This window comes from uncultured Friedmanniella sp. (assembly GCF_964244005.1).
In the GTDB taxonomy this organism is placed as follows: domain Bacteria; phylum Actinomycetota; class Actinomycetes; order Propionibacteriales; family Propionibacteriaceae; genus Microlunatus.
The window spans coordinates 1-88,731 of sequence record NZ_CAXTHG010000020.1 but is presented as its reverse complement, the minus strand read 5'-3'; the positions used below and the strand labels follow the sequence as shown (position 1 = coordinate 88,731).

Genomic DNA, 88,731 nt, shown 5'->3' with positions numbered 1-88,731 from the left:
GCGGCATGCACCCAAACTACACCAATGTGATCTTAACTGAACGGTATTGGGGTTAGCCGCGGGTTAGCCGTGGGTTAGCCGGGCGCTCAGCCCGGCAACGAGGTGGATCCTGACGAGAGTGCTCGTCAGGATTCACTTCGTTGTGGGGACATGTGACCAGCCCCCGCGGGATCGCGCGCCGGTCCGGTAAGGAGGAGGGGGTGAACACGCCTTTCGTTCACCACCGACGACGACCGGAGCGGGTTGGAGCGCGAGACACGTCCGAGCGGACCGAAGACAGAGTTACAGCCGGGACGGGTCGTAGGCGGTGAGCGGGAAGCCGCGGATGCCGCGCCAGGCCAGCCGGCTGACCAGCTGGGTGGCCTCCTCGATCGGGATCGACATCCCGCTGGAGACCCAGTAGCGGGCGCTGACCTGGGCGATGCCGACCAGCGAGATGGCCAGCAGCTTGGACTGCTCGGGCGGCAGCGCGGTGTCCTCCACGATCACCGCAGCGACGAGGTCGGCGATGTCGGAGTTGACCTGCCAGAGCCGCTGCTGCACCGCCGCGTCGCCGGTCAGGTCGGACTCGAAGACGAAGCGGAACTCCCCGCTGGCCGAGGAGACGAACTCGTAGAAGGCGCTCATCGTGGCCGTCACCCGGTCGGCGTTGTGGTCGGTCGCGGCGAGAGCGTCAGAGACGATGTCGACCAGGCTGTCGCAGCTGGCGTCGAGCAGCGCGAGGTAGAGGTCGAGCTTGGACGGGAAGTGCTGGTAGAGCACCGGCTTGGACACCCCGGCCGCCTCGGCGATGTCGTCCATCGCCGCCGCGTGGTAGCCCCGGGTGGTGAAGACGTCGTTCGCCGCGTCCAGCAGCGAGGCCCGACGCTGGTCCCGAGGCATCCGGGTGGCTCGGGTCTGGGAACCGCCGGCGGTAGGGTCGGCGGGTACGCGCCCGTCGACGTCCGTGCCCGCCCCCGAAGTCATTGGAGAAGAATAGTGCCGCCGGGCAGCGGCGGGCGGTCTGGCCCGAGCAGGTCGGCGGCGAGGTCGCCGTGCTCCTCCACCCGGGCGAGCACCGTCTCGGGGGAGAAGCGCAGGTCGTCCGGGCCGGTGACGGCCCCGACCTCGTCCCAGGTCAGCGGGGTGGCGACCGTGGGCCGTTCCCGGCCCCGCATCGAGTACGGGGCGATGGTGTTGCGGGCGGCGAGGTCCTGGTTGTAGTCGAGGTAGATCCTCCCCGCTCGCTGCTCGACCGACATGGTGGACACGAAGAAGTCCGGGTGGGCCCGCGCCATCTCGACGTTGAGCCGCTTGACGTAGGCCCAGGCCTCGCGGCAACGGCAGGGCGCGACGGCCGCGTACAGCTGGATGCCCTTGCTGCCCGAGCTCTGCGGTACGGGGACCAGGCCGTCCTCGGCCAGCCGGGCCGCCACCAGCAGCGCCGCCCGCGCCGTCTCCACGATGCCCATCCCCGCACCCGGGTCGAGGTCGACCACCACCCGGTCGGCCAGCGGCTCGCCGTCCCGCGGCTCGTCACCCGGCAGGTCGAGCACGCCCTCGGCGTCGACGTTGCCGCTGGAGATCCGCCACTGCGGCACGTGCAGCTCGAGCGCGGCGAGGTTGGCGAGCCAGACCAGCGTGGCCGGCTCCTCGACCACCACGTAGTCGATCACGCCGTCGCTGGTGCCGACCCGTTGCCGCGGCACCCAGCCTGGGGTCCCGACGGGCGCGTTCTTCTCGTAGAACGCCCCGACGGGAGGAGGCGTGGTGCCGCCTCGATCCTCCCGGGCCTCGCTGCGGCCGACCCCATCCGGGTAGCGCAGCCGGGTCATCGCCCGGTCGGCGACGTGCGGCAGCATCACGGGGGCGATCTGGGCGTAGTAGGCGATCACCTCGGCCTTGGTGTAGCCCGTCGCGGGGTAGAGGACCTTGTCCAGGTTGGTCAGGTTCAGCACCCGGTCGTCGACCCGGGTCAGCACGTCCGCCACGGCGGCCATCCTGCCACCGCCTACCGTGAGGCCGGTGACGCTGGACCTGCCGGCCGAGTTCCTCGGCCACGCCCGCCGGAGTCCGGAGTGGGCGCGCTGGCTGGACGCTCTGCCCCGGCTGATCCGCGACCTGTGCGCGGAGTGGCGGCTGACCGACGAGGGTCCCCCCGCCACCGGCGAGAACGCGGTGGTACTGCCCGTCCGGAACAGCCTCGGTGAGCCGGCCGCGCTGAAGGTCGGCTGGCCGCACCCCGAGGCCCGGTACGAGCACCTGGCGCTGCGCGCCTGGGACGGTGACGGCGCGGTCCAGCTGCTGCGGGCCGATCCGCACCGGTTCGCCCTGTTGCTGGAACGGGCCGACCCGGGTCATGACCTGCACGCGCTGGGGGTCGTCGAGGCGTGTGAAGTGGTGGCCGGTCTGTACGGCCGGCTGCACCGCCCGCCGCTGCCGCAGCTGGGCCGGCTCTCGGTCCACGCCGCCCGCTGGGCCGACGAGCTCGTCGATCTCCGGGACGGTGCCCTGGCTCCGCGACGCTTCGTCGACCAGGCGATCGGGCTCTGCACCGACCTCGCCGCCGACTCCGGGACCGACGTCGCGCTGCTGCACGGTGACCTGCACTACGCGAACGTCCTGGCCGGGACGCGGGAACCGTGGCTGGCGATCGACCCGCACCCGCTGGCGGGCGATCCCGCCTACGAGGTGGCGCCGCTGCTCTGGAACCGCTGGACGGAGGCCGTGGCGAGCGGGGACCTGCGGGGCGCGCTGCTCGAGCGGCTCTACACCGTCGTCGACGCCGCCGGGCTCGACGAGGACCGGGTGCGGGACTGGGTGACCGTGCGCGAGATGGTGAACGTGCTGTGGGCCTCCCACGACGCGCAGCTCGACCGGGACTGGGTCACCCGGTGCACCACGGTGGTGAAAGCGGTGCAGCGCTGACCTGGGGCGGGGTTCGGGGGCTGACCGTCCGCTCCTCGGAATAGGGCTTTGGGGGGCGGTGTTCTGGACGAGGATCACGCATGCCCGACCGTGTGGGAGCGTGACGTCGACCCGAGGAGAAGACCGTGGCCTTACCGCCGTTGGTGGAGCCCGCCGCAGAGCTGAGCATCGACGAGGTTCGTCGATACAGCCGGCACCTGATCATCCCGGACGTGGGGATGGACGGGCAGAAACGCTTCAAGAACGCGCGTGTCCTGGTGATCGGGGCCGGGGGCCTCGGCAGCCCGGCGCTGCTCTACCTGGCCGCCGCCGGGGTGGGCACCCTCGGGATCGTCGAGTTCGACACGGTCGACGAGTCCAACCTGCAGCGCCAGATCATCCACGGCCAGTCCGACGTCGGGAAGTCCAAGGCGCAGTCGGCGCTCGAGTCGCTGGCCGAGACGAACCCGTTCGTGAACGTGGTCGTGCACGACGTCCGGCTCGACAACGACAACGTGATGGAGATCTTCTCCCAGTACGACCTGATCGTCGACGGCACGGACAACTTCGCCACCCGCTACCTGGTCAACGACGCGGCCGTGCTCCTGCACAAGCCGTACGTGTGGGGCTCGATCTTCCGCTTCGACGGCCAGGTCAGCGTGTTCTGGGCCGACCAGGGCCCCTGCTACCGCTGCCTCTACCCCGAGCCCCCGCCCCCCGGCATGGTGCCGAGCTGCGCCGAGGGCGGCGTGCTGGGCGTGCTCTGCGCGGCGATCGGGGCCACCCAGGTCACCGAGGCGCTCAAGCTGCTCGCCGGTATCGGCGACCCGCTGATCGGCCGGCTGCAGATCTACGACGCGCTCGAGATGAGCTGGCAGCAGGTGAAGATCCGCAAGGACCCGAACTGCGCCGTCTGCGGGGAGAACCCGACGGTCACGGAGCTGATCGACTACGACGCTTTCTGCGGCGCGATCACCGACGAGGCCGCGGACGCCGTCGCCGGGCACACCGTGGGGGTCCTCCAGCTCGAGGACTGGCTGAACGAGCGCGAGACCGGGACCAAGGAGTTTGTGCTGATCGACGTCCGGGAAAAGGTCGAGCGGGACATCAACCAGATCCCCGGCTCGATCCTCATCCCCAAGGGCGACTTCCAGACCGGCGCGGCCCTGGCGCAGCTGCCGCAGGACAAGCAGGTCGTGCTCTACTGCAAGACCGGCGTCCGCTCCGCTGAGGTTCTCGCCATCGTCCGCGGTGCCGGCCTCGACAACGCCGTCCACGTCGGCGGCGGGGTCAGCGCGTGGGTCAACCAGGTCGACCCGAGCCAACCCGCGTATTGATGGTCCTCGCTCCGCTCGGACGTGGTCTGCGCTCTAGCCCGCCTACTTCGTCGTCTCGGATGAACGGAAAGCGTGTTCATCCGCTCCTCCTCAGCACGCCGGCGCGCATACCGGCCGTGGTCGCCGCTAGGACCACAGAAAACCCCCGCACCGGGCTGCCGGTGCGGGGGGATCTGAGTCACAGACGGTGAAGGCGAATCAGATCGCGTGGACCTGGTCGGCCTGCGGGCCCTTGGGGCCCTGGGTGGTCTGGAACTCGACGCGCTGGCCCTCGTCGAGGGTACGGAACCCCGTCGACTCGATTGCGCTGTAGTGGACGAAAACGTCCGGACCGCCGCCGTCTACGGCGATGAAGCCGTAGCCCTTTTCGGCATTGAACCACTTGACGGTTCCCTGCGCCATGAAACTCTCCCTAGGATCTGGCACCCAGGGCCGCACCTCACGACCCCGATCTTGCTGCCGGACGACAGGTGAGGATCTGACGCCCACGCAATAGTTCTGGGGGCGTAGCACGTACCACGACACAGACCACTTGCAACAGCGAGATGAGCCTCGCACATCGCAGCCCCGCTTGTGAACAACTCGCGCAAACTTGCTCAGGAGACGTCGACACGCCGGACGGCCGGTGGGTCGACCGGCCGCCAGCGGGCCTCGGAGAGCACAACGCGCGGCCCTCGTAGCGCGGTTCCCTCGCGCCGCAGCAACGTGATCGCGCGCTGCTCGTGACCGCGGGCCGGCTGACCGTCCGCCCGGACCACCCGCCACCACGAGACGGCGGCGCCGTAGCGGGCCATCACCGTGCCGACCTGCCGGGGACCGCCGCGGCCGACGGCCTCGGCGAGGTCGCCGTACGTCGCCACCCGGCCGGCCGGGATCTGCTCGACCAGCTGCAGCACCGCCTCGACGTAGGCCTCGACGTAGGCCTCGCGGGCGCCGTCGGGTGGCTCTGGCGGGCTCACCAGCCGTTGCTGCCCGGTCCGCCCTTGAAGGGGCCGACCACGGTCGAGGTGATCCACCCGCCGTAGAAGCCGCCGGGCTGGGCCTCGACCCGCTCGCCGTCGACCAGGCAGTAGTCGACCTGGCCCGGGTAGAGCGCGACGTGGTTCCGCAGCGCCCCGAACCGCGGGCTGGGCTGGGGGTAGTACCAGGCCGCTCGGGGCGCGACGACGCGGCCGCCGACGAGGTCGAGGTAGGACGCCTCGCCCTTCCACTCGCAGAACGAGCCCCCGTGCGCCGGCACCAGCGCACCCTCGAGGAAGGCACTCCGCGGCAGGTAGTAGGTCGGCGGGTGCGACGTCTCGAGCACCCGCCAGCTGGTCGAGGTCTCGCAGATCTCCACCCCGCCCAGCACGACGGTCACGAGCTCGTCGCTGGCCACCAGGGCCGGCGGCCGGGGATAGTCCCAGACCGACTCCTGCCCCGGCGCGATCGGATCAGGGACGGGACGGCTGGCCATGAGCCGAGCCTAGTTGTCGTCCCGCCTCAGCCAACGGCCCCGCATCCTCAGGACAGCTGCAGGACGCGGCGGCAGCCGTCGATCTCGACGTAGAGGGTGTGCTGGTCGTCGGTGCCGTGGACCACGGTGAACCGGGTGGCGGCCTTGGCGCAGCGGGCCTGGCCACTCGCGGCCACGGTCTTGGCGCTGGCGAGCAGGTCCGTCAGCTCTGCGGCCGACAGCGCTCCGCCGGCCACGAAGGTGCCACTGTCCGGCGTGTCCCGGTTGATGCGGTAGTCGCAGCGGCGGAAGGCAGCGCCGCCGAGCAGGCCGCGGTCCACGTCCTGGGGCGACTGTCCGGCGTCGAAGAACAGCATGTTCTTCGCCTCCATCGAGCAGCCCGCCTGCTGCGCGGCAGCGGACTCGAGGACCCGCGCCTGGTCGACGCTCACGTCGCGGAACTTGAGCAGGTTATCGGGGGCACCGCCGACCTCGTTGTACTGCAGCGGGAGCCCGCACTCGTCGGTCGGCAGGGCTGGTGCCACGTACCGGCCGTCCCCGTCGACCAGCACCAGCCACGGCCGGATGATCCCTATCGCCGGGCAGGCGAGGCTGGGGTCGGTAGGAGTGACCGACGGCTGAGCCAGGTACGCCAGAAAGGCGGCGGTGGCGGGAGCTCGCTGCTCCAGGTTCACCAGCACCTGGTCACCTTTGTCGGAGCGACGGCTGTCCTGGACGCAGCGCCGCACCTCGACGGCGCGGAAGTCCGTCGGCACCGCGCCGGCCTGCGGGGGCGGCCCGGACACCATCTCCTGGTCGAACGCCCCAGCGGCGGCACAGCCCGGCCAGGACTGCTGCACGAGGTCGGGCGGGGCGGCCGGCACCGCCTGCTCCGGCGTACCGCCCCAGCGCGGAGCGGCGACCAGCACCGCGGCGGCGAGGGTCAGCGTCACCGCGGCGGCCGCGACCCGGCGTTGGGTACGGGCCCGCCGGGCGCCCCGCCCGCGCTCGAGGTCGACGTACGGGTCAGCCGGGGCGGGCTGGTCGTCGAAGCAGGGCTCGAAGTCGGCTCGCCGCAGGTCGGTGTCGGGGTCGGTCATGGTCGGATCAGCTCCTCGCCCTCGGTCAGCAGCAGGTTCAGGGCGGCCAGCCCCCGCGCACAGCTGCTCTTCACCGTGCCGGTCGTGATGCCCAGCGCCGTAGCCGTCTCCTGCACCGACAGCTGCTCGTAGTAGCGCAGCACCACCACCTGTCGCTGCCGCGGCGGCAACCGCAGCAACGCCGCCCGCAGATCGAGCCGATGGCTGGTGTCCGGGTCGTCCCGGCCCGCGTCGGACAGGTCGGCGGTGTTGACCTCGCGGCGCCAGGCTCGCCGGTGCTCGTCGACCGCCGTCCGGGCGATGATCGTCCGGGCGTACGCCTCGGCGCTGGTGTGCACCCGGGCCCACGCCAGGTAGAGCTTGACCAGCGACACCTGGGTGACGTCCTCGGCCCTGGCCCAGTCCCCGCACAACAGGTAGGCCACCCGCAGCAGCGACCCCCGGCTGGCCGCGACGAAGTCGGTGAACTCGGCATCGCGCGTCGCCGTCATCACCCCTCCGTCCCCGGGCACCACGGCCCGCACACCTGACAGACGGGTCCAGGCCGACTTAGGTTGCTCGACGAAGGCCAGGGTGTCCAGGCGTGAGGTCACTCAGCCGTCCTGCCCGACCCCGCGGTCGGGTGCCCCCATGTCGCCGGTGGCGGGCGTGCCGTCGGCGAGACCGTAGCGCAGGTAGACGGTGCCCTTCGGGCCGGCGACCGGTGGCTCGAGCAGCGTGAGGTTGGTGGGCACGGCGCCCCCATCGAACACCAGCTTGCCGACGCCGAGCACGATCGGGTGCACCCACAGGTCGAGCCGGTCGAAGAGCTTCTCGCGCAGCAGAGACTGGACGAGGTTCAGACTGCCGACGACCGTGACGTGCTCGTGCCGGTCGCGGATCTCCCGGACCGCCTCGGCCAGGTCCGGGCCGAGCAGCGTCGACCCGGCCCAGTCGAGGTCGGGCGTGCCGCGGGAGGCCACGTACTTCGGTATCCGGTTGAAGAGGGTGGCGATTCCGTCGTCCGGCCCGCTCTCCTGGTGGGGCCAGTAGCCGGCGAAGATGTCGTACGTCCGGCGGCCGAGCAGCAGCGCGTCCGTGTCCGCGTACGCGGCCATCACCTGAGCACCGGCGACCTCGTCGATCAGCGGCGCCTGCCAGCCGCCGTGCGGGAACCCCTCCGGGTCCTCCTCCGGCCCACCGGGCGCCTGCCCGACGAGGTCGAGGGTGGCGAACAGCTCGATCTGGATGAGCCCCATGGCGTGCTCCTGTTGCGGTGGTGGTCGCGGTCGAAGAGTAGACCTGCGGCCGCCGGCAGACTCATCGCGCGGTGGCGACGAGGCGTCGCAGGGCGGCTTCGGCGGGTGGGCCCCAGCTGGCCTTGCCGCCGGGACGACCGTGGACGCCGGCGTCGGCGATGAGGAGGGCCGCGAGGGCACGGACGGCCGCGCAGCCGCGGGAGCGGCGCACAGTCGCGGGGTCCAGGGCCGGCCCGTAGGCCTCCAGGCAGCGGTCGGCGGCGCCGTCGGGCAGCAGGACCCACACGGCGGCGAGGTCGTAGGCGGGGTCGCCGGCGAACAGGTCGCCGAAGTCGATCACGCCGCAGAAGGTGCCGCCGGCGGTGAGGACGTTGGCCGGGTGCAGGTCCCCGTGCAGCCACAGGGCTGGGCCGGTCCACCCGGGCGCGGTGACGGCGTCCGCCCAGACCGCGCGGACGGCGTCGGGGTCGGCGACCAGACCCAGCTCGGTGACCTCGGCCAACCCGTGCTCGAACCCGGCGGCGTGCTCGGCCAACGGCCCGCCGCGGTTCCGTCCGGTCGGAGCCCCGGCGGGAGCAGGACGGTGCAGGGCCGTCAGGAAGGCCGCCAAGGCGTCGGCCGCCTCGGCCGCACGCGTCACGGGCGCTCGGTCGGCAGGCTCACCGGGCACCCAGGTCGTGACGATCCAGGGCCGCGGGAACCGGGCTGAGGGCTGACCGAGGCGCTGCGGCACCGGGACCGGCAGCGGCAGGTGCGGGGCGAGGAGAGGCAGCCACCTGTACTCGTGCAGCAGCAGCGCGTCCGCCGCCGCCGTCGCCCACGGCAACCGGACAGCGAGGTCGTCGCCGAGCCGCCACAGCTGGTTGTCCCACCCGCGCGCGCCGAGCCGGATCGGGCGGTCGGCCAGGTCAGGGTGCTGGTCGCGGAGCAGGTCCCGGACCAGCTCCGCGGTGATCTCGGTCCCGTCGACGGTCACGCCGGACCACGCTAGTCCGCCGACGTGCCGCCGTGGGTCATTGCTGAGCGCGTCGCCCCGCGATACTGGCTGGGTGAGCGACCCCGTCCTGCAGCTGCGTCGGGCCGGCGACCGGTTCGTCAGCCGCGGCGAAGGGATCGAGTCGCGGCACACCTTCTCCTTCGGCGAGCACTACGACCCGGACCGGATCGGGCAGGGTCGGCTGATGGTCGCCAACGAGGAGACACTGCTGGCGGGGCGCGGGTTCGACGACCATCCGCACGCCGACGCCGAGATCCTCACCTGGGTGCTCACCGGCTCCTTGGTCCACACCGACAGCCGGGGCCACACCGGCGTCGTCGTCCCCGGCTTGGCGCAACGGATGAGCGCCGGTGCCGGGATCGTGCACGCCGAACGCAACGACGCCTACCACCTCGACCCGACCCGGCCGGCGGAGCCCGTACGGTTCGTCCAGATGTGGCTGCGGCCGGACGTGTCGGGCGGCGAACCGTCGTACGCCCAGCGCGCGGTCGACCTGAGCGGGTTGGCGACGGACTGGGTGCCGGTCGCCTCCGGGGACCGGATCGACGCGGCCGTGGACCTCGGCGCCGCCGGCTGCACGCTCTGGGTGAGCGTCCTGGCTCCGGGCGTCCGCCGGGTGCTGCCGACCGGTCCGCTGGCCCACCTGCAGGTGGCCCGAGGCGAGGTGGACCTCGAGACGGTCGGGCGGCTGCAGGCGGGCGACTCCGTCGCCGTCACCGGCGAGGCGCCGCTCGGCCTGACCGGCGGGGTCGAGGCCGAGGTCCTGCTCTGGACGTTGGCGACGTGACCGACCTCCCCCTGCTGATCCGGGTGGACGGGCGGGACCGGCCGCGGCTGACCGCCGAGCTGTTGCGGCTGCTCGGGGACGCCGGCGCCGAGCTCGAGGACACCGAACAGCTCGTCGTCCGCGAGCGGCTCACCCTCGACGTCCTCGTTCGGCTGCCGTCCCCGGACGACACCGTCCGTACGGCCGTGCTGGCCTGGGCTAACGGCCACGGCCTGCAGGTCGACTTCGAGCAGGTCGAGGCGCGGTCGCGGCGATCCACCCTGGTCCGGCACGCGGTCACCGTCCTCGGCCGTCCGCTGCCGGCCGCCGCGCTGAGCGCCGTGGCCGACGCGATCGCGGCGACGGGCGGCAACATCGACCGGATGGTCCGGCTCGCGACCGAGCCGGTGACCGCGTACGACCTGGTGGTCATCGCCGGCGACGTCGAGCAGATGCGCCGGGAGCTGGGCGAGGTGGCCCGCACGTACGGGGTCGACGTGGCCGTGCAGCTCAACGGGCTCGAGCGCCGGGCCAAGCGGCTGGTGGTGATGGACGTCGACTCGACCCTGATCGTGAACGAGGTGATCGAGCTGCTCGCCGCCGAGGCGGGCCGGCTCGTGGAGGTGGCCGCGGTCACCGGCCGGGCGATGGCCGGCGAGCTCGACTTCGAGCACTCGCTGCGGGAACGGGTCCGGCTGCTGGCCGGGCTGGACGAGGCCGCGGTCGCCCGGGCGCGCGACCAGATCCGGCTGACCCCGGGCGCCCGGACCTTCGTCCGGACGCTGAAGCGGCTCGGCTTCACCGTGGCCATCGTGAGCGGCGGGTTCACCCCGTTCACCGACTGGCTGCGGCACGAGCTCAACCTCGACTACGCCTACGCCAACACCCTCGAGGTGCGCGACGGACGCCTGACCGGCGAGGTGGTCGGCCCGGTCGTCGACCGCGCCGGCAAGGCGCGGCTGCTGGCCGAGATCGCCGCCGCGGAAGGGGTGCCGCTGTCCCAGACCGTCGCCGTCGGCGACGGCGCCAACGACCTCGACATGCTCGCCGCCGCCGGGCTCGGCATCGCCTTCAACGCCAAGCCGGTCGTACGGGCGCAGGCCGACACGACCGTGTCGGTGCCCTACCTCGACGCCATCCTGTTCATGCTCGGCATCCGCGGCCACGACGTGGACCGGGTGGGCTGAGGCGGCTCCGCCGCGGTGGGCTGAGGCTTCGGGAATTGTCAGTGGTCGGTGGTGGACTTGGTCCCATGACGGTCGATGAGCTGCTACCCGCCACCCGACGCGCGCTGGACCACCGGCTCGCGGTCGGCCAGAGCGAGGGGCGCACCCCGTCGATGGCGGCCGGGCTCGTGCGGGAGGGCGCCCTGGTCTGGTCTGCCGGCCGGGGCGCGGTGGACGGGGCTGAGCCGACCGCGGACACCCAGTACCGGATCGGCTCGATCACCAAGACCTTTGTCGCTGTGCTGGTGCTGCGGCTCCGCGACGAGGGGCTGGTTGACCTGGCGGCGCCGCTGCAGACCTATCTGCCCGGCACGAGGGCCGGGGACCGTACGGTCCGCCAGCTGCTGTCCCACACCGCCGGCCTCGCCGCGGAGACGCCGCCGCCGTGGTGGGAGCGGACGCCGGGCACTGAGCGTCCCGAGCTGGTGGACGTCTTGTCCGACGACCCGGCCGGGCTCGCTCCCGGGCAGCGGTTCCACTACTCCAACCCCGGCTTCGCCCTGCTCGGGGCGCTGGTGGCGGCGGTCCGAGGCAGACCGTTCGGTGAGGTCCTGGCGGCGGAGGTGCTGGGGCCGCTCGGCATGAGCCGGACGACCCTGCTGCCGGAGCCGCCGTACGCCCGGGGCTGGGCGGTCCACCCGTGGGCGGACGCGCTGCTGCCCGAGCCGGCGCACGACGCCGGCTGGATGGCACCGGCCGGCCAGCTCTGGTCGACCGTCCACGACCTCAGCCGGTTCGCCGCGCTGCTGATCGACGGCGACGACCGGGTGCTGTCGCGTGAGTCGGTGACGCAGATGGGTGAGCCGGTGGCCCCGCCGGCCGCCGACGGCAGCGGTTACGGGTTGGGGCTGCAGCTGCGGGTCGGCGGCCGGCCCCTGGTCGGCCACGGCGGCTCGATGCCCGGCTTCCTCGCCGGGCTGGACTGCGCGCTCGAGGAGAGGCTCGGCGTGGTCGTCTTCGCCAACGCCACCTCCGGCCCCGCCGTCGGCAGCATCGCCGCGGACCTGCTCGGGATCGTGGCCGACGCTGAACCGCGCCCGCCGGCGGCGTGGTCGCCGCTGCCCGAGGTCGATCCCGACCTGCTGGCGCTGACGGGTCCCTGGTACTGGGGGGCCGCCCCGTACGCATTGCGGCTGCGGGCCGAGCGTCACCTCGAGCTGGTGCGGCTCAGCGTCCGGGGCCGGGAGTCACGCTTCCGCCCCGAGCCGGACGGCAGCTGGACCGGCCTGGACGACTACTACGCCGGTGAGCGGTTGACGGTCGTCCGCGACGCCGTAGGCCAGGTGTCGCACCTCGACCTCGGCTCGTTCGTGCTGACCCGGCAGCCGTACGGGCCGGCGGACGTGGTGCCCGGCGGAGTGGACCCGGGCGGCTGGGGAGGCGCAGGTGGCTGACCGAAGGGTGGCGGGCCGAGGGGGGGCGGGGCGAGGGGTGGCGGGACTCAGGCCCCGGAGCCGACCGGTAAGTAGCGGTCCCACCAGTCCAGGATGGCGGCGAACCGCTGCACCCGGTGCCGTGGTCGGCCGGACCGGCTCAGCTCGTGGTTCTCGCCCGGGAACACCAGCAGCTCGGTCTCGACCCTCGCCCGGACCAGGCCGAGGTGATAGCGCTGGGCCTGCGACAGCGGACAGCGCAGGTCGTCCTCGGAGTGGATCACCAGGGTCGGCGTCCGGACCTGGTCGACGACCGCCTGCGGGCTCTGCCTCCGGCGCTGCTCGGGGTCGGGGCCGGTGTACTCCTGGCTGAACCAGGTGCCGATGTCGGAGGTGCCGATGAACAGCTCGGGGTCGAGAAAGCCGCGTTCCACGATCGCGCCGGCGAAGCGGTGGTCGTGGGCGATCGTCCAGGCGGTCAGGTAGCCACCGTAGGAGCCGCCCATGATGCCGAGCCGGTTCCGGTCCAAGGTGGGTTGGGCCGCCAGCGCGCCCTCGAGCAGGTCCAGCACGTCGGTGAGGTCGACGGTGCCCATCCGGTGCTGGATGCTGCGGCCGAACGCTTCGCCGTAGCCCGCGGCCCCGCGCGGGTTGCCCATCACCACCGCGTAGCCCGCCCCGACGTAGACCTGGGCCTCGTCGAAGAGCGACGCCGTGTACTGCGCGTACGGGCCGCCGTGGATCAGCAGCAACGTCGGGTGCGGGCCGGGGCCGGGCGGGACGAGCACCCAGCCGTGCACCTGCTCGCCGTCACGGGTTGGCACGAGGAGCTCCTCGGGCCGGACCGTGCCGGTGGCGCGGAGCGGAGCGGACTCCTCGGTCAGCCGCCGCAGGGTCGTGCCCTCGAGCACGGCGATCTCACCCGTCGACTCCGGGTCGGCCACCGTGACCGCCACGGTCCGCGCGGCCGCGGCGACGCCGGTCACCTCGACGGGTCCGTCGGTGAGCCGGTCGACCGTGCCGGCGTCGTCCACCCGGAGCAGCTGGACCGAACCGCGACTGACCTCGGTGACCAGGACGGCCGCGTCACCGACCGGGGTGAGCGCCGAGTCCTGCAGGTCCGACGTCGCCGGGTCGGTGAGCCGCCGGAACTCACCGTCAGGGTCGCGGACGTACAGGGCGGCGTTGACGCCGACGAAGTCCGTGCCGTCCGGGTCGATCGTGCGGGCCAGCACGAACGTGGCCCCGGCCAGCACGCGCAGTCCGTCGACGAACAATCCCTGCGCCGGGCCGGCCACCACGGCCAGCGGGCCCGGCCCGCCGTCCTCGGTCAGCGTCAGCCGATAGCCGGAGGACCGCAGTGCTTCCGTCCGGCCGTCGTGGGCGGCGGCGACGTAGGTCACCGCGCCGTCCGGGGTGAAGGCGGGGGAGCGGTGGTCGGCGTCGTCGGCGGTCAGCGGGACGGCCGTCGGCAGGCCGGCACCGGGCTGGCGCGGGGACGGGTCGGCCGCCGACGGAGCCGGCAGCACGTACGGCTCGGCGTCGACGTCCGGCACCTCCAGACCGAACAGCTGGGCGCGGCGGTCGACCACGTAGCCCACGCCGTTGGCCAGGTAGCGGGTGGTGGTCAGTCGCCGGGCCGGCTCGGCGGCGGCGGTGAGGCCCTCGACCGTGCCGTAGCGGCCAGGCTCGGGGACGCGGGCGAGGTAGACGAGCCGCCGGCTGTCGGGCGACCAGGCGAACTCGCACACGCCGAGGTCGGCGGCGGTCAGCGGCATCGGCTCGCCGCCGCCGGCACGGACCAGGTGCAGCTGGGCCGGTCCGTCGGCGGAGGACCGCAGGAACGCCACCAGCCGTCCGTCGGGAGAGATCTGCGGCGCGGTGTCGCAGCGGCCGCGGGTCAGCCGTACGGGCGCGGACGACCCGTCGACGGGCGCCCGCCAGAGCTGGCCGACGTAGGCGTCGGCGGCCACGTGCGGGCGGGTCACGGCGTAGACGACGGTCAGGCCGTCTGGGCTGAGGGTGGGCGCGGAGACGCTCCGCAGCAGGTCGAGGTCGTCAGGCGTCACCGCGACAGCCTAGGGAGGCCGCCTCCGTGCCCAGCACCCGGGAAGAACGGCTGCCCCTGGAAGAACGATGGGGCGGCGGCCGTTCCGACCACATGACTGCGGTGATGTCCTCGATCGTCGTCGGGGCTGGTCAGGCCGGGTTGTCGGCCGCTTACCACCTGCACCGGCTGGGCTTGGTGCCGGGCGAGGACCTGTTGGTGCTGGACGCCAACGACGGCCCCGGCGGCGCGTGGCAGCACCGGTGGTCGACTCTGACCATGGCCGACGTGCACGGGGTGGCGGCGTTACCCGGACTACCGGTCCCGGCGGCCAGCACGGTGGCGCCGGCGAGCACCGTGGTGCCGCGCTACTTCGCCGACTACGAGCAGCGCTTCGGACTGGCGGTGGTCCGGCCGGTCGCAGTGCAGCGGGTCGAGGACGCCGGTGCCGGGCTGCTGCGGGTGGTCACCGCCGACCGCACCTGGCTCACCCGGACGCTGGTCAACGCGACCGGCACCTGGGAGCGGCCGTTCGTGCCCAGCTATCCGGGCGCAGCGACGTTCCGCGGCCGGCAGCGGCACACCCACGACTACGACGGCCCGGACGAGCTCGCCGGCGGCCACGTCGTCGTGGTGGGGGGTGGGGCGTCGGCCGTGCAGCTGCTGGCTGAGGTGAGCGCAGTGGCGACCACCACCTGGGTGACCCGGCGGCCGCCGGTCTGGCGGACCGAGCCGTTCACCGCCGACGCTGGTCGCGAGGCGGTCGCCCGGGTCGAGGAGCGGGTCCGGCGCGGACTGCCGCCGCTCAGCGTGGTCAGCGCGACCGGGCTCGCCCTGCGGGAGCAGGAGCAGGACGCGTTCCGCCGCGGCGTCTACGCCCGGCAGCCGATGTTCGCCCGGCTGACCGCCACCGGCGTCGCGTGGGCCGACGGCCGCCAGCAGCGCGCGGACGCTGTCCTCTGGGCCACCGGGTTCCGGCCCGACGTGGCCCATCTGGCCCCGCTCCGGCTGCGGTCCGCCGAGGGCGGCATCGCGGTGGACGGCACGGCCGCGCTGCGCGACTCGCGCGTCCAGCTCGTCGGCTACGGGCCCTCCGCCAGCACGATCGGGGCCAACCGGGCCGGTCGGGTCGCCGCACGGAACGTCGTCGAGCAGCTGCAGGTCGCGGCCGCCTGACCGGCTCGTCCTGGAGCCGGAAAGGCGCTCGCCGAAACCCGCTGCGGATCCGGACGTCGATCGTCCGGATTGCTGCCTACCGTTGCCGGTATGACCGATCCCGAGACTCCTGAAGCCACCGCCGCGCGCCTGCCGCTGCTCGACCTGATCATTCTCGACTGTCCCGAGCCCGACGTGCTGGCCCGGTTCTACGGCGGGCTGCTGGGCTGGGAGGTCGAGGACACCTCCGACCGCGACTGGGCGGCTCTCGCACCGCCGGGAGGTGGCGTGGCTCCGGACCGGCCGGACGGCCGCGCCACGCTCGGGTTCCAGCGGGTCGACGACTGGGTGGCGCCGACCTGGCCGGGTGGTCAGCACCCGCAGCAGTTCCACCTCGACTTCTCCGTCGACGACATCGACGCCGCCGAACCGCGGGTGCTGGAGCTCGGTGCCGTCCGCGCAGACCACCAGCCGTCGACCGACGGCGGCTTCCGCGTCTTCCTCGACCCGGCCGGACACCCGTTCTGCCTGATCCGCTGACCGAAGCGGTGCTGGAGGACGACTGGGCGGGACGCACACGACCTTCGAGCGGGCGGGGGTCGAGGAATGGTCGCGGACGCGCCGGGACCAGCCGGACCGCGCCGACTGGGCGATCCTCACGGCCGACGACGACACCTTCGTGGGGGAGGCGGTGCTCGATGACCTCGACCCCGACCACGAGTCCGCCGGCTACCGGCTCTGGCTGGCCGGCCCGACGGTCTTCGGCCGGGGGTACGGCAGTGCGTACCGATCCCCGCCCCGGACAAAGACCTCCGGGGTTAGCGGCGAACGCTGCCGAGGCGACGGTTGGGGTGGCCGATCTGGTCGAGCGCGCGGGCCAGCCGGTCGACGCGCTGCTTCGGGTCGACCAGGGCCAGGTATCCGTCCGGTCGGACGAGGTAGAGGGCATGACGCCGCAGCCCGGCCGCCCGGGCTCCCGCGGTCCACGGGTACGCGTGCAGGACGAGGCCGCCGGCCGCGGCGGCCGCCACCAGGCCCGGACCGGGCGTCCCGTAGACGTGCACCTGAGGGGCGAGGCTGGTCAGCGGGTCGAGGTTGCTGAGGCCGTCGCCGAGGTCGACCCAGGGCAGCCGGTCCCCGCCGCGCAGGGTCCCGGCTCGGCCCGCGATCCACGGGCTGCTGCGGTAGCTGAGCCCGACCTGGGACACCCCGCGGGCCAGGGCTCGGCGGGTCGGGGGCAGCCGCAGCACAGCGGGCAGCAGCCGACGAAAGACCCACCCTCGGACCACCCGGGGCCGCCAGCCGGCGCCGGTGATCAGCCGGCTCGCCCGTTCTGTGCCGCGGACCAGCGCCCGGGCGACGCCGAGCCGTTCGGCCTCGTAGCTGTCCAGCAGCGCCGCGGCCGCCCGACCCTCGAGCACGGCGGCCAGCTTCCAGGCCAGGTTGACGGCGTCGGCGATACCGGTGTTCATGCCCTGGCCGCCGAGCGGGCTGTGCAGGTGCGCGGCGTCGCCGAGCAGGAACGTCCGGCCGACCCGCAGCCGCGCGGCGACCCGTGACGCGACGCGGTAGGTGGAGAACCAGCGGACCGCCTCGGCCTCGATCCCGGCGGCCCGCTCGACCAGCGGCCGGACGTCGGCGAACGTCACCGCGCGGCCGCCGGCCAGGGCTGAGGGCAGCAGACCGATCAGTCGGACGGTGCCGGTCCGGCGTGCCGGCACCGCGAGCACGAAGTCCTCAGCGGTGAGGCCGAAGCTGAACGACCCGCCGTCGGCATCTGGGGTCTCCACGTCGGCGACGAAGTACTCCTGCTCGGCGTCGGTCCCGTCGAAGGCGACCCCCAGCTGCTCGCGGACCCGGCTGCGGCCGCCGTCGCAGCCGCCGACGTAGTCCACCCGGACCTCCTCGACGCGGCCGCCCGGACCGGCGAGGGTGACGTCCACCCGGTCGTCGTAGGTGCTCAGGGCCGTGAGCTCGGTCTGCCACTCCACCTCCACCCCTGCGCCGGCCAGCGCCGCGACGAGCACCGCCTCGTGCTCGTCCTGCGGACAGCAGAGCAGGTAGGGGTAGGCGCTGAGCCCACGACCCAGGTCGTGCACGTCGACCTCGCTCACGCGGCGCCCGCGATCGCGGACGACCACCCGTTCGATCCGGGTGCCGCGGCCGACCACCGCGTCGGCGACGCCGAGCTGGGCGTAGAGCTCCAGGGTCCGCGCCTGCACGTCCAGCGCCCGGGACTCCCGGCTGATCCCGGCGCGCCGGTCTACGATCCGGACGGCCACGCCCCGCCGCGCCAGGGACAACGCGAGCACCAGACCGGTCGGGCCGGCGCCGACGACCAGCACCTGGGTCGCCCTCAGCACCGGATCACCGGTTCAGGATGCGTGCGGCCGCCAAGTCCGCTGACCAACGCCCCGCCGTCGGTGGATCTGGGGGTCTCAGGGGCGGTCCCGGCGATCTGCGAAGCGTGGGTCAGCGGGTCGGGCCCATCACGGGTCCTCGGACAACGGCCGCGACGACAAGACTGTCAGTGGCCTCTGGTGGACTCATCCCCACACTGGTTCACCAGCCGCCCGACCTGACGACAAGGACCCCCAGCCGATGTACCGCCTGCTCCGCACGCCCGAGCTGCCCGTCGAGCCGCCCGTGCTCGACGCCTCCCAGCAGGCGGTCGTCGACCATGTGGGCGGCCCGCTGCTCGTCCTCGCCGGACCGGGCACGGGCAAGACGACCACCCTGGTCGAGTCGGTGGTCCACCGGATCCAGACCCGCGGCGCCACCCCGGACAGCATCGTGGTGCTCACCTTCTCCCGGCGCGCGGCCGCCGACCTGCGGACCCGGATCGCGGCCCGCCTCGGTCGGACTGTCGTGACGCCGGTCGCGATGACCTTCCACGCCTTCTGCTACGCCCTGGTCCGCCGCTTCGGCGACCGCCTGGGGCCCGTGGAGACCGGCGCGGGACACCTCACCGGCCCGCCGATCCGGTTGCTCACCGGCCCCGAGCAGGACTTCCGGGTCCGCGAGACGCTGCAGGGCAGCCTGGAGACCCGCCGAACCGCTTGGCCCGAGAGCCTGGACCGGGCGTTCGGCACCCGGGCCTTCGCCAGCGAGGTCCGGGCCGTGCTCGCCAAGGCGCGGCAGCTCGGGATGGACCCCGACGACGTGATCGCCGCTGGCCGGGCCGCCGGCCGCGAGGAGTGGGTGAGCATCGGGGAGTTCTTCGAGGAGTACCTCGACGTGCTCGACGCCGAGGGCGTCCTCGACTACGCCGAGCTGGTCCACCGCTGCCGGATCCTGCTCGCCGACCCCGACATCGTCACCACCCTGCGGCGCGAGATCGGAGCAGTCTTCGTCGACGAGTACCAGGACACCGACCCCGCGCAGGTACGGCTGCTGCAGACCATCGCCGGCGGTGGTGCCGACGTGGTCGTCGTCGGTGACCCCGACCAGTCCATCTACGCCTTCCGCGGCGCCGAGGCCCGCGGCATCCTCGACTTCCCCGACCTGTTCCGGACGGCTGCCGGAGACCGGGCACCGGTGCTCGCGCTGGGCCGGACGCGTCGGTTCGGGACGGCGATGCTCGCGGCCAGCCGGAGCGTCGCCGCTCGGCTCGGCATCCCGCGGTCGCTGCCGCCGGAGGTGTTCGCGACGTTCCGGCACCCGGTGGCCGACCCCGCCCTGCCGCGCGGCAAGGTCGAGGTGCTGACCTGCACCAGTGCGGGCGCCGAGACCGAGCACATCGCTGAGATCCTCCGCTCCGCCCACCTGCGCGACGGCGTGCCCTGGGACCAGATGGCCGTCCTCGTCCGAGCCGGTCGGTCGACCATCCCGCCGCTGTCGCGGGCCCTGGTCGCCGCCGGGGTGCCCGTCGAAGTCGCTGGCGACGAGATCCCGCTGGCCGGCGACCCGGCCGTCCGGCCGCTGCTGCTCGCCCTGCGGGTCGCCACCCGCGGCCGCCAGCTCGACCCCGAGGAGGCGTCGCTGCTGCTCACCTCGCCGCTGGGTGGCCTGGACGCGATGGGGACGCGTCGGCTGGGTCGGGCGCTGCGCGAGTCCGAACGAGACGAGCTGGCCGGGACGGCCTTGCCGCGGCCCTCGGCCGAGCTGCTTGCCCTCGCGCTGCGCCAGCCCGACCTGCTGGAGGAGTGCCCGCCCGGGCCGGACGTCACCGCGGCCCGCTCACTGGCCGAGCTGCTCCGCCGCTGCGAGCGCCGTGTCCGGTCCGGGGCGAGCGCGGAGGAGGCGCTGTGGCTGCTGTGGTCGGAGACCGGCTGGCCGACGAGGCTGCAGCGGGAGGCCGCGTACGGCGGGGACGTCGGCCGCCGGGCCAACCGTGACCTGGACGCCGTCTGCGCCCTGTTCGACATCGCCGCCCGGTCCGAGGACGTCTCCGGTCTGCGCGGGGTGACCGGCTTCCTGGCCGAGGTCGAGGGCCAGCAGATCCCGGCCGACACCCTGCGGGAGTCCGAGCTGCGCGGGGCGGCGGTCCGGGTGCTGACCGCGCACCGGGCCAAGGGCCTGGAGTGGGAGCTGGTGGTGGTGGCGGGGGTGCAGGAGGGCAGCTGGCCCGACGTCCGCCGCCGCGGTTCGCTGCTCGAGGCTGACCGGCTCGGGCGGCGCGGACTGAGCGAGGCCGTGCCGACGGCGCAGCGGATCGCCGAAGAGCGGCGGCTCTTCTACGTCTCCTGCACCCGCGCCCGCCGTCGACTGGTGGTCACCGCCGTCGCGGGCACCGAGGGGGAGGGTGACCAGCCGTCCCGGTTCCTGACCGAGCTCGGCGTCGCCGTCCAGGCGCTGCCCGGCCGGCCGCGCCGACCACTCTCGCTGGCGGCGCTAGTGGCCGAGCTGCGGCGGGTCTCGGTCGACCCCGAGTCGCCGCCGGCCGTACGCGAGCAGGCGGCGCTGCGGCTCGCTCGGTTGGCCGACGCCGCCGACGCCGACGGCCGGTCCCTGGTGCCGGCGGCCGCCCCGAGCGCGTGGTGGGGGATGCGGAGGCTGAGCGACGCGGACCGTCCGGTCGTGGCGCCCGGGGCGGCGGTCCGGCTGTCGGGCAGCCAGCTCGGCAACGTCCTCTCCTGCCCGCGGCAGTGGTTCCTGGCCCGCCAGGCCCACGCTGAACCGGTCCGCACCACGGCCGCGAGCTTCGGGTCGCTGGTGCACGTGCTGGCCGAGCACGGTGCCCACGTGGAGCACCCGGAGGACCTGACCAGCCACCTCGAGTCGGTCTGGGGCCAGCTCACCTTCGACGCCCAGTGGCTGTCCGCCGTCGAACGGGTCGAGGCCGAGGCTGCGCTCGAGCGCTTCGCCGCCTGGCAGCAGGCCCGCCCCGGCCAGCAGCTGCTCGGCACCGAGGTGGCGTTCACCTGCGACGTCGACCTGGGCAGCGCCGACGGCGCCGAGCGGGTGCACCTGACCGGCAGCGCCGACCGGGTGGAACGAGACCCCGACGGCCGGATCCGGATCGTCGACTTCAAGACCTCCCGCGCCGCCCCCAGCGCGGCCGACGTCGCACTGCAGGACCAGCTCGGCGTCTACCAGCTGGCCGTCCAGCAGGGGGCCTTCGCCGAGGTCGCCGGCCCCGACGCCCGGCCCGCCGGCGCCGAGCTCGTCTATCTCCGGCTCTCCGACGGGCCCGCCACCTTCCCGAAGGTGTTCCAGCAGGCCTCGTTGGACGACGTCCCGTTCCCGGTCGGGCTGCCCGAGACCGACGCCAACGCCCAGCCGAGCTGGGTGCACCACCGGCTGGCCGAGGCGGCCGCGGTGATCCGGTCCGAGCGCTTCGACGCGCGGATCGGGCCGGGCTGCCGCTACTGCCCGTTCCGCGGCAGCTGCCCGGCTCAAGGGGCGGGCAAGCAGGTGGTCGCATGAGCGTGCACCTCCTGACCCCGCCGGCACCGACCCGGCGGCTGACCTCGACCGACGACCTGGTCGACGCCCTCGGTATCGCCTTTTCCGACGCCCAGCTGGCAGCGATCACCGCCCCGCTCGAGCCCGGCGTGATCATCGCCGGCGCCGGTTCGGGCAAGACGACCGTGATGGCCGCCCGGGTGGTCTGGCTGGTCGGCACCGGTGCGGTCCGACCCGAGGAGGTGCTCGGGCTGACGTTCACCCGCAAGGCGGCGGCCGAGCTGTCGGCCCGGGTCCGCGCCGCACTGCTGCGCGCCGGCGTGGTCTCCGACCGTGGCGTCGACGAGTCCGGCGAGCAGCTGATCATGACCTACGACGCGTTCGCCGCCCGGCTCGTCTCCGAGCACGGCCTGCGGCTCGGTTACGAAGTCGACCCGACGATGATCAGCGGCGCCACCCGCTACCGGCTGGCCTCCCGGGTCGTGAGAGCGGCGGCGGGACCGTTCGAGTTCCTGTCCCGGCTGCGTCCGGCCACCGTCACCGAGCGGGTGCTCAAGCTCGACGCCGACCTGCAGCAGCACCTGGTGGCCACCCGCGACCTCGACGCGCACGCCCGCGACCTGTTGCTGGGCTGGGCGTCGGCGCCGCTCAACCGCTACGGCAACGTCTACGTCGACGTCAAGAAGGCCGTCGTCGCCGCCCAGGAGCGGCTCGAGCTGGCCAGCCTGGTCGAGGACTACCAGGCGCTGAAGTGGCGGTTGGGCCTGGTCGAGTTCGCCGACCAGATGGCGATCGCCGCCCGGCTGGCGAGTGAGGTGCCGCAGGTCTCGACCAGCCTGCGGACCGCCTTCCGGGTGGTGCTGCTGGATGAGTACCAGGACACCTCGGCGGCGCAGGCGATCATGCTGCGCTCACTCTTCTCGGGCCGCACGCCGAGCGAGGGGCGGGGCCACCCGGTGACAGCAGTGGGCGACCCGTTCCAGGCCATCTACGGCTGGCGCGGGGCCGCCGCCAGCAACATCTTGGGCTTCGCCGAGGACTTCCGCCGCGCCGACGACCAGCCCAGCCGCTCGTTCGCGCTGACCGTCAACCGGCGCAGCGGCCAGCGCATCCTCGACGTCGCGAACGTGCTCAGCGCCCCGCTACGCCGCGCCGACGCCACGGCGACCGCCGCCGAGCCCGCGGCCGGCCTCCTGCACGCCCCCGACGGCACCCCGTCCGGCGCCGTCCGGGCGGCGACCTTCGACACCTGGCCCGAGGAGGTCCGCTGGATCGCCGACCAGATCGTCGAGGCCCGCACCAGCGGCCTGGCGCCGCACTGGGCCGACATCGCCGTGCTGACCCGGCGTAACGCCGACATCGCCCCGCTGTACGCCGAGCTGACCGGCCGCGAGGTGCCGGTCGAGATCGTCGGTCTGGGCGGACTGCTGCACCTGCCCGAGGTGATGGACGTGACCGCCACCCTGCGGCTGGTCAACGACGTGACTGCCAACCCCGACCTGATCCGGCTGCTCGGCGGACCGCGCTGGCGGATCGGCCCCCGCGACCTGGCCCTGCTCGGCCGCCGGGCCCGCGAGCTGTCCCGGACGGCGACCGAGGCGGACCTCGGGCTCGAACCGGGGGAGGGTCCCGACGTGCTCGCGGCGCTCGCGGACGCCGTCGCCGGCGTCGACCCGACCGAGGTCGTGAGTCTGCTCGACGCACTGGAGAGCCCGGGGGAGGAGCCGTACTCCGAGGCGGCGCTGGACCGGTTCGCCCGGTTGGCCAGCGAGCTGGCCTACCTGCGCCGGCACAGCGACGAGCCGTTGCTGGACCTGACTCGCCGGGTCGTGGTCACCCTCGGCCTCGACGTGGAGCTGATGGCGACGCCCGCCTTCGAGCGGACCGCCCGACGCGACCAGCTGGGCGCCTTCCTCGACGCGGTCGCCGACTACGTCGACGTCGACGGCGACGCCTCGCTAGCCGGGCTGCTCGCCTGGTTCCAGGCCGAGATCGACCAGGGCGCCGGGCTGGAGCAGGCCGTCCCCTCCGACCGGGAGGCGGTCAAGCTGCTGACCGTGCACAAGGCCAAGGGTCTGGAGTGGGAGGTCGTCTTCCTGCCCGCGCTGATGAAGGGCGTCTTCCCCAGCGACCGGGTCACCGACAACTGGGTGACCACGCCCGCGGCGCTGCCGGCCGACCTGCGCGGCGACGGGGCGGCCATCCCACAGCTGGCCGAGACGAGCAACGCCGCCCTCGCCGACTACAAGGCCGAGCTCAGCCGCCAGCAGCTGCTGGCCGAGGACCGGCTCGCCTACGTCGCCGCCACCCGCGCCCGGCAGCTGCTGGTCGGTACCGGCCACTTCTGGCGGCCCGACCTGAGCAGACCGCGGACGCCGTCGACCTACCTGAGCGCGCTGCTGGCGGCCGCCGCCGAGCAGGGCGAGGTCGCGCACGAGGCGGTCCCGTCCGGACCGGACAACCCGCTGGTCAGCGCGGCCGCGCCCCAGCCGTGGCCGGCGCCGCTCGACCCGGACGGCTGGGAGCGACGTCACCGCGCCGCCGAGGCGGTCGAGCAGGCCCGGCTCGCGTACCGGCGGACCGGCAGCTACGAGCCGGCCGGCGGGTCCGAACAGCTGCTGCTGGACACCGAGGAGGTGGTGGCCGGCTGGGACGCCGACCTCGACCGGCTGCTCGCCGAGCTCGTCGAGTCCCGGTCGGGCCAGCACACCGTCTTGCTGCCCGGCACGCTGTCAGCGACCGCGGTCCTGCGGCTGAACGCCGACCCGGAGGCCTTCGCCGCCGAGCTCGCCCGGCCGATGCCGCGGCCGCCGTCGCGGGCGGCGCGTTTTGGTACCCGCTTCCACGCCTGGGTCGAGCGCTACTTCGGTCCCCGGCTCGGCAGCGGTGGCCTCGGCCAGCAGCAGCTGGTCGACCCCGACGACCTGCCGGACCGGGTCGACGGCGGCAGCGAGGACGAAGCCGACCTGCGTGAGCTGTGCGCCGCGTTCGCCGCGGGCCGGTTCGGGGCCGACGTCCCGTACGCGGTGGAGGCCCCGTTCAGCCTGTTGCTTGCTGGTCGGCTCGTCCGTGGCCGGATCGATGCGGTGTACGAGCGGTCCGAGGCCGACGGGCAGCCCGGCCGGTGGGAGGTGGTCGACTGGAAGACCGGCCGCGCCGAGTCCGCCGACCCGCTGCAGCTGGCCATCTACCGGCTCGCCTGGGCGGAGGTGCAGCAGGTGCCGATCAGCCAGGTGGACGCGGTCTTCTACGACGTCCGCGCCGACCGGCTGGTCCGTCCCGCCGATCTGCCCGGCCGGGACGAGATCCAGGCGTTGCTCACCGCGGCTCCCGAAGCGTCCGAGCCGGACCGTGTGGCGGGGCGGCGTGCCGGCCGGTCGGTACGCTGACCCGGTGACGACCTGGGTGACCGCGAGCGAGCTGGACCGCGTCGACCACCATCGCCGCTCCGTGGAGTGGGTCGCCGGGTTGTGGCGGGCGGAGGACGCCCGGCTGCTCAAGCTGACCAGCGGGGGCAAGTTCACCACCAACGCCGAGGGCACGCGGCTGCGGATGACCAAGCCGTTCGTGGAGTTCGACAGCCAGCGGCACCGGCTGATCGGCCTGCTGGACGGCGTCCCCATCTTCGCGGTCGAGGCCCTGACGGAGGGCCCGGTGCACGACCTGCGGGAGGTCGGCGGGCAGCTGCCCGAGGCCGAGCTGGACATCGCCGCAGCCGCCACCGCCGTCGCGGCCTGGCATCGGATGGAACCGTTGTGCCCGCGCTGCGGCGGACCGAGCGCAGTGATCAACGGCGGCTTCGCCCGGCACTGCGACGCGTGCGGGGAGGACCACTTCCCGCGGACCGACCCGGCCGTCATCATGGCGGTCGTGGACGCCGACGACCGGCTGCTGCTCGGCGGCCACGCGCACTGGGGGCAGCGCGTCTCCGTGCTCGCTGGGTTCGTCGAGGCGGGGGAGTCGGCCGAGCAGGCCATCCACCGCGAGGTCGCCGAAGAGGTCGACGTCACCTTGTCCGAGCTCCGCTACTTCGGCAGCCAGCCGTGGCCGTTCCCGCGGTCGCTGATGCTCGGCTACTTCGCCCGGGCCACCAGCACCGAGATCAACGTCGACACCGACGAGCTGAGCCACGCTGACTGGTACACGCGCGAGGAGCTCAGCGCCGCGCTCGAGGCCGGCGACCTCGGACTGCCCGGCCCCAGCTCGATCGCGTCCCGGCTGATCTCGACCTGGCGCGAGGGCCGCGACCCGTTCGCCGTCTGAGGCACCTCGTGACCGACCGAAACCTCGCGGCGCTCCCACCGCAACATCGCGTTCCTCGGTCGGAAGGATGTCGAGGGTGCCGTGTCCCACGTCCGGATCGCCGAGGCGAGGAGCTCCCCATGAGTGTTGACACTGCGAGTGCTGACACCGCGACCACACCGCCCACCCGGTTCGACGACATCCCCCCGCTCTCCCGGCTCGTGCCGCTTAGGGCGGTGCAGGGACCGAGCTCCGTGGAGAGGCCGTGAACGTGGGCCTGGTCTCGCTGACCGGGGTCAAGCCGCGCACCATGCCGGTCGCCGACTCCGGAGTTCAGTGTCAGCCGGTAGCCTCCCTCCCCTGACCCACTGACGCCGAGCCCCCCGCCACGTTCTCGCCCCGGCTCTCCCGGCTCCCGCCGCCCCCGGGTCCTACCCGGACCCCCACTTCACAGGGTCACGGGCGACTTTGCTGCTGCGCGCGCACTGGTGAAGTCGTCCGCCAGCCTGTGAAGTGACCGGCCAGGCGGAGCCCGAGCCCAGCCGAGCCAGCCGAGCGCGTCGGGAGGGGACGAGCGGGGTTACGGCTGGGCGAGGCGGTGGCGGAGGCCGGAGGCGCGGAGGGCGGGTCGGAGGACGGCGCGGCGGACGGCTTCCTCGGTGCCGAGAACCAGGACGCGGGAGGTGGCCCGGGTGACGGCGGTGTAGAGCAGCTCGCGGGTCAGCAGCGGGGAGTCCGGCGCCGGCACGACGAAGGTGACCCGGGTGAACTGGCTGCCCTGGGCGCGGTGCACGGTCATCGCGTGCACCGTCTGCACGGCGTCGAGCCGGACCGGAGCCACCAGGGTTGGCTCGGCGCCGCGAGCGAAGGCCGCGCGCGGACCGCCTGGGGTCTGCACGACCACGCCCGTGTCGCCGTTGTAGAGCGACATCTCGTAGTCGTTGGCGGTGATCAGCAGCGGCCGGCCGAGGTACCACTCGCCGTCCTCGCCGTAGCCGGGCACCGCCTCGACCAGCCAGCGTTCGGCCTCGACGCTCCAGCGGGTCACCCCGTACGGTCCGCGCCGGTGGGCGCAGAGCAGCCGGTGGTGGTCCAGCCCCTGCAGGGCCGCTCGGACGTCGCCTGCCTCGGCGGCGTCGCGGGTCAGCCGGCCCGCCTCGACCACCGACGCGGTCAGCTCAGCGAGGTCGTCGATGCCCGGCACCCGACCGGTCGCCGGGTCGAGCTCCACCTCGCAGAACCCGACGTCGGGCGCCTCGGAACGCAGCACCGCGAGGACCGTGTCGGCGTCCTCGCGCCGGATCGCCCGCGCCATCGCGTCGATCGAACCGCCGTAGCGCCAGGGCCGGGTCAGCTGGACCACCCCGTGCACCGGCGGCTCCGGCCGGCCCAGCCGGAGGTCGAGCGCCGGCAGGTCCAGCCGTTCCAGGCCGTCGATCAGCTCGGGGGCGGCGGGTCCCGGGGCGTTGGCGATGTCGGCCAGGACAGCACCCGCCTCGACCGAGGAGAGCTGGTCCGGGTCGCCCACCAGCACGAGCCGGGCGTCCGGCCGGACCGCCTCGAGCAGCCTGGCCATCATGGTCAGCGAGACCATCGACATCTCGTCGACGATCAGCACGTCGTGCGGCAGGTGGTTGGTCGCGTCGTGCCGGAACCGGCTGCGGCTGCCCGGCTGCCAGCCGAGGAGCCGGTGCAGCGTCGACGCGCTCACCGGCCCGATCCGGTCGCGGTCGGCCGGGTCGAGCGTCGCCGCCGCACCGCGGACCGCCTCCTCCAGCCGGGCGGCGGCTTTGCCGGTCGGGGCGGCGAGCGCGATCCGCAGGCGCGGACCGGGCTGGTCGTGCAGCAGCGCGAGCAGCCGAGCGACCGTCGTCGTCTTGCCCGTTCCCGGACCGCCCGCCAGGACCGTCACCCGGCTCAGCGCGCTGACCGCGGCCGCGAGCTGCTGGCGGTCTGGCTCGTCGTCGGCGAGGCCGACGTGCGGGAAGAGCCTGCGTAGCGCCGCGGCCACCCGCGGCACGTCGAGGGTGAAGCAGCCGGCAGCGAACCGGGCCTGCAACGAGGTACGGACCAGCTCCTCCTGCTGCCAGTACCGCTCCAGGTAGAGCAGCTCGCCGGCCAGCCGCAACGGACGGCCACCGGACTCGTCCTGGCCCAGCACGAGCGGGCTCTGCCGGCAGGCGTCGAGCCACCTCTCCGGGTCCGGCCACGGCAGACCGGTGACGTCGACCTGTTCCTCGGACTCGTCGAACACGGTGCTGTTGACGGTCCGCAGGTCGACTGCGACCGAGCCGTTCCGCAGCGCCCGGACGGCGAGGGCGAGCGCGAGCCGGACCCGGTCATCGTCCTCGCCAGCCATCCGCGCGACCGCAGCGGCGGTGTGCACGTCTGCAGGTCGCAGCACGCCGGCGCCGTTGAACTCCCCGAGCAGCCCGCTCGCGCCGAGGACCACCGCGGGGTCGCCCGGTGTGGGGACCGGGTACCGGATGTCGGCTGATGCGCCGAGAGACGCGGTCACGACGACCTCCCCGGCCCGGCGTCCAGCAGGTCCGACAGCCCGGTCACCAGGGCGGCCGGCGGCCGCCAGCTGAACACCCCGGCCGGTACGCCGTCGACGGTCGGCGTCTGGGGCCCGGCCATCCCGCGGACGAAGAGGTAGAGCACGCCGCCCAGGTGCACCGCCGGGTCGTAGCCCGGCTGGCGCCAGCGCAGCAGCCGGTGGACGGCGACGGCGTACAGCAACGCCTGCAACGGATAGTGCGCGCTCATCATGGCCTCCGCGAGCCGGTCGGGGGCGTAGTCGGCCAGCAGCAGCGGCCGGCCGTCGAAGGACCCGAGCCAGTTGGTCTTGTAGTCCACCACCAGGTAGCGCGAGGTGCCGCGCTCGTCGCGGACCCGCAGCACCGCGTCGATGCTGCCGGTCAGGTAGCCCCGCAACGGCTGCTCGGCCAGCGCCGGGTGGGCGACCAGGTCGGCGTAGCGACCGAGCGGGTCGCCCGGCGGCACATGGGCGCGCAGCAGCGGCGCCAGCTGACCGACCGTCACCTCGGCGTGAGTGGTGTCACCGCCAGCCAGCGGCATCTCGAAGCCCAGCTCGGGCAGTCGGTCGCTGACGGGCAGGTCACAGAGCCGGGCACCACTGGCCAACGGCCCGAGCGAGGTCTGGAAGGCCGGCAGCAAGGCGGTGGCCAGCTGGGCGACGCTCATCGTGGTGCTGCCGACCGTGGCCAGCGCAAGGCCGGTGGCGCGGACCAGCTCCGCCGCTAGGTCGTCGGCGCTCGGGTCGACGAGCTCGAACACCGCGTGCACAGCGGTGCCGAAGTCGACGCCGCTCGGCAGCTCCCCCATCGGCGAGGGGATCGCCCACGCCCCGGCCCCGACCGAACCGACCGCAGCTTCCTCGTCGATACCGAATCCCTCCAGCCCCTCGACTCCCACGCCGAGCGGCGGCACCTGCGACTCGTCGTCGACGTACACGGGTTCGGCCTCGCTGCCCACGGCGGGGGCGAGCAGGTCCAGGCCGTGCACGGCGGCGGTGAGCGCGGAGTAGGAGGTGCGCCGCCACCGCAGGTCGAGTGGCCGGTCGAAGACCCGGGCGTTCATCGCGACGGGTACCTCGGCCGGCGGCTGCCAGGCCACGAGCGGCCTCGGTCCAAGGACTTCGAGCGCGACCTGGTCCCCGAGCGGACGAGCGCTGAACGGGTCACCCGACAGCGGGTACGACGGCTCGGGGACGACGGCAGTGCCGGTCGGACGGTACAGGAACCGCTGGAGCGCCGAGCAGGGTGTGTTCCACGACGGCAGCCACCAGGTGACGACCTGGCACTGGGCCCGGGTGAGCGCGACGTAGAGCAGCCGCAGGTTGTCCCCGGCGTCCTCCTCGCCGGCCAGCCGGAAGCGCTCCGCCCGGTCGGGGCCGGTACGGCCGCCGACGTCGAGCACGTTCACCCCGTCGACGTGCAACGACAACGTGCCGCCCTCGTCGCGGCTACGGACGTGCCGGTCCCAGGCGTCGGGCAGGTAGACCACGGGGTACTCCAGCCCCTTGCTGCGGTGCACGGTGACCACGGTGACCGCGGCGTCGTCGGTCTCCAGCCGGCGGCTGCCGTCACCGACGAGCCGGCTGCGGGCCTCGGCGACCCGGTCCTGCAGCCACTCGCGCAGCGCGCCGGTCCCGAGCGGCCCGGCCACCATGGCGGCGTGCAACGCCTCGGCCAGGTGCCGCAGGTCGGTCAGCTGCCGTTCGCCGCCGACCGTCCGCAGCAGCCGCTCGGGTAGCGAGGTGTCTGTGGTCATCGTCTCCAGCAGCGCGGCCACCCCACGTGCGGCCAGCACCCGGCTCCACCACCGCACCCGCTGCGCGAGGTCGGTCAGCCGGGCCTCCGACGCCTCGGCCAGCTCGGCGAAGGTCCAGCCGAGGAACGGGGTGAGCGCGGCGCGACGGGCCAGCTGCTGCCGCGGCTGCTCCAGCGCCGTGAGCAGGGTCAGCCACTCTGCGGCCATCGGCGAGGTGAACACCGAGCGGGCGCCCAGCATCACCGCCGGTACGCCGGCCGCCACCAGGGCGTCCCGGACCGCCTCGCCGCGCTCGTTGGTCCGGACCAGGACCGCCAGGTCCTTCGGCTGCACCGGCCGCCACTTCCCGTCCAGGTGCAGCTCGTGACCGCCCCCGAGCGTGGCGGTCACGTCGGCGACCAAGTCGGTCAGGACCTCCGACCGGAGGGTGTCGACCTTCGGCGGCTCCTCGGCGTCGGGCGGGAACGGCTTGACCCGCAGCCGTAGCGCCGGCGGCTCGCTGCCGCCCGGTCCACGCAGTCGGCGTTGCTGGGCGTCGGCGCGGACGGGACGGACGACGATCCGCGGGTCGCCGAGCGCCGTCCCGCCCATCAGGGCGTCCAGCGCTTCGACCACCGCGGCGTCGCTGCGCCAGTTGGTGGACAGGGTCTGCACCCGGCCGGCCGAGGCGACGGCGTCGAGATAGCTGAAGACGTCGGCGCCGCGGAAGGCGTAGATCGCCTGCTTGGGGTCGCCGATCAGGATCAGGGTGGCGTGGCCGTGGAACGCGCGCTGCAGGATCTCCCACTGCACGGGGTCGGTGTCCTGGAACTCGTCCACCATGACGACGGCGTAGCGCTGCCGTAGCCTCTGCGCTGCGGCTGGCCCCCAGACCGGGTCGGCGAGGGCGTCGCGGAGCCGGGTGAGCATGTCGTCGTAGGTGAACAGCCGGCCCACCAGCTTGCGCCGCTCGACCTCGGCGCGCACCTCGGCGGCAAACCGCACCCGCTCGTACGCCGCACCCGGGCCGGGATGCTCGGCGGCGTCGGTCGGCAGGTCCGGCACCAGCCGGGCGTGGACGGCGCCGACCGCCTGCTGCGCGACGGTCAGGGCCTCGTCGAACCGGAACGGCGGCTGGCCGTCGGCGGCGTAGCGGCGCAGGTAGACGTCCCCCGCCACCTCGCGGGTCAGGTCGCCGAGGTGCTCGACGAACACCGCCGAGGGTTCGCGGTCGCCCAGCACGCCGAGGCCGTCCAGCATCTCCAGACAGAACTCGTGGGTGGTCGCGATCGTCGCGGAGTCGAAGTCGGCCAGCGCCCGGGCGACCCGGGACTGCCGGGCCTGGAGCTCGTCGGTCGCACCGCGGCACAGGCGCCGGACCACCTCATCAGCCCCGGCCGGCTGCGGCCGTCCCGCGAGCACGGCGCGGAGCGCCAGGTCGGTGTCCACCAGCCGTTCCCGCACCCGTAGCCGCAGCTCCAGGCTGGCGTTGCGACCGAACGTGACCAGCATCAGCTGGGACAGCTCTACCTGGCCCTCAGCCAGGTAGCGGGCGGTGAGCGCGGCGATCGTGAAGGTCTTGCCGGTGCCCGCGCTGGCCTCGAGCACGGTGGTGCCAACCGGCAGTTCTCCGCCGACGTCGAACGGCTCCGGATCCAGGCCGGACGTCGCGGCCGTCACGACCGGCCCTCGATGTAGAGCAGGGGGTCGAACACGCGGCGCGCCAAGGTGCCGAAGCGGGTCGGTTCGACGATGGCGCCGAGCTCCTCGCCGGGGCGGTGCGGCTCCGCCAGCAGCAGGTCGAGCCCGGTCCGTCCCCGGCCCTCGGGGTCGGTGCTGAAGAAGCGGCCGTAGCTGTCGTCGGTCTCCTGCGCCCATTCCCTGGCGAGGGAGGTCCACTGCTGCCTGGTCGGCTCGCGGCCGGTCCGCCGGATCTCGCTGTAGAGCGCCGACGTCTTCGCGGCAAAGGGCAGCGGTTCGCGCAGACCGACCTGCGCCAGCTCGACCAGGTCGGAGAGCGCCCGGGCCGCCCACGCCGACTCCACCGGGCCGAGCACCACAAGACCGCGGCGGGCGACGCAGACCGCCCGCCAGGGCCGACCGGGCCGCGCCGCGCTGAGCGCCAGCAGCTCGAGCCAGGCCGCCAGCCGGTGCCGGGCGCTCAACCGGGAGAAGCTGACCGTCACGACGTCCTCGCCGTGCACGCCGGTCACGGTGCCGACCAGCGGCCGGTCGCCGAGCTGGCCGCTGATCTCGACCTTGGCCGCCACCGACCCGAGGTACGGCGCGGCCGTGGCCTCCACCTCCGCCACCTGGTCGGTGACGGCCTTCAATGCCTGCGCCCCGAACGCCCGCGGCGGCAGCTGACCACGGCGCCACTCCGCCGCCCGCAGCACGTCCAGGTCGGCCCCCTGCAGGCGCTGCTCGAGCAGTCGCTCGCCGATCTCCCAGCGGCCGAGGCCGTCGAGGTCGACGGGAATCTGCGGGTCGGGTGTCTCCTCCTCGGTGTACAGCGACACCCCAGCCCGGGTCCGCAGCAGGGCCCGGACCGGATGCCGGTAGAAGCGGACCAGCTCGGCCAGCTCCACCGGCTCGCCCTCGGGCAGGGCCGCGAGCACCGTCCGGCCGAAGACCGGGACTGGCGGCGTCCTTGCCCCGGCCGCGGCCCGTGCGCCCCGCAGCGCCGCGCGGTCGAAGCTGAACGGTCCGCTCGTCCGGCCCCCTCGGTCCCGGACCGGTACGAAGTTGGCCGCGTCGTAGGGCTGCAGCCGGTGCCGGACGGTCACCGCCGACGACACGGGCGTGCCGTCGACCGTCGCCGCGGTCAGGTCGAGGGTGTCCAACAGCTCCTTGACCGGAACGGCGGGCGGGACGTCTCCGCCGGACCGGGCGTCCATCCCGACGTAGACCACCACCAGGTGCTCCTCGGCGGCCATCACCGCGTCGAGCATCAGCTGCCGGTCCTCACTGCGCGGGTCCGCGTCGCCGACGTGCTCGACGACGGCAGCGATGTCGTCCCCGTCGCGCCGGCCGCGGCGGGGGAAGACCCCGTCGTCCAGGCCGAGCAGACAGACGACCCGGTGCGGGATCGACCGCATCGGGTGCATCGTGCACATGGTCAGGGTCCCCGTCCGGAAGTTGCTGCGGCCCGGTCGGCCACGGAAGGCGTCGGCGAGCAGGGCCGTCACCTCGGGCAGCGACAGCTCGGCGTCCGTGACGGTTCCGGCGGCCTCGGTCAGGCGCAGCAGCTCGGCGTTGGCGTGGCCCACCTGCCAGCTCTCGCTGGCCGGCACCGCGGTCAGCAGCTCCAGGGACTCGCGGAACAGCGCCACCCAGTCCGGGAGCGGCCGCGGCCGGCGACAGCGGTCCGTCACCGAGCGCAGCCGGGCCACGAACTCGGCGAGCCGTCCGACCACGTCCACGTCGGCAGAGTCCACGTCGTCCAGCGGCAGGGCGGTGCCGAGGAAGTGCTGGCCGCTCTCGTCCATCGTGACGCCGAGCAGCAGCCGGTCGAGCCCGGCGCTCCAGGTGTTCTGACCGAAGCCGGCCATCCCGAAGGCCGCCCGGTGCTCGGCGTCCAGCCCCCAGCGCACGCCGGAGGAGGCCACCAGGTCGTGCAGCCGCTCCAGGTCGTCGGCCCCGAACCCGAAGCGGCGGGCCACCGGCGGGGCCGCGCACAGGTCCAGCAGAGCGGCCGACTCCATCCGGCCGCTGGCCAGCAGGACGAGCCGGTTCAACACCGACAGCAGCGGGTTGATCTGGCGCAGCGAGCGGTCGGCCAGCCGGACCCGCAGCCGGTGCCCGGGATGCTCCGCGGTGGCGTCGTCGGCGTCGAGGCCGAACGTCGCGGCGACCAGCGGCGCATAGGTCTCGATGTCGGGGCACATCACCACGATGTCGCGCGGCTCCAGGCTCGGGTCGTCCTCGAGCAGCCCCACCAACACCTCACGCAACACTTCCACCTGGCGGTCCGGCCCGTGTGAGGCGTGCAGGCTGATGCTGCGGTCGTCGGCGGCGAGCAGCGGCCGCTCGGTCCCGTCCAGCGGGCGGTCGGCGACGATGTCGGACTGCAGCTGCTGCAGCAGCGTGGTCGCAGGCTGACGGCGAGGGGCCAGGTGCTCGTCGTGGTCGACCGGGGCGCCGGCGGCGATCACCAGCTGCAGCTCACGGACGTCGCGGCCGAGGTAGGCCAGCAGCCGGTGCCCACCGGTGCCGGAGGTCTCGGCGCGGCGGTGCGGGAGCGGGGACCCGTACGGCGGCGGACCGGCGGTGTGCTGGAGCGCGGCCCAGAGGGCGGGGGAGGGGTGGGGCAGCCACAGGTGTACCTCGCGGCCGGCGGCCAACGCGCTCAGCACCCGTACGTGCTGGGGCTCGATCCGGGTCGGTCCGAAGAGCGAGACCCGTTCGGGCAGGTCGCTGGAGGCGGCGTCAGCACGAAGCGCGTCGGCGCCTCGCCCGGTCCGCTCCGCCGGGCTCGGCTCGCCGATCTCCGTCCGCAGCCGTCGCCAGAGCTCGGCCTGCCAGGCTCGGTCGGGCTCCAACGGACGGTCCTCGCCGTCGACGTCGCGACCGCCGGCCCAGGCGAGCACCATCTGCGGCCGCGCGCCCGCGTAGCGGGCGAAGAGCCCAGCGAGCTGCCGGGCTGTCGACCACCGGCGGCCCCCGCGGGCAGCGTCCACGCTGGCCGTCGCGACGCCCGAGGACGGCCCCGCGGACGTCCGGTCGCCCAGGTAACGCCACAGCACCTGCGCCCAGGCCTCGCCGCGGCCAGCGTCCAGGACCCGCAGCAACGGCCAGACGGCGTGCTCGGGCCGCCAGGGGTCCGCCGCCGACCGGCCCTCGCGCTCGCCGAGAGCGCGGGCCACCAGCCGTCCGGGGGAGGGGAAGGTGATACCGGCGCAGACGCCGTCCGCTGCCCCGGCCGAAGCGCCCAGCCGGGTCGCCAGCCGTTGGCTGAGCCAGCGTTCGACTCCCGGCGTGGGCACGCTGACCACCTCGCTGGCGAACGGGTCGACCAGCGGGTTGGTGAGCACCTCACCGAGCGCCGCGACCAGACGGTCGGCGCGTTCGGCTCGGTGCAGGTGGAGGCTCATGACCCGGCCCACCCTAAGTCCGACCTCTGACAGTTCTCGTGGCGGAGGAATACACCCTCGGGATGGACATCGCCGACGTCGGGAGCGAACCTGAGCGGTTGGCTGACCGTGGGCTGAGAGATGACCGATGCCTCGGGATCTGTCGCTGACTCAACCCAGTGGCGACCATTGCTCGCGACGCGAGCGCGCGGCGTGGCCGTGCCACCTCCTCATCGCGTCGGGCGTCGAGATAAAGAGCCAGCAGGTTCATCAGAGAAACCCCTGTCAGCCCTGCGTCGACTGTCCGCGGCCTGCGGAACGCGGCTCGGATCCGGTCGAGCTGCCAGATCCAGGCCGACCCGGAGTCAGCCGAGCAGGCTCAGCAGCTCGTCCGGCTCCCGGATCAGGTGGTCAGGGGACGAGGCCTCGAGCTCGGCCGCCGTGCCGTAGCCCCAGAGCACGCCGACCGACCGGACGCCGCAGGCGTGGGCGGCGGAGATGTCGATGTGCCGGTCGCCGACCATCAACACCCGGGCCGGGTCGGGGCTGCCGAGCAGCTCGAGCGTGCGGGTGAGGGTCTCGGTCTTGGTGTGGTGGGTGTCGTCGGTGCCGTTGACCACGGCGAACCGCCGTCGGAGGTCGTAGCGCTCCAGGAAAGACTGGGCCACGGTCGTCAGCTTGGCGGTCGCCGTTCCGAGGGCGGCGACGGGAGCCAGCCGGTCGAGCAGGTCCACGACCCCGGGGTAGACCGTCGCCTGACCCATCCCGGTCTCGCGGTAGTAGTGGCGGTAGGCCGCCACCGCCACCTCGATCTGGTCCGGCGCCAGACCGAGACCAGCGAACAGCTCACCGACCGGTGGCCCGAGGTCGGCGCGCAGCACCTCCTCGGGCGGCGGCTCGACGCCGACGGTGCGGAGGGCGTGACCGTAGCCAGCGACGATCCCGTCGGCGGAGTCCATCAGCGTGCCGTCGACGTCGAAGACGACGACCGTGCAGCGGCTCAGCGGAGCTCGGCCAGCTTGCGGTCCACCTGGGACGCGGACGGGTTGGTCATCGCGGAGCCGTCGGAGAAGAGCAGCGTCGGCACCGTCTGGTTGCCCCCGTTGAGCGAGGCCACGACGTCCGCCGCGTCCGGGTGCGTCTCGATGTCGACCTCGGTCCACTCGATCCCGGAACGCTGCAGCTGACCCTTGAGCCGGGCGCAGTAGCCGCACCAGCTGGTGGTGAACATCGTCGGACGGCCGGGCTGGGCCTCGTAAGCGCTCATGGTCGGCCAAACCCTCCTGCTTGCGCCGCTATTCCGGAGCACCCCTTCTCACCGGCCCGGCCGCCGGAGGACCGACGAGTGGGCGGCGGTGTCGGATACCCTGACCTTGATGCCGTGGGGGCGGCCAGGTCAGACCGCCAACGTGGCAGGAGCTCCGATGCCGCCCTCCCCCCGCTCGGTCCGCGCTTCGCGCTGGCTGCTGTGGCCGGTGGCTGCCGCCGCCACCCTCGCCCTCGTCAGCCAGGCCTCGTACGCCGCGTTCAGCTCCAAGGTCTCCAACGGGGACAACAGCTTCTCGGTCGGCACCGTCAACCTGAGCGACGACGACTCCGGCACCGCACTGTTCATCCTGACCAACCTCAAGCCCGGCTCCAGCGGGTCCCGCTGCATCGCGGTCACCTCGAGCGGGACGCTGCCGTCCTCGGTCAAGCTCTACGCCACCGACGTCACCACCACCAAGGGCCTCGGAAGCTATGTCTCGCTGACCATCACCCAGGGCACCGGCGCGAGCTTCGGCTCCTGCAGCGGCTTCTCCGCCCTCGCCACCGGGTCGGCCGTCTACTCCGGCACCGTCACCGCGTTCACCGGGGCAGCGACCGGCTACGGCAGCGGGGTAGGCAGCTGGTCCCCGAGCGGGACGGCAACCGAGACCCGCAGCTACCAGTTCGGCTACACCGTCAGCGCCGCCACCCCCGACTCCGCCCAGGGCGGGGTCGCCACGTTCGGTCTCACCTGGGAAGCGCAGAACACCTGACCGTGACCGACTCGCCTCCATGGACCTGGCCCTGGCTGCTCGCGACCTCGCTGAGCCGCGCGGCGCTGGCCGCGCTCGTCTGCCTCGGGCTCTGGGGGGCGGTGCCGCTGGCCATCGGCTGGCATCCCACCACGGTCAGCAGCGGGTCGATGCTGCCGCGGCTGCAGGTCGGCGACGTGGCCGTGTCCCGTCCGCTCGGAGCGGCCCCGCCAGCCGTCGGCAGCGTGCTGCTCTTCGACGACCCGGACCACCCCGGCCGGCTGCGGCTGCACCGCTTCGTCCGGATCGACGACGACGGGATGCTGGTCACCCGCGGCGACGCCAACACCGGCGACGACTCGACCCCGGTGGCGTTGACCGCGGTCCGCGGCATCGCCACGTTGCGCGTGCCCTGGGTCGCCCTGCCGGTGGTCTGGCTCCGTGAGCGGTCCTGGCTGCCGTTGGGCCTGACCGTGCTGGGGTTGTTGGGTCTGCTGGCCGTGGCGGCGCGCAGCCGTAGCTTCGGGTTCCCTGACGACGAGGAGACCGAGGACGACCCGGGCAGCCAGGTCCCACCGCCGGCGGTCGGCGGCGACGCCGGCTTGTCGGGCCCGGACGAGCTGGCCACCCCCCGGCCGCCCAACCCAGCGCGGACGGGCGGCGGGCCGACCACCGGGTCCGCCCCGGTGACCCGCCGTGTCCGTCAGCTCGGCGTCGTGGGCGTCGTCGCCCTGCTCGGCTGCGTGTCGGCTGCGCCCGCCGATGCGGCGTTCACCGACCGGACGACGACCAGCGCCGTCCTGGTCGCGGCGACCTACTTCAAGTGCGCCAACGCGGTCACCGCCGGCGTCCCCTCGCTGTGGTACCGAATGGACGAGACGTCCGCCACGGCCACGGCCGCCACCGACAGCTCCACCTATGCCCGGACCGGTACCTACAGCTCCGCCGGCCGGACCGCTGGGACCAGCCGGGCCTGCGTCCGGGACACCGGCCGGGCCATGACGTTCGACGGCTCGAGCGGCTCTCTCAGCTCACCCGCGCTCAGTGGCGCCGCCCCCAACACCTTCACCATCGGCATCTGGTTCAGGACGACCACGACGCGGGGCGGCAAGATCATTGGCTTCGGCAACGCCTCGTCGGGGCTGTCGGGCGTCTACGACCGGCACCTCTACCTGACCGACACCGGCATCGTGGTCTTCGGCATGTTTCCCGGCACGGTCAAGACGCTCGCCTCACCCACGAGCTACAACGACGGCGGATGGCACCAGACCATGGCCACCTTGTCCAGCGCCGGCATGCGGCTCTACGTCGACGGCAAGCTGCTCGGCTCCGACCCCTCGGTCACCACTGGCGACTCCATCAACCCGGCGTACCTGAGGATCGGCTCCGACAACCTCAACGGCTGGCCGTACCCCATCTCCAGCTACTCCTTCGCCGGCACGCTGGACGACGCGGTGCTCTATCCGACCGCGCTGACCGCCGCGCAGGTGGCCGCCCAGTACGAGGCCGGCACCAACTGAGGCTGGACCTGAGTGGCGTCGGCCGCTTCCCTGAGGAAACCCGGAGGTGCTCGAATCCCTCGTCCGATCCTGAGCGGAGACGTGGGGTGAGACACCGTTGTCACTGAGGTCGGCTGGGCAGAGTTCATCTCACCGGACCACGAGGTCTGGACGAGGCCGGCAGCGAGCGGCCCGGACGAGAAACTTCCCCCAGGAGCCCCCGATGTCCCGCACCCCCAGCAGCCGCACCGCCACCATCGCCAAGATCGCCGTCATCCCGGTCGCTCTGATCGCTTCTGGCCTCGTCGTCTCCCAGGCCTCCTACTCCGCCTACTCCGCCTCGACCTCGAACCCGACCAGCAACTGGTCCTCCGGTACGGTCCAGCTCAGCGACGACGACAGCAACGCGGCCCTGTTCTCGGCCAGCAACCTCAAGCCCGGCGCGACCGGTACCAAGTGCATCGTGGTCACCTCCTCGGGCTCGCTGGCTTCCACGGTCAAGCTGTACGCCGCGAGCGTCGCCACCACGAAGGCGCTCGCCTCCTCGATCACCCTGAACGTCACCCAGGGCAGCGGCGGCTCCTTCGGTTCCTGTACCGGCTTCACCCCGGCCGCCACCAACCCGTCGGTCTTCAGCGGCACCCTCGAGAGCTTCGGGACCACCGCGACCAGCTTCGCCACCGGCCTCGGCTCCTGGGCGCCGACCGGCACCGCGACCGAGTCCCGTACCTACCAGGTCTCCTACACCCTCGCCGCGAACGCCCCCGACTCCACCCAGGGCGGCACCGCCTCGGTCGCCCTCACCTGGGAAGCCCAGAACAGCTGATCGCTCGACGCTGGTCGAGCCACGAACGCGGCGGCACCCTGCTGGGTACCGCGCGCGGCGCGCAGGACCCGGAGCTGATGGTCGACTGGCTCGTCGAGCTGGGGATCGACGTCCTCTTCGTGGTCGGCGGTGACGGCTCGATGCGGGGGCGCCAGCGGCATCGCCCGGGTGCTCCGGGTACGCCGGCCGAGTCCTGCAGGTCGGCCGGGACCGAGCGGATCCGCCTTCAGCGCGGCGGCCAAGATCATCAACGCCGCCATGGCCGAGGGCGCGGGCCAGGCACCTGCTCGCTCTGCTCGAGGCGTGTCCTGCTCGCTCGGTCGTCCAGAGCGGGCCGGGGCCCGACCTACCCGACGCTCGCAGGGGACTGTCAGTTCCCGCGGTTAGGCTTCAAGGCGTGTCGAACACCCGTACGTCTGCCGATCCCGAGGCGCTGCTCGCGGGCCTCGACCCCGAGCAGCGAGCGGTGGCGACGACCCTGAACGGGCCGCTCGCGGTCATCGCCGGCGCCGGGACGGGCAAGACGCGCGCCATCACCCACCGGATCGCGTACGGGGTGGCGACCGGAACGTACAACCCCACCGCGGTGCTGGCCGTCACCTTCACGACCCGCGCGGCCGGTGAGCTGCGGGGTCGGCTGCAGCAGCTGGGTGCCCGCGGCGTCCAAACCCGGACGTTCCACTCCGCGGCGCTCCGCCAAGCGCAGTACTTCTGGCCACAGGCGTACGGCGGCGAGCTGCCGCAGGTGCTCGACAACCGGATGTCACTCGTTGCGGAGTCGGCCAGCCGGCTGCGGATCCGGGTCGACACGCCGCGGCTACGCGACCTGGTGTCGGAGATCGCGTGGGCCAAGGTCAGCAACGTGACCGCCGAGGACTATCCGCGGCTGGCGGCCGCCGCCGGCCGCAGCATCGCCTCGATCGACCCCGAGACCGTCGCCCGGGTGTTCACCGCGTACGAGGGCGCCAAGCGCGACCGGGGCCGGATCGACTTCGAGGACATCTTGCTCTGCGCCGCGGCGCTGATCTCCGAGCACGAGCAGGTGGCCGACACGATCCGTCGCACCTACCGGCACCTCGTGGTCGATGAGTACCAGGACGTCAGCCCGCTGCAGCAGGCGTTGCTGACCCTGTGGCGCGGCGACCGCAGCGAGCTCTGCGTGGTCGGCGACCCGGCCCAGACCATCCACTCCTTCGCCGGCGCGCAAGCGAGCTACCTCACCGACTTCGCCCGCCGGCACCCGGGCGCGACCGTGGTCAAGCTCGTCCGCGACTACCGGTCGACCCCGCAGGTGGTGGGGTGCGCGAACAAGATCATGTCCGGCGTCAAGGCCGGCGGGATCAGCGCCGTCACCCTGCAGGCGCAGCAGCCCGCCGGGCCCGAGGTCGAGTTCGTGGAGGCGCCCGACGAGGCGGCCGAGGCGGCCGGGATCGCCGACTGGCTGTCCCGGCAGGCGAGCGACGGCGTGCAGTGGCGCGAGATGGCGGTGCTGTACCGGATCAACGCCCAGTCCCCGGCCATCGAGCAGGCGCTGGCTGAGCGCCAGATCCCCTACCTGGTCCGCAGCGGTGAACGCTTCTACGAACGGCCCGAGGTACGCCAGGCGCTGCTCACCCTGCGGACCGAGGCGAGGGCAATGGGTGAGGGTGAGGGCGGCAGCGCGGTCGACCAGATGAAGGCCGTCCTCGGCACGCTCGGCTGGAGCCCCAGCCCGCCGGACGGCGCGGGCGCGGTCCGCGAGCGCTGGGAGTCGTTGTCCGCCCTGCTGAGCGTGGCCGAGGACCTGACCGCGCGTGTCGCCGAGGAGGGTCCGACCGCGACGCCGGTGGACCTGCGGGCGGTCTCGGCCGAGCTGGACGCGCGAGCCGAGGCTCAGCACGTCCCGGTGGCCCAGGGCGTCACCGTGTCCACGCTGCACTCGGCCAAGGGGCTGGAGTGGGAAGCGGTGGCGCTGCTCGGCACCCAGGAGGGGTCGCTGCCGTTCGTGCTGGCGACCCGGCCGGAACAGGTCGAGGAGGAACGCCGGCTGCTCTACGTCGGGGTCACCCGCGCCCGCCGCCGGCTGCGGCTCTCCTGGTCGCGTACCCGTAACGGGGGCGGGAACCCGCGCAAGCCGTCCCGCTTCCTCGACCCGGTGCTGCCCGAAAGTGCCCGCGGTGCCGGTCCGACGGCGGCACGCTCGACCCGGCGGCGCGGCTCCGTGCTGTCCCAGCACTGCCGGTCCTGCGGATCCGCGCTGGGCGACGCCGCCGAGCGCAAGCTCGGCCGTCACCTCAGCTGTCCGTCGACGTTCGACGAGCAGACGATGGCCCTGCTGCGGGAGTGGCGGCGTCAGCAGGCGAGCGAGCAGAAGGTGCCGGCGTTCTGCATCTTCACCGACGCCACCCTGATCGCCCTCGCGGAGGCACGGCCGCACAACCGGTCGGACCTGGTGAAGGTCCAGGGCCTCGGCCCGGCGAAGGCCGACAAGTACGGCGACGAGGTGCTGGCCATCCTCGGCAGCGAGTCCGAGCGCGCCCGCGTCTGAAATGGCGCCGTCGCTATCGGTGTGGCTGGTTCGCTGAAAAAAGAACGTGAGAAACCCGGAAAAGCCTTTGCGCGTCGCGCGCGGCCTCCCCTAGGCTGAAGCCCGTTCCCAGGAGGGATCGTGCACGCCCGGGGCGGCCGTACGTGCGGCACCGGATCAGGAGACGGAGAGGAGTGAGTTCCATGTCTGACATCACGCAGTCCAGCATCGCCATGATCGAGAAGCAGGGGACCACTCTGCGCCCGCGCGTGCCCATGGCCTGGCGGGAGGAGTGCGTCCTCGGCGCATTCCCGGTTGCCATGGCCTTCGTCCAGGACGGGACCACCGGCTTTACCGGTGTCGCCGTCATCGATCACCTGTACTCGACCCGAACGGGATCCTCTTCCTGTAGTCCGCCGGTGTAACACCAGCACCGACTGCCTCCAGGCCGTGAATCCCAGATCAACCGGGAATCACGGCCTTCGTGTTTCCCAGACCTTCGAACACCGGATCTCCGGTGTTCACGAGAGACGAGTGGGAACCATGAACGACGGAGGAGGTGGCCTGATGACTGTCTCGTCAGGCTCATCAGGATGGACAGCGGCAGCGGTGCTGTCGGGCAACCCGGGGCCGGATGTCCTGTCGCCCGACCTGCCCTGCCGGCTGGTCGACCCGGAGGTGTTCTTCGCTGAGGCGCCCGCTGACGTGGAGGCGGCCAAGGCGCTCTGCACCGACTGCCCGCTGCGGGCGTCCTGCCTGTCCGGGGCCCTCGAGCGGCGTGAGCCGTGGGGCGTCTGGGGCGGCGAGCTGTTCATCGCCGGTGTTGTCGTGGCGCGGAAGCGGCCTCGGGGTCGGCCGCGCAAGCAGCCGGTCGGCGCGGCAGCCGAGGTCACGCGCCGCGAGGCAGCCGCGTGAGCGGCGATGAGATGGGAACCGGGCTGAGCCGGGGCGAACGGTTGTTCCACGCCGTCCGGCTCTGGCTCAGCCGGGCCCTGTCGTGACTCGAGCAACGAGCCCCGGTTCGTGGGCTGCAGCACCGTTGGGTGAGCCCTCTATGCTCGGCTTGTTCGGTCTGGACCACCACTACGCGGCACAGCCGCGCGGGCACCGGCTCTGTCCAGGAGCCGATGGGTCGAGGTGGACCCGTGGTATCCCCGCCCACGCGCGTCCTGCGACCCGGGCTCGTCACTGTGCCGCGCAGTGGTGGTCCAGACCGTCCTCGGCCCAGCGCTGACGACCGCCCGCCCCCGTGTCGGCTCCGCTCCAGACCCGGGCAGGCTCTGCCGCCGGTACGGTCGCGGCGACCGCTACGCGTGCTCGGCGTAGCCGGGCAGGAACTCCTCGAGCACGTCGACGAAGGCGGCGCGGACGTTGAGCTGGGACAGCACCGCCAGACCGCCGAGCCAGACCCGGTGGATCAGCAGGTAGTCCGGCGGCAGGTTGATCTTGAACGCCATCCCGTTGCTGGCGCCGGGGTCCCGGACCCGGATGAACTGCTCGCGCATCCACTCCCGGTTGAACTGGAAGACCGGGACGGCGGCCGGCTCGACGAACGGCGCCAGGTAGTCGAAGAGGTCCTTCGGGTCGACGTCGGCCGTGACGAACCCTTCGCGGAACAGCTCGTCCTTCACCTGCTGGGCGTCACCCGACCGGGCGATGCCCAAGATCGTGCCCATGGCCCGGGGGAGGCCGTCCGGCAGTCGGGCGACCAGGCCGAAGTCGACCACGCCGAGCCGTCCGTCCGGGGTGATCCGGAAGTTGCCGGGGTGCGGGTCAGCGTGCAGCAGCCCCACCCGGCTCGGTCCGGCGAACAGGAACCGGACGTAGGACAGCCCGATCCGGTTGCGCTCGTCGGCTGACAGCTCCGAGGCGGTCGACAGCGCGCGCCCGTCGATCCACTCGCTCACCATCACCTTCGACGTCCCCGCCAGCACGTGCGGGACCACGAACTCGTCGCTGTCGGCGAACCCCTCGGCCGCCCGCTGCTGGGCGGCGGCTTCGATGGTGTAGTCGAGCTCCTCGCTGATCCGGGAGACGAGCTCGTCCACCAGCGGCCGGACGTCCATCCCCGCGGCGAGCGGGGCGAAAACCTTCGACAGCCGGGCGATCTGGCGCAGGTCCGAACGCAGAGCCTCGTCGGCGCCCGGATACTGCACCTTCACCGCGACCTGTCGGCCGTCGGCCCAGGTGGCCCGGTGAACCTGGCCGATCGAGGCCGCGGCGGCGGGCTCGGGGTCGAAGTCGAGGAACTGGTCCCGCCAGTCCACGCCGAGCTCGCGGCGCAGCACCGCGTGCACCCGGGACGTCGGCATCGGCGGGGCGTCGGCCTGCAGCCGGGTCAGCTGCTCGCGGTACGGGGCCGCGATGTCGTCCGGCAGCACCGACTCGAACAGGCTCATCGCCTGGCCGAACTTCATCGCGCCGCCCTTGAGGTCGCCGAGCACCTTGAAGAGCTGTTCGGCCGCACGCTGCTGCAGCTGGGCGCTGACCTGCTCAGCGGACGCGCCCCCGAGTCGTCGACCCAGTCCGAGGGTGGCGCGGCCGGCGGCGCCGAGCGGCAGCGACGCCAGCCGGGCGTTGCGCCGGAAGGACGATCGGGCCATCGGGTCCCCTGGTCGTGCCTTCACGGGGTCGTCGCTCATGGCGCCCATTCTGTCTGGGCCGCCCAAGCGCAGCCGCAGCCGGCGTGCACCGGCCAGGCTCGCCACCGCATCAGGTGGTCGCGGTCGGTCAGCTCGACGGTGGCGCCGGCGGCCTCCGGCAGCTCGCCTTGGAGGTGGGCGAGCAATTGCGCCACTCCGACACCGGCGGCCCAGGCGACCAGCACCGCCGACGCGCGTACCCGCAAGGCGGTCAGCTGGCCGAGCAGCAGCGGCCAGCCCGGATCGGCGTCCCGCCGGGTCAGGTCGGTGCATCGCAGACAGGCTGTCCGACCCGGCAGGACGAGCGGGCCCACCGTGCCGGTCGGTCCCGCCGCCCGCAGGACCAGGTGGGGTTGGTCGGTCCGTAGCAGGGCGTCGGTCAGGACCCGGTCGGGCTCGACGCTGTCGGTGGCGACGACCGTGAGCGCCAGGTCGCCGCGTTCGGGCTTGGACCAGTGGTTGACCACGGTCAGGCGGGCGCCGTGCGGCCGCGGCAGGTCCTGCAGGTCGGCGAGGGGCGGTTCGTTCCGGCGACCGCGGTCGGGCTGGTCGGCGGCGGCGTAGACGCGGAGGCCGGCGGCCAGCAGCAGCCGGGCGACCTGCTGGCCGAGCGGACCGAGGCCAATCAGCCGGACGGCGGCGCCGGTCGCTACGGAGCGGGCTGGCGAGCCGAGCAGTCCGGCGCGGTCAAGAGCGCCCAGCACCCGGTCGACGTCGGTCGACGTCAGGCCGGAGGTCGCGGCCCACCGACGCAGATGGGGGAGGGTGGTGTGGCCGTCGAGCCGCTCGAGGAGCGCAGCGGCGGCTGGGTGGTGCAGCACCACGGCGAACGGTTCGAGGCCGACCTGGAGGCGGTGCGGTCCGCGAACCAGGACCGGCACGGTGGCCGGCAGCAGCGGCCTGGTCGGCATCGACCGCGGCGCGGGCGGCGACCCGCACACGGGTCCCGCCGTAAGCTCGGGCTCAGGCACCGTGGACGCAGCAGAGACCGACATCACCGCAGTCTGGCTGACCGTCCCGACCCCTGGCTGGTTGTCCACAGGCTGGGGCGCGACCGAGGGCCGTGGGACCGGGGCGGTCGGGCGGACCGCCCCTGTCCTCAGGTCACGGGGTCACGAGGTCGCGAGGTCGCGGGGACTGGTGGCGTACCGCCCGGTCTCGCCGGCGTGGGGTCAGGCCTTGCCGAGGATGCGGTTGAGGTTCGTGCCGCAGACCGGGCACTTGGCCTTGGCCATCCGGGTGCCCTTGTCGTTCACGTGGACGTCGCCGGATGCCTCGCGCTTCTCCTTGCACTTCACGCAGTAGAACTCACCGCTGTAGGTCTCCGCCATGGAACTCTCCTTCTCGAGGTGTCGTGGACGGGTCGCGTCCACGAGACGGCGCTGCTCGCCCCGAGGTCGCGCCTTGCCGGCGGCGTCCACGACCGCGGCTGCATCGCTTGGTCGCCGGTAACACTACGGCAGGCTTTTCGCGCTCAGCGGGCAACCACGCCGAAGGCTGACAGCGACGTCGGACCGCTCACCGGCTCCGGACAGGACGAAACCTCCAGGAACATCGGCGCCGCTTGCCTTCCCCTGCGAACGTGCCGACCATCTGGAGGTTTCGTCTCCGGCACGCTAGCCGCCTCCGGGGCGGGGCGTCAAACGTCTCCGACGAGCCACTGTCCACCGGCTGTGGATGGGGCTGTGGACAACGTGTGCACCCACGCCCCGAACCTGTGGAGGCCGAACCGACGCCAGGCGGGTGCCATGTGGAAACCGGCCGTTCACCGCGCCGACATCTCCCCTGGCGCGCGGATGAGACGGACGCCGGGACCACCAGCCCGAGGTGCGGTCGGAGTAGCGTGACCGGTACCGGGCGGTACCCCCCTTCCGCCGGCACGATGAAGGGAGCCTCGATGTCCCAGCACGATCCAGGCCCTCCCTTCGAGGCGGCCCTGCTCGAGGTGCCGGCGGTCGCGAAGCCCCCGGTTGACGTGCCCCAGGTCGAGGTTCGGCGCAGCGGCCGCCGGACCCGGACGGTCACGGCCTACCGTGAACGCGGCACGATCGTGGTGCTCATCCCGTCCCGGATGTCTGCGGCCGACGAGCGGGTCTTCGTGGACTCGATGGTGGCCAAGGTGCTGGCTCGCGAGGCGAAGGGCGCGCCGCCGCGTGGCGACCGCGAGCTGCTCCACCGCGCGACCGTCCTGGTCGACACCTATCTGGCGCCGCTGAGCTCCCCGACCTACCCGACCGAGGTCCGCTGGGTCGCCAACCAGCGCCAGCGTTGGGGATCTTGCACCCCGAGCACCGGCGCGATCCGGTTGTCGGACCGACTGCGGTCGATGCCCGGTTGGGTCCTGGACTACGTGCTGCTGCACGAGCTCGCCCACCTCGTGGAGGCGAGTCACTCGCCGGCCTTCTGGCGGCTCGTCGCCTCCTACCCCGAGGCGGCGCGGGCGCGCGGCTACCTCGAGGGCTACCTCGCAGGCCAGGGTCGTGCGGACTCCGTCGAGGCCGGACTCGATGTCGACTGAACCCGCGCTGGTGGAGCCGGAGCGCCCCGCGGGTCCGCGCCGGGTCGCCCTCGTCTCGGCCCGGTACGGTGCCGGAGCCGCGGCACCGCCCGGGGTGGACGCCGCCGCGCTCGCGCAGGCTGCGCTCGCCGACAGCTATGAGGTGCTCGCCGACCTGGTCGGGGTCCGCAGCGGCATCGTCGGACCCGCGCCGGTTGCCGACCTGCTGTGGCCGGACGGGCTGTACCTGTCTGAAGGCGATGTGCTCAGCCTGGCCGCCCAGCTGAGCGGCCAGGCCGACGAGCTGGTCGTGGTGCCGGCAGACGTCCCCGACCTGCCGGGACTGGTGCTGGCGAAGGTGTTGAAGGTCCTGCACCGCAGCGACGTGGTCGTCGCTCCCGCCCGCGGCGGTGCGGGCTGCGTCGCGCTCGGGCTGCGGCTGCCCGTCGCTGGCTGGCTGGCCGACCAGCCGCTGGACCTGGACCTCGATCCGTACGAGCGGCTGCGCGCGGCCGCCCCCAGCCGGGACCAGGTCGCGCGGGCGCCGGACTGGCACCGGCTGCGGACGCCGGCGGACCTGCGTCGGCTGGATCCGGGCCTCGAAGGCTGGGAGCAGACGCGGCTGTTGCTGTCTGGGTCGACCACGGCCGCCCACGGGCCACGATGATCGTCTGGGACGCCGGGCCGACCCTCGCCGACCGCTTCCGGGCGCACGCCGGCACCAGTGAGCACCTCTACGGCTACGCCATGCGCGGGATGGCCGAGGACTGGGAGGCGGGCGGCCCGGTCCGCGAGATCTGCGCCGGCTACGAGGACGCGCCGAACGGCTCGGTGCTGCAGCTGCGGCTGCTGGCCGGTCTGTTCCGGCTGGTCCTCGCCGGTCGAGCGCCCGAGCTGCAGCCCTACTACGCCTGTCTCGGCGGTGACCGGCCGCCCTCGCACGGCTGGCCGGTGATGCAGCAGGTCATCGCCGCGCACGTGCCCGAGCTGCACGAAGCGCTCGGCACGGCTCCGCAGACGAACGAGGTCGGCCGGTCCGCAGCCCTGCTCGCGGGACTGTTCGACCTGGTGGCGGCGACCGGGGTGCACCAGGTACGGCTGCTCGAGCTGGGCGCGAGCGCCGGGCTGAACCTGTTGGTCGAGAGCATCGGCTACTCCGGGACGGCGTGGCGGTGGGGGCCGATGTCCTCTCCGCTGCAGCTCCGCGGCGCGATCGAGGGTCGGGTGGAGCCGCGGCGGTTCGCCGTGGTCGACCGGGCCGGCTGCGACCTGTCTCCGGTGGACGCCAACACCCTGGAGGGACGCCAGCTGCTCACCTCGTTCGTCTGGCCGTTCGACCTGCACCGGCACGCCCGGCTGGCGGCGGCGCTCCGGCTCGCCTCGGCGCACCCACTACGGGTGGACGCCGCTTCGGCGAGCGACTGGCTGCCGCAACGGCTGGCGGCCGCGTCCGAGGACGACGTCTTGACCGTCGTCTGGCAGTCCATCACCCAGCTCTACTGGTCAGCCGAGGAGGTCACCGCGGTCAAGACGGCGGTGGCTGAGCACGGCGCCGAGCACCGCGTAGCGCGGGTGATCATGGAGTACGAGGCCGACCACGACCTGGCCATGGACGACGCGGGCCCCGCCGCCAAACCGAGCGTCCGGACCGAGCTCTGGACGCCGGGCGCCGGCGAACCCGTCCGCCACCGGCTGGGCACCGCCCACGACCACGGCATCCCCGTACGCATCACCTCCACCTGATCCTCACCGATATGTCAGAGGCTCACGGGGCTCGACCCCGTGAGCGTCGGACACGTCGGAAGTCAGGAAGGGGTGGGCCCGTCGGACTCCTCGTCGAGCAGCTCGGCAAGAGCGGCGTCGAACTCGTCGTCGGTGCTGGTCTGCTGCTCGCCGGCCACGAAGCCGAGCGGGTCGTCGAGCCCGGCGGCGGTCGGCAGCAGGTCCGGGTGGGCCCAGACGGCGTCTCGGCCGTCGACGCCGCGCGCCTCACGGGTGGCCGCCCACAGGTTGGCCGCGTCCCGCATCCGGCGGGGCCGGAGCTCGAGCCCGACCAGGGTGGCGAAGGTCGCCTCGGCCGGCCCGCCGGAGGCCCGCGCCCGGCGTACGGTCTCGGCGAGTGCGGCGGCGGCCGGCATCCACCTGACCGTGGCCTGGGTCACGACCTCGTCGACCCAGCCCTCGACCAGCGCCAGCATGGTCTCCAGCCGCTCGAGCGTGGCGAGCTGCTCCGGCGTCTTCTGCGGCTCGAACAGCCCGCCCTCCAACGAGGCGCTCAGCTCCTCCAGGTTGGACGGGTCGACCTGGCCGACGGCCTGCTCGAGCGCGGAGGTGTCGATGGTGATGCCCGAGGCGTACTGCTCCACCAGCACCAGCATCTGCTCCCGCAGCCAGCCCGCGGAGGCGAACAGCCGCTGCCGGGCGCACTCGCGGAGCGCGAGATAGAGGGTGACGTCGGTCCCGCTCTGCTCAAGCCCTTCGCCGAAGGCGGCAACGTTGGTGGGCAGCAGGGCGACGTGACCGGGTTCGTTCAGCGGCAGCCCGATGTCGGTCACGCCGACCACCTCCGCCGCCAGCTGGCCGAGCCCCTGTCCCAGCTGCAGCCCGAACATCGACGCGCCCGAGGTGCGCAGCATCGGCCGCAGCATCTGCTCCATCCCGGCCATGCCGGGGATGGCGCCGGCCTCCTCGCCGCCGAAGCTCAGGGCGTTCTCCATCGCGTCGGCGATGTGGGTGGCGACGGGCTCGACCAGCCGCCGCCACGTCGGCATGGTGTTCTCGATCCACTCCGCCCGGCTCCACGCCGCCACGGTGGTGCTGACCCGGGGAAAGGTGGTGGCCTCGTCCAACCAGACCTCGGCGATCGAGACGGCCTCGGTCAGCGCCCGTTGCTGTGCTCCCGACGGCGTCGGGTCGGGGCCGAGCGAGGCGACGGTCGTCCGGGCGGTGTTCTTGGTGACCTCCCAGTTGACGCCCGAGCCCTCGGCCGGCGCGCCCTGACCGAACATCGCGCCGGCGCCGCCGAGCATCGAGAAGGCGCTCTGCAGCTGAGACGCGAGCGCGTTCATGTCACCGCCACCGCCCAACGCCCCGAACAGGGCCTCGAACGGGTTGGCCGGGTCGCCTGCGCCGCTGTTGTCGGCCGGCTTGCGCGAGCCGCCGCCCAGCTGCCAGCCGGCGTTCGGAGACGCGGGCTTGCCCGGACCGGCACCCGGCTGGGGCACCGGGGTCTCGGGCACGGGGGTGTCGGGTATGGGGGTCTCACCCTCGCCGAACGGGTCCAGCGGGCCGTCGCCCTCGCCGCGCTGGTCGTCCCCGGGTTGGTTGCCCTGAGGCGGGTTGTCCTTCGACATGGGGGCCACTCCTGACGTCGGGCCCGATCAGATCTCGGACGGATGCGGATCGAACAGATGCAGATCGAGCAGGTGCCCTCCACGGTACGCGTCCCGGGCCCTCCAGCGGGCCGGCGCAACCCCTGATCGCTCAGGGCGCAACCCCGAGCGCTGTCCAGCGGCTCAGTTAGGGTCGAGGCATGACATCGGCCGGGATCGTGCGGGAGGCGAGCATTGGGGAGACCCCGATCAGCGTCGACCGGCTGCTGGGCCTGGTTCGCGACGCTGACGTCGGCGGCGTCGCCCTGTTCGTCGGGGTGGTCCGCGACCACGACGGCGGCCAGGGCGTGGTCTCCCTCGACTACACCGCCCACCCGAGCGCGACGCAGGTGCTGACGAGCTGTGCCGAACGCGTCGCCGGTCGGCACGACCTGGTGGCGCTGGCGGTCGAGCACCGGGTCGGCCACCTCGAGGTCGGCGACCTGGCCGTGGTGGTGTCGGCGGGTGCGGTGCACCGGGCCGAGGCGCTCGCCGCCTGCGCCGAGCTGATCGACGACCTCAAGGCACAGGTGCCGATCTGGAAGGAACAGACCTTCGTCGACGGTGGGGCCGAGTGGGTCGGCCTGCCCGAGCCTGAGGCCCCGACCGACAGTGACACACCAACCGACAGTGGCACACGGACCGACAGTGGCACACGGACCGACAGGGACACACCAACCGACAGTGACACGCCGACCGTGAGGGATGCGTGACCCGGCAGACCTGGACGGCGTTCGCCTCGGCCCTCGTCTTCGTCATCTTCGCGGTCCTGCTCGTCGTGGTACCGGTCCCGTTCATCACCTGGGGGCCGGGCGACGCCCGCGACACCCTCGGGACCGTCGGCAGCGAACCGATCATCAAGGTCCAGGGCATCCAGACCTATCCGACCTCCGGCGAGCTCGACCTGACCGTGGTCTCAGTGACCCCCGCGGGCGCGCGGCTGAGCCTGCCCCAGGCGCTCGTCGCCTACTGGCTGCCGCACCGCGACGCCCTGCCGCGGGAGGCGGTCTACGTCCGCGGCAAGTCGGCCGAGGAGGTCCAGGCCGAGGACGCCGACCTGATGGAGACCGCCCAGGACGACTCGGTGGTCGCCGCCCTGCGCGCCGCCGGCCAGCCGGTGACCGAGATGCCAGCGGTCTACTCCGTGACCGTGGGCGGCCCGGCGCACCGGTTGCTGCTGCCCGGTGACCTGGTCACCTCCGTCGACGGCGTGCCGACATCCGACGCAGAGGCGGTCAGCGCCCAGATCCGCACGCACAAGCCCGGCGACGAGATCTCCTTCCGGGTGATCCGGCAGCGGGTGCCGACCACGGTGAAAGTCAAGGCGGCCCAGGCGAGCACCGCCGACGCCGCACCGGTGGTCGGAGCCACCATCGGAGAGGGCTACCAGTACGGCCCCCAGATCTCCTTCGACCTCGGCCAGGAGATCGGCGGCCCGAGCGCCGGGCTCGTCTTCGCCCTCGCCATCTACGACAAGATCACCGACGGCGCGCTGCTGGCCGGCGGTCACGTCGCTGGTACCGGCTCGATCACCCCCGACGGTGAGGTGGGCCCGATCGGCGGCATCCAGGAAAAGATCGCCGGGGCCGAGGACGCCGGCGCCCAGGTCTTCCTCGTGCCCGCGCCGAACTGCGGCGACCTGGCCGGGGTCCAGACCGACATGACCCTGGTCAAGGTCGCCACCCTCGCCGACGCGATCAGCGCCTTGCAGGCCCTCGACACCCCCGGGGGCGCCGACCGCGTCCCGCACTGCTGATGCCCGCCGTCCCCACATCTGGCCCCGACGGCCCGGCGACCGACCAGCAGGAGGCGCTGCTGGCGGCGCTGATCGAGCTCGAACGGCACGTCGGTTCGGCCGGTTGGGACGCCCCGCCGCGGCTCTTCGCCCTGGTCCAGACCGACGTCTTCGCGGCCGCCGAACCGGCCCTGGCGGCGGAGCTGGGCCTGCGGACCACGGCTGAGGGAGCTGCGCCCGCAGCCTTGACCGCCATCGAGCAGGAAGACTTCGTTCCGACCGGTGACCTGCTGGGCGACCTGGCGGCGCTGGAGTGGCCGGCGACGGTCTTCGGCTGCGCCCTCAGCGCCGAACGGACCTTCCTGCCGGCCGGTCAGGAAGGCGACCTGCCTGAGGACCCGGCCGCGGCCGCGGCGTACGTGGCGGCCCATCCGGCCCGGCAGGACATCCGCGTCGTGGTCGGGGCGGACCGGGCCGGGAACGTGCACGGAGTCGCCCGACTGGTGTCGGCCCCGAACGAGCTCTTGGGCGCGGCGGACCTCGTACCAGGGCTCGGAGCGGCGCTGGCGCATACGCTGGTCTGACGTCGGGGCGGGAACCACTGGTGCCGCTCGGGCGTGGGTGAGGCACAGGCACGTGAGGGACCATGCTCAGCCGGGGCATGGGGCGAGGAGACTTTGTTGAGTACCGTACGGACCGCTGGACGCCGGAGCGCCATTCTGCCGACGCTGGTGATCGTCGCCGTGCTGGTCGTCGTGTTCGCGATCTTCACCAACGTCTGGACCGACCGGCTCTGGTACCGCTCGTTCTCCTTCGGGAACGTCTTCAACACCGTGCTGCTGACCCGGATCGGGCTGTTCGCCTCGTTCGGGCTGCTGATGGCGGTCGTGGTGGCGGCGAGCGCAGCGATCGCGTACCGGCTGCGGCCGCGCTTTCGGACCGGCCCCGCGAGCAGTGCCCTGCTCGAGCGTTACCGCGAGCTGCTGGAGTCGAAGTTCGCGCTGATCGTGGCCGTCCTCGCCATCCTCGTCGGCCTGTTCGCCGGCGGCGCGGCGGCCGGTCAGATCTACACCTACCTCGCCTGGCGCAACTCGACGCCCTTCGGCACCACGGACCCCAAGTTCGGCCTCGACATCTCCTTCTTCGCGTTCAGCTACCCGTGGTGGCGGTTCGCGCTGTCCTTCCTCTTCGCCGCCCTCGCGCTGGCCACCGTGGCCGCGGCGGTGGTGCACTACGTGATGGGCGGGCTGCGCTTCTCCGGCGCCCGGCGCGGCGGCACCACCAGCGCCCAGGCTCAGCTGTCGGTCCTGATCGGGCTCGCCGTCATCGTCAAGGGCGTCGGCTACTGGTTCGACCGTTACGGCCAGGAGATCACGGGCCACCCGCTGTTCACCGGCATCAACTACACCGCCGACAACGCCACGATCACGGCCAACACGATCCTGGCCCTCATCGCCGGGATCAGCGCGCTGCTGTTCTTCGTCAACGCCGTGCTGCACCGCTGGGTCGTGCCGACCATCGCACTGATCCTGATGATCTTGTCCTCCATCCTGCTGGGGGTCGTCTATCCGGGTGCGGTGCAGTACTTCAGCGTCCGTCCGAGCGAGGCGGTCAAGGAGCGGCTCTACATCGAGCGCAACATCGCGGCCACCCGCGCCGCGTACGGGGTGGACAAGTCCGAGGTGACCAGCTACTCGGCCAGGACCAGCGCCAGCGCCGGCCAGCTGCAGTCCGACGCCGAGGCGCTGCCCGGCATCCGGCTGATCGACCCCAGCGTGGTCGGCCCGGCCTTCGAGCAGCTGCAGCAGGTCCGCGGCTACTACGCGTTCCCCGACACCCTGGACGTGGACCGCTACACGATCAAGGGCGCCGAGACCGATGCCGTGGTCGGCGTGCGTGAGATGAACCAGGACGGCGTCCCGGGCAAGAACTGGAACAACCTCAAGACTGTCTACACCCACGGCTACGGCCTGGTCGCGGCCTACGGCAACCAGCGCCAGTCCGGCGGCGAGCCGGAATGGATCGCGCAGGGCATCCCACCCACCGGTGAGCTGGCCGAGGCCGAGCCGCGGATCTACTTCGGTGAGTCCACCAGCCAGGGCTACTCGATCGTCGGGGCGCCGGCGGGCGCCGCTCCGGTCGAGCTGGACACCCCCGGTGGGGGTAAGGACGGAGCCCAGCAGAACTTCACCTACGACGGGTCGGGCGGGGTCAAGATCGGCAGCCTGTGGCACCGCATCCTCTACGCCGCGAAGTTCGCCGACGTCAACATCCTGCTGTCCTCCCGGGTCAACGACGCGTCCAAGATCATCTACGACCGCACCCCGCGCGAGCGGGTGGCCAAGGCGGCGCCCTGGCTGACCGTCGACGGCGACGCCTACCCGGCGGTCGTGGGCGGCCGGATCGTCTGGATCGTCGACGGCTACACCACCTCGGACTCCTACCCCAACAGCCAGCGTTACAGCCTGCGAGACGTCACCTCGGACTCCCAGACGGCCGCGAACAGCACGGTCGTGGCCCAGGCCGACACCCAGGTCAACTACATGCGGAACTCCGTCAAGGCCGTCGTCGACGCCTACGACGGCACGGTGAAGCTCTACCAGTGGGACACCGAAGACCCGGTGCTGCAGACCTGGGAGAAGGCGTTCCCCGGGGTCGTCCAGCCCTACGAGTCGATCTCCGCCGAGCTGAAGGCGCACCTGCGCTATCCGCAGGACCTCTACAAGATGCAGCGCGAGGTCCTGGCCCGCTACCACGTCACCGACCCCGAGCTCTGGTACTCCACCTCAGCTCAGTGGGAGGTGCCGAACGACCCGGTCAAGAACAACAGCAGCACCAAGGAACCGCCGTTCTACCTGTCGGTGAAGTGGCCCCAGGACACCTCGGCGATCTTCTCCCTGACCAGCGCGTACGTGCCGAAAGGCCGCTCCAACCTGGCCTCGTACATGGCCGTGAACGCCGACGCCAGCAGCCCCGACTACGGTCGGATCCGGATCCTCACCATGTCCGACACCACCCAGATCGACGGCCCAGGGCAGTCGTTCAACGCGATGCAGACCAACGAGGCCGTCGCCACCCGGTTGCGCTCCTACAACCAGCAGGGCTCGGCGACGGCCAGCTTCGGCAACCTGCTCACCTTGCCGGTCGGCGGGGGGCTCCTCTACGTGACCCCGGTCTACACCCAGCGGCCCAGCGGTAACGGTGCCTATCCGGCGCTGACCTTCGTGGTCGTCCGCTTCGGGCAGTCGGTCGGCATCGGGGACACCCTGCAGGAGGCCTTGGACTCGGTGTTCAAGGGCAACGCCGGCGTCACCACCCCGGACGGCGGGGAGCCGAGCGAGCCGACGGAACCTGGTACGGGCAAGACCGACAACCCCACCGCCATCCGTGCCCTGGACGAGGCCGAAACCGCCTTCACCGCCGCGCAGAAGGCACTGACCGCCGGCGACCTGGGCACCTACCAGGAGCGGATCAAGGACGCCCAGGACGCGACCGCCCGCGCCCTCAAGGCCATGGGCCAGTAACCCCGAGCCCTTCGACAGGCTCAGGGAACGGAATCATTCCCTGAGCCTGCCGAAGAGCCTCAGGGTGCGGGGCGGACCTCGACGTCGAAGCCGGCGGCGCGGATGGGCTCGGCGATGACCGAGGCGTCCCCGACGACGACGAGGCTCAGGTCGTCGAGGTGCACCAGCGACTCGTACGCGTTGGTGGCCGACTCGGGCGTCACCGCGCCGAGGGCGGCGAGCGAACGGTCCACGTAGTCCTCCGGCAGGCCGGCGAGGAGCTGCGTGCCGGCCTGGTCGGCCACGCCGTCGGCGGTGGCGTAGCGCAGCGGGGAGACCCCGACGAAGTAGGCGACGGCCTCGCGGACCTCGTCGGCGCTGAAGGGTCGAGCCGCCACCGGCAGCAGCTCGCGGGTGATGGCCAGCGCGTCGGCGACCACCTCGGTCCGGAACGAGCCCTGGACCGCGAACGACCCCGCCCCGCGCAGCGGCCCGAAGTTCATCCGGACGCCGTAGGTGTAGCCCTTGTCCTCGCGGAGCACCGCGTTCAGGCGGGAGAGGAACGCCCCGCCCATCGCGTAGCCGGCCACGCTGATGTCGGCCCAGCGCGGGTCGAGCCGGTCGATCCCGTAGGCACCCAGCCGGACGTCGGCCTGGACGGCGCCGGGCCGGTCGAGCACGGTCAGTCGGCGGGGACCCGCGGCCGGGGCCGCGTACGTCGTCGGCTCCTGGTCGTCGTTGCGCCAGCCGCCCAGGTGCCGGTCGGCCAGCACGACGGGGTCCTCACCGAAGTCCCCCGCGAAGACCAGCGTGGCGCCCGCCGGTCCGTAGTGGCGCCGGTGGAAGTCCCGGACGGCGTCGGCGGTCACGGCGGCCACGGTCTCGGGCTCGCCGCCGTTCATCCGGGACGCACGGCTGGCCGCGTCGAACACGCAGCCGCGGAAGGCGTTCGTGGCCGTCTGGGCGGAGTTGGCCTGGGCCTGCTCGATCTCGGCCAGCCGCAGCGTGACGTGCCGGGCGACGTCGCGGTCGGCGAGGTCGGGGGCGGTGACCGCTTCGGCGAAGAGCTCCAGCGCGCGGTCGAGCCGCGAGACGGGGACGTCCAGCACCGCCTGGGTGCCGGCGAGGGTCAAGTCGATGCCGAAGCCGGCCCCCTCGGTCTCCATCAGCTCAGCGAACTCCTCGCCGGGGTGCCGCCGGCTGCCCTCGTCCAGGGTGCGCGCACACATCGTCGCGACCCCCTCGAGCTCGCGGGCTTCGGCGTTCAGCGGCAGGTCCAGCACGAGGTGCACGGCGGCGACGTGCTGCCCCGGCAGCGCGTAGGTGAGGGTGCTGATGCCGTTGCTCAACGTGCCCCGCACCGGGGTCGGGAAGCTCCAGGCGCCGGGCGGACCGACCGGGGGAGGGGTGGAGATGACGGTCATGCCGCGCTCCTGCCGGTCGAGCCCTGACGGTAGACGAGGGTGGCGCGCTGGTCGCTGCGGAAGACCGAGCCGACGACGTCGACCAGGTCGTCGAGCCCGACCGCCTCGATCTCGGCGATCCGGGTGTTGACCAGCGCCGGGTTGCGGTGCAGCGTGGCGAACTCCCCGAACGCGTCGGCCCGTGAGTCGACGCGGGCCAGCTCGTGCAGCCAGTGCCGTTCGTACTGGGCCTTGGCCCGGCGCAGCTCGCGCTCGGTCGGCGGCTCGCTGACCAGCCGGTCGACCTCGGCGGCCAGCGCGGCCTCGACCTGCTCGACCTCGACGCCGTCGCGGGCCCGGCCGTAGGCAAAGCCGTAAGAGCTGCCGCCGATCAGCCCGAGGGTGCTGGCACCGGAGCTTTCGGCGAGCTCGGCGGAGCGGACGAGCTGGCGGTGCAGCCGCGAGGTCTGGCCGTGGCCGAGGATCGAGAAGGCCAGGTCAACGGCGTCGAACTCCGGCGTCCCGCGGGCCGGCAGCCGCCAGGTGAGGTAGACCGCGGCGGCGGGGACGTCGGCGGTGGTCTCCGCCCGTTCGGTCCCGGTCAGCGGCGGCAGCGGCGCGGGTACGACCTTGGCCGGCTTGTGGCCGCCGTGCAGCCCGCCGAAGTAGGTGTCGGCGCGCTCGAACGCCCGGTCGGGCTCGACGTCACCGACGATCGACAGGACCGCGTTGCTGGGCAGGTAGTGGGTGCGGAAGAAGTGCTGGACGTCCTCCAGCGTGGCGGCGTTCAGGTCGTCCATCGAGCCGATGGTGGTGTGGCCGTACGGGTGCTGCTCGGGGAAGGTCAGCCGGATCAGCCGCTCCATCACGTCGCCGTAGGGGACGTTGTCGTAGCGCTGCCGCTTTTCCTCCTTCACCACCTCGCGCTGGTTGTCCAGGCTCTCCTGGGTCATCGTGTCGAGCAGTCCGCCAAGCCGGTCGGCCTCCAGCCACAGCGCCAGGTCGAGGCCGCCGCTCGGCAGCGTCTCGAAGTAGTTGGTGCGGTCGAACCAGGTGGTGGCGTTGACCGAGGCGCCGGCCGCCTGCAGCAGGCCGATGTGCTGGCCGGTGGGCACGTGGGTGGAGCCCTGGAACATCAGGTGCTCGAAGAGGTGCGCGAACCCGGTCCGGCCGGGCTGCTCGTCGCGGGAGCCGACGTCGTACCAGAGGTTGACTGCGACCGTCGGCGTGCCGTGGTCGGGGCTGGCGATCACCGTCAGGCCGTTGGTCAGGGTGCGCTGCACGATGGGGTAGGCGAGCGGTGCGGCGGGGCTCATGTCGCCCATCAGAACACACGCCGCCGACAAGCCCCGCACGCCGAGTTGTCCGACGCTCACGGGGCCCGTGCACCGTCAGCGTCTGACCGGTCGGACTCAGCCGAGCAGGCCGGCGGCCCGGGCCGGCTCGGCGTAGGCCGCACCGAGCGACGCGGTCGTCTCGTGCGCGTTCAGCCCGCTCGGGTTGGGCACCACCCACAGCCGCGCCCCCTCCAGCCTCTCCGGCTGCTCGCCCGCCCGGGCCTTCGGTCGACCGAAGGCCTGCCGGTAGGCGGTGACCCCCGCGACCGCGACCACCGCGGGCCGGTACCTGGCCACGAACGCCGTCAGCCGTCGGCTGCCTGCCCGCAGCTCGTCGGCGTCGAGCTCGTCAGCCCGGATGGTCGCCCGGTTGACCAGGTTGGTGATGCCGACCCCGCGACCGACGACGTACGTCCGGTCGTCCTCGGTCATCCCGGCCGCCCGGTCGATCTCGCGCTCGAGGATCCCGGCGAGCCGTAGCGCGGGATAGAAGCGGTTGCCGGGATGGGAGAAGTGGGTGCCGGTCGCCGCCGTCCACAGGCTCGGGTTGATCCCGACGAACAGCAGCCGCAGCCCCGGCCCCACCAGGTCGGGGACGGACCCGTCCCGGTGGCTCTCCAGCTCGGCCCGCGTGTACCCCACACCGCGAACCTACGTGCCCAGGATTTCTGTCGGACCGCACCGGTAGCGTGCGCGCCATGACCTCCACGCCCATCGACGCAAACCGGACCGACTCTTCCGTCATCGATCTGGGCCGGCCGGTCGCCGGCGACGTGGTCGCACTGATCCTCGCCGACCACGTGCGCTTCGAGACGCTGCTGCGCCAGCTGCGCGACTCCAGCGCCGACCGCGACGCCGTCCGCCGAGCGCTGGCGACGCTGCACGTCGCCCACGCCGAGGCCGAGGAGCGTCTCGTCTACCCGACGCTGCGCCGCGAGCACGCCATCGGCGCCCACGAGGCCGAACACGGCGAGGAGGAGCACGCCGAGGGCAACCAGGCGCTGCTCGACGTGCTCGAGCTGGCCGAGGTGAGCGGGAAGGAGTTCGACGAGGCCGTCGAGGAGCTCTCCAAGGTGCTCAACCACCACCTCACCGAAGAGGAGCTCACCATCCTCAACCCGGCGCGCTCCAATGTCCCCGCCGACGTCCGGGCCGAGCTGGGGCAGGCCTTCGTGACCGAGCGGAACGCGCAGATCGACGACGACTGCGGCCGGGTCGAGAACGTCCGCGCCCTCGTCGCCCGCGCCGAGAAGTCCGGCTTGCTGGACGAGGACGCCGACGAGGCCTGAGGACGGCATCTGATTGGACGGAACCTGATTGGAACGTGGCATCCGGCGTGCTAGGTGGACGCCGGCGCACAGCGAAGCACAAGATGGGACACCGTACGAACGGTGGCCGTACCTCCCCGGTCATCGACAGCGTCAGGCCCCCGCCTGACCAACACGTCAAGGGGTACGCGTGAACGCACCGGTCGAGCTCAAGAAGGGGCTCAAGCAACGCCACCTCACCATGATCGCCATGGGCGGGGTGATCGGCGCCGGCCTGTTCGTCGGCTCGGGCAAGGTGATCGCGAAGGCCGGTCCCGGCGCCTTCCTGACCTACGCCATCACCGGCGTGCTGATCATCCTGGTGATGCGGATGCTCGGCGAGATGGCGACGGCGAACCCCTCTACCGGGTCGTTCGCCGACTACGCCCGGCAAGCGCTCGGCGGCTGGGCGGGCTTCTCCGTCGGCTGGCTCTACTGGTACTTCTGGGTGATCGTGATCGGCTTCGAGGCCGTGGCTGGCGCTGGGGTGCTGCAGTACTGGCTGCCGAACGTCCCGCTGTGGCTGATGTCGCTCATCCTGATGACTCTGATGACGGCGACGAACCTGTTCTCGGTCTCCTCGTTCGGGGAGTTCGAGTTCTGGTTCGCCGGCATCAAGGTGGCCGCCATCGTGATCTTCCTCGTGCTCGGCACGCTCTACGTCATCGGCGCCTGGCCCAACCGGTCGTTCGACGTCAGCAACCTCACCGCTCAGGGCGGCTTCTTCCCCCTCGGCGGGGGAGCCATCGTCTCCGGCATCGTCGTCGTGATCTTCTCCATGGTCGGTGCTGAGGTGGCCACCATCGCCGCCGCCGAGTCGCCCGACCCGGGTCGCTCGATCGCCAAGGCGACGAACTCGGTCATCTTCCGGATCGCGATCTTCTTCGTCGGCTCGATCTTCCTGCTCGCGGTGATCTTGCCCTGGAACTCCGCCGACCTGACCGCGTCGCCCTACGTCTCGGCGTTCAAGGCGATGGGGATCCCGTACGCCGACCACATCATGAACGCGGTCGTCCTCACCGCCGTCCTGTCCTGCCTCAACTCCGGGCTCTACACCTCCTCCCGGATGCTCTTCGTGCTGGCCGCCCGGCGCGAGGCGCCCGTCGCGCTGATGACGGTGAACAAGCGGGGCGTGCCGATGGCGGCGATCCTGGGCTCCAGCGTCGTCGGCTTCCTCTGCGTCATCGCCGCGGCCATCTCCCCGGACCAGGTCTTCCTGTTCCTGCTCAACTCCTCGGGCGCCATCATCTTGTTCGTCTACCTGCTGATCGCGATCTCCCAGATCGTGCTCCGTCGGCGGACCAGCCCGGAAAAGCTGACGGTGAAGATGTGGGGCTTCCCGGTCCTGTCGATCATCGTGGTCGTCGCCATCCTGCTCGTGCTGTTGCAGATGGGCCTGCAGGCCGACGTCCGGATCCAGCTGATCCTCAGCCTGGCCGCCTGGGCCCTGGTGCTCGTGCTGTACTTCGCGACCCGATCGCTGCGCAACCGGGCTCCGGTCGAGGCGGTCGACAAGGGACCGGCGGCCGGCGGACCCGCGACCCGGGTGCTGGTGCTGGCCAACGAGACCGTCGAGGGCGCGGAGCTGATGGACGAGCTCACCTCCATCGACCAGGCTCGTAGCGCCTCGTACTTCGTCTGCGTCCCGGCCAACCCGATCGACACCGGTCAGGCGATGCACCGGGGGGCGGCGTTCGTCTGGCAGGCGACCACCGAGGCGGCGCAGGCCCGGCTGAACCGGACCCTCGACCAGCTGCGCACCGCCAACCTGGACGCCGACGGCGCGCTCGGGGACTACCGTCCGCTGCGGGCGCTCGCCGACGCGGTCGAGCAGTTCCACCCCGACCGGCTGGTGATCTGCACGCTGCCCGAGGACCGGTCCGCCTGGCTGCGCTACGACGTGGTGGACCGAGCCCGCGAGGCCTACGACATCCCCGTCACCCACGTCGTCGTCCAGTCCACCACCGTCAGTGCCTGAGCGGTCTGAGCAGTCCGAGCGATACGAGCGGCTCGCGTCGGCCGCGCTGACCCTGAGGACGAGGTCCACACCATGACCATCCTCGTCGGGCTGGCCGCGGGGGAGCGGGGCGCACCGGCCCTCGACGTCGGAGGGATGCTGGCCCGGTCGGCCGGGGACGACCTGGTCGTCACCACGGTCGTCCCCACCCCGTGGCCGCCGAGCCCGGACCGGATCGACGCGGAGTTCCTCGCACTGTCGGAGCAGATGGCCGAGGGGGTGCTCGCCTCAGCGCGGGCCCGGCTCGCGCCCGACCTCACCGTCGACTACGTCGTCCACCACGACCGGTCGATCCCGGCGGGGCTGCTCGCGGTCGCCGACCAGCACCAGGCGACGCAGGTCGTGCTGGGGTCCTCCGCGGCGGGCGGCTACGGCCGGGTGAGCGTCGGCGGGGTGGCCGCCCGGCTGCTGCACAGCTCAGACGTGCCGGTCACCCTGGCCCCGAGCGGCTTCGTCGCCCGGACCGACACCCGGGTACGCCGGGTCACCGTCGCCTTCGGCCGGGCGGACGGCGGCAGCGACCTGCTTGCCAGCGCGGCCGAGGTGGCCGGCCGGATCGGCGCGTCGATCCGGGTGGTCTGCTTCGCGGTCCGGCCGTCCCCCGCCATGCCCGCCGCGGTGGCCGAGACGGCCGACGACTTGGTGGCCGAGGAATGGGTCCGCGGCCTGGAGCGCGACATCAGCGCCACCCTGGACCAGCCCGTCCCGACGGTCCTCGGTCGGGGTGACTCCTGGCCCGCAGCCCTGACCGACGTGCCCTGGGCCGAGGGGGACGTGCTCGCCATCGGCACCTCCAGCTCGGCGGTCAGCCGGTTCTTCCTCGGCTCGCACGCCACCAAGATCGCCCGCAGCTCACCCGTCCCGGTGGTCCTCGTCCCCCGTTCGCTCACCGCCACCTGACCCCCGGGCTACCCCTGGTGGGGGTAGCGGTGGTCGGTGGCCGGCACGAAGGTCTCCTTGATCGTGCGGGCGGACACCCAGCGCTGCAGGTTGAGCGCGGAGCCGGCCTTGTCGTTGGTGCCGGAGGCGCGCGCGCCACCGAAGGGCTGCTGGCCCACGACGGCGCCGGTCGGCTTGTCGTTGACGTAGAAGTTGCCGGCGGTGAACCGCAGCGCGGTACTGGCCTGCTGCACAGCGGCCCGGTCAGTGGCGATCACCGCGCCGGTCAACGCGTACGCCGACCCGGCGTCGACGGTCGTGAGGATGTCGGCGTAGCCGTCGGGGGTCGCGTCGTCGTAGACATGCACCGAGAGGATGGGCCCGAAGTACTCGGTGCGGAACGCCTCGTCGGTCGGGTCGTCGCCCAGCAGCACGGTGGGGGAGACGAACCAGCCCTCGGAGTCGTCGCAGCTGCCGCCGGCGCCGATGGTCAGGCTGCTGATCGCCTTGGCGCGGTCGAGTGCGGCCGCGTTCCGGTCGAAGGCCCGCTGGTCGATCACGGCGCCGCCGAAGTGAGAGAAGTCGGTGACGTCGCCGTAGGACAGCTCCCGGACCTCGGTGAGGAAGTCCTCGCCCATCCGCGCCCACACCGACCGGGGCACGAACGCCCGCGAGGCCGCGGAGCACTTCTGGCCCTGGTAGTCGAAGGCACCGCGGATCATCGCGGTCCGGAGCACGTCGGGGTCGGCGGAGCTGTGCGCGACGATGAAGTCCTTGCCGCCGGTCTCCCCGACCAGCCGCGGATAGCTGTCGTAGTGCGCGATGTTGGCGCCGACCTGGCTCCACAGGGTCTGGAACGTGGTGGTGGAGCCGGTGAAGTGGATCCCCGCCAGCCGCCGGTCGGCGAGGGCGACCTCGGAGACCATGGGACCGTCGCCCAGCACCAGGTTGACCACGCCGGCGGGCAGCCCGGCCGCCTCGAGCAGCTGCATGGTCAGGTAGGCGGCGACCGCCTGGGTCGGCGACGGCTTCCAGAGCACCGTGTTGCCCATCAGCGCCGGCGCGGTGGGCAGGTTGCCGGCGATGGCGGTGAAGTTGAACGGGGTGATCGCGTAGACGAACCCCTCGAGCGGGCGGTACTCGACCCGGTTCCAGACCCCGGCCGAGGAGACGGGCTGGTCGGCCAGGATTTGCCGGGCGAAGTGGACGTTGAAGCGCAGGAAGTCGATCAGCTCGCACGGGGTGTCGATCTCGGCCTGGTAGGCGGTCTTGGACTGACCGAGCATCGTCGCGGCGGCGATCCGCTCCCGCCAGGGGCCGGCGAGCAGGTCGGCGGCCCGCAGGAAGACCGCGGCCCGCTCGTCGAAGGGCAGCTCCCGCCACGCGGGTGCCGCCGCGGCCGAGGCTTCGACTGCGTCGGCCACGTCGGCCGAGGTCGCGTCGGCGTAGCGGCCGAGGACGGCGTGGTGGCGGTGCGGCTGCACGACGTCGACGACCGGGCCGGCCGCCGTCCGGTGGACGCCGCCGATCACCTGCTGGATGTCGGTCGGGGTGCTGGCGAGCTCGGCGAGCTCCGACTCCAGCCGGGCGCGTTCGGGGCTGCCGGGCGCATAGTCGTGCACGGGCTCGTTGGTCGGTGCGGGCACCAGCGTCACTGCGTCCACGGCAGGGCTCCTTCGGCGTTCGTCAGTAGTTCGGCGTTGTCAGTAGCGTGGTCGACCGGCGAGGGGGTCGTCGGGCGAGGACACCATTCAAGCCCACGCCCGCCGGTCGGTCACCGGCGCGACCGCGGCCAGACCAGCAGCGCGGCCACGCCGATCGCCGCGAGGGAGGGCAGATCAGCGACGGTCAGGCCGTGGTTCTTGGTGAACACGATCAGGACAGGACCCTCGACGGGTCCGTTGACCAGGATCCACACCACCGCCACCAGCACGAGGACGACCGCGGTCGCCACCCGCCGGTCCGTCGACCGCCGCACGCGGGTCTCGGTCGTCGACATGGTGGCACCCTTCCCGGCAGACCCGCTGCTCTTTCGGGCAGCGATTCGGACGAGCCTACCGACCGTGAGCCCGCCGCACCGCTGACCGATGCTCCTTCGATGGTGATTCCCGTCTCCTGGGGGCGGCACGGCGCGACCGCGGAGCGTTTCTCAGCGGCCAGGTGGCTGCTCGGTCGTGCAGCTCCCTCGCGACCCCACCTGCGCGATACAGCCAAGGCGCTTATGGTGTGCGTCTGTGCCTGTCCGGCACGTCTGCTCGGGGCCTGATCAGGACTGGAAGCTGCCCGTGACCCGTAGGTTCGTACTCCTCCTGCTGACCGCTCTCGCGCTGGTCGTGCCGTCCCAGCCGGCGGCCGCCAAGACGCTGCCCGTCGTCGACATGACGGCGCTGGACGCCGCCGCTCACGTGGAGGGGTACCGCGGCAACCAGCCGGCGCTCGGCGACGACCCGTCCACCATCCTGGTCCAGCAGGCGCTGACCAAGAAGGGCTTCACGGTCGAAGCCGACGGCGAGTACGGCCGGGCCACGACGAAGGCCTACACCAAGTTCCAGCGCTCGCTCGGCTACAAGACGATCGACGCGAACGGCGTCCCCGGCCCCGAGTCCCTCGCGGTGCTCGGCGCCGGCCGGTTCACGGTGAGCCACGTGGTGCAGGTCGGCAGCCGCTCCGACACCTACTACGGCAAGAGGGTCAACACCCGGACCCGGCAGATGCTGGTCGCGGCGGACGCGGCGGTGCCGTGGAAGCTCCGGCTGGCTCAGGGTTCCTACTGCGGCCTGGTCAAGGCCCGCTGCGCAGCGGCGTCGGCGGGCACCCACGACGGCGGCGGTGTCGTCGACGTCAGCGTCAAGGGGATGTCCACGACCCGTCGGTGGCAGACCGTGCAGGCTCTACGCCAGGTGGGGTTCGCGGCCTGGCTGCGGACGCCGAGCCAGTGCGGCGGCTGCTGGAGCGCCCACATCCATGCCGTCGCGATCGGGGACACCGACGTGTGGCAGCGCAACGGCAAGTTCACCAACCGTGACCAGGTCGCCGACTACTTCGTCGGCCGTAACGGGCTGTCCGGGCACAAGCGCGACAACACCCCGACGAAGTACCGGGTGCCGTTCACCACCTGGGAGCAGTACGCCGGTCTCTGACCCGCCCGGTCGCCTCCGCCCGCGAGCCCTCACGGGACTGTCCCGTGAGGTGGGACAAGAGCCGAAATGCCCCGGCAGAATCGCAGGTGCAGTAGTTCAGTGCGTGGGTCAACGTCGCGTCGATACCCGGTAACGGCTATTTGCGCCTGTTGAAGGAGCAACGTGAGCTACCAAGAATTGGTTGGACGACTGCACGACGAGCATTTCACGTCGCAGAACTACTATCACCGAGGGTGAGGATGGCGCCTGTTGGCACGACAACACCTAATGGAGCAGTGAACGCCGATACCGTACTCTGGCCTGCTGCGTCAGCTCGCCTAGCTCGGAACGGAGCCGTATGTGCGGTTGGCCTCTGATCTTCCCTCGCAGTCGGTCCCTCCGGGCAGGCTGCGCATCCATGCGGACGGTTGGTACATGAACCTGGTGGACTCCGGACTGGAGGTGCCACTCGTTGAAGCGTCGAAGTGAGGTCGCGGCACTTGAGTACGTTTCACGTCGCCTGGCCACATCTCTTGCTGACCAGCTCCGACTTCGGCCTCGATGAGCTGTGGCGGGCTCACCGCGTCATGGACCGCGCTCACGCGACGACCTTGCCGGGGTTCAGGATGCCCGCCGGGTCGAGCGCGCGCCGCAGCGCCTGGTGCATCGCGACCACCGCCGGATCGAGCTCGGCCAGCAGGCCGTTCCGCTTCAGCAGTCCGACGCCGTGCTCGCCGGTCACCGTGCCGCCCGCGGCCAGGGCGGCCGCGATGATCTCGGCGAAGGCGTCCTGGGCCCGCCGCCGGGCCCCGTCGTCACCGGGCGGGGTGACCAGCAGCGGGTGCAGGTTGCCGTCGCCGGCGTGCGCGATGTTGGCGATCAGCACGTCGTGCCGGGCGGCCACCTCCTCGATCGTCGCCAGCATGGCCGGTACGGCGACGATAGGCACGCAGACGTCCTCGGTGAGCACCGGGCCGAGGCGCTCGAGCGCCGGGTAGGCCAGCCGCCGGGCGGCGAACAGGGCGTCGGCCTCGTCCGGGTCCTCCGAGCGGGCCGCCCAGGTCGCGCCGGCAGCCGTGAAGCAGTCGCGCAGGACGTCGGCCTCGAGGTCGCCGGCGGCGCCAGGGGCGTCGACCCGGGCCAGCAGGATGGCGGCGGCGTTGGCCTCCAGCCCGAGGTGCTTCCAGTCGTCAACCGCCCGCAGGCAGTGCCGGTCGAGCAGCTCGAGAGCCGACGGCGTCACGCCGCTGCGGGTGACCGCGGTGACGGCCTCGCCGGCCGCGACGAGTGAGGAGAAGAACCCGACGACGGTCTGCTCCGGCGGCCGGGCCGGCCGCAGCCGTACGGTGATCTCGGTGACCAGGCCGAGAGTGCCCTCGGACCCGACCAGCAGGGCCGCGAGGTCGTAGCCGGCGACGCCCTTGGCGGTACGCCGACCGACCCGGACCAGCTCACCGGTGCCGGTGACCACCTGCAGGGCCAGCACGTAGTCCCCGGTCACGCCGTACTTGACGCAGCAGACGCCGCCGGCGTTGGTGGCGACGTTGCCGCCGATGGTCGACCAAGGCGAGCTGGCGGGGTCCGGCGGATACCACAGCCCCTGCTCCGCGACGACGGCCCGCAGCCGGTCGTTGACGACGCCGGGCTGGACGACGGCGTACCGCTCCAGGGGGTCGACGGCCAGGATGGCGTCCATCGCCTCGAAGCTCACCACGACCGAGTCGGCCGTCGCGTTCGCACCGCCCGACAGCCCGGTGCCGGCGCCGCGCGGCACCACCGGTACGCCGTGCTCCAGGCAGACCCGGACGACCGCCTGGACCTGCTCGGAGGTGCGGGGCCGGGCCACGGCCAGCGCCGGCTCGTACGGCGCCCACTCCGCCTCGTCGTGGCTGTAGCGCTCCACCGACGCGGCCGCGGTGACCAGGGCACCCTCCGGCAGGACGGCGGCCAGGGCCCGGCGGACCTGGTCGGCCCTGCCGGAGTGGGGAGCTGTCCTAGGGCCGCGGCTGGCTGTGGTCGTCACGCCGTCCGACGCTACTCCCGCCTAGGACTGGCTGGCCTTTTCTGCCGATCGGCGACCACTGGAGAACGCTGGCGAGGGTGACCCGGCGGGACGTCTTGCCGTGGGGGTGCTGCTGGGTGACGGGCTGACCCTGACCAGCAACCGGGCCGCTCGCGACCAGGTTCGCAGGCTTCTCAGGACTCAGTGATCCTGACCATCCAGGCGTTCACCTCGGCGACGGCAGCTTCGAGGGACAGCTCGATGCTGCCCGAGGCTGCGGCACGGGTGAAGTCGCGCACCCAGTGGTTGTGGGCCGTGACGGTTGGCGGCCACGGCCGGTTAGGCCGACCCAACTGGTCGGCCTCGTGAGCACGGGCTTTGAACACCGCGACACTAGCCTCACGGACGTCCGGCAACGCCGGGTTGCCGGTCGCGGCGGCAAGGTCGCGGAGCAGAAGCAGGTCAACGACGTCGCGGGCACGGTCGTTGATCGAGGTGGGCGGTTCGTGCGGATCGGAGACTGCGTCCAGCTTCTGGGCGATCTGGAACCGCATCGCGATCCCCACCAGCCCATCGGGATTGGGCAGGCCGAAGCCGCCAAGCGGTAGCGGCTCGATGACCTCCTGCTCGTTGCCTATGCCGGCTTCGTCAGGTGAGACCTCGAACTGGATGCGCCGCCACGTCACGCCACGCATGTCGAGGATGATGTCGAAGCGGCGCGGCTTGATGATCTTGGTCGGCACGTCAATGACCTCGACCTCCCCGCGCCGCAGTCTCAAGGGTCCCCACGGCTCGTCGAGCACATTTTCGAGGGCTACCAGGAACGCCTCTATGTCGCCTCGGATCAGGCCGTCGACGTCCTTGGTTGTGCGCGCCGTTGCGTTGAGCCTGTGTTGGAGCAGGGTGCCGCCCTTGAGCAGGAACAGTTGTCGGCCATCCGCGTCAAGGGCGCGCTGCACTGCAGCGATGGCGACCGACGAGGCAATGAGCCAGCCAAGCCGTCCACCTTTGGCCTCGTCGCCGAGCTGGCCCTCGGCCTGGGCGATCCACAGGTTCAGGACCCTGGCCGAGGATGGCTGCATCGTCTTAGGCCTCAATGTTGCCAACAGGGCTGCCAGCCGGGAACCGATGTATTCATCGGTCATGCCGTGCCTCCAACGCCTTGGCCAGCGCGTCACGCTCGACCGTCTTGAGATAGCCCTGCGCGTGGCCGCGCTCAAGCGCCTGTCTCATGAGATAGGTGGGCGTTCCGGAGGAGATGCACTGCGCAACCGCGGTCGTGGGTGTGACGGTAGGGATCTCCTGCCACCACCCGACTTGAGAAGGCGCAAGGTCCTCGTGGTGAATGACGTAGTCCTCCCCGCCGGTACGCCGAAGCCGCCGCTGTTTGCCGACGGTGACGTGGATGCGGTCGGGGTTGACGTCGCTGATGCCGTAAGCGTCCAGGGCGGTTTCATGCGACAGCGCTGCCTCAGGCACCCGCATCCAGAGGACGGCGAGCATGAGGTTGTCATGCTCACCCACCGGGTACTGCGGGAACCTGTAGACGCCATGCGCTGCCCGCTCTAGCGTTCCCCGGTGGACGAGCATCTGGACTGCCTGCTTGTCGATGCCAGCGTCGGTCGCCTGCTGAGCGGTGGCGAAGCCGTGCTGCGAGGTCGCGATTTCCCACAGCTTGTCCCGGGCGAGCGGCTGCTTCATGGCAAAAGTATAACGTTAAAGTAATACTACTGCCAACACCGCCAGGCGCTTGAGTCTGCGGCACGTGTGAAGTGTTCTGCCGCCAGGTTGGCAAGATCACTGACGCCGCAGGCATCCAGGGCAGTCGTGCTGTCTCGGGCCTCGGGTCAAGAAAACGGCGAGCATGAGTGCGTCAAACAATAAAAAGCGCCTCTGACGAGACCCTCGTCAAAGGCGCTTTCGATAAGTAGCGGGGACAGGATTTGAACCTGTGACCTCTGGGTTATGAGCCCAGCGAGCTACCGAGCTGCTCCACCCCGCGCTGTTGGGTTAACTGTAGGTGACGTCCCGGGGCGGGGACAAATCGGCCGGGGTCGGGGCGGCGGTCAGTCGACGTCCGGCACCAGGTCACGGGCCTCGTCAGGGTCGAGGCCGGTCAGCTCGAGCAGGTCGACCACGATGGAGCGGGTCTGGGCCAGGATCGCCACGGCCGACAGGGCGTGCGGCAGGGGTAGGTGCGCGCTGATCCGGCCGGCGGCGACGAGCTCGTCGCGGGCCTGGACGGGCAGCCGGCCCTCGTCGAGGTCGACCGCCATCGCCCGGGCGGCGCCGGCGACCCGGTCGATCAGCTCGAGATAGCCGACCGGGACGTGCTGGCCGCGCCAGACCAGGGTCACCGATCGGCGGGCGAGCACGCGCAGGTTGCGGCTGGCGCGGTCCAGCGGCTCGAGCAGGTCGGCGTACTGCTGGACCTCCGACAGCTGGCCGCGGCGGAAGGGGGAGTGGCGGACGACCGCGAGACCCTCGCTGTTGGCCTCCGCCAGCTGGGCGAGCTGACCTTCGGTGGCCCGGGCACGTTCGAGGACGCGGTCGGCCGCCAACTCGTCGTCGAGCCGCAGGGCCTCGACCGCCGCGTCCAGCGTGCTGGCCATCTCCCGCAGCATCTGGGCCGCCAGCGTGGCGGGCTTCCGCAGCGGCGAGCTGGGCGCGATGGTCGCGACCACCAAGGCGATGACGCAGCCGACCACGGCGTCCAGCCAGCGGGCCAGGCCCTGCTGCGCGCCCGGCAGCACGATGGTGACCACGATCGACTGGACCGCCGCCTGGGTGATCATCAGCTGCCCGGCGCCCAGCAGGCTCGCCAGGACCATGGACACCCCGACCACCACGATGACCTGCCAGACGCCCGTGCCGAACTCAGAGACGAACAGGTCGCCCACCCCGATCCCGACGGCGACGCCGACGGCCAGCTCGACGCCGCGACGCATCCGGTGCCCGAACGTGCCGCCCAGGCAGATGATCGCGGCGATCGCGGCGAAGAACGGCTGCTGGTGGGAAAAGACGGCGCTGGCCAGAAACCAGGCCAGGCCGGCCGTGACCGCGGTCTGGACGATCAGGAACGAACGACTGCGCAGCCGGGTCACCCGCTGCTCCAACGACCTCCGGCCGAGCCGGGTGGTCCGCTCGCTGACGTCGAACGCGCGCAGCTTCATCCGCTGCACCGGGGAGCTGATCTCAGACATAGGGACATGATCATGCCCCGACGCTGCGAACCGGTGCTCCGGGAGTGCAGACTAAGCAACCGTGAACTCACCGATCCGCGTCACCGTATGGGGCGAGAACTTCCACGAGAACAGCGACAGCGACCGAGCCGGGATGGCTGAGCGCTATCCCGACGGCATGCACGGCGCGATCGCTGCCGGGCTCCGCGAGCTGCTCGGCGACCAGGTGGAGGTCCGCACCGCCACCCGCGACCAACCCGAGCACGGCCTGACCGACGACGTGCTCGCCAGCACCGACGTCCTCACCTGGTGGGGCCACGTCCGGCACGCCGAGATCGACGACGCGATCGTGACCAAGGTGCAGCAGCGGGTGCTCGGCGGGATGGGCCTGCTGGCCCTGCACTCGGCCCACTTCTCCAAGATCTTCATCCGGCTGATGGGCACCTCGTGCTCGCTGGCCTGGCGCAACTCCGCCGACACCGAGCTCGTCTGGAACGTCTCGCCCGGCCACCCGATCAGCCAGGGTGTGCCGCAACCGATCGTGATCGAGGAGCAGGAGATGTACGGCGAGTTCTTCGACATCCCGGCTCCGGACGAGCAGGTTTTCCTGTCGACCTTCTCCGGCGGTGAGGTCTTCCGGTCCGGCTGTACCTGGCGCCGCGGTCTCGGCAAGGTCTTCTACTTCTCCCCGGGCGACCAGGAGTACCCCGTCTACCACCACCCCGACATCAAGCGCGTCCTCGCCAACGCCGTGCTGTGGGCCCGGCCGGAGGTCACCAGCTTCGTACCGCCGGCGGTGGTCAACGAGCCGGCGCCCCAATTCAGGGGAGCCACCTTTGCCGGCGCTCAGGCCACCGCTGTCGAGGCGGCCCTGTGAGCGGAGCGACGTTGCGGGCAGGCGTGATCGGGCTGGGCTGGGCGGGTCAGCAGCACATGGCCGCGTACGCGTACGCGCCGGGGGTCGAGCTGGTCGGCCTCGCCGGCCTGGAGGCGGACGCCCTGACCAGCCTCGGTGAGACGTACGGGATCGGTGCCGACGGCCTGTTCCCCAGCTGGCAGGACCTGGTCAGCTCGGGTGGGCTGGACGTCGTCAGCATTGCCACCCCCACCACGCTGCACGCGCCGATCGCGGTGTCCGCGCTGGACGCCGGCCTGCACGTGCTGTCGGAGAAGCCGATGGCCGAGAACGCCACGGTAGCCCGGACGATGGTGGAGGCGGCCGAGCGCAACGACCGGGTCCTCGACGTCTCGTTCAACCACCGCCGCCGCGGCGACGTCCAGGCGCTGAAGAAGATCGTCGACGCCGGGCTGCTGGGCCAGATCTACTACGCCAAGGCCGGCTGGCTGCGCCGCGAGGGCATCCCGGGGTTGGGCAGCTGGTTCACCCGGCGCGCCACTGCGGGTGGTGGACCCCTGATGGACATCGGCGTGCACATGCTCGACATGGCGCTGTACCTGCTCGGCGAGCCGGGTGTCCGTTCGGCCACGGCCGCGACGTACGCCGAGTTCGGCCCCCGGGGTCGCGGCGGGTCGACGAGCGGCACCATGGTCAAGACCGGTGTCCAGGAGGGGGCCTTCGACGTGGAGGACCTGTCCACCGCCTTCCTGCGGCTGGACGGCGGCGGCACGCTGCTGCTGGAGTCCAGCTGGGCCTCCTACATCCCGCGCGACCAGGCCTACGTGACGCTGTACGGCTCCGAGGGCGGGGCGAACGTCGAGTTCGGCGGCACCCTGGCCGACCCGTACCGGGCCCTGAGCATCTGGACGGAGAAGGACGGCGTGCCGGCGCTGCTGCAGCCGAACGTGCCCCCGGACGGTGGTCACCAGGCCGCCGTGCTGGACTTCCTCGACATGGTCGCCGCCGGCGACTCCACCTCCTACCGCGGACACGAAGCGCTGGCCCGGGCCGTGGTGGTCGACGCTTGCTACGCCTCCGCGGAGAAGGGCGGGGAGGTCCTGCTCTGATCCTCCGACCCGCTCAGGGCGCCGGATCTGGTTCGGGACTTTAGTCCCAGCCTGCTCACCAGGCGCAGCAATCTCATCCGGTCGCTGGCGTGTCGGCTTGACATAGGGCAGTGTGTCGCTTCCTGGCCGACAACGAACGGACTCTTGATGCCCGCCCGCATGTTTTTCCTCTTTCGCGACCGGAGCCGTGCGGGACGGCTCGTCGGTGGTCTGCTGGCCCTCGGACTGCTCGCGGCGCCGGTGCTGAACGCGCCGGCAGCCTCGGCGGACACGGCGGTGAAGCCGGACGGCGGCAGCTTCACCATCCTCGGTGCCGGATATGGCCACGGCTACGGCATGTCCCAGTACGGCGCGTACGGGGCGGCGAAGAAGGGTCTGACCTGGAAGAAGATCCTGACCTTCTACTACCCGGGCACCAAGCGCCAGACCCTGGCCAAGGCCACCACCATCCACGTCTGGCTGACCGCGGACGACGACGACAGCCTGCGGGTCGCGCCGGCGCCCGGCCTCAAGGTTGCCGACCGGAGCGGCCACCAGCTGACCCTGCCGACGGGTACGGGCTACACCTCCTGGCGGATCTCGCGCTCGGGTGCCGGCTACAAGCTCGCCTACCGCAACGCCTCAGGCAGCTGGAAGACCAAGGCAACCGCGCTCGACACCTCGACCTGGACGTTCTCGACCACGGCCAAGGTGGTCAAGGTCGTGCTGCCGAACAGCAGCAAGTCCTACCGCGGCTCGGTCAAGCTGGTGAAACGCGGCGACGGCGGCCGGACGGTCAACACCGTGCGGCTGGAGGACTACGTCCGCTCGGTGGTGCCCTCGGAGATGCCGACCTCCTGGCTGGCGAACGCCGTCCGGGCCCAGGCGGTCGCCGCCCGCTCGTACGCGGTGCGGCTGCGCGACTACTACGACTACACCGGTTACGACATCTGCGACACCACGGCCTGCCAGGTCTACGGCGGCATCTCGCGCGAGAACACCGGCGGCGACGCGGCGGTCAAGGCCACCGCGGGCGTCATCGTCACCTACCAGGGCAAGGTCGCGCTGACCCAGTTCGCCTCCTCCAACGGTGGCGCCTCGGCGAAGAGCAACCTGCCCTACCTGACCGCTCACCCCGACCCGTACGACGGCGTGATCACCTCCCAGGCGTGGACGCGGACGATCACCGCCACCAGCATCGCCCGCCAGTGGTCCTCAGTCGGCACGGTCAAGAAGCTGCAGGTGACCAAGCGGGACGGCTCTGGCCGGTACGGCGGTCGGGTGACCACGATCAAGATCATCGGCACCAAGTTGACGCTGAGCGTGTCGGGCTCGAGCTTCCAGTCCCGGTTCGGGATGCGCTCCACGCTCTACAAGGTGAGCTGAGGTTGGCCGTCGCGTGATCACGGGCTTCCGCATCGGCCACGTGACGGCCGACGAGCCGGGCTGGCTGACCGGGACCACCGTGGTGGTCGCCGAGGGTGGCGCGGTCGGCGGCGTCGACGTCCGCGGCGGGGGACCGGGGACCCGCGAGACCGACCTGTTGGAGCCGGGCACGCTCGTCGAGCGGGTGCACGCGGTGGTCCTGACCGGCGGCAGCGCATACGGGCTCGCGGCCGCCGACGGGGTGATGGAGGGCCTCGAACGGCGGGGGATCGGCTTCCCGGTCGGCCCGGACGCCGGCCAGGTCGTGCCGATCGTGCCGGCCGCGGTGATCTTCGACCTGGGTCGCGGCGGCGACTTCGGTCACCGGCCGACGGCCGACTTCGGCCTGCGCGCCCTCGAGGCGGCCACCGACGACGACCCGCAGACCGGCTGCGTCGGCGCCGGTACCGGAGCAACGTGCGGCGGGCTGAAGGGCGGCTTCGGCTACGCCGAGCAGCGACTGCCGGACGGGTCGGCCGTAGCCGTCGCGGTGGTCGTGAACGCCGTCGGCTCGGTGGTCGACCCGCGGACGGGACGGCTTTGGTCCGACCCGGACGAGCTGCTCCCCGCCCCGACCGACGCCGAACGGGCCGCGCTCGCGGCCGCGGCGGCCGACCCAGCACCGTCGCTGGCCACGACCATCGGGGTCGTGCTGACCGACGCGACCCTGACTCCGGCGCAGTGCCGCAAGGTGGCGGCGGTCGCACACGACGGGATGGCCCGGGCGATCCGTCCGGTGCACTCGATGCTGGACGGCGACACGATCTTCTGTCTTGCCTCCGGCGAGCGGCCGGCGGAGACCGACCCGTACGCAACCGTCGGCGCCCTCGACCTGCTGCTGGCCGCAGCCGCCGAGGTCTTCAGCGCTGCCTGCCGGGACGCCGTGGTCTCGGCCACCGGGCGCGGCCCCTGGCCGGCGTACGGCGACCTGGTCCGTGGCGTCCGGAGCGGGCCGGGCTGAGATTGACTGGGTCGTCGGGACCGAGGTTCCTAGACTGAGCGGCTTAAGGCGTCACACGCAAGACAGACGAGGAACCCTATGAAGGCACTGCTGCTGGAGAACATCCACCCCGAAGCCGTACGGGTGCTCACCGAGAACGGGATCGAGGTCGAGACGGCCAAGGGCGCGCTGGACGAGGCGGAACTGATGGTGGCCGTGCAGGACGTCGACCTGCTGGGGATCCGCTCGAAGACCACCGTCACCGCGGCCGTGCTCGAGGCGGCTCCGCGGCTGATCGGCGTCGGCGCCTTCTGCATCGGCACCAACCAGATCGACCTCGCCGCGGCCGCCGGGCGCGGTACCGCCGTCTTCAACGCACCCTTTTCCAACACCCGGAGCGTCGTCGAGCTGGTCATCGCCGAGATCATCGCGATGGCCCGCCACCTGACCGACAAGAACTCAGCGATGCACGCCGGCGTCTGGGACAAGTCGGCCAAGGGTGCGCACGAGGTCCGTGGTCGCACCCTCGGCATCGTGGGCTACGGCAACATCGGCAGCCAGCTGTCGGTCGTAGCCGAGGCGCTCGGCATGCGGGTGCTGTTCTACGACGTGGCCGACAAGCTGGCGCTCGGCAACGCACGGCGCTGCAACAGCCTCGAAGAGCTGCTGAGCCAAGCCGAAACCGTCACCCTGCACGTCGACGGTCGGGCGGGCAACGCCGGTCTCTTCGGCGCGGAGCAGTTCGCCATGATGCGGCCGCGCAGCCTCTTCCTCAACCTGTGCCGCGGCATCGTCGTGGACCACGAGGCGCTGCGCGCGCACCTGGTGTCCGGCCATATCGCCGGCGCGGCGCTGGACGTGTTCGCTGAGGAGCCGAAGGCCGCCGGCGACCCGTTCGTGTCCTCGCTGCAGGGTCTGCCGAACGTCATCCTCACCCCCCACGTGGGCGGTTCGACCGAAGAGGCGCAGGAGGACATCGGCCGGTTCGTGGCCGCCAAGCTCGGTGACTTCGCCCGCGCGGGCACGACGACCATGTCGGTCAACCTGCCCGGTGTGCAGGCCGACGAGACCCCCAACCGCAGCCGGATCCTGCACGTCCACCACAACGTGCCGGGCGTCCTCGCCACCGTGAACGGGGTGCTCGCCGACTTCGGCGTCAACATCGAGAGCCAGACGCTGTCCACCCGCGGTCAGCTCGGGTACGTGGTCACCGACATCGGCGGCCGGTTCGACGACGCGCTGCTGGACAAGCTGCGCAGCCTGCCCGAGACGGTCCGGCTGCGCATCATCGGCTGAGGCCGAGAGGCGACTCCGAAACAATCTGCGACATGGTGCCGCGTACTCGCGGCACCATGTCGCACATTGTTGGGAATTACCGCGGGTCGTGGTGGATCCGGCCGCCCAGCTCGCGTAGTGGCCGGCCCTCACCGCCCCAGCGGGTGCGGACGATCTCCGCGGCGATCGAGACGGCCGTCTCCTCCGGCGTCCGGGCGCCCAGGTCGAGCCCGATCGGGCTGGCGAGCCGGGCGAGCTCGGCGTCGGTGAGCCCGGCGGTCCGCAGCCGGTCCTGCCGCTCGTCGTGGGTCCGTCGCGAGCCCATGGCGCCGACGTACCCGAGGGGTAGTCGGAGCGCGACCTCCAGCAGGGGACCGTCGAACTTCGGGTCGTGGGTGAGCACGCAGACCACGGTGCGCTCGTCGGTCCGGCCCGCTGCGGCCTCGGCGGCGAGGTAGGTGTGCGGCCAGGCGACGACGACCTCGTCCGCGTCGGGGAAGCGTGCGTCGGTGGTGAAGAGCGGCCGGGCGTCGCAGACCGTGACGCGGTAGCCGAGGAACCCGCCCATCCGGGCCACCGCGGCGGCGAAGTCGCTGGCCCCGAAGACCAGCATCCGCGGCCGGGGCGCCAGCACGGCCGCGAAGACCCGCAGCCCGGTCCCGCGGCGCTCGCCGTCCGGTCCGTAGGTCAGCGACCGACTGTGGCCGGCGGCGAGCAGCCCGCGGACGTCGTCGGTCACGGCGGCGTCGATCCGCTCGCCGCCCAGCGTGCCCTCCGAGCCGACCTCGGTGACCACCAGCCGGCGGCCGACCCGGGCGGCGTCCGGGTGCTCGAGGACCGTCGCGACGGCCACCGGCCGGCCTGCGGTCACGTCGGCGGCCAACGCCGCCAGGCCGGGGAAGGAGTCGAGCGAGACTGCCTCGATCAAGACGTCCAGGGTGCCGCCGCAGGGGAGTCCGACCGCGGTGGCGTCAGCGTCGCTGACTCCGTAGCGGCGCAGCTGCGGCACGCCGTCGGCGACGACCGTCTCGGCGACCGCGTGCACGTCGGCCTCCACGCAACCGCCGGACACCGAGCCGACGACCGACCCGTCGGGACCGACCAGCATCACCGCTCCGGGCGCTCGGGGCGCCGACTGCCAGGTGTCGACCACCGTGGCCAGCCCGACCGTCTGCCCAGACCGCCACCAGGTCAGCAGCTGGTCCAGCACCTCGCGCACCCGCTCAGCCTGCCAGCCCGGGGGGCAGGTCGTCGTCGCGGCCGGAGGTGAGATCGCCACACTCGACCTCGACCAAGCCGGCCGCACGCAGGTAGTCCGCCGCGCCCCGGTCGCCGGACAGCCCCACGAGCAGTGGCGCGAGGTGCGTCCGACCCAGCAGCACGGGGTGTCCGGGCCGGCCCTGGTACACCGCCCGGGCGAGCACCTGCGGCGTCACCGGAGCCGCGTCGAGCAGCCGGACCACCACCGCGGCCGTGACGTCCGGCAGGTCGACCAGGTGCACCAGCACGGCTGTCCCGGCCCCGGACAGCATCGCCTGCAGCCCCGCCCGCAGCGAGCCCGCCATCCCGTCGGCCCAGTCAGGATTCTCCACGACGCGGACGGCCCCCTCACCCTCGAGCAGGAACCCGTCGAGCAGGACCCGTGCCGGGCCGGCCTGGCAGCCCAGGACCACGACCACGGCGTCGCAGCCGCCCTCTCGCAGCACCCGGACGCCCCGGACCAGCCACGGCGTGCCGTCGGCGTACCGGCGCAGCGCCTTGGGGCCACCCGCCCGGCGACCGGCGCCGGCGGCGAGCAGCACGCCGGTCACGGACCCCGCCACCGAGACTGCCGCCACCGCTCAGTCGGTGTCAGGCCGCAGCTGAGCGAGCACAGCCTCGTGCAGCCGTCCGTTGCTGGCGTACGCCCCGGCGCCGAGCGGTCCCGGCCGGCCGTCGACGTCGGTGAACGCGCCCCCGGCCTCGGTGACGATGATCGAGCACGCCGCCATGTCGTGCAGGGCCAGCTCGGGCTCGCAGGCGATGTCGACCGCACCTTCGGCGAGCAGCATGTAGGACCAGAAGTCCCCGTACGCGCGGGTCCGCCAGCAGGTCCGCAGCAGGTCGACGAACTCCTGGCCCTGGCCGGCGTCGACCCACTCCGACACCTCGGCGTAGCTGAGCGACGCGTCCTCGAGCGCCGCCACGTCCGAGACGTGGCACGCCGCCGGTGACATCAGCGACTTGCCGGCGTACGCGCCACCGCCCAGGCTGGCCCACCAGCGACGGTTGAGCGCGGGAGCACTGACCACCCCGACGACGACCTCGTCGTTGACCATCAGCGAGATCAGCGTCGCCCAGACCGGCACACCGCGGACGAAGTTCTTCGTCCCGTCGATCGGGTCGACGACCCAGCGCCGCGGACCCCAGCCGGTGTCCGCCATTTCCTCACCGTGCACGGCGTCGCGCGGCCGGGCCCGGCCGAGGGTGCGCCGGATCGCCTCCTCGACGGCGGTGTCGGCATCGGAGACCGGGGTCAGGTCCGGCTTCGCGCTCACCCGCAGGTCGAGGGCCTTGAACCGGCTCATGGTGATCGAGTCGGCGTCGTCGGCGAGCAGATGAGCCAGCCGCAGGTCGTCGGTCAGGTTGCGGTGCAGCGCATCGTCAGGGGGCACGACCGCCAACCTACTGGCCTGAGTCGAGCATCCGCCGGAACGACTCCAGCCGGTCCGCGCCGAGGTCGCCTTGAGCCACCGCCACGTCGAGCGCACACTCCGGGGCCCCGGTCTCGTGGCTGCAGCCGCGCGGGCAGGTGGCCGCGATGGCGGCGAGGTCGGCGAACGCGGCGATCAGGCTCTCCCGGGTCACGTGGCTGAGCCCGAACGACCGGACACCGGGGGTGTCGATCACCCAGCCGCCGTCCGCCGCTCCCTCCTCGGTGGCGCCGTCGAGCGGCGGCAGCCGCAGGGCGATGGCCGAGCTGGAGGTGTGCCGGCCGCGGCCGGTGACCTCGTTGACCGCACCGGTGCCGCGGTGGGCGTCGGGGATGAGGGCGTTCACCAGCGTGGACTTGCCGACGCCGGAGTGGCCGACGAACACGCTCCTCCGGCCGCTCAGGACCTGCCGCATCGCGGTCAGGTCGGAGCCGGGGGAGACGGTCTGGACGGGCACCCCGAGCGGCGCGTACTGGGCCACCAGCTCCTCGGGGCCGGCGAGGTCGGCTTTGGTCAGGCAGAGCAGCGGGTCGATCCCGGCGTCGAAGCCAGCGACCAGGATCCGGTCGATCATGCCGGTCCGCGGCGGCGGGTCGGCGAGCGCGGTGACGATCACCAGTTGGTCGGCGTTCGCGACGATGGGCCGCTCGTACGGGTCGTCGTCGTCGGCGGTCCGACGCAGCACGGTGGTCCGCTCCTCGACCGCGACGATCCGGGCCAGCGTGCCCTCCTCGCCGCTGGTGTCGCCCACCAGCCGTACCCGGTCCCCGACGATCACCCCGGTCCGGCCGAGCTGACGCGCCTTGGTGGCGGTGACGTCCCGTTCCTCCTCAGGCCCGGCGACCAGCACCCGGAAGCGGCCCCGGTCGACGGTGATGATCATGCCGATCTCGGCGGTGGAATAGTCGGGACGGTCCTTGGTCCGCGGCTTGGTGTGCCGGCGGGGCCGCTCGAACGCGTCGTTCTCGTCGGTGCGAAAGCTGCGGGACGTCATGCGCGAGGGTCGAGCCAAGGCGCCGGAGCGGTCTCGCTGCGGGTCACCGAGTCCTCGATCATCCTTGTCCAGAGCTCCACGAACTCGGGCATGGTCTTGGCGGTGCAGCTGACGTCGTCCAGCTCGACCTCGGGCACCACCAGGCCGAGCAGGGCGCCGGCCTGGGCCATCCGGTGGTCGGCGTAGGTGCGCCAGGACGCGCCGCCGAGCAGCTTGGGGTGGATGGTCAGCCCGTCCTGCTCCTGGGTGACCCCGACCCCGACGGCGGACAGCTCGGCGTCCAGAGCGGCCAGCCGGTCGGTCTCGTGGCCCCGGATGTGCCCGACGCCGTGCAGGTGGCTCGTGCTGTCGGCGAGCGCGGCCACGGCGGCGACGACCGGCGTGAGCTCGCTGGCCCGTCGCAGGTCCAGCTCGACCCCGTGCAGGTGGTCGGTGCCGCGGACGGTCAGCGCGTCCTGGAACCAGGTCACCTCGGCGCCGAAGGACTGCAGGATGCCGCGGATGTCGTCGCCCGGCTGCACGGTCTGCGCCGGCCACCGCGGCACGGTGACCATCCCGCCGGTGATCGCGGCGGCGGCCAGGAACGGAGCGGCGTTGGACAGGTCCGGCTCGACCACGACGTCCCGGGCCGCCAGGGCGCCCGGCTCCACCCGCCACCGGTCAGGCTCGGTCTCGTCGACGTCGACGCCGCGCTCGCGCAGCATCTGGGTGGTCATGGCGATGTGCGGCAGGGACGGCACCGGGGGACCGGCGTGCCGCAGCTCCAGACCGCCGCTCAGCCGGGCGCCCACGAGCAGCAGGGCCGAGACGTACTGGCTCGAGGTGGAGGCGTCGATGGTCACCGCACCGCCCCGCAGGTCCGGGGCTCCGTGCACGGTGAACGGCAGGTGCGGGCCGCGCTCGACCACGACCTCGACGCCGAGAGCGGTCAACGCGTCGAGCAGCGGAGCCATCGGCCGGACCTCTGCCTGCGGGTCGCCGACGAAGCGGACCGGACCGTCCGCCAGGGCCGCCAGCGCGGGCACGAAGCGCATCACGGTGCCGGCCAGGCCGCAGTCGATGGTGACGCCACCGCGGAACGTCTCCGGTGGGCTGACCTGCCAGTGGTCCTCGGTCTCCACGATCGTGACGCCGAGGGCACGCAGCGCGTCCCGCATCAGCGCGGTGTCCCGGGCCTCGAGGCCGCCCGTGATCACCGAGGGCCGGTCAGCCAGCGCCGCCAGCACCAGGGCGCGGTTGGTCTCGGACTTCGAGCCGGGCACGCTCACCGTGGCGTGGATGGGAACGGGCGCCAGGGGCGCGGTCCACGAGGAGTTCGGCACCCGCCGAGTCTACGGGCGCGTGCCGGTCCGGTACGCGGTCAGTTCTCGCCGAGGGAGATGTTCTTCTTGACCTTGGCGCTGCGCTTCGCGACGACCTTGGCCTGCTGGGCGCCCTTCTTCTTCGCGATCTCGGCCTGCTTCACCGCCTGCTTCTTGGCGATCTCGGCCTGCTTGGCGGCCTCGCGGCGGGCGATCTTGGCCTGCTCGGCCGCCACCTCCTGAGCCGCCTTGAACTGCTTGGTGGCTTCCTTCTTGGCCTTCCGGCCGCTGGCGACCGCCGCCCCGACCAGGGCAGCGCCACCGGCGAGTGCGGTGTCGGTGAGCTGGCTGGTGTTCTTGCTCACCGTGTCGGCCAGGTCGCCGGCGTTCTTGCTGAGCGCGCTCTGGCTGCGGCCGGACTTCTTGGCCAGCTTCTTACGGGCCTTGCGGGTGTCGCTGGCCAGGCTCTGGCCGCCCTTCTGGGCCCGCCAGACCAGGCTCGGCTTGCCCTCGGTGTCGCCGGCGGCCAGCAGCACACCGCCAAGGAGGCTGAGGTTCTTGGAGAAGTGCACCCGGTCAGAGGCTTTCTGCTCAGCGTCGTCGCGGGTCCAGAACGGGTACTTGGCCAGCGTGCTGGGGACGAGCGAAGCGGCGAGGACCAGGGCGCCGAGCCGGCGCCCCTTGCCCGTGGCGAGGGCGAGTCCGCCGAAGATCTGCGCGGCGCCGTTGATCCGGACCAGGGTCTTGGTGTCCTCGGGAACGACGCTGGCGACCTGGGCGGGCGCGTACTGCTTCACCAGCGGCAGCAGTCGGTCGGCTACCGGCTGCGCGGCGGGCACCAACGTGTCCGGGTGCCGGACGGCGTTCACACCGCTCGAGACGAAGTAGGAGGCCAGCAGGGTCCGGGAGGCGGCGCGTAGCAACGTCATGGGACATTCCTACCGCGCCGGTCTGTCCGCGCCAAGCCCGACCCCCACCACGGTCGGACCCGGGTCGATCAGAGCAGGTAGCCTGCGCCACATGTGCGGCCGCTACGCCTCCACCGCCTCGCCGGCCCAGCTCGCGCAGGAGTTCGAGGTGGACGACATCTTCGACGACCTGCCGGGGCCGGACTACAACGTGGCGCCCACGGTGGCGGTCCCCGCGGTCTTCGAGCGGCGGGTGAAGGACACCGGCGAGGTCCGCCGTCGGCTGGCCCCGCTGGTCTGGGGACTGGTGCCCTCCTGGGCCAAGGACGCCAAGGTCGGATCCCGGATGATCAACGCCCGGGTCGAGACCGTCGCCGACAAGTCCGCCTACGCCAAGGCGTTCCGGTCCCGGCGCTGCCTGCTGCCCGCCGCCGGCTTCTACGAGTGGTACAGCCCCGACGTCGCTGAGCCGCTGCCCGGCCGCAAGCCCGCCAAGGTGGCCAAGCAGCCGTTCTTCCTGCACCGCAGGGACGGGGGCCCGCTGGTGATGGCCGGCATCTACGAGATCTGGCGCGACCCCACCAAGGACCGGGACGACGACACGGCCTGGCTGCGTACCTGCTCGGTGATCACCACCACCGCCACCGACGCCGCGGGTCACCTCCACGACCGGATGCCCATGGTCGTACCCCGGGAGGCGATCGACCGCTGGCTCGACCCGGGCCTGACCGATCCCGAGCAGGTGCTGGCGCTGCTGGCCGTCAGTGAGGCGGGCGCCCTGGAGGCGTACGCGGTCTCCACCGCGGTGAACAGCGTGCAGAACAACGACCCGTCCCTCCTGGAGCCGCTGGCCGAGCACGACCCGCCGGCCGAGGTCACCGACGACCAGGAGCGGCTGCTCTGACCACCGAGGTCCTCCAGCGCGACACCGGGCAGGGTCCGGGGCGGTTGCTGATCGACCACGGGGAGCAGCCGCGGGCGGTGCTGCTGCTCGGCCACGGCGCCGGCGGCGGACCGCAGGCGCCCGACCTCGCCCTGCTCGCCCGCCGGCTGCCGCCGTTCGGCGTGACGGTGGTCCGGGTGGAGCAGCCGTGGCGGCTGGCCGGGCGCAAGGTCGCCGTCCGGCCACCGCTGCTGGACGAGGCCTGGCTCGAGCTGGTCGCCGCACCGCCTTGGGGTGACCTGCCCGGGGTCAGTGGTGGCCGCAGCTCCGGTGCCCGGGTGGCGTGCCGGACCGCGGCCGTGACCGGAGTCGTGGGCGTGGTCTGCCTCGCCTTCCCGCTGCACCTGCCCGGCCGACCGGAGCGCTCCCGGGTCGCGGAGCTGCTCGCGCCGACGGTCCCGCGGCTGGTGCTGCAGGGCAGCCGCGACACCTTCGGGGGCACCGAGGAGGTACGGGCGGCCGTGGCGGGCGCGCCGGGCGTCCAGCTGGTCGAGCTACCGGGCGCCGACCACAGCTTTGGGCTGCCCCGGACGTCCGCTTTCACCCCGGCTGACCTGCGGGAACGGCTGGTCGCCGAGGTGTTGGCCTTCCTCGGCCGCGTGGTCCCTGTGATGAGTGGTCGGGAATAGCGGTCCCACGCTCGTGTTGTACGGGCATGGCGCTCTCCTCCACCTTGGCTGGCCGGCCGCTCACGTCAGCGTCGCCGGTACTCTCGTACGTGATGAGCATCCCGACGACGGCCGCCCCGCTGGCCGACCCCCGCGAGACCGAGACCCCCGCCGAGCGCGACCTGCGGTTTGAGACCGACGCGCTGCAGTACCTCGACCAGCTGTACGCCGCGGCGATGCGGATGACCCGCAACCCGGCCGACGCCGAGGACGTGGTGCAGGAGACCTTCGCCAAGGCGTACGCGTCGTTCCACCAGTTCACCCCGGGCACGAACCTCAAGGCCTGGCTGTACCGGATCCTGACCAACACCTACATCAACTCCTATCGCAAGAAGCAGCGCGAGCCCCAGCTCTCCGACGGCGAGAACGTCGAGGACTGGCAGCTCGCCCGGGCGGAGTCGCACACCTCCAGCGGGCTCAAGTCCGCCGAGACGGTGGCGCTGGAGAACTTGCCCGACTCCGACGTCAAGGAGGCCCTGCAGCAGCTGAGCCCGGACTTCCGGCTGGCCGTCTTCCTGGCTGACGTCGAAGGCTTCTCCTACAAGGAGATCGCCGAGATCATGGGCACACCGATCGGTACGGTGATGTCGAGGCTGAACCGGGGCCGCAACCAGCTGCGAAAGTTGTTGAGCGACTACGCGCGCGAGCGCGGGCTCGTGCGTCAGGGGGCAGAGAAGTGAATGACCACATGACCAGCGGGGCTCCGTCGACCGACTGCGAGCACATGCTGGACCGCGTCTACCAGTTCCTCGACCACGAGCTCGACACGGCGAGCAGCGACGAGATCCGTCAGCACCTCGTCGCCTGCGAGCCCTGCCTGGACCGCTACGACGTCGAGCAGGCGGTGAAGGCGCTGGTCAACCGTTGCTGCGGCGGCGACAAGGCGCCCAACGAGCTGCGGTCCAAGGTCATGACGCGGCTCTCGGTCGCCCGGCAGGCCGCGCACGACGCCTCGGACTGAACGGGACCCAAAGCGAGAACCCCCTGCGGATGATCCGCAGGGGGTTCGGTCTTGCTGGTCGAGGCCGACGCCTCAGGCGTTGGGGCGCTTGCCGTGGTTCGCGCCCTTCTTCCTACGGGCGCGACGCTTGCGGCCGGTCTTTCCCATCTGCGTCCCTCCTTCCGGTCGTTCGAGCCCGACCAGTCTGCCACACGTCGGACCGGTGACCGTCAGCGAATCGGCTGGTGGAGGTCCAGCACCGGGACGACGCCCGGGTCGTCGACGTCGGCGAAGTAGTCCGACTGGGCGGTGACGTCGGTCCCGTTGCCGACCTTCAGCGCCCGGAGGATGACGGTGGCCACGACCAGCACGACCAGGTTGATCGCCAGCGCGGTCAGGCCGATGTAGCCGGCCCGGCCGAGCCCGGGGACGATGGCGAGGGAGTTGCCGAAGGCCCGGGTGGTGCAGGCGGTGCAGCCGCCGTACGCGGTCACGGTGCCGTAGATCATGCCGACGGCCCAGCCGCCGAGAAGCGCCCAGCGGTGGAACCAGCGGGTGAACAGCCCGAAGACCAGCGACGGCAGGGTCTGCAGGATCCAGACCCCGCCGAGCAGCTGGAAGTTGAGCGCGTTCTGCTTGTCCAGCAGCAGCACGAAGAGCAGCGCGCCGACCTTGGTGATCAGCGAGACGATCTTGGACACCTTGGCCTGCTGCTTGTCGTCGGCGTCCGGCTTGAGGTAGGCCCGGTAGATGTTGCGGGTGAACAGGTTCGCCGCGGCGATCGACATGATGGCCGCCGGCACGAGCGCCCCGACCGCGATGGCCCCGAACGCGACCCCGGTGAACCAGCTGGGGAAGTGGTCCTCGAAGAGCTGAGGGATGACCAGCTGGGGGTTGGGCTTGCCGTCCAGCCCGATAGGCTTCGTCTCGGCCTTGATGGCGATGTAGCCGAGCAGGGCCAGCAGGCCGAGCAGCAGCGAGTACGCCGGCAGGATCGCGGCGTTCCGGCGACCGGTGTTGCGGTCCTTCGAGCTCAGCGCGGCCGTGACCGAGTGCGGGTACATGAACAGCGCCATCGCCGAGCCCAGCGCCAGCGAGGCGTACGCCCAGTGGGTGGCCTGGCCGGGGATGAAGGTGCCGGTCGGGACGGCCGGGTTGGTCGGTGAGGGGGCCGCCATCTTGGCCTGGGCCGCGTCGAAGATGCTGCCCCAGCCGCCGAACAGGCCGGGCAGGTGGATGATCGCGACGGCGATCACGATGTAGATCAGCAGGTCCTTGACCACCGCGATCATCGCCGGCGCGCGCAGACCGGAGGAGTAGGTGTACGCCGCGAGCACCGCGAAGGCGATCAGCAGCGGTAGGTCGCGGGCCAGCACGCTGGTGCCGCCGAGACCCATCACCTCCAGGATCGCCTGGATGCCCACCAGCTGCAGCGCGATGTAGGGCATCGTGGCCAGGATGCCGGTCACCGCGACGGCCAGGCTGAGGCTGCGGGTGCCGTAGCGGCCCTGGACGATGTCGGCGGTGGTGATGTAGCCGTGCCGGTGCGAGACCGACCACATCCGGCCGAGGAAGAAGAAGATCACTGGATAGAGCACGATCGTGTACGGCACGGCAAAGAAGCCAGACACCGCACCGGTCGCCCACATCGCGGCAGGGACGGCGATGAACGTGTAGGCGGTGTAGAGGTCACCGCCGAGCAGGAACCAGGTGGTCAAGGTGCCGAAGCTCTTGCCGCCCAGACCCCACTCGTGCAGCGACTCGAGGTTGGCGGGTCGGCGCCAGCGCGCGGCCATGAAGCCCATCACGGTGACCGCCACGAAGATGATGATCACCACGACCAGGGCGACGACGTCGACGTTCATCGTTGGCCTCCCGCGTCACGCGAGCCGGCGTCGTGCTGGCCGGACCGGCGGGCGTAGGCGGCGGCTTCTCGCTTGAGCAGCCAGTAGCTGAGCCCGCAGCAGGCGGCGGCGATGAACACCCACAGCAGCTGGTACCAGTAGAAGAAGGGGAAGCCGAACAACCGCGGCTCGATCTGGTCGTAGGAGGAGACCAGCAGCGGCACGACGATCGCCGCCAGCAGGATCACCGCCACCACGGCCTTGGTCGGGGTGACCCGCCACCGTGGATCTGGGCCTCCCGGTGGGGTCGTCCCTGGTCGTGCGGGCGTCGCGTGAGCCATTGCCGTTCTCCTCCCGACCGGCCGCCTCGGTGGGGCCGCACAGCACGTTAGCGTGCGCCTGCGGCCGTGGGTGACCACCACGGGCCTCGGCGTGGCACGGCGGGGCCGGCGCTCACAGATAGGGTGTGGACATGCCGTCGATGTCTGAGATCATCGCCGAGCACACCGAGCTCACCGAGGCCGACCACCGCTGGCTCAAGCTGCTGGTCTCGGAATGGCAGCTGCTGGCCGACCTGTCGTTCTCCGACCTCGTGCTGTGGGTGCCTGACCGGGACGAGAACGTCTTCTGGGCGGTGGCCCAGATCCGCCCCAACACCGGGCCCACCGCCCTGATGGACGACGTGGTCGGCGACCTCATCGCCTACTCACCCGAGCACCTGGTCTCCGAGGCCTTCGGCGGCGGACTGATCACCCAGACCAGCGCGGCCAAGCTGCAGGCGGGGATGCCGGTGGACACCCACGCGATCCCGGTCAAGCTCGCCGAGCGGGTGATCGCGGTCGTCGAGCAGCACACCAGCCAGCTGGGCGTCCGCGCCCCGAGCTCGCTCGAGATCGCCTACTCCGGCACCGGCGCCGTCCTGGCCCAGATGGTCACGGTCGGGGCGTTTCCGCTGCCGGCCGACACCACCAACCTCGCGTTCTCCCCGCGGGTGGGAGACGGCTTCATCCGGGTCGACGTGAACGGTGACGTGGAGTACGCCAGCCCGAACGCGCTCAGTGCCTACCGCCGGCTGGGGCTGATCGGCGACCTGGTCGATGAGCACCTGCCGAGCCTGACCGCGGCGCTGGCCCCGACGGGTCCGGGCCCGGTCGACGAGTCGGTCACCACGATCCTCGGCGGCCGGATCGCCCGGAGGACCGAGGTCGTCTCCGGCGACGCACACCTGACGGTCCGGGTGCTGCCGCTGCTGGATGGCCGGGAACGGGTCGGGGCGATCGTGCTGTGCCGCGACGTCAGCGACCTACGCAGCAAGGAGCGTCAGCTCGTCACCAAGGACGCGACCATCCGCGAGATCCACCACCGGGTCAAGAACAACCTGCAGACGGTGGCGGCGCTGCTGCGGATGCAGGCCCGCCGGATGGAGTCTCCCGAGGCCAAGGTGGCCCTCAACGACGCCATGTCGCGGGTCGCCTCGATCGCGATCGTGCACGAGACCTTGTCCCAGGCGTTCGACGAGACCGTCGAGTTCGACCGGGTCGCCGACGGCCTGCTGAAGATGGTCGGCGACGTCTCCTCCACCGGTGCCGGCGTCTCGGCCGTCCGGGTCGGTACGTTCGGGGTGGTCTCGGCCGACATGGCGACCGGCTTGTCGATGGTGGTCACCGAGCTCTGCCAGAACGCCGTGGAGCACGGGCTGGCCGGCCGGCCGGGAGAGGTGCGGGTGCTGCCGAGCCGGCGCGACGGCCAGCTGCGGGTCGAGATCAGCGACGACGGCGGCGGCCTGCCTGAGGGCTTCGACTGGCGGGCGTCGCGCAGCCTCGGGCTCTCGATCGTCAACACCTTGATCGAGGAGATGGAGGGGTGCTTCATCATCGGCGCCCGGATCGACGCGCCCGGCACCCGGGCCGTGTTCGAGATCCCGGTTTAGTCTGCTTTAGTCTGCCCTCCGCTCCGCTCGGGAGCGGACCGCGCTTTGGCCCTCCGTCGACGTCGTCGCCGGTGAACGAAAAGCGTGTTCACCGGCTCCTCCTTT

General features: G+C 72.3%; 74 protein-coding genes, 1 tRNA gene and 1 pseudogene. 37 read left to right on the top strand and 39 right to left on the bottom strand.

Features of this window, described 5'->3' with window-relative positions:
* Positions 1 to 282 precede the first annotated feature (282 nt).
* Together ACFE76_RS13730 and ligD are read right to left on the bottom strand one after the other, a co-directional pair.
* On the bottom strand, positions 283 to 966 hold the full coding sequence (locus ACFE76_RS13730; RefSeq protein WP_375432322.1) for a TetR/AcrR family transcriptional regulator: 684 nt from the start codon (positions 964 to 966) through the stop codon (positions 283 to 285).
* Positions 963 to 1,979, bottom strand: coding sequence for a non-homologous end-joining DNA ligase (gene ligD, locus ACFE76_RS13725; protein WP_375432321.1), 1,017 nt, complete (start codon positions 1,977 to 1,979; stop codon positions 963 to 965). Before ligD ends, ACFE76_RS13730 begins: the two co-directional genes overlap by 4 nt.
* A gap of 25 nt (positions 1,980 to 2,004) precedes the next feature.
* Here ligD and ACFE76_RS13720 point away from each other — a divergent pair, with 25 nt between their 5' ends.
* Positions 2,005 to 2,907: an aminoglycoside phosphotransferase family protein gene (locus ACFE76_RS13720; protein ID WP_375432320.1), complete on the top strand. Its 903-nt coding sequence runs from the start codon at positions 2,005 to 2,007 to the stop codon at positions 2,905 to 2,907.
* A gap of 125 nt (positions 2,908 to 3,032) precedes the next feature.
* A complete protein-coding gene (gene moeZ, locus ACFE76_RS13715) occupies positions 3,033 to 4,223 on the top strand; it encodes an adenylyltransferase/sulfurtransferase MoeZ (RefSeq protein WP_375432319.1) in 1,191 nt (396 codons plus the stop codon).
* 198 nt (positions 4,224 to 4,421) lie between these two features.
* On the opposite strand, the gene ACFE76_RS13710 is transcribed toward moeZ, so the two are convergent.
* From ACFE76_RS13710 to ACFE76_RS13680, 7 genes are all read right to left on the bottom strand, one after another.
* Positions 4,422 to 4,625 (bottom strand): cold-shock protein, encoded by a 204-nt coding sequence (locus tag ACFE76_RS13710; RefSeq protein WP_091413209.1) that lies wholly within the window; start codon positions 4,623 to 4,625, stop codon positions 4,422 to 4,424.
* 194 nt (positions 4,626 to 4,819) lie between these two features.
* Complete coding sequence (locus tag ACFE76_RS13705) at positions 4,820 to 5,182, bottom strand: MGMT family protein (protein ID WP_375432318.1); 363 nt, start codon at positions 5,180 to 5,182, stop codon at positions 4,820 to 4,822.
* The gene (locus ACFE76_RS13700) at positions 5,179 to 5,679 is read right to left on the bottom strand and encodes a DUF427 domain-containing protein (RefSeq protein ID WP_375432317.1); all 501 of its coding nucleotides are present in this window, start codon (positions 5,677 to 5,679) and stop codon (positions 5,179 to 5,181) included. The genes ACFE76_RS13705 and ACFE76_RS13700 overlap by 4 nt, the downstream gene beginning before the upstream one ends.
* A gap of 47 nt (positions 5,680 to 5,726) precedes the next feature.
* Entirely contained in the window at positions 5,727 to 6,758 is a 1,032-nt protein-coding gene (locus tag ACFE76_RS13695; RefSeq protein ID WP_375432316.1) for a hypothetical protein, read from the bottom strand.
* Positions 6,755 to 7,351: a SigE family RNA polymerase sigma factor gene (locus tag ACFE76_RS13690; RefSeq protein ID WP_375432315.1), complete on the bottom strand. Its 597-nt coding sequence runs from the start codon at positions 7,349 to 7,351 to the stop codon at positions 6,755 to 6,757. The genes ACFE76_RS13695 and ACFE76_RS13690 overlap by 4 nt, the downstream gene beginning before the upstream one ends.
* Positions 7,352 to 7,996, bottom strand: a complete 645-nt coding sequence (locus ACFE76_RS13685) for a dihydrofolate reductase family protein (RefSeq protein WP_375432314.1) — start codon at positions 7,994 to 7,996, stop codon at positions 7,352 to 7,354.
* A gap of 61 nt (positions 7,997 to 8,057) precedes the next feature.
* Positions 8,058 to 8,972: a phosphotransferase gene (locus ACFE76_RS13680; RefSeq protein WP_375432313.1), complete on the bottom strand. Its 915-nt coding sequence runs from the start codon at positions 8,970 to 8,972 to the stop codon at positions 8,058 to 8,060.
* Positions 8,973 to 9,045: 73 nt separating this feature from the next.
* Between ACFE76_RS13680 and ACFE76_RS13675 the strand changes: the two genes are divergently transcribed.
* The 3 genes from ACFE76_RS13675 (at position 9,046) to ACFE76_RS13665 (ending at position 12,379) form a co-directional block, all read left to right on the top strand.
* The gene (locus tag ACFE76_RS13675) at positions 9,046 to 9,780 is read left to right on the top strand and encodes a pirin family protein (protein WP_375432312.1); all 735 of its coding nucleotides are present in this window, start codon (positions 9,046 to 9,048) and stop codon (positions 9,778 to 9,780) included.
* Entirely contained in the window at positions 9,777 to 10,946 is a 1,170-nt protein-coding gene (gene serB / locus ACFE76_RS13670; protein ID WP_375432311.1) for a phosphoserine phosphatase SerB, read from the top strand. Before ACFE76_RS13675 ends, serB begins: the two co-directional genes overlap by 4 nt.
* A gap of 65 nt (positions 10,947 to 11,011) precedes the next feature.
* Positions 11,012 to 12,379: a serine hydrolase domain-containing protein gene (locus ACFE76_RS13665; protein WP_375432310.1), complete on the top strand. Its 1,368-nt coding sequence runs from the start codon at positions 11,012 to 11,014 to the stop codon at positions 12,377 to 12,379.
* 47 nt (positions 12,380 to 12,426) lie between these two features.
* Here the strand turns inward: ACFE76_RS13665 and ACFE76_RS13660 are convergent, their stop codons facing one another.
* Entirely contained in the window at positions 12,427 to 14,427 is a 2,001-nt protein-coding gene (locus ACFE76_RS13660) for a S9 family peptidase (RefSeq protein ID WP_375432309.1), read from the bottom strand.
* A 26-nt stretch (positions 14,428 to 14,453) separates the two neighbouring features.
* Here ACFE76_RS13660 and ACFE76_RS13655 point away from each other — a divergent pair, with 26 nt between their 5' ends.
* Together ACFE76_RS13655 and ACFE76_RS13650 are read left to right on the top strand one after the other, a co-directional pair.
* Positions 14,454 to 15,581, top strand: a complete 1,128-nt coding sequence (locus ACFE76_RS13655) for an NAD(P)-binding domain-containing protein (protein ID WP_375432308.1) — start codon at positions 14,454 to 14,456, stop codon at positions 15,579 to 15,581.
* A 90-nt stretch (positions 15,582 to 15,671) separates the two neighbouring features.
* Positions 15,672 to 16,100 carry a VOC family protein gene (locus ACFE76_RS13650; protein ID WP_375432307.1) on the top strand — a complete coding sequence of 143 codons (429 nt, stop codon included), beginning with the start codon at positions 15,672 to 15,674 and terminating at the stop codon, positions 16,098 to 16,100.
* 278 nt (positions 16,101 to 16,378) lie between these two features.
* Here ACFE76_RS13650 and ACFE76_RS13645 read toward each other — a convergent pair whose 3' ends face one another.
* The gene (locus tag ACFE76_RS13645) at positions 16,379 to 17,923 is read right to left on the bottom strand and encodes an FAD-dependent monooxygenase (protein ID WP_375432306.1); all 1,545 of its coding nucleotides are present in this window, start codon (positions 17,921 to 17,923) and stop codon (positions 16,379 to 16,381) included.
* A gap of 238 nt (positions 17,924 to 18,161) precedes the next feature.
* Here ACFE76_RS13645 and ACFE76_RS13640 point away from each other — a divergent pair, with 238 nt between their 5' ends.
* Genes ACFE76_RS13640 through nudC form a run of 3 tightly spaced genes read left to right on the top strand, consistent with a single transcriptional unit; the run spans position 18,162 to position 25,670 of the window.
* Positions 18,162 to 21,428 carry an ATP-dependent helicase gene (locus ACFE76_RS13640; protein ID WP_375432305.1) on the top strand — a complete coding sequence of 1,089 codons (3,267 nt, stop codon included), beginning with the start codon at positions 18,162 to 18,164 and terminating at the stop codon, positions 21,426 to 21,428.
* The gene (locus ACFE76_RS13635) at positions 21,425 to 24,796 is read left to right on the top strand and encodes a UvrD-helicase domain-containing protein (protein WP_375432304.1); all 3,372 of its coding nucleotides are present in this window, start codon (positions 21,425 to 21,427) and stop codon (positions 24,794 to 24,796) included. Before ACFE76_RS13640 ends, ACFE76_RS13635 begins: the two co-directional genes overlap by 4 nt.
* Before the next feature lie 4 nt (positions 24,797 to 24,800).
* Complete coding sequence (nudC, locus tag ACFE76_RS13630) at positions 24,801 to 25,670, top strand: NAD(+) diphosphatase (protein ID WP_375432303.1); 870 nt, start codon at positions 24,801 to 24,803, stop codon at positions 25,668 to 25,670.
* Between the two features lie 559 nt (positions 25,671 to 26,229).
* Here nudC and recD read toward each other — a convergent pair.
* From recD to ACFE76_RS13605, 5 genes are all read right to left on the bottom strand, one after another.
* Entirely contained in the window at positions 26,230 to 28,167 is a 1,938-nt protein-coding gene (gene recD / locus ACFE76_RS13625; RefSeq protein WP_375432302.1) for an exodeoxyribonuclease V subunit alpha, read from the bottom strand.
* Positions 28,164 to 31,604, bottom strand: a complete 3,441-nt coding sequence (locus ACFE76_RS13620; protein WP_375432301.1) for a UvrD-helicase domain-containing protein — start codon at positions 31,602 to 31,604, stop codon at positions 28,164 to 28,166. Before ACFE76_RS13620 ends, recD begins: the two co-directional genes overlap by 4 nt.
* Positions 31,601 to 35,017, bottom strand: a complete 3,417-nt coding sequence (recC, locus tag ACFE76_RS13615; RefSeq protein WP_375432300.1) for an exodeoxyribonuclease V subunit gamma — start codon at positions 35,015 to 35,017, stop codon at positions 31,601 to 31,603. Before recC ends, ACFE76_RS13620 begins: the two co-directional genes overlap by 4 nt.
* Before the next feature lie 344 nt (positions 35,018 to 35,361).
* Entirely contained in the window at positions 35,362 to 36,000 is a 639-nt protein-coding gene (locus tag ACFE76_RS13610; protein WP_375432323.1) for an HAD family hydrolase, read from the bottom strand.
* On the bottom strand, positions 35,997 to 36,263 hold the full coding sequence (locus tag ACFE76_RS13605; protein WP_375432299.1) for a mycoredoxin: 267 nt from the start codon (positions 36,261 to 36,263) through the stop codon (positions 35,997 to 35,999). Before ACFE76_RS13605 ends, ACFE76_RS13610 begins: the two co-directional genes overlap by 4 nt.
* Before the next feature lie 157 nt (positions 36,264 to 36,420).
* Between ACFE76_RS13605 and ACFE76_RS13600 the strand changes: the two genes are divergently transcribed.
* From ACFE76_RS13600 to ACFE76_RS13575, 6 genes are all read left to right on the top strand, one after another.
* Positions 36,421 to 37,017, top strand: a complete 597-nt coding sequence (locus tag ACFE76_RS13600) for a TasA family protein (RefSeq protein WP_375432298.1) — start codon at positions 36,421 to 36,423, stop codon at positions 37,015 to 37,017.
* 2 nt (positions 37,018 to 37,019) lie between these two features.
* Positions 37,020 to 38,516 carry a LamG-like jellyroll fold domain-containing protein gene (locus ACFE76_RS13595; RefSeq protein WP_375432297.1) on the top strand — a complete coding sequence of 499 codons (1,497 nt, stop codon included), beginning with the start codon at positions 37,020 to 37,022 and terminating at the stop codon, positions 38,514 to 38,516.
* A 202-nt stretch (positions 38,517 to 38,718) separates the two neighbouring features.
* Entirely contained in the window at positions 38,719 to 39,321 is a 603-nt protein-coding gene (locus ACFE76_RS13590; protein WP_375432296.1) for a hypothetical protein, read from the top strand.
* Positions 39,322 to 39,718: 397 nt separating this feature from the next.
* Entirely contained in the window at positions 39,719 to 41,848 is a 2,130-nt protein-coding gene (locus tag ACFE76_RS13585) for an ATP-dependent DNA helicase UvrD2 (protein ID WP_375432295.1), read from the top strand.
* A gap of 182 nt (positions 41,849 to 42,030) precedes the next feature.
* A complete protein-coding gene (locus ACFE76_RS13580) occupies positions 42,031 to 42,252 on the top strand; it encodes a hypothetical protein (protein WP_375432294.1) in 222 nt (73 codons plus the stop codon).
* 142 nt (positions 42,253 to 42,394) lie between these two features.
* Entirely contained in the window at positions 42,395 to 42,742 is a 348-nt protein-coding gene (locus tag ACFE76_RS13575) for a WhiB family transcriptional regulator (RefSeq protein ID WP_375432293.1), read from the top strand.
* 392 nt (positions 42,743 to 43,134) lie between these two features.
* Here ACFE76_RS13575 and ACFE76_RS13570 read toward each other — a convergent pair whose 3' ends face one another.
* From ACFE76_RS13570 to ACFE76_RS13560, 3 genes are all read right to left on the bottom strand, one after another.
* Positions 43,135 to 44,469, bottom strand: a complete 1,335-nt coding sequence (locus tag ACFE76_RS13570; protein WP_375432292.1) for an ABC1 kinase family protein — start codon at positions 44,467 to 44,469, stop codon at positions 43,135 to 43,137.
* Entirely contained in the window at positions 44,466 to 45,380 is a 915-nt protein-coding gene (locus tag ACFE76_RS13565) for a hypothetical protein (protein ID WP_375432291.1), read from the bottom strand. The genes ACFE76_RS13570 and ACFE76_RS13565 overlap by 4 nt, the downstream gene beginning before the upstream one ends.
* Before the next feature lie 261 nt (positions 45,381 to 45,641).
* A complete protein-coding gene (locus ACFE76_RS13560; protein ID WP_344813931.1) occupies positions 45,642 to 45,800 on the bottom strand; it encodes a DUF5679 domain-containing protein in 159 nt (52 codons plus the stop codon).
* 566 nt (positions 45,801 to 46,366) lie between these two features.
* Between ACFE76_RS13560 and ACFE76_RS13555 the strand changes: the two genes are divergently transcribed.
* From ACFE76_RS13555 to ACFE76_RS13545, 3 genes are read left to right on the top strand one after another with little or no spacing between them, the layout of a single operon-like run.
* Positions 46,367 to 46,987 carry a YgjP-like metallopeptidase domain-containing protein gene (locus tag ACFE76_RS13555; protein ID WP_375432290.1) on the top strand — a complete coding sequence of 207 codons (621 nt, stop codon included), beginning with the start codon at positions 46,367 to 46,369 and terminating at the stop codon, positions 46,985 to 46,987.
* Complete coding sequence (locus ACFE76_RS13550; protein ID WP_375432289.1) at positions 46,977 to 47,633, top strand: hypothetical protein; 657 nt, start codon at positions 46,977 to 46,979, stop codon at positions 47,631 to 47,633. The genes ACFE76_RS13555 and ACFE76_RS13550 overlap by 11 nt, the downstream gene beginning before the upstream one ends.
* Complete coding sequence (locus tag ACFE76_RS13545; RefSeq protein WP_375432288.1) at positions 47,630 to 48,709, top strand: DUF2332 domain-containing protein; 1,080 nt, start codon at positions 47,630 to 47,632, stop codon at positions 48,707 to 48,709. The genes ACFE76_RS13550 and ACFE76_RS13545 overlap by 4 nt, the downstream gene beginning before the upstream one ends.
* 62 nt (positions 48,710 to 48,771) lie before the next feature.
* On the opposite strand, the gene ACFE76_RS13540 is transcribed toward ACFE76_RS13545, so the two are convergent.
* A complete protein-coding gene (locus ACFE76_RS13540) occupies positions 48,772 to 50,319 on the bottom strand; it encodes a zinc-dependent metalloprotease (protein ID WP_375432287.1) in 1,548 nt (515 codons plus the stop codon).
* 179 nt (positions 50,320 to 50,498) lie between these two features.
* Between ACFE76_RS13540 and ACFE76_RS13535 the strand changes: the two genes are divergently transcribed.
* From ACFE76_RS13535 to ACFE76_RS13520, 4 genes are all read left to right on the top strand, one after another.
* Positions 50,499 to 51,050, top strand: coding sequence for a molybdenum cofactor biosynthesis protein MoaE (locus ACFE76_RS13535; RefSeq protein ID WP_375432286.1), 552 nt, complete (start codon positions 50,499 to 50,501; stop codon positions 51,048 to 51,050).
* Complete coding sequence (locus tag ACFE76_RS13530; protein WP_375432285.1) at positions 51,047 to 52,093, top strand: PDZ domain-containing protein; 1,047 nt, start codon at positions 51,047 to 51,049, stop codon at positions 52,091 to 52,093. Before ACFE76_RS13535 ends, ACFE76_RS13530 begins: the two co-directional genes overlap by 4 nt.
* A complete protein-coding gene (locus ACFE76_RS13525; protein ID WP_375432284.1) occupies positions 52,093 to 52,656 on the top strand; it encodes a PPA1309 family protein in 564 nt (187 codons plus the stop codon). Before ACFE76_RS13530 ends, ACFE76_RS13525 begins: the two co-directional genes overlap by 1 nt.
* Before the next feature lie 96 nt (positions 52,657 to 52,752).
* Positions 52,753 to 55,596 carry a UPF0182 family protein gene (locus ACFE76_RS13520; protein WP_375432283.1) on the top strand — a complete coding sequence of 948 codons (2,844 nt, stop codon included), beginning with the start codon at positions 52,753 to 52,755 and terminating at the stop codon, positions 55,594 to 55,596.
* Positions 55,597 to 55,655: 59 nt separating this feature from the next.
* Here ACFE76_RS13520 and ACFE76_RS13515 read toward each other — a convergent pair whose 3' ends face one another.
* From ACFE76_RS13515 to ACFE76_RS13505, 3 genes are all read right to left on the bottom strand, one after another.
* Complete coding sequence (locus ACFE76_RS13515) at positions 55,656 to 56,999, bottom strand: M16 family metallopeptidase (RefSeq protein ID WP_375432282.1); 1,344 nt, start codon at positions 56,997 to 56,999, stop codon at positions 55,656 to 55,658.
* The gene (locus ACFE76_RS13510; protein ID WP_375432281.1) at positions 56,996 to 58,294 is read right to left on the bottom strand and encodes a M16 family metallopeptidase; all 1,299 of its coding nucleotides are present in this window, start codon (positions 58,292 to 58,294) and stop codon (positions 56,996 to 56,998) included. Before ACFE76_RS13510 ends, ACFE76_RS13515 begins: the two co-directional genes overlap by 4 nt.
* 96 nt (positions 58,295 to 58,390) lie before the next feature.
* Positions 58,391 to 58,957: a mismatch-specific DNA-glycosylase gene (locus tag ACFE76_RS13505; RefSeq protein WP_375432280.1), complete on the bottom strand. Its 567-nt coding sequence runs from the start codon at positions 58,955 to 58,957 to the stop codon at positions 58,391 to 58,393.
* A 56-nt stretch (positions 58,958 to 59,013) separates the two neighbouring features.
* Here ACFE76_RS13505 and ACFE76_RS13500 point away from each other — a divergent pair, with 56 nt between their 5' ends.
* The 3 genes from ACFE76_RS13500 (at position 59,014) to ACFE76_RS13490 (ending at position 62,539) form a co-directional block, all read left to right on the top strand.
* Positions 59,014 to 59,604, top strand: coding sequence for a hemerythrin domain-containing protein (locus ACFE76_RS13500; RefSeq protein ID WP_375432279.1), 591 nt, complete (start codon positions 59,014 to 59,016; stop codon positions 59,602 to 59,604).
* 169 nt (positions 59,605 to 59,773) lie between these two features.
* Complete coding sequence (locus ACFE76_RS13495; RefSeq protein ID WP_375432278.1) at positions 59,774 to 61,600, top strand: amino acid permease; 1,827 nt, start codon at positions 59,774 to 59,776, stop codon at positions 61,598 to 61,600.
* 72 nt (positions 61,601 to 61,672) lie between these two features.
* The gene (locus ACFE76_RS13490; RefSeq protein ID WP_375432277.1) at positions 61,673 to 62,539 is read left to right on the top strand and encodes a universal stress protein; all 867 of its coding nucleotides are present in this window, start codon (positions 61,673 to 61,675) and stop codon (positions 62,537 to 62,539) included.
* An 8-nt stretch (positions 62,540 to 62,547) separates the two neighbouring features.
* Here ACFE76_RS13490 and pruA read toward each other — a convergent pair whose 3' ends face one another.
* The gene (gene pruA / locus ACFE76_RS13485; RefSeq protein WP_375432276.1) at positions 62,548 to 64,182 is read right to left on the bottom strand and encodes an L-glutamate gamma-semialdehyde dehydrogenase; all 1,635 of its coding nucleotides are present in this window, start codon (positions 64,180 to 64,182) and stop codon (positions 62,548 to 62,550) included.
* A 110-nt stretch (positions 64,183 to 64,292) separates the two neighbouring features.
* Entirely contained in the window at positions 64,293 to 64,517 is a 225-nt protein-coding gene (locus tag ACFE76_RS13480) for a hypothetical protein (RefSeq protein WP_375432275.1), read from the bottom strand.
* A gap of 286 nt (positions 64,518 to 64,803) precedes the next feature.
* Between ACFE76_RS13480 and ACFE76_RS13475 the strand changes: the two genes are divergently transcribed.
* Positions 64,804 to 65,658: a peptidoglycan-binding protein gene (locus tag ACFE76_RS13475; RefSeq protein WP_375432274.1), complete on the top strand. Its 855-nt coding sequence runs from the start codon at positions 64,804 to 64,806 to the stop codon at positions 65,656 to 65,658.
* 577 nt (positions 65,659 to 66,235) lie between these two features.
* Here the strand turns inward: ACFE76_RS13475 and ACFE76_RS13470 are convergent.
* The 5 genes from ACFE76_RS13470 to ACFE76_RS13450 all read right to left on the bottom strand — a co-directional run bounded on the left by ACFE76_RS13470 (position 66,236) and on the right by ACFE76_RS13450 (position 70,842).
* Positions 66,236 to 67,660, bottom strand: a complete 1,425-nt coding sequence (locus ACFE76_RS13470) for an FAD-binding oxidoreductase (RefSeq protein ID WP_375432273.1) — start codon at positions 67,658 to 67,660, stop codon at positions 66,236 to 66,238.
* Positions 67,661 to 67,833: 173 nt separating this feature from the next.
* The gene (locus ACFE76_RS13465) at positions 67,834 to 68,784 is read right to left on the bottom strand and encodes a nucleotidyl transferase AbiEii/AbiGii toxin family protein (protein ID WP_375432272.1); all 951 of its coding nucleotides are present in this window, start codon (positions 68,782 to 68,784) and stop codon (positions 67,834 to 67,836) included.
* A complete protein-coding gene (locus tag ACFE76_RS13460; RefSeq protein ID WP_375432271.1) occupies positions 68,774 to 69,340 on the bottom strand; it encodes a type IV toxin-antitoxin system AbiEi family antitoxin domain-containing protein in 567 nt (188 codons plus the stop codon). The genes ACFE76_RS13465 and ACFE76_RS13460 overlap by 11 nt, the downstream gene beginning before the upstream one ends.
* 227 nt (positions 69,341 to 69,567) lie before the next feature.
* A tRNA-Met gene (locus ACFE76_RS13455) sits at positions 69,568 to 69,641 on the bottom strand.
* A gap of 64 nt (positions 69,642 to 69,705) precedes the next feature.
* Positions 69,706 to 70,842: an aromatic acid exporter family protein gene (locus ACFE76_RS13450; RefSeq protein WP_375432270.1), complete on the bottom strand. Its 1,137-nt coding sequence runs from the start codon at positions 70,840 to 70,842 to the stop codon at positions 69,706 to 69,708.
* A gap of 61 nt (positions 70,843 to 70,903) precedes the next feature.
* Here ACFE76_RS13450 and ACFE76_RS13445 point away from each other — a divergent pair, with 61 nt between their 5' ends.
* The 5 genes and pseudogenes from ACFE76_RS13445 to serA all read left to right on the top strand — a co-directional run.
* On the top strand, positions 70,904 to 71,698 hold the full coding sequence (locus tag ACFE76_RS13445; RefSeq protein ID WP_375432269.1) for a ThuA domain-containing protein: 795 nt from the start codon (positions 70,904 to 70,906) through the stop codon (positions 71,696 to 71,698).
* Entirely contained in the window at positions 71,695 to 72,786 is a 1,092-nt protein-coding gene (locus tag ACFE76_RS13440) for a Gfo/Idh/MocA family protein (protein WP_375432268.1), read from the top strand. Before ACFE76_RS13445 ends, ACFE76_RS13440 begins: the two co-directional genes overlap by 4 nt.
* A 159-nt stretch (positions 72,787 to 72,945) precedes the next feature.
* Positions 72,946 to 74,151, top strand: coding sequence for a SpoIID/LytB domain-containing protein (locus ACFE76_RS13435; RefSeq protein ID WP_375432267.1), 1,206 nt, complete (start codon positions 72,946 to 72,948; stop codon positions 74,149 to 74,151).
* A 13-nt stretch (positions 74,152 to 74,164) separates the two neighbouring features.
* Entirely contained in the window at positions 74,165 to 75,151 is a 987-nt protein-coding gene (locus tag ACFE76_RS13430; RefSeq protein ID WP_375432266.1) for a P1 family peptidase, read from the top strand.
* Positions 75,152 to 75,220: 69 nt separating this feature from the next.
* Positions 75,221 to 76,426, top strand: a pseudogene (gene serA / locus ACFE76_RS13425) (phosphoglycerate dehydrogenase); the annotation flags it as partial.
* Positions 76,427 to 76,502: 76 nt separating this feature from the next.
* Here serA and ACFE76_RS13420 read toward each other — a convergent pair.
* The 6 genes from ACFE76_RS13420 to ACFE76_RS13395 are packed head-to-tail and all read right to left on the bottom strand — an operon-like array spanning position 76,503 to position 82,322.
* The gene (locus ACFE76_RS13420; protein ID WP_375432265.1) at positions 76,503 to 77,624 is read right to left on the bottom strand and encodes an XdhC family protein; all 1,122 of its coding nucleotides are present in this window, start codon (positions 77,622 to 77,624) and stop codon (positions 76,503 to 76,505) included.
* 4 nt (positions 77,625 to 77,628) lie between these two features.
* Positions 77,629 to 78,243: an NTP transferase domain-containing protein gene (locus ACFE76_RS13415; protein ID WP_375432264.1), complete on the bottom strand. Its 615-nt coding sequence runs from the start codon at positions 78,241 to 78,243 to the stop codon at positions 77,629 to 77,631.
* Positions 78,244 to 78,246: 3 nt separating this feature from the next.
* Positions 78,247 to 79,059, bottom strand: a complete 813-nt coding sequence (locus ACFE76_RS13410; RefSeq protein WP_375432263.1) for an inositol monophosphatase family protein — start codon at positions 79,057 to 79,059, stop codon at positions 78,247 to 78,249.
* A gap of 10 nt (positions 79,060 to 79,069) precedes the next feature.
* On the bottom strand, positions 79,070 to 80,092 hold the full coding sequence (gene rsgA, locus ACFE76_RS13405; protein ID WP_375432262.1) for a ribosome small subunit-dependent GTPase A: 1,023 nt from the start codon (positions 80,090 to 80,092) through the stop codon (positions 79,070 to 79,072).
* Positions 80,089 to 81,414, bottom strand: a complete 1,326-nt coding sequence (gene aroA, locus ACFE76_RS13400; protein WP_375432261.1) for a 3-phosphoshikimate 1-carboxyvinyltransferase — start codon at positions 81,412 to 81,414, stop codon at positions 80,089 to 80,091. Before aroA ends, rsgA begins: the two co-directional genes overlap by 4 nt.
* Before the next feature lie 38 nt (positions 81,415 to 81,452).
* On the bottom strand, positions 81,453 to 82,322 hold the full coding sequence (locus tag ACFE76_RS13395) for a DoxX family membrane protein (protein ID WP_375432260.1): 870 nt from the start codon (positions 82,320 to 82,322) through the stop codon (positions 81,453 to 81,455).
* A 91-nt stretch (positions 82,323 to 82,413) separates the two neighbouring features.
* Here ACFE76_RS13395 and ACFE76_RS13390 point away from each other — a divergent pair, with 91 nt between their 5' ends.
* The 4 genes from ACFE76_RS13390 (at position 82,414) to rsrA (ending at position 84,873) form a co-directional block, all read left to right on the top strand.
* On the top strand, positions 82,414 to 83,205 hold the full coding sequence (locus ACFE76_RS13390) for an SOS response-associated peptidase (protein ID WP_375432259.1): 792 nt from the start codon (positions 82,414 to 82,416) through the stop codon (positions 83,203 to 83,205).
* 44 nt (positions 83,206 to 83,249) lie between these two features.
* Positions 83,250 to 83,873, top strand: coding sequence for an alpha/beta family hydrolase (locus ACFE76_RS13385; protein WP_375432258.1), 624 nt, complete (start codon positions 83,250 to 83,252; stop codon positions 83,871 to 83,873).
* A gap of 92 nt (positions 83,874 to 83,965) precedes the next feature.
* Positions 83,966 to 84,592, top strand: a complete 627-nt coding sequence (locus tag ACFE76_RS13380; protein ID WP_375432257.1) for a sigma-70 family RNA polymerase sigma factor — start codon at positions 83,966 to 83,968, stop codon at positions 84,590 to 84,592.
* Between the two features lie 8 nt (positions 84,593 to 84,600).
* Positions 84,601 to 84,873 (top strand): mycothiol system anti-sigma-R factor, encoded by a 273-nt coding sequence (gene rsrA, locus ACFE76_RS13375; RefSeq protein ID WP_375432256.1) that lies wholly within the window; start codon positions 84,601 to 84,603, stop codon positions 84,871 to 84,873.
* Between the two features lie 72 nt (positions 84,874 to 84,945).
* Here rsrA and ACFE76_RS13370 read toward each other — a convergent pair whose 3' ends face one another.
* The 3 genes from ACFE76_RS13370 to ACFE76_RS13360 form a co-directional block, all read right to left on the bottom strand.
* A complete protein-coding gene (locus tag ACFE76_RS13370) occupies positions 84,946 to 85,020 on the bottom strand; it encodes a 50S ribosomal protein bL37 (protein WP_369797015.1) in 75 nt (24 codons plus the stop codon).
* 62 nt (positions 85,021 to 85,082) lie between these two features.
* Positions 85,083 to 86,717, bottom strand: coding sequence for a monocarboxylate uptake permease MctP (mctP, locus tag ACFE76_RS13365; protein ID WP_375432255.1), 1,635 nt, complete (start codon positions 86,715 to 86,717; stop codon positions 85,083 to 85,085).
* A complete protein-coding gene (locus ACFE76_RS13360) occupies positions 86,714 to 87,037 on the bottom strand; it encodes a DUF3311 domain-containing protein (RefSeq protein WP_375432254.1) in 324 nt (107 codons plus the stop codon). The genes mctP and ACFE76_RS13360 overlap by 4 nt, the downstream gene beginning before the upstream one ends.
* Positions 87,038 to 87,168: 131 nt before the next feature.
* Between ACFE76_RS13360 and ACFE76_RS13355 the strand changes: the two genes are divergently transcribed.
* Entirely contained in the window at positions 87,169 to 88,626 is a 1,458-nt protein-coding gene (locus ACFE76_RS13355) for a sensor histidine kinase (protein ID WP_375432253.1), read from the top strand.
* The last annotated feature ends 105 nt before the right edge of the window (positions 88,627 to 88,731 follow it).

Excerpts from the sequence above, each read along its gene's own strand:
- ACFE76_RS13730 (WP_375432322.1), bottom strand. The coding sequence starts at position 966 with ATGACTTCGGGGGCGGGCACGGACGTCGACGGGCGCGTACCCGCCGAC.
- ligD (WP_375432321.1), bottom strand. The coding sequence starts at position 1,979 with ATGGCCGCCGTGGCGGACGTGCTGACCCGGGTCGACGACCGGGTGCTG.
- ACFE76_RS13710 (WP_091413209.1), bottom strand. The coding sequence starts at position 4,625 with ATGGCGCAGGGAACCGTCAAGTGGTTCAATGCCGAAAAGGGCTACGGC.
- ACFE76_RS13700 (WP_375432317.1), bottom strand. The coding sequence starts at position 5,679 with ATGGCCAGCCGTCCCGTCCCTGATCCGATCGCGCCGGGGCAGGAGTCG.
- ACFE76_RS13695 (WP_375432316.1), bottom strand. The coding sequence starts at position 6,758 with ATGACCGACCCCGACACCGACCTGCGGCGAGCCGACTTCGAGCCCTGC.
- ACFE76_RS13685 (WP_375432314.1), bottom strand. The coding sequence starts at position 7,996 with ATGGGGCTCATCCAGATCGAGCTGTTCGCCACCCTCGACCTCGTCGGG.
- ACFE76_RS13665 (WP_375432310.1), top strand. The coding sequence starts at position 11,012 with ATGACGGTCGATGAGCTGCTACCCGCCACCCGACGCGCGCTGGACCAC.
- ACFE76_RS13650 (WP_375432307.1), top strand. The coding sequence starts at position 15,672 with ATGACCGATCCCGAGACTCCTGAAGCCACCGCCGCGCGCCTGCCGCTG.
- ACFE76_RS13640 (WP_375432305.1), top strand. The coding sequence starts at position 18,162 with ATGTACCGCCTGCTCCGCACGCCCGAGCTGCCCGTCGAGCCGCCCGTG.
- ACFE76_RS13635 (WP_375432304.1), top strand. The coding sequence starts at position 21,425 with ATGAGCGTGCACCTCCTGACCCCGCCGGCACCGACCCGGCGGCTGACC.
- recC (WP_375432300.1), bottom strand. The coding sequence starts at position 35,017 with ATGAGCCTCCACCTGCACCGAGCCGAACGCGCCGACCGTCTGGTCGCG.
- ACFE76_RS13605 (WP_375432299.1), bottom strand. The coding sequence starts at position 36,263 with ATGAGCGCTTACGAGGCCCAGCCCGGCCGTCCGACGATGTTCACCACC.
- ACFE76_RS13600 (WP_375432298.1), top strand. The coding sequence starts at position 36,421 with ATGCCGCCCTCCCCCCGCTCGGTCCGCGCTTCGCGCTGGCTGCTGTGG.
- ACFE76_RS13590 (WP_375432296.1), top strand. The coding sequence starts at position 38,719 with ATGTCCCGCACCCCCAGCAGCCGCACCGCCACCATCGCCAAGATCGCC.
- ACFE76_RS13580 (WP_375432294.1), top strand. The coding sequence starts at position 42,031 with ATGTCTGACATCACGCAGTCCAGCATCGCCATGATCGAGAAGCAGGGG.
- ACFE76_RS13575 (WP_375432293.1), top strand. The coding sequence starts at position 42,395 with ATGACTGTCTCGTCAGGCTCATCAGGATGGACAGCGGCAGCGGTGCTG.
- ACFE76_RS13570 (WP_375432292.1), bottom strand. The coding sequence starts at position 44,469 with ATGAGCGACGACCCCGTGAAGGCACGACCAGGGGACCCGATGGCCCGA.
- ACFE76_RS13565 (WP_375432291.1), bottom strand. The coding sequence starts at position 45,380 with ATGCCGACCAGGCCGCTGCTGCCGGCCACCGTGCCGGTCCTGGTTCGC.
- ACFE76_RS13560 (WP_344813931.1), bottom strand. The coding sequence starts at position 45,800 with ATGGCGGAGACCTACAGCGGTGAGTTCTACTGCGTGAAGTGCAAGGAG.
- ACFE76_RS13555 (WP_375432290.1), top strand. The coding sequence starts at position 46,367 with ATGTCCCAGCACGATCCAGGCCCTCCCTTCGAGGCGGCCCTGCTCGAG.
- ACFE76_RS13550 (WP_375432289.1), top strand. The coding sequence starts at position 46,977 with ATGTCGACTGAACCCGCGCTGGTGGAGCCGGAGCGCCCCGCGGGTCCG.
- ACFE76_RS13545 (WP_375432288.1), top strand. The coding sequence starts at position 47,630 with ATGATCGTCTGGGACGCCGGGCCGACCCTCGCCGACCGCTTCCGGGCG.
- ACFE76_RS13540 (WP_375432287.1), bottom strand. The coding sequence starts at position 50,319 with ATGTCGAAGGACAACCCGCCTCAGGGCAACCAACCCGGGGACGACCAG.
- ACFE76_RS13535 (WP_375432286.1), top strand. The coding sequence starts at position 50,499 with ATGACATCGGCCGGGATCGTGCGGGAGGCGAGCATTGGGGAGACCCCG.
- ACFE76_RS13525 (WP_375432284.1), top strand. The coding sequence starts at position 52,093 with ATGCCCGCCGTCCCCACATCTGGCCCCGACGGCCCGGCGACCGACCAG.
- ACFE76_RS13515 (WP_375432282.1), bottom strand. The coding sequence starts at position 56,999 with ATGACCGTCATCTCCACCCCTCCCCCGGTCGGTCCGCCCGGCGCCTGG.
- ACFE76_RS13510 (WP_375432281.1), bottom strand. The coding sequence starts at position 58,294 with ATGAGCCCCGCCGCACCGCTCGCCTACCCCATCGTGCAGCGCACCCTG.
- ACFE76_RS13500 (WP_375432279.1), top strand. The coding sequence starts at position 59,014 with ATGACCTCCACGCCCATCGACGCAAACCGGACCGACTCTTCCGTCATC.
- ACFE76_RS13490 (WP_375432277.1), top strand. The coding sequence starts at position 61,673 with ATGACCATCCTCGTCGGGCTGGCCGCGGGGGAGCGGGGCGCACCGGCC.
- ACFE76_RS13480 (WP_375432275.1), bottom strand. The coding sequence starts at position 64,517 with ATGTCGACGACCGAGACCCGCGTGCGGCGGTCGACGGACCGGCGGGTG.
- ACFE76_RS13465 (WP_375432272.1), bottom strand. The coding sequence starts at position 68,784 with ATGACCGATGAATACATCGGTTCCCGGCTGGCAGCCCTGTTGGCAACA.
- ACFE76_RS13460 (WP_375432271.1), bottom strand. The coding sequence starts at position 69,340 with ATGAAGCAGCCGCTCGCCCGGGACAAGCTGTGGGAAATCGCGACCTCG.
- ACFE76_RS13450 (WP_375432270.1), bottom strand. The coding sequence starts at position 70,842 with ATGTCTGAGATCAGCTCCCCGGTGCAGCGGATGAAGCTGCGCGCGTTC.
- ACFE76_RS13435 (WP_375432267.1), top strand. The coding sequence starts at position 72,946 with ATGTTTTTCCTCTTTCGCGACCGGAGCCGTGCGGGACGGCTCGTCGGT.
- rsgA (WP_375432262.1), bottom strand. The coding sequence starts at position 80,092 with ATGACGTCCCGCAGCTTTCGCACCGACGAGAACGACGCGTTCGAGCGG.
- ACFE76_RS13395 (WP_375432260.1), bottom strand. The coding sequence starts at position 82,322 with ATGACGTTGCTACGCGCCGCCTCCCGGACCCTGCTGGCCTCCTACTTC.
- ACFE76_RS13390 (WP_375432259.1), top strand. The coding sequence starts at position 82,414 with ATGTGCGGCCGCTACGCCTCCACCGCCTCGCCGGCCCAGCTCGCGCAG.
- ACFE76_RS13380 (WP_375432257.1), top strand. The coding sequence starts at position 83,966 with ATGAGCATCCCGACGACGGCCGCCCCGCTGGCCGACCCCCGCGAGACC.
- rsrA (WP_375432256.1), top strand. The coding sequence starts at position 84,601 with ATGACCAGCGGGGCTCCGTCGACCGACTGCGAGCACATGCTGGACCGC.
- mctP (WP_375432255.1), bottom strand. The coding sequence starts at position 86,717 with ATGAACGTCGACGTCGTCGCCCTGGTCGTGGTGATCATCATCTTCGTG.
- ACFE76_RS13360 (WP_375432254.1), bottom strand. The coding sequence starts at position 87,037 with ATGGCTCACGCGACGCCCGCACGACCAGGGACGACCCCACCGGGAGGC.
- ACFE76_RS13355 (WP_375432253.1), top strand. The coding sequence starts at position 87,169 with ATGCCGTCGATGTCTGAGATCATCGCCGAGCACACCGAGCTCACCGAG.